Origin of the sequence: Prochlorococcus marinus XMU1411 (genome assembly GCF_017696075.1) — a bacterium.
GTDB lineage: Bacteria > Cyanobacteriota > Cyanobacteriia > PCC-6307 > Cyanobiaceae > Prochlorococcus_A > Prochlorococcus_A marinus_V.
On the sequence record NZ_JAAORI010000004.1, the window covers coordinates 52,872 to 168,214 of the forward strand.

A 115,343-nucleotide genomic window follows, 5' to 3' on the forward strand; every position below is an offset into this window, starting at 1 on the left:
TTGTCATTGTATGCCATTGACTTAGATATCTTCCAATTGTCAAAATTAGTGGGTACTCATCTGAAGGAGGTTCAGCCAACCCAATAGGATCATCAATACAAAAATTTGCTTTGCCAGTCTCAGTTGGGAAATAACCATCTTCATATAATCTTTTTGAAGATGTACTAGGTAAGCTGCCTTTAGGATAAGGCCATTGTTGAGGACCATGATTTTTTAATAATTGATATGATAATCCGCTCATATCGCATAATCTTTTTGTGGTAGTTTTTAAAAATTCATCATAAACTTCCGATGAAGATTCATATTCAAATTGTTTGAAATAACCTATCTTCTGTCCTAATTCAGCAAATATTTGCCAATCTGGTTTTGAATTTTTATTCGATTCTCTGAAAGATGGGCAAAGTGTTACTCTTCTTTCTGAATTTGTCATAACACCATCTTTTTCGCTCCATTGAGCTGCGGGCAATACTAGATGAGCATATTTAATTGATTCACTTTGTTCATAAGATTCGTTGAGGATAATCAAAGGACATTTTAAAAGTGCTTTTTTTACAAAGTTTAAATTAGGCATGCTAACCAAAGGGTTAGTAGCTGCAATCCACCAAATTTTCACAGATCCTTTTTTTATAGCTTCTATTTGTTCAAATGCAGATAGACCCTGTTTTGCAGATATCTTTCCCTCAGGGAACCCCCATATTTTTTCAATTTCATTCCTATCTATTTTATTTTTTACAAATCTATATCCTGGAAGGAGGTGCGATAGTCCTCCTGCTTCTCTCCCACCCATAGCGTTTGGTTGGCCAGTTAAGGAAAAAGGACCAGAACCTTCTTTGCCTATTTGGCCGGTCATTAAATGAAGATTTATTAGCCCATTTACTGCTGCTGTACCCTCTTGCCTTTGATTCAAACCCATCGACCAAAGACTTAGAACATTTTTACTTTCTCCCCATAATTTTGCAATATCAATAATTGTTTTCTCGGATATATTGCAAATTTCACTTATTTTTTTTAAATCCCATTTTTGTATATGTTTTACAAAATCAAAAAAGCTTTCGGTCGACTTATCAATGAAATTTTGATCAGTTAATTGATTCTTATAAAGATAATTCGCAATCCCAATAAATAAAAATAGATCTGTTCCAGAAGAAATTTGTAAATAAAAATCTGCTATGGATGAAGTTTCAGTTTCTCTTGGGTCAATTACTATTACTTTTAAATTATCATTTACGTTTCTTTTACGTTTTTTAATTCGATCAAAAAGAACGGGATGACATTCTGCAGTATTTGTCCCTATTAATAAAATTAAAGAGCAATGATCAATATCTTCATAACAACAAGGTGGGCCATCAGAGCCAAAACTTCTGTTATATCCAGCTACTGCTGAGCTCATACATAGTCTTGAATTAGCATCAAAATTATTTGTGCCTATTGCTCCCTTGAGAAGCTTTTGGGCTACGTAATAATCTTCAGTATGAAATTGACCTGAGCCATACATAGCTATTGAATCAGGTCCATAATTTTTTATAGAACTCAAAATATTCTCTTTCAGAATTTCGTATGATTCGTCCCAGGAAATTTCTTTAAATTCTTCATTTAAATTTTCCCTGTAAAGTGGTTCTTTTAATCTCCCATCTTTTAAGGTCTCACATACTGTTGCTCCTTTTACGCACAATTTACCTTGAGTTGAAGGACTATCCCTATCTCCACTGACTAACCATTTATCATCAGAAACCGAACTTTTAGGCTTCATTTTTAAACCACAGCCAACACCGCAATATGGGCATTGACTTTTAGTAAAATTCATAAAATTTCTTTTATAAATATCTCAATAGTTGTTGGTTAAACGTAATTTTCAGCTTTTTCGCCTTCATAAGCATCCGCGAATGATCCTTGAGGTTCCTTTAAAAAGAAATAACAGAAGAATCCAACTATTAATCCTGCTATACCTAAGACTTGGAAGAAGGCACTATTTGAAGCAGCAATTATTTCTGGAGAAGGATCTTTACCTCCACCCATCCATAAAGGTAAAAGGCTATAAATATTTAGATAAGTTACTGCACCAACATTTCCATAAGCCCCAACCAACCCAGCTATTTGTCCTGTTACTCTTTTTTTAACTAAGGGAACTAAAGCAAAAGTTGAACCTTCTCCTGATTGAACAAAAAATGAACAAAGCATAGTTAAAAATACAGCCATAAGAATTCCTGCTGATCCTGTGAAAGTTCCAGGTTTTATTAAAGACATCAATAGATATCCAAACCCTAATCCCATAGTTAGGAATCCCATTGTGTTTTTTCTATTGCCTGTTCTGTCAGATATCAATCCTCCGGCAGGTCTAGCTATTAAATTCACAAATGCATAACATGATGCAAGAATTCCGGCTACAGCTTTAGGTAAATCAAATGTAAATTCAAAGAAACTAGGAAGCATTGAAACTACTGCCAATTCTGATCCAAAATTTACAATGTAAGTTAATTCCAAAATAGCTACTTGTTTGAATTCATATCTATCTTCTTTAGGGTAAATTTTAGTTCCATTTAATAATTCAATATTCGTTCTTATAATTCCCCAAGTTTGGAAAATAAACCACGCTAAAACTGCGATTAAGGCTATTGGATAAGTAGATGAAGTAAGGAAACCTACTTTTTGAAGTCTCCAACATAGGACTGAAAGAATTGCTGCGAATGGGACATTCATCCCAATTAAACCCCAAAAATCTCTTATACTCGTTACTTCTAAACCAGCTGTTTTTGCAGGCCTTTGATAAGGTTTTCCTGGAGGTGTATCAGTCACACTAAAGAAATAAATAATTCCATAAACGAAAGAAATAATTCCTGTAAGAGCAATAGCTCCCCTCCAATTAAGTACAGCTCCAGTTGGCAACTCAAACCCTCCTGAAAAAGACAAAAATCCAGCTACGGCAACAAGAGAAAGGGCAGAAAAAGCAGATCCAAAATTTCCCCATCCTCCATATATTCCCTCAGCCAAACCAATTTCTTTGGGAGGGAACCACTCAGATACCATTCTTATTCCGATAACAAAACCTGCTCCTACTATTGACAAAAGCAATCTCGCAATAACAAGTTGATTGAAGTCTTGAGCACTAGCAAATAATAAACATGGGACGACAGAAAATATCAAGATTGTTGAGTAAGTTTTTCTTGGGCCAAATTTATCCAATAACATTCCAATCAAAACTCTTGCAGGGATAGTCAAAGCAACATTACATATTGCTACCGTTCTAATTTGAGCAACAGATAAACCTAAATCGGCTTTAACAGTAGTTGCAAGAGGTGCGAGGTTAAACCAAACAACAAAAGTAAGGAAAAAGGCAAACCAGGTGAGGTGAAGAGTTCTATATCTGCCATTTAAAGACCAAACATCACTTAACATAAAATTTTTTCGAGATTAATTTTTAAGCAATTTATATTTCGATCAATGCATTGATTTGTATTATTTAATACGAAATCTGGTTTTTAAGAAATACAACTTTTTTAAAAGACTAGAATGAATAGTCAGCACTAATAAAATCAAAATTGGGAGAAATTAGTAATCTGATTATTGGTATTATCCGATACATAAAATACTCGTGGGAAAATATTACCTAAGTTATGGAAATAAAACATAAAAAATTTAAAGCATTCATTTTGTCTGGTGGCAAGAGTTCAAGGATGGGATCTGATAAAGCACTAATTAAACATCATGAAGGAGGCAATTGGCTGACTCACAAAATAAAAATATTAAATAACCTGAATTTAGAGACTTTTGTAATATCAAATTATACTTCTCATTCAAAGGAGGTTGATAAAAGGAATAATGTTGAGTTTATTTCAGATGCCCAACCCTTTGATGGACCCTTAACTTGTATAGAACAAATTTTTTCATCTTTTAAAAAAACTACTAAAAATATCTTAATTATCCCAGTCGATATGCCTAATTTGAATACAAAATTAATTTATTCACTTTTTAAATCATGGGAAGAAAACCAAAATTTTGCGGTAATATCCCATGATGGAATTCTTGCACAACCATTATTCGGAATTTATCCCATCAATGAAGAAAATCATTTTAAATTAAAAAAAAAGTTATCCTCTGGGAAGAAAAATTTTCTCGGATGGGTTGATCAAATTCCCCATAAATATTTCTATGCAAACAATGGAGATTTGATTAATATAAATTCCAAGAGAGAATTCTTAAATATGAATAATGGGATTTAAGCAATTGGAGGATAATAGAAAAAGAAAGTTAAAAGTTTTAAGGTTATCTCTTAAACAAAATTGCAATTTTTCGTGTATCTACTGTAAGCCTGAGAACTATAGTTTGGATGTTTTAAATATTGAACAATTTAAAAAGTTAATTTTAGTCAGTTGTCGATTAGGGGTAAATTCTTTAAGAATCACTGGAGGAGAACCTTTATTGAGTCCTCAATTAGATGAACTTCTTTATGAAATTAAATCGCAAAGATTAGAAGAATCAAATCCAGTAGCTAATTTACAGGATATTTCTCTAACCACAAATGGATATTTGCTCTCTAAGAAAAAAGCTAATGAGCTTTTTAAAAATGGTTTAGACCGCATAACAGTCAGTTTAGATGCGATTGATCCTGATATTTTTTCAAACATGATTGGAGAGGAAAATAAAATTATTGGCAAAGAAAAATTATTTACTGTCCTTGAAGGAATAGATCATGCAATTAATGCTGGATTTAATCCAAAGGCGGGAAAATTAAAAATAAATGCAGTTATAAAAAAAGAGATTAATGATAATCAAATTTTTGAATTAGTTGATTTTGCAAAAAAAAGGTCTATAGAAATTCGTTTCATTGAATATATGGACGTAGGGATATCTAATAATTGGCAACCGTCAGATGTTTTTTTCTCCGAAAGAATTATTAGGCTATTAAAGAAGAAACATCGATTAAAAGAATACGGAAGAAAGGAGGGTCAAACTGCTAATAGATGGTACATGAGTGATTCAAATAGTTTTGTAAGTACAATCTCTTCAATAAGTAATCCTTTTTGTTCAGATTGTAATAGATTGAGGATAACTAGCGATGGTTATGCTTATACATGTCTTTTTTCTAATGAAGGTATAAATCTAAACCCATGGTTGTCTCTACCAATTAATCTCCATGAATTGGAAAATAAAATCAAGAGCATTTGGGAAGCTAGAGAAGATAATTATAGTGAAGATCGATTTAAAGTATTAGAGAAAATAACTGACAAAAATCAAAAAATTCATCCATCAATGTCATATCTTGGGGGATAAAAAATTATTTAGTATAAATAACAACATCATATATTCTTAATTCGAGGGAAATTAATTTCAAATTTATATACTTGGATGCGTTTAGCGATCTTACTTGGTTTTATTTTTGGGGTAACTCACGGAACTGTTGTTTCCGAAAGTTATTCTGCAAACAATTATCAAAATAATCAATTATTTTTTACTCAAAAAAATTCAAATATATTTTCTTCACTTTAAAATTTAATTTCTTATTTTTTAATAAGTTTTTGTATTGCCATTAACATCTTGTAAATTAAATTGTACTTATAGTTAAAATGTAGCGTAGACTACATAAACGTTCATCTCGTTTTACGAGCCGCATTAAGATTGAAGCCAAGGAACGGGGACTTCAGTCAAAAATGAAATTTAGTCACATAACTATTATGTCTAATAACGTATCTACCTCAGTAAGTAGTAACAATATTACTGCTGTATTTGCAGGCTTTCTTGGAGCATTTATTGTTGGTTCTCTTGGAGTCCAACTTGTAAGAACCCAAAAGCCCTCTTTTCAATCTCAACCATTAAAAGTTCAACCAGTTATCGCTCATCAATCAACTTTATGGGCAGCTTTAGGAGAACAAGATACTCCTATTGTTAAAAATAAAGTTTCTAATTCAAAAACTACAGGGATTGTCCCTGTTATAGGTTCTGAAGCAACTCTTTGGGCTCCTCTAGGTTTAGGTAATTAGTAAATTAGGTCTTTTAATAAACCGAAGGGGGGTTTAACCCCCTTTTTTTTATTAATTGCATTAAAAAGAAAATTGAAATTTTTAATCCAATTTATGGATAACTATAAATTAAATCAGGGTTTGAAAACAATGTAATCGTAGATACAAACAGCTTTTTTATTAATTGATTATAAATTAAAAATACGAGTTAACCCGTTCCAATTTGTTGACTCTGAGGTTTTAACCGTTGATTCCTTATCTACTTCTAGTTGTTACTCGCTAGTTGAAAGATTCAAAAACGGTACTTAAATACTTTAAATCATGGAAAAAAAAATCGCAAAGAAATACGCTGATCTTATAGTCCAGGCTAATAATTCAACTGGCAGAAAAGAATCTTTGTCATTAATTAAACAAGCAACAAAATTAAAAACCAAACTTGATCAATACGAAATGATGTAGTTTCTTAATTATCGATAGGAGTTTCAAAATGAGGTAGAAACTAGCTCCTTTTTTTTTATCTTGCTATACAAATACTAAGAGATGATTTAACTTCTCTGCTTCAATAAAATATCGTGGAATTAACTGAGCTAATTAAGGATTACGTCGCTACAGAATTATTATCAAGTATTGAAATTGACTTTCTAGAAGGAGAATTATGGGAAACTACTCAACATATTGCAGAAATAAATACAGTTATCAAAGCTCCAAAAAATATATGTAAGAAATTAGGACTAGATGAAAATTCTTGTTGGCAATTATGTTGTGCAGCCGTTCTTGACTCCTCAAGACCATTAAAGAATGGACAAAATAGAGTAGATGATTTTAAAAGATTAATTAATCGATATGAAATTAACTACATATAAACCAAAAGACTCAATGATACGTTTACTTATTGCATCAATTCTTTTTTTTATTCCACTAGGAGGTTTTGCTGATGAAAAGCAAAGAGAAATTGAGAATGAAGCTTTAAATCTTGTTATTAAAAAATATGGAAAAGGCTTAGAAAATAGTTTAAAAGGAACGGGAGTAACTCCCAGTTATCGAAGTTGGTATGAAAATGATTGTTTTGTAAGTATTGCAGCAGGTACTTACCAAGAAGATACTTGGTCGGCAATGAAGTGGTTTAGTGTTAATGTCTGTTCTGAATCAGCTGAAATAATGGAAAGTGAATGAAGGCAATAAGACGCCTATTAGTTTTGCAGCATTTAGAAATAGAGGGGCCAGGTCTTTTTGAACAATTTGCTAAAGAAAGAAATTTAAAAATCGAAATTATTCGTTTAGATAATAAAAATGCTCTGCCGCAAACAAAAAAAGGTGACTTGATTTTAATTATGGGTGGACCAATGGGAGTTAAAGATATTGGTAGCGAAAGATATCCCTGGCTCAAGTTAGAAAGAGATTTTATAAAAAAAGAATTAGAAAATGAAAGACCTATAATCGGTATTTGCTTAGGGGCTCAGTTGCTTGCGAGTGCTGCTGGAGGAGATGTAGAAATTCTTAAATATGGATCACCTCCAAAAGCATTGCCAGAAATTGGATGGTCTCAGATTTTTATAGACAAATCGAATAAAGACTTTAAAGCACTGTTTGAAGAACCTTTTCATGTACTGCATTGGCATGGAGATAGGATTTTATTACCTAATAAAGCAGTACTCATTGCTAGTAGTGCACGCTGTAAGGAACAGTTTTTTAGGATTGGTAATTTTGCTTACGGATTACAATTCCATATAGAGACAACGGGAGGAATGATAAATAAGTGGATTAAAGAAGATAAAGAATTTGTCTTTAAAGGATTGGGCTCAAATGGTCAGGAAATTTTAAAAGAAGAGAATAAAAAATATATTGATAAAACTTTTTTCAAAAGAAAGCTTTTAATAAATAAATTATTTGAATTATTAGATAATCAAAAAGGGAATAATAATCCAGCAAAAAAGGGCTTGATAAAGCCCTGAAAAGATTTAAAAAGGATTTTTACTAGAAAATACCTGGAAGAATTTGACCAGTAAAATAATAAGCTCCCACAAGAGCAAACATTCCAAGCATCGCTGCTTTACCATTAAGCTTTTCAGCTTTTTCGGTCATGATTTTTTTTGCGAATTCCATAATAAAGTGAAATAAATTATATCTAAAAACTAATTATTCAAATTTCACAATGATGTAGTATTATCTACCAAATTGATATCTTTCTAAAGATTTAAAAGTAAATACTTAAACAACCAATTTAACTCTTAATATTTTTCGAGCCAATCTGTTAATCATAGAAAGCTTAAAAAAATAACTATTTAAATATGCATTTCACGAATATGTTACATTTATGTAGCAAATATCTTGAAAATAACTTAATTTCTGCTTATTACTTTACATTTGTTAATAGTAATGTTACATTATTTAACAATTACATAACTTCAATGGCTAATTCAAACGTTACTACTGAATCAGGCGGCAGACAGAATATGTTTCCTACTGAGACACGTCCTTACATAGATGAGTCTGTTTCTTACGACAGCTACCCACAAAATGCGGAAAAAGTTAATGGTCGTTGGGCAATGATCGGCCTTGTTGCGTTAGTAGGTGCTTACGTTTCAACCGGACAAATTATTCCAGGCATTTTTTAATGAGTCCACTTTCAGGTTTCTTAGCCGTAATTGTATTCTTTACAGCCATCCTCGTTGCTTATCTAACCAAGCAATTTCAAAAAGAAAATTTAAACTATTCATCTTTTAATCAAATGAAAAACACAAACACAAAAGTCAAGACAATCGAAAAAGAAAAAGTTGTTGCTGAAACTCTTAACGGCAGATTCGCAATGCTTGGACTAATTGCTGCTGTTGGAGCATATCTAACAACAGGTCAAATAATTCCTGGTTTCGTTTAAAACTAACTATTTTATAAACCTACAACTCAGTAAAAATGGAAAATTCAAAATCAACTTATTGGCAAAACGCCGAGAGAACTAATGGAAGAATGGCAATGATGGGCTTATTTGCATTAGTTGTAAATTATGGCTTATTCGGATGGATAATACCAGGAATTTTTTAAAATGAATTTAGGATTACTTTTTCTTAAAGTAAATACTTTGGGAGTTATAACTCTTTCTGAACTTGATTGGATAACAAACCATCAATCTGAATTTTCAAGATTAGATATGGCTTTAGTTATTAAAATCGGCCGTCTTATGGATTCTGGAGTAGTGGAAATCGATAATAGATTACCTGTCTAATTTTAAAAATTGATCGTCATGAGTGTTTGTCAATAGGGATACTGACAGGCACTTTTTTTATGAGAAAAAATATAAAAAAAAAGAGATTGTTTCTTAGCTAAAAACAATCTCTCAATTACCTAATTCTTACATGAAAATTTCAAGTAAGCTCACAGATTTTAACTGATTTTTTTTTATAGTAAATACGCAAAAATACTTTTGTTATTTATCTTTTTAAACCACCTCTTTTTATCCATAGGAACCATGTAACCCAGATAGGAGGAAGGAATCTGATTAAAAAAGAAATTTTATATATATAAAATGGGGCATTTTCACTTTGAAAAAAATTCATCAAAAAGGAAGATATAGTTACCCAAAGTAAAATTATTAATATATTTGCTCCCAACAAAGCGAACTTATTTTGTTTGAATATTTTTGGCATAAGGTAGATTTATTCGTATTCTTAATTTTAAATAATCTCCGTCTATAAATTAATAATCTTCAAAAAAACTTTAAATTTAAAATCCATATCCAAATAAAAAAAGTACTAAATTTTAATCCCTCTCCAAATAACAATCCAAAAGCGATAGGAGGAGAAAGTATTAAAAAAAGAATAGAGAATAAACTAAATAACGCAAATGAGCCTCTTAGAAAAAAATTCTTTCTTTTTGTTCTTCTTAGATTTTTTAAAGTATTCCACTCCCATTTGATAAACCTATAGAACTTTTCTGATAATAAAAATAAATACTTCATTAATATTATTAATTTCTATCGACTTTTCTTATTTATAAAATTAATTTCACCAGTTAGCAATAAACCTTATCCCCTTCTTCCGAAATATAGTAAATTTTATTTTCTGAACTTACGAAGAAAGTTAATCCCTTATATTGTGATCTTTTAAATTTATCTAATCTAAGTTTGTGTAAATCCCAATTCTCAGTACTTATGTCAGGATTAAATTCTTGTTCTTTTAAGAAAGGAATATAAGTTGGACTAGATTTTGTCTTTTTGGATAGCCTTTTAATTCGTTTTGAATAAAAAAATAATAAAAATAAAAGTACAAAAAAAAGAATTAATAATATATTTTTCATTGTCAATTTTTCTAATTTGAAAAAACTTTATTTTGGAGAATCAAGAACTTTTTACAATAAATTTCTTAGTAAGTAAAAAATCCTATTTTTATATTCTTGTATTTTTGAATACTTATCAAGGGTTTACCTAAATCAGATTATAAAATGAGTCGCACTTTCAACATGACTCAAAATTCCATGAATACTCCTTATGCAAAAAGAGTAGCTGAAAAATTTAGAGAGGCTCAAAACTATTTAAAAACAAATGGTTTTAGTAGATCAACTAAACATTTACTGGAAGATATTGAAAATTCTGTTGAAAAATAATGCCAATACCCCCTCACTTACCACAATTACAATATGGCTACGATGATGGCTTTACAACCATTGTTTTTGGGTTAATAGGAAGTTGCTTAGGATGTATCTTGATTTTGTTAATTTCATTTTTTGAATTTAAATTCAAAAAGCAAAATAGTAAGCCTTAAGAGATTTACTAAACATTAAATAAGAACTCCATTACATCACCTTCATTAACAATATATTCCTTACCTTCACTTCTTAAAAGACCTTTGTTTTTTGCATTGGCAATTGAACCTGAATCAATTAAATTTTGATACGAAATAGTCTGAGCTCTTATGAATCCTTTTTCAAAATCAGTATGAATAACTCCTGCTGCCTGTGGCGCAGTCATCCCATCTTTTATGGTCCATGCTTTTGTCTCCTTTTCTCCGGTAGTGAAATAAGTTTTTAATCCCAATAATTTATATGTTGATCTAATTAAAGAACTTAATCCCCCTTCTTCTACTCCTAAACCAATAAGGTAGTCTTTTTTATCTTCTGGTTCTAACTCTATTAATTCAGATTCTACTTGCGCTGATATTTTTATACATTCTGTATTTTCATTGCTTGCAAAACTCTGAACTTTTGATGAGAAATCATTACCTTCAGCTAAATCATTTTCATTCAAATTTGTTGCGTAAATAATTGGTTTAGCAGTAAGGAAGCCTAGTTGCTTAATTATTAAATTTTCTTCTTCACTCAAAGATATTGATCTAACTGAAAGTCCTTTTTGTAGCTCTTCTTCAATCTTTTCTAGTAAATTATCTTCTTTTGCTGCCTCTTTGCTAGTTCTAACCTGTTTTTTAATTCTTTCTCTTCTTTTTTGGAGTTGGGATAAATCAGCTAAATTCAATTCCAGATTAATAATCTCAATGTCATCCAAGGGATCTACCTTACCTGAAACATGAATTACATCACTATCTTCAAAGCATCTCACAACATGAACTATTGCATCAACCTCCCTAATATTTGATAAAAATTTATTTCCCAAACCCTCACCTTTACTGGCTCCTTTTACTAGTCCTGCAATATCTACAAATTCAATTTTTGTTGGGATAATATTTTGGCTAGAACTTAAATCACCTAACTCTTGTAACCTTTGATCTGGGACAGAAACTATACCTTTATTAGGTTCTATAGTACAAAAGGGAAAATTAGCCGCTTGAGCTTTAGCATTTTCTACAAGTGCATTAAATAAAGTTGATTTCCCAACATTTGGTAATCCAATAATACCGGCTTTTAACATTTGAAAAAATTTATGGAAAAATTATTCAGAAAACATCTTCTAGTAATATAGTATTTACTTAACCAATCTTGGATAAGTTAATTATAATCGACTTGATTATTTATTTAGTTCCAAAATATTCTCAATTACTTTTTTCAAAAGAAATGCTTGATTTAATAAAAAAAAATATAAATCTAAGAAGTGGAATTATATTACTTTCTTTAACTATATTTTTCGTTTTCATAACCAATTCCTTCAAGAAAAATAAATCAAAAGACATTTCTGATTTTGTAGTTCAAGTTGAAAAAGGAATCCTCTCAGATTCAATTAATACAAGTGGTGAAGTAAAAGCAATAAGGACAAGCAATATTGGGCCTCGGAAGCAAGGTGTAATTAAAGAAATCAAAGTAGATGAGGGCGATCTTGTAAAAAAAGATCAGGTTTTAGCTTCTCTCGATGATGAAGACTTTATATATAAAATTGAAGAACTTAAATTAAATGTAGAAAAACAAAAATCTGAGTTTTTAAGAAGGGAATATTTATATCAAGAAGGTGCGGTGAGTAAAGAAGATTATGAAAATTATAAAAATAACTACAACATTAGTAGCGCCAAACTTAATGATGCAAAAGCTGAAAAAAGTTTCTATCTAATAAAAGCTCCTTATGGAGGAAAGATAACTGCAAAATATGCGGAGATAGGATCTTATGTCACACCAAGTACAAACTTAAGTTCAGACCCTAAAACCAAAAACTTCATTTTTGAATTATCAGAGGGCCTAGAAATCGTTGCCAAAGTTCCCGAGAGTGACATTGGCAGAATAAAAATAGGTCAAGAAGCCTCAGTAAGAATTGAGGCTTATCCCTCAAAAAAATATAGTGCCATAGTTAAAAAAATAGCCACAAGAGCTGTAAAAGATAATAATGTAACCTCATTCGAAGTAACTTTAAATTTTAAAGATATTTCTGAAGAAATCAAAATTGGAATGACTGCAGATCTTGAATTTAGAGTCGAAGGTAATGAAGAAAAAATCCTAGTTCCAACAGTTTCTATTGTCACAGAAAAAGGTGAAAAAGGAATTTTGAAAGTTGATAAAAACAATTCTCCCAAATTTGAAAAAATCGAAATTGGTATTAGTAGTGGAAATAAAACTTCAGTAATTGATGGATTAGAACCTGGAGAGCAAATCTTTATTGATATTCCACCTTGGGCTAAGAAGAGAAAATGAGTTTAAAATCTGAAAACTCTAAAAAACCAATTTTACTTTTAGTCGATGGACATTCACTTGCTTTTAGAAGCTTCTATGCATTTAGCAAAGGGATTGATGGAGGGTTAACAACTAAAGAAGGATTCCCAACAAGTGTTACTTATGGATTTCTAAAAAGTCTTCTGGATAATTGCAAAAATATTAGTCCTGAGGGTGTTTGTATTACGTTTGATACCGAAAAACCAACTTTCAGACATGAATTAGATCCAAATTATAAGGCCAATAGAGATGTAGCACCAGATGTTTTTTTTCAGGATATTGAACAACTAGAAATCATATTAGAAGAAAGCCTTAATTTACCAATTTTTAAATCTCCAGGATACGAAGCAGATGATCTCCTAGGCACAATTGCAAATGATGCTTCTTCTAAAGGATGGTGCGTGAATATTCTTTCTGGAGATAGGGACTTATTTCAATTAGTAGATGATCAAAAAGATATTTATGTACTTTATATGGGTGGTGGCCCATATGCGAAAAGTGGTAATCCAACTCTTATGAATGAAAATGGAGTAAAAGAAAAATTAGGAGTTGCGCCAGAAAGAGTTGTTGATCTTAAAGCTCTAACTGGTGATAGTTCTGATAATATTCCTGGTATTAAAGGGGTAGGTCCAAAAACTGCAATTAATCTACTAAAAGAAAACGATACACTTGATGGAATTTATCAGGCTTTGGACAAGATTCAGCAGAATAATGATAAAAAATATAAAGGATTCATCAAAGGTTCGGTTATAGAAAAGCTCAGAAACGATAAGCATAATGCTTTTCTTTCCAGGGATTTAGCAAAAATAAATACTGAAGTGCCTTTGATATTAAGTGATGGTTATGAATTAAAAAATATAAATCAAGAACTCCTCTCAGAGTCACTGCAAAAACTTGAATTATCAACACTACTCCGGCAAATTGATATTTTCAATTCAACTTTTAGTAAAGGTGGTTTTGACAAAAATAATGTGGCTAAAGAGGAGGAGAAAGATCCAAAGGTCTCTAGTAAAAGTGAATTACAAAATTATGAAGATAAAATTCCTAAAATCAAAGTAACTGTTGTAAATGATTTTGAATTACTTGATAAATTAATTCAAAGATTAGAAAAGACCAATGAGATAGTTTCTTTAGATACAGAGACTAATAGTTTAAATCCAATCGATGCGGAACTTGTTGGGATAGGGCTATGTCTTGGAGAAGAAACTGATGATTTATTTTATATACCTCTTGGTCATCAAACAAAAAAAGAGCCCCAAAATCAATTATCGATTGAAGATGTTTTCTCAAAACTAAGAACTTGGATAGAAGATCCAAAAAAAGAAAAGGCACTCCAAAATTCTAAATTTGACAGGCAAATATTTTTTAATCATGGACTTGATCTTAAAGGCGTAACCTTTGACACCTTATTAGCAGACTATCTTCTAAATAATCAGGAGAAGCATGGGTTAAGTGAAATTAGTTTTAGATTATTTGGATTTAAACCTCCCTCATTTAAGGAAACAGTTGGAAAAAATAAAGACTTTTCATTTGTTGATATTGATGAAGCTAGTATTTACTGCGGTTATGATGTATTTCTAACTTTTAAGATTGTCAAAATTTTTAAAGAAAGTTTTTCAAAGGAAAAAGATGAATTAATCAAATTGTTCGAAGAAATCGAGCTGCCCTTAGAGCCAGTATTGTCTCAAATGGAAATGAATGGAATAACCATTGACATCCCTTATTTAGATAAACTCTCAAAAGAACTAAAAAGTACCTTAGAAGATATTGAAAGTAAAGTTTATGAATTAGCAGAGGAGACTTTTAATCTATCTTCACCAAAACAACTTGGTGAGATCTTGTTTGAAAAATTAAATTTGGATAAGAAAAAATCACGGAAAACAAAAACAGGATGGAGTACAGATGCAGTAGTTCTTGAAAGATTAGTCGACGAACATGAAATAATCCAACATTTAATAAAACACAGAACTCTTAGCAAATTACTTAGCACCTATATTGATGCTCTTCCAAATCTTATAAACGAAAAGACAGGAAGAGTTCATACAAACTTTAATCAAGCTGCTACAGCGACTGGGAGACTAAGTAGTAGCAATCCTAATCTTCAAAATATCCCAGTTAGGACTGAATTTAGTAGGAGAATCAGAAAAGCATTCTTGCCTGAAAAAAATTGGAAACTTTTATCAGCTGATTATTCTCAGATCGAATTAAGAATACTTGCTCACCTAGCGGATGAAGAAATACTAATTAATGCGTTTCATAAAAATGATGACATTCATTCTTTAACTGCAAGATTAATTTTCGAGAAAGAAGAAATATCATCCGAAGAAAGGAGAGTTGGGAAAACAATAAATTTCGGAGTTATCTATGGTATGGGTATAAAAAAGTTTGCTCGTTCAACAGGAGTAAGTACTCCAGAGGCAAAAGAATTCCTAATAAAATACAAAGAAAGATATTCAAAAATTTTCAAATTTCTCGAACTCCAAGAAAGGCTAGCCTTATCAAAAGGATATGTAAAAACAATTTTTGGTCGAAAAAGAGAATTTAAGTTTGATAAAAATGGACTTGGAAGATTAATAGGGAAAGATCCTTACGAAATTGACCTGCAATCTGCAAGAAGGGCTGGCATGGAAGCACAGTCATTAAGAGCCGCAGCTAATGCACCAATTCAGGGTTCAAGTGCAGACATTATTAAAATTGCAATGGTTCAACTAAATAAAAAATTCATAGAAATGAATGTTCCAGCAAAAATGCTTTTACAAGTACATGATGAATTATTGTTTGAAGTTGAACCAGATTCTTTGGAAATTACGACGAAATTAGTAAAGAAGACTATGGAAGATTGTGTAAAATTAAATGTGCCTCTTTTAGTTGATATTGGGATTGGAGACAATTGGATGGAGACAAAATAAACCTTATGAAATACTTATTTTAAGATGATCAAATTTTTTAATACTTTAAGCAAAAAAGTTGAGGTATTTAAGCCTATTGATGATGTAGTAAAAATTTATTGTTGTGGGGTAACTGTTTATGATTTATGTCATCTCGGTCATGCCAGAAGTTATATCGCTTGGGATGTTTTGAGAAGATTTTTAATTTACAGTGATTTCAAAGTTAAGTATGTTCAAAATTTTACAGATATTGATGACAAGATCTTAAAAAGAGCAAAAGAAGAAAGCAGTTCAATGAAGGAAGTATCTGAAAAGAATATCATTGAATTTCATAAAGATATGGATTCTTTAGGGATAATGCGTCCGGATAGCATGCCAAGAGCAACGAATCATATATGCAATATCTGCTCCTTCATAACAATCCTTGAGGACAAAGGTTATGCATACTCTAGGGATGGAGACGTTTATTATTCTGTTTTCAAAAATAAAAATTATGGAAAGCTAAGTAATCAAAACTTACAAGAACAAAATATCAATCAGCAAGGAAGAATGGTTAATAAGGAAAATAATAAAAAACTTAATCCTCAAGATTTTGCGCTATGGAAAAAAGCCAAAGATGATGAACCATTTTTTGATTCGCCATGGGGTAAAGGTAGGCCAGGATGGCATATTGAATGTTCGGCGATGGTTAAAGATGAATTAGGAGATACTATCGATATACATTTAGGTGGTTCTGATTTGATTTTTCCACATCATGAGAATGAAATCGCCCAATCAGAAGCAGCCAATGGCAAAAAGCTAGCGAACTATTGGTTACACAATGGGATGGTCAATGTAAATGGACAAAAGATGAGTAAATCCCTTAAAAATTTTAAAACTATCAGAGAGCTAATTAAGTCAGGTATAAGCCCTATGACTTTGCGATATTTTGTTATGACTGTGAATTATAGAAAACCACTTGATTTTACTGAAGAAGCTTTAAGGAGTGCTTCAGAAGCTTGGAAAAATATTAATGTAGCCCTTTCTTTTATGGATCTTACAAAAGGTGTTTTTAGATCTATTGATAAAGATGAATCTATCGAAGTCGAATATAAAGAGAAAATAATTTTTGAATTATCTCAAAAAACGCTTAAATTTTCTGAGGCTCTGGGAAATGACCTCAATACAGCAGGTGCTATTGCAATTATTTACGATTTAGCGAAACCATTAAAAAATTTTTTAAACCAATTTCAAAGGGTTGAAGGTTTTAAAATAGACCTAAATCAAAAATTCTTTCTACTTGAAAATTTTAAAACTCTTGCAAAGTTGACTGAGGTACTTGGTCTTAAAAAAGAAGTTTTAGTAAAAGAAAATAAAATAACAGAAGAAGAAATATCATCTCTTATTAATGAAAGATTGAAAGCAAAAATGGAAAAGAATTATGCGAAGGCCGATGAAATAAGAAATTTTTTAAAAGAAAAAGGTATTGAACTTATTGATCAATCAAAGGAAATAACAACATGGATAAGGGTCTAAATTTTAAGAAAAAAACCAATTTGAAATTTTTTGTTTTTTAAATACACCTTTAAATGGGAAGATATTAGAAATATAAGAGAAAATTGAAATACATTACTGTGCTCGGTTCTACTGGTTCAATAGGGACTCAAACTCTCGAAATAGCTAGTGAGCAGCCTGATAAGTTTAAAGCCGTAGCTCTTTCTGCAGGAAGAAATATTAATTTATTAACTCAACAAGTTAAAACACATAAACCAGAGGTAGTTGCAATTGAGGATGAAAGTCTTATAGAAGATTTAAAAGATAATATTAATAACTTAGATTTGGATGATGCTCCCTTGGTTTTAGGTGGAAAGCAGGGGATTAACGCAGTTGCAGCATGGGATAAGGCAGATACTGTGGTAACAGGGATAGTAGGCTGTGCAGGCTTAATTCCAACAATGTCAGCAATTAATGCGGGGAAAAATATTGCACTTGCTAACAAAGAAACTTTAATTGCGGCAGGACCAATTGTTATTCCTGCATTAAAGAAAAATAATAGTAGGCTATTACCTGCTGATTCAGAACACTCTGCTATCTTTCAATGTTTACAAGGATTACCTAATTATGAAAATGCAGATTTCTCAACAGGAGTGATGCCTAAAGGTTTAAAAGCCATACACTTAACAGCTTCTGGTGGTGCTTTCAGAGATTGGGCCGTTGAGGATTTAAAGCATGTCACAGTGGAAGATGCGACTTCACATCCTAATTGGGATATGGGTAAAAAAATAACTGTAGATTCTGCAACTCTTATGAATAAAGGATTAGAAGTTATAGAAGCTCATTATTTATTTGGGACCTCTTACGAAAATATCGAAATAGTTATCCACCCTCAAAGTATTATTCATTCAATGATTGAGATGGAAGATTCTTCAGTATTAGCTCAATTAGGTTGGCCAGATATGAAGCTACCCATTTTATATGCGATGAGTTGGCCTGAAAGATTTAAAACAAATTGGAAAAGATTAAACCTAAGTGAAATTGGAAAATTAACTTTTAAAGAGCCAGACAAGTTTAAATATCCATGCATGGGACTTGCCTATGCTGCAGGAAAATCTTCTGGGACTATGCCTGCAGTTTTAAATGCTGCTAATGAAATGGCTGTTGAACAATTCCTCAAAGAAAAAATTTCTTTTCAAGAAATTCCAACATTTATAAGTAAAGCTTGTGAATCACATATGGAGAATTTGAATTTGAGTCCCGAATTGGAGGATATTCTTGAGGTAGACAATTGGGCCAGACTTTTTGTTAAGCAAGAAATTAAAAAAGGGAAAAAATACGTAAGTATTGGATAAAAGTGAATATTAAAAAGCACCTTCTACTATGTGCAACTCCCACAAAACAGAAATGCTTTAAAGGCAATGAAGGTCAAAAAGCATGGGAATGTCTGAAAAAGACTTTAAAAAAATTTGAGAATGATCCCTCTACAAAAAACGTTCATATATTAAGATCAAAAGCTGACTGTTTAAGAGTATGTAAGAACGGCCCAATTCTTCTTGTCTGGCCTGATGGTATTTGGTATGAAAAAGTTTCTCCAGAAAAAATTTCTGAAATTTTTACCTCCCATATTATTAACGGTAAGCCAATAGAAAAATGGATTTTTAAAAAAACTCCATTTTTAAATAGTCCTAGATACTAATAAACCAGTTCTTTACAACTTCGTCTGACCAGCAGCCATTAATCGAATGAAAACCATTATGACCTCCTTTTTCGGTTATAAAAATAGTGAATTTATCAATAGATTCTTTTCTTAAATTAAAAGTATCCTTATATGGAACCCAGGGATCATCCTTGGCATGAATAAAAAGCATTGGAGGTAATTTTTTTATTGAGTTTTGGATTCTAAATATTGGAGAAGCTTTAATATAATAATCCTCTAAAGAATTAAATCCCCAACTAGGAGCTGTAAATTTCTGATCAAATTCTCTTATACTTTTTAAATTTCTAATTTTTATTCTTAATTTCTCGTTATCAAGGAGTTTGCCTTCATCATTAAATCCCTCCCATAACTGATTTTTTAAGCGGTGAAGTAACCATTTTTGGTATATAGAATTTCTAGATTTTTCGATACAGAGACTGCATGAAGATAAATCTAAAGGGGTACTCACGCAGGCAAGGCCATCTAAAAGTTTTTCTCCTTTGTCTTCATCGTAATCTAAGCAGGCATTTAAAAGAATTGTTCCGCCTAAAGATAATCCAACTCCGTAAATTGGAAGATTATTCATCTTAATGAGATCTTTAAACTCTAAATTAATGAATTTTTTAAAATAATTAATTGCTGAAATAACATCACTGGAGCATCTAGCACAATAATTTCCTTTAGCTAAATATCTCGCAGATCCAGATCCTCTTAGATTTAATTTAAGAACTCCAAAACCATTATTTGCTAATTTCCTAGAGATTCTTCTTAAACCAAACCGTTTAGTTGAGCCCCCTAAACCATGTGTAACGATTACAAAACCCCTAAGTGAGTCTAAGTTTTCAGGTAATTCTAAAAAACCTAGAAGATAATCACCTTCAAATTTTTTAGAAAGAATTTTATTAATCGGAAAGAATATTTTTTTATTTTTTTTTGATTTACCAAAATCAATAACAAAAGTATCTCTTAAAGTTTGTAAGTCGCCACCTATCCAAGGTAAAACTTCTCGAAATGGCTTATTTTTTAAGTAATCTGAAAAACCAAAAGATATACTATTATTTCTCTCCAACCCCAAGATCCTTTAATTCTCCAATCAAATCATTCAGTACCTTTTTTGCATCACCAAAGACCATTGAAGTATTTGGCAAATCAAATAAATCATTTTTTATTCCGGAGTAACCTGCACTCATACCACGTTTAATTACAAATACCGTTCTTGCTTCCTGCACGTCAAGAACTGGCATGCCATATAAAGGAGAAGAGCTATCATTTTTAGCTTGAGGATTAACCACATCATTTGCTCCTAAAACTAAAACAACATCCGTTGCTGGAAAATCAGGATTTACAACGTCCATCTCTTTAAGTTGTTCGTAAGGAACATCTGCTTCTGCTAAAAGTACATTCATATGTCCAGGCATCCTCCCTGCTACAGGATGAATTGCGTAAACCACTTCAATACCATTTTGCTCTAGTTTTTTTGTCACTTCCCTTAAAGTATGTTGAGCTTGAGCTACTGCCAGACCATAACCAGGAACAATAATTACCTTATTGGCTGCCTCTAAAGTCAATGCGCATTCTTCAACACTGCAAGAAGTTATATTTGTATATTCTCCTGAACCAGAAGAGGCTGTACTTTGTGCCGATAAAGATCCTCCAAAAAGAACTGAGACCAATGATCTATTCATACCCTTGCACATTACTTGAGTAAGTATTAGACCTGCCGCTCCAACCATTGCGCCTGCTACTATCAAAAGCTGACTATCTACAACGAAACCTGCTGCTGCTGCTGCAATCCCTGAATAGCTATTTAATAAAGATATAACGACTGGCATATCAGCTCCACCAATTGGCAAAGTAACTCCAATACCTAATAAAGAAGAAACTATAACTAAAAGCCAAATAGAACTTGCATTGCCGTTTATCAAATCAAAAAAGGCTATCAAGGAAGCAACTGCAAATACAATATTTACAAAATGTCTAACTTTGCTCTGAGTCCAACCTGGAGTTGACAACCAACCCTGTAACTTTGCCATTGCCACAATTGAACCTGTGAAAGTTATTGCACCAACAAATATAGAAACAGATATTGAAACTTCGTTAATGAGTGACTTAAAAAAATCAAGATTTTCTACACTATTAGAAATAGGGAAAATAGCTACTCCTAAGGCCACCAAAAGTGATGACATTCCTCCACAACCATTAAACAATGCAACTGTTTCGGGCATGGAGGTCATCGGTACTTTTTTTGCAAGTATTGCTCCGAACAAACTACCTATGATTGATCCAATTATTATCCAAATCCAAGACTGAGTAGCAATTCCAGAAGTACCTAAATAATAAGAAAGTAATCCTACTACTGATAGCGACATTGCAAATGCAGCTAATCTATTGGCATCCCTTGCCGATTTTACTTTTGACAATCCTTTTATGCCCAAAGCCAGTAAAAGTACTGCTAGAAGGTCAATAACGAATTTAATGATTACAGGTAGATTCATTTTAAAAATTACTTCTTATTTGATGGTTTACGACTAAACATTGCAAGCATTCGATCAGTTACAAAGAAACCACCCACAACATTGAAAAGAGCAAATCCAAGAGAAACTGAGCCGATAATTAAAAGTGGAACATTTCCTTCTGCTTTAACAATTAAAGTCAATGCTGCCAGCATTGTTATTCCGGAAATTGCATTCGCTCCACTCATTAAAGGAGTATGAAGAGTAGGAGGAACTTTTCCTATTAACTCGAGGCCTAGCAAACTACCAAGTAAGAGGACCCAAAGAAGACTTATAAAAGACATAATTTTAAAACCTCAATTTTCAAAAACTTTATTTTGAAGGACAACTCCTTCATCGCTTAATAAGCATCCAGAAATAAGCTCATCCTCTTTATCTAATTTAATTACACCATCTTTTATAAATGGTGTAATCAAAGATGTTAAGTTCTTAGCATAAAGTGAACTTGCATCATAAGGAACTGATGAGGGTAATTCACCAGCCCCTATAAGTTTCACTCCATCTTTGATAATAGTCTCATTTGATTGAGTTCCTTCGCAGTTACCTCCTTGAGTAACTGCTAAATCAATCACTACTGCACCAGACCTCATTTTTTTAATCATTGGAGCATCTATTAAAACAGGAGCTTTTTTACCTAGAACTTGCGCAGTACAAATAGCAACATCAGCTTCAGATAAATATTTAGTTAAAGTAGCTTTCTGTTTTGATAGGAATTCAGGAGTTACAGCCTTTGCATAACCCCCTGCTTCGCCTGGTTTTTCGTCAACTTCAGGGAGTTCTATAAATCTTGCTCCTAGAGACTCTACTTGTTCTTTAACAGCAGGCCTTATATCGGATACAAAAACTATTGCACCAAGCCTTTTTGCAGTAGCAACTGCTTGCAATCCTGCGACTCCTCCACCAAGAACAACTACTTTGGCGGGTTGAACAGTTCCTGCTGCAGTCATTAGCATGGGAAAATATCTATCTAATTCACTTGCAGCCAAAAGGACCGCTTTATAACCAGCAATATTAGCTTGAGAAGACAGAACATCAGAAGACTGAGCTCTACTAATCCTCGGAAGCAACTCTAGTGATAAAGCTGAAATCTTATTACTATTTATAATCTTGAGAAGCTCCTTATTACCATATGGGTTAAGAAGACCGAGAAGAACAGCGCCTTTCTTTAATTTAGTTAAATTATCCTCAGATGGAGTCTGAACACAAAATATTAAGTCTGCTTCACCCCAAATATTTTGATCTATTTTACTTATTATTGTTCCGCCCGATTCTTCATATGATAAGTCACTGAATCCTGATAATTTTCCTGCTGATTTTTCAATATAAACATCACAGCCTAGGCTTTTTAATTTCTTTACAGCTTCTGGTGTAGCTGAAACTCTCCTTTCACCAGAGCTTGTTTCGGAAGGAATAAGTATCTTTGTCAATTTATTTATTTTTTTAACATACTAAATATAAATTGAAGAAAGTCAAAAGTCTTGGATTTTTGTTAAAAATATATTTTCTTTTTTCTAAAAAATAGCTATCTAGAATATATAGGTACTAAATAATCCAATGAGTATAAAAGCAATCGAATGTCCTGATGGGGTATGTCACAGCCATCATGGTGGTCATGCTGTTCCAAGGCAAGCCATGCAGAAAAATCTAGAAAAGCATGGTAAAGACTGGTGCGAAAAATTAGCAGAGAGAATTTATGAAATGTCAGTTGATACTTATTCACAGACAGTCATGCCAAGTCTCCACTCTGCAGGTTGGCAAAGAAGACATTTAGATTGGGAATTTAAGTTGGCAGAAAATGATTCTGAACCTGATGAAGCCCTTGTTGAAGGAATTATTAATGCCACAGAAAGTTTTTTAAGGAGTAGTGAGGTGCATAGATTATTTATTCAGGAATTAGTTCAGGGCACATTTGAGGAGGCAAATGACAAAAAAATAATTTCTAAAGCAATAAAATCTATCATTGAAGAAGAAATTGTTATTTCACTAAGAGAAAAGAAAGAAACTCTTTTAAAGAAAATATCCGCAAAATTAATATTAGAAGAAAAAGTAAGCGAGGAACTTGCAATAAATTCAGCCAAAGAGGGTTTTGAAGAAGTTGAAAGGTTACTTGCAAATCATAGCGAGGCAGTTTAGCTCTATTTCTTTATATTTTCTTTATAATTAGCGCAAAAATCGGCTCAAATATAAATTAAAGATTAAATTATTGTTTGGAAGTACAAAGTTGTAACTTATTAGACAATACAACAGTTATCTGATGTGTTTACCTATATACAATATTTAAGTTTAGATGGACAATTTCATTAGAAAAAGGATCGACATTGCGACCTGTTGGGCTACCAACAGAATTTCTGCAATGGATACCTTAGAAAGATATGAAGACAGTTATGCAATCGCAGAAGAATTTAGAGAGTGGATATTACATATTGGAGAAAAGAACGAAAATTTAAAAGATTCTGTTTTAAACTTTCCAAAGGAATTAAAAAAATTATTAGACCAAAAAATTAACGATTAAATAATAAATCGATCGAGTGAAATCCGCCCTACATTAATTGGGTTTCTTTATTATTATTAAAAGTGAATTTAGCTAATAAATGGAAAATAAAGAAAAAAAATCTAACGTAGAAAATGTTGTAATTATTGGTTCAGGACCTGCAGGTTATACAGCTGCAATATATGCAGCAAGAGCAAATCTTCAACCTTTGCTTGTAACAGGATTTAATTCTGGTGGAATTCCTGGTGGGCAATTAATGACTACAACATTTGTTGAGAATTTTCCAGGTTTCCCTGATGGAGTACTAGGTCCTGAATTGATGGATCTAATGAAAGCTCAAGCAGAAAGATGGGGTACTAATTTATACGAAAGTGATGTTGTTTCAATAAATACTGATTCACATCCCTTTGAATTAAAAACTTTAGAAGGAACTATAAAAGCTAACTCAATCATTATTGCAACTGGAGCAAGTGCAAATAGATTAGGCGTTATAAATGAAGATAAATTCTGGAGTAAAGGAATAAGTGCTTGTGCAATTTGTGATGGAGCAACTCCACAATTCAGAGATGAAGAATTAGCTGTTATAGGAGGGGGCGACTCTGCATGTGAAGAAGCAGCATATCTCACAAAGTATGGCAGCAAAGTGCATTTGATTGTTAGATCAGAAAAATTAAGGGCAAGCGCAGCAATGGTTGATAGAGTAAAAGCTAATCCAAAGATAGAAATCCATTGGAACACAAAAGTTGATAAAGCTGATGGTTCTGAATGGCTTGAGAAAATAGAAACTATTGACTCTCAAGAAGGCAAAGGGGAAATCAATATAAAGGGTCTTTTTTATGCAATAGGACATACACCTAATACAAAGTTCCTTGGCAACAAAATTGATTTAGATAATAAAGGATATATTGCTTGCAAATCAGGAAGACCAGAAACATCTATTGAAGGTATTTTTGCAGCAGGTGATGTTGTTGATTCTGAGTGGAGACAAGGAGTTACCGCTGCAGGAACTGGATGCATGGCAGCATTAGCTACCGAAAGATGGCTAGCCGAGAAAAACTTAGCAAAAACTATCGTCCGAGAAACACCAGAACCAGAAAAAAAACTTAATTCATCAGATTTTAACGAAGAAGAAGTTAATGAAGATACTTTCGATTCAAACTCTGAATGGCAAAAAGGCAGTTATGCATTAAGGAAACTTTATCACGAGAGTAAAAAACCTATCTTAGTAATTTTTAGTTCACCTAGCTGCGGCCCATGTCATGTTTTGAAACCTCAATTAAAAAGGGTAATTAAAGAACTTGATGGTGCAGTGCTGGGCGTTGAAATAGATATTGATAAAGATCAAGATATTGCAAAACAAGCTGGTATTAATGGCACACCAACAGTTCAACTCTTTAAAGAAAAATTACTAAAAAAGCAATGGCAAGGTGTTAAACAAAGAAGTGAGTTTAAAGAAGCTATAAAAAATATTATCTAAAGTAATTGTTTACTTATTATTCCTCTTAGGATTATTTTTATTAGTGGTAGGTCTGGGACCACCACCTGCATTTCTCTCTCGATAGGTTATCCTCCCTCGAGAAAGATCATAGGGACTTATCTCAACTAACACTTTGTCGCCAGCTAATAATTTAATTCTAAATTTAGTTAATTTACCTGCAGCTCTGCATAAACATTGATGGCCTTCAGGTTGCTCTAAGGTAACCAAATAAAATCCATTTCCCTGCTCTTTTTCGATTACCCCTGAAGTTTCAATCATTAATTAATTTTTTTCTAAATTAATATTATCAGAAAAAGATTAGCCAAAATTGATTTTAAAAAATAACATAAGTAAAAATATGTAATTTGATTTAAATTGAAAACTTAATTTCGTTAATTATTTGAAGTTGACCATAGTAAAAATTAGCTTTCGCAATTTTTTGAGAATCTTCTAATTCATCAAAAAATACAAAGCCAAGGCTTTCCCATAATGAAGATCCGCAAACATTATTTAATTCATTTTTTGCTTCTCTTGCAAAATTATCTAGTTTTCTTTCAAGATTTTTAGACTTCGAAACAGACATAAATAAATAAATAATTATAGTACAAATATACTATAAAATTCTAAAATTGCAATATTAAAAAGGTAATCTCTTTTTTTCTTCAATATTTAAATCAGCTTCCATTTCCCTTAATCTCTTAAGTATTTGTTGATAGTACTCTTTGATATAGCTCTCAAGGGACGTCATATCTTCTTTTTTTAGATCCAATATTTCGTAGGTTTTGCTCATGTCAGCATCTAATGATTCTCCACTACTTGTTACTTCAGCGAAAGCCAATCTTTCAGCAACATTTAAAGAGTCTTGGAAAAAAGAAACTAATTTCTGAGTGACACTAATCAGAAAAGGGGAAACTCTAAAAATTTTAGCCTTCTTTTCACTAAATTTTTCACATAGGGAAATAACTTCGTTTGAATCCCATGCTTTGGGACCAACCAATGGTAATGTTGTTCTATGGGTTTTTGGATTATTAACTGCTGAGACAATAATTTTTGCCATGTCTTGAGTATTCATATATGCGATTTTAGTTGGAGTTCCACTCATCCATACTGCTTGGCTATCTAAAATAGGGATAGCAAATTGACCTATAACGCCTTGCATGAAAGCTGCACATTTGAAGATTGTATAATTTAGAGCAGATTTCTCAAGAAGTTTTTCAGTACAGTATTTAATGTCCATTAATGGAACATTTCTAAATTTTTCTGTTAGGAGGATTGAAAGGAATATGACTCTTTTCACATTTAAAGATTCACAAGCATTAAATAAATTAAGTTTTCCATCCCAATCTATTTCATAAATACTTTTAGGATCATCTGGTTTACTAGTAGCAGCATCAATAACAACTTCAATATCTTGTAATGCATATTCTATATCAGAAGAATTCAACAAATTACCTTTTGTTAATTCACAACCCCACTCTTGTAGAAAGGAAGCTTTTCTTGGGTTTCTAACAAAGCATCTAACCTCGTGTCCCTCTTCTATAGCTTGCTTAGCTATTTGCCTCCCAAGTGTCCCTGTTGCTCCTACTAAAAGAATCTTCATATTTTAAGATTTGCTTGACCTGTAGACAATAACTCAATTTGTGATGTGTTCGCGAGAATCAATCTCCCTGAAACTTTAATAATAATGCGCCACCAACCAATCCTATTGGTATAAGTATCCAAAAAACTGCCGCAATACTAAAAATTTCTTTAGCCATAGTAAAATTTAATCATTATTATAATTTACATTCAATATACATTTATTTGTTAAAAAAGTAGATAATGCAAATATCTTGAAAATTTTGAATATATGAATAGTAATTTTAAAGAAAAAAATATTAATTTTCCTAATTATTGGAATTGGAACGGTATTAAAGTTTGTTGGAGTGTTTCAGGCGAAAACAATGAAATTCCAATTATCTTTCTCCATGGATTTGGCGCCAGTCGAAAGCATTGGAGAAAAAATTTAGAATATTTCGCGAAAAGGAATTGTGCCTCATATTCTTTAGATTTAATAGGATTTGGAGATTCAGATCAACCTGGGATAAGACAAATTGGAAAATTAAATAATGAGATTTGGTGTAATCAAGTGAAAGACTTCATTACGCAGGTGATAAGACCAAAGAATTCTGGGAAAGTAATTCTAATTGGAAATTCCCTTGGATCATTAGTGGCTTTAACATGTGCTGTTTCATTAGAGGATCAGATTGCAACGGTAATAGCATCGCCTTTGCCAGATCAAATCCAAGAATATAAAAAGTCGGTAACAAAAAAATCATTATTTAAAAAATTTCAAGATAGATTAATAACAATATTTTTTATTTTTTTCCCTTTGGAGATTATTTTATTTTTAATAACCAAATTAGGGGTAATAAAATTGGGACTAAATTCTGCCTATTTCAAAAAAGACAACATAGATCATGAACTTATAGATTTGGTGACAAAACCAGTTTTAAGGCGAACTGCAGCTAGATCATTAAGAGCGATGTGTATTGGAATGTCTTCAAGAGATGAAAAATTTCAGGCTTCCTACCTTTTGGGAAAACTTAGCGCCTCAAAAAAAGTTCCTTTTTTATTAATTTGGGGAGAAAAAGATAATTTCATACCTTTGTTTGTTGGTAAAAAGATTGCAAATTTCCATAGATGGGTAAAATTAAAAATAGTATCCAATTCAGGGCATTGTATCCATGATGAAGATCCTTCAGTATTCAATAGAATCTCTTATGAATGGATAAGAAATTTAAAAACTTTTTAAAAATATGAAACATACATTATCAGTCCTTGTAGAAGACGAATCTGGAGCTTTGAGTAGAATCTCAGGTCTCTTCGCTAGAAGGGGATTCAACATAGATAGCCTTGCAGTAGGACCCGCTGAATCTAAAGGGATTTCAAGGTTAACAATGGTAGTAGAGGGTGATGATGAAACTCTTCAACAAATGACTAAGCAACTTAATAAGTTATTTAATGTTCTGGGAGTTGTAGATTTTACTAATCTCGCGGCTGTAGAGAGGGAATTGATGTTACTAAAAGTTTCCTCGAAAGAAGATACCAGGAGTAATATCCTTGATATAGTGCAGATTTTCCGTGCAAAAGTTGTTGATGTATCAGACATAGCATTAACTCTTGAAGTAGTTGGAGATCCTGGGAAGTTAGTTGCTCTAGAGAAATTACTCGAGCCATACGGCATCCTTGAAATAGCGAGGACTGGTAAGGTAGCTCTTAAACGCTCTTCAGGAGTTAATACAGAAATGTTGAAAATAAACAAATATTCTCTAGAAATTTAATTAGATATCTGAACTGCCTTGATATAGTCTTCTTTATTTATTTTTTTGAGTACATCTAATCCTTTAATAATCTTTCCAAAAATCGAATATCTTCCATCGAGTTCTGGGATCTTACTAGTTACAAAAAAAAATTCAGTAGATGAAGACTTATTCTTACCACTCTTAACCATAGCGATTGAACCACTCTCAAAAGTATTAACTAAATTTTCAGTTTCACTAGGATTTTTTATTTGATAATTATATCTTGGTTTTATTTCTTCTTTGAATTTTATTTCTAAAGGTATTGACGGACTTGTCTTATGCAAGTTTTGTTTTGGTTCGATATAAAGTTTATTTTCTGGTTTAACACCACTTTGTATAAACCTTATTTGGGCAAAATTGATTATTTTATAAAATTTTTGATTTACGTAAATATTATTTTCTATGTTTTCTATAAAGTTAGATACTGTTACTGGGTTATCTTTACCAAATAATTTAACCTCAAAATCACCTTTTGTAGTTTTGAAATACACCACTTTATTACTATTAATACAAGTAAATTTAAGTTTTTGGCAGTAATAATTTGAATCAATCTTATTTTTATAACCACAAGCTTGCACCAAAATCAAAACTTGTATAAAAGAAAATGTTTTTAAAAAATATTTCTTTTTTATTTTAAGCCCTCCAAATTAACATCCAAAAATTTAGCCAGACGAGCTCCTTCTTCTTCAACTTGCAGCAGTGGCTTAAGTTCACCTGCTCCGCTTAGAGGGAGAGGTTTTTTCCTACCTTTTAAAACCAAAGCAATTCTTCTTCTAGGGTTAAAACCCTCACTAATATCTAACTTAACCGATTTAATTTCATCGAAATTTAATTTAACTTCAATATCTTTAAACAATCCTTTTCTTTTTATTTCTACAGATTTTGATGATTTATCAAAATAATTACTCCCTGAACCAAAATTTATGTAAACCAAATACCACAAGTAAAAATTTAATAGATTGGCTATTACTCCGTATGCTCCCATTATGATTCCTTGAGGGATAAACAATAAAGTTGAAGGATTCCCTAAAGGTAATAAATCCCTTCCTGTGTAGCTAGATAAAGAGGCCAAAAGAAAACCAATACCTCCTATAGTTAGCATCCCTCCAATAATATAATTTGAAATTTTTCTTGATCCACCAATTTTTTGTTCGATTTTATCGAAAGGCGTGAGGTCTGAATTCATTTTTATCTTTTTTTAGAGCCTAATTCAGATAATTTAACAAACTAAGGGAGTATTCATACCTAATTTTTAATAAAAAAGTCAGGAAAGCTTTACAAGGCATTTCAGATATACAAATATTTCCCCACATTACTCTCAATCTTTGTTACAGTCACTGCGTATCCCGAAGCTAAAAACGATTTCTCATGACGATCGCAGTTGGTAGCGCCCCACAAAGAGGATGGTTTGATATCCTCGATGATTGGTTGAAGCGCGACCGCTTTGTATTTATTGGTTGGTCCGGACTACTTCTACTTCCTTGTGCATACCTTGCTATAGGAGGTTGGTTCGTCGGAACAACATTTGTTACCTCTTGGTACACACACGGAGTTGCAAGCTCATACCTTGAAGGTTGTAACTTTTTAACAGCAGCTGTAAGCACCCCTGGTGATGCCATGGGACACAGTCTTCTATTTTTATGGGGTCCTGAAGCCCAAGGTAGTTTCGTAAGATGGCTACAACTTGGTGGTCTTTGGAACTTCGTTGCATTACATGGAGTATTTGGCCTAATTGGTTTTATGCTTCGTCAGTTTGAAATTGCTGGCCTTGTTGGAATTAGACCATACAACGCATTAGCTTTCTCAGCAGTAATCGCAGTATTCACAAGTATTTTCCTTATTTATCCTTTAGGACAGCATAGTTGGTTCTTCGCACCTTCATTCGGTGTTGCAGCAATCTTCCGTTACATCCTGTTCATTCAAGGTTTTCACAATATCACTTTAAATCCATTCCACATGATGGGAGTTGCTGGAATTCTTGGTGGTGCTCTACTTTGCGCTATCCATGGAGCTACAGTACAAAATACTTTGTATGAAGATACAAGTATTTACACAGATGGTAAGGTTCAAAGTTCAACATTTAGAGCTTTTGACCCAACTCAAGAAGAAGAAACTTATTCAATGATTACAGCGAATAGATTCTGGAGTCAAATCTTCGGTATTGCTTTCTCAAACAAGCGTTTCTTACATTTCTTGATGTTATTTGTACCTGTTATGGGTATGTGGACATCTTCAATTGGTATTGTAGGCTTAGCACTAAACTTAAGAGCTTATGATTTCGTAAGCCAAGAAATCCGTGCAGCAGAAGATCCAGAATTTGAAACTTTCTATACAAAAAATATACTTTTGAACGAAGGTATGCGAGCATGGATGTCTTCTGTGGATCAACCACACGAAAACTTTGTATTCCCTGAGGAGGTTCTTCCACGTGGAAACGCCCTTTAATAATCTATTAAGAGCTCCAAACCAAAGTATTGAGGAAACTGGTTATGCCTGGTATGTAGGCAACGCTAGATTAATCAATTTATCTGGACGTTTATTAGGAGCTCACATTGCTCACTCTGGACTAATAGTCTTTTGGGCGGGAGCAATGATGCTCTTTGAGGTTAATCATTTCACTTTTGATAAACCAATGTGGGAGCAAGGTTTAATCTGTATGCCACACGTTGCAATGTTTGGTTATGGAATAGGCCCTGGTGGTGAAGTTACTGATATCATGCCTTTCTTCCAAGCAGGTGTGGTTCACTTGATAGCTTCCGCTGTTCTTGGTTTTGGTGGTATTTACCATTCATTAGCAGGTCCAGAAAAACTTGAAGAAGATTTTCCATTTTTCTCCACAGATTGGAGAGATAAAAATCAAATGACAAACATCCTTGGATATCATTTGATTGTTCTAGGTGTAGGTGCTCTAGCATGGTCAGTAAACTGGTGTTTTATTGGCGGTGCATATGACACTTGGGCACCTGGTGGTGGTGAAGTTAGACTTGTAAACCCTACTTTAGACCCAAGAGTTATTCTTGGTTATCTATTCAGATCTCCATGGGGAGGAGCTGGTTCAATAATCGGTGTTAACTCCATTGAAGATATTGTTGGTGGACATGTTTACGTGGGTATTACTGCAATTATTGGAGGAATATTCCATATCTTTACCAAACCTTTTGGATGGGCAAGAAGAGCATTCATCTGGAATGGTGAAGGACTATTAAGTTATGCTCTTGGTGGAATTTGTGTAGCAAGTTTTATTGCTTCAACATTCATCTGGTTTAACAACACTGCTTACCCTTCAGAGTTTTATGGTCCAACAAATGCTGAAGCTTCACAGGCCCAAAGTTTTACTTTCCTAGTGAGAGATCAAAGAATTGGAGCTAACGTAGGTTCAACAATGGGACCAACAGGTCTAGGTAAGTATCTCATGAGATCTCCTACTGGTGAAATTATATTTGGTGGTGAAACAATGAGATTTTGGGATTTCAGAGGTCCATGGTTAGAGCCTTTAAGGGGGCCTAACGGATTGAGCCTTGAGAAAATCCAGAATGATATTCAGCCTTGGCAGGTAAGAAGAGCTGCTGAATATATGACTCATGCTCCTAACGCTTCTATCAACTCCGTTGGTGGAATCATTACAGAGCCTAATGCTGTTAACTTCGTTAACTTAAGACAATGGTTAGCTGCTGCTCAATTCTTCCTAGGATGGTTTACATTCATCGGTCACCTTTGGCATGCTGGACGTGCTAGAGCAGCCGCTGCTGGTTTCGAAAAAGGAATCGACAGAAAGAGTGAACCAGCTCTAGAAATGCCTGATTTAGATTAACTTCTATCTCAAATAAAAAAGCCCTATCTTTTGATAGGGTTTTTTTTTGGTCGATTTTATTATCTATATAAATTTTCCCTGAGCCATGGCAGGCTTAAACCCATTACATTACTAAAACAACCCTCTATTTTTTCTATATATTTACCGCCTATACCTTCCAAGGCGAAACCTCCGGCGCAATATAAAGGTTCATTTGTATCTACATAACTCTTGATTTCCCAATCTTCCAACTTAGAAAAATAAACTCTTGAACTTACTGTTTTTTTTATTATTTCAGCGATTTTAAAAATTTTGGAAGTTGAATCAAAATTCCCAATTATTAGAGTATGACCAGTATGTAAAAATCCAAATTCTCCAGACATTTTTTTCCATCTAATAAATGCCTCCTCTTTATTAGATGGTTTTCCATAAGCTTCTCCTTTAAATTCAAAAATTGAATCGCACCCAAGTATTTCCACTGGACCATAATTAAATTCTTCGGGAAATGATATGTTTTGAATATTTTCAGATAAATTATTAGCCTTTTGAAAAGATAATTCCAAAGCTAAATTAAATATATTCTTTTCTTGAATAGTAGTTTCATCAAAGTCACTTGATTTTTGGATAAATTCAATTTGACAATTTTCTAGTAATTTCTTTCTAGATTGAGAAGCAGAGGCTAGAATTAACACAAATTTTTTTCCAAATTATAAATCAATTTACTAATTAATAAATTTCAAAATTAATATAAATTACTAATGGATTTAGAAGCAAAATTATATGAAATAAAGAAACCAATAATGGTCCTAGGCACTTCCAGTGGAGCAGGGAAATCTTTAACAGTTACTGCTATTTGCAGGATTCTTAAAAATTTAGGAGAAGAACCAATCCCTTTTAAAGGACAAAATATGAGCAACAACGCTTGGGTTGATTGGGAAGGTGGAGAGATGGCATATTCACAAGCTCTTCAAGCTTTTGCTTGTGGTGTTAATCCATCTGCTGAGATGAATCCCATTTTATTAAAACCACAGGGAAATTCAACAAGCGAGGTCATTCACCTTGGTAAAAGTATAGGAATAACAACCGCCAAAAATTACTACCAAGATTGGTTTATTCCTGGCTGGGAAGTAATTAAAAAAAGTCTAAATTCTATTTATAAAAAAAAACCAAATTGCCGTTTAATTATCGAAGGAGCTGGAAGTCCAGTAGAGATGAATTTGATTCATAGAGACCTCACAAATTTAAGAGTTGCTAAGTATTTAAATGCAAATTGCATTTTGGTTACTGATATTGAAAGGGGAGGAGTATTTGCACAAATAATCGGAACCCTTGAATTAATGAAACCTGAAGAAAAAAAACTTATTAAGGGAATAATTATAAATAGATTCAGAGGAGACCTTTCATTATTTGAAGAAGGGAAAAAATGGATAGAAGATAAAACTCAAATACCAGTCATCGGAATTGTCCCATGGTTAAATGATTCATTCCCCCCAGAAGATTCTTTAGATTTACTAGAAAAAAAATCACGTTTCACAAATCCTGATATCAAAGTTGGAATAATAAAATTACCATCCATAAGTAACTTCTCAGATTTTGATCCATTAGAAAATGAAGAATCAATATTAATTGAATGGATTAGGGAATCGCAAAACTTGAGAAATTATGACTTTATTATTCTGCCTGGGAGTAAACAAACTATTAAAGATCAGATTTTTCTTGAAAATTCTGGTTTAGCTCAAGATATAAGGGAATATTCCAATAACAAAGGAAATATTATTGGAATTTGTGGAGGTTTACAAATGTTAGGAACAACACTCGAAGATCCTTATCTTAAAGAGGGTTCCAAAAATCATTCTGAACAAAAAATTAAAGGAATTGGATTACTACCATTAAAAACAACTTTCTTTGAAAAAAAATTAACACGTCAAATTAACTCTGAATCTGTATGGCCATGCAAATCAAAAATTAATGGATTTGAAATTCATAATGGTCAAACCGAATTGAATAACATGCAAAGTGCCTTAAAAATTAACCCTATTTTTAAGGACTTAGATCTAGGTTGGTACAAAGAAAATAATGGGGGAGGGACTATTGCAGGAACATATATACATGGGATTTTTGAAAATGATAGCTGGAGAGATCAATATATTAATTTAATAAGAAAGAGTAAAAATTTACCAATATTAAGTAAAAAATCAATATCTTATAAAATAAAGAGAGAATCTATTATTAATAATCTTGCTAACGAATTCGATAAACATTTAAATCTTAAACAATTTTTAAGTTGAAAGGAAAAAAAATAAAAATTATTTGGCCAAATAACAATGAAACATTTGTTTCAGAGGGAGATGATTGGTTCTCATCTGCTGAAAAAGCAGGTTTAGAAATCCCAACTGGCTGTCTCACTGGAAGTTGTGGAGCCTGTGAAATAGATGTAAATGGTGAAACAGTGAGGGCTTGTATAAGTGATATTAAAATTAAAAAAAAATGTACGTTAAAGGTTTCTCTAACTACAGATCCATTCTGGGAAAAATAACTTTTTTCTAAACATTACCAATTATTAGAAAAAGAAAAATATAGTAGAAAAGTGACCCTAAAAACGTGTTTAAGAATATTATCTTTTTCCTGATTTTTGAAGAGGCAATAATATAGCTTCCTAAAACATGGGGTAAGATTGGGAAAGATCTTATTATTAAAATAAAGAAAGATCTGAAAGTAACATTTTTAAAATATTTATACATATTATTGTTTTCTGGCTTTTTCAAAAACAACATATTTTTAGAAAATCTGAATTTAATTTTTCTCAAGATAAGAACTTGAATTACACTTAAGATAGTTAATACGGGAGAAAAAAATAAAACATAATTAAACCCAAAAAGCTTTATTAATATAAAATCAAAAATAATTGATAGAGGAAGACCTAAAAATATAGAAATGATATTCAATAATATCAAAAGTTTATATTGCATATTATTAACTAACGACTCAATATCATAGGTATATTTAAAAATAAGCGCCAAAAAATAAACTGCTAAGTAAGTAAAAAATATTTTAAAGATTACTGATTTGAAATCCAAATTTTTTCTGTACATACTAAATCAAATATTTGAAATATCTTCAAAAAAATGATTTATAAATCATTTTTTAAGTTAATACCCGACAAAATATAGATAATTAAGATAGCATCTTTTACCCATTTTTAGAACATACATAAGAATTAGAGAGTTAGTTACTTATTAAGTAAATAGCTCATTTAATATTAATAACGGAGAGGGTGTCAGTTGAGATGGATACATGGGACACGCTCAGAAACTTGCTGACACTGGTATTCTCGTAAATAAGTAAAATTCCACCAACACTTTTCTAATTTGGGTTCATAGCATCAATTATCTTTTTCATAACTGCATCAAAACACTTCTTTTTAGAACCTTTTGGCGCTTGTAACCATTTTTGTTGGCAATTTAAATATTCCTTTTTTAAAGAATCTTCCCATTTACCCCTTGTGATGAAAGCATGAATTGATGGAGTAATTGGAACAACATTTTCTTCGTCATAGATAAGTTCTGGATACTCTGCACGAGGTAGAAGGTGATGCAGTTCAGTAGGAATTGAATTTGTATAGAGACATTTAGTTGTATTAATATTTGGGAACTTCTTTTTAAATTTGCTTGAACTCCATCTTTCAGAATCTTCTAAATTATTATCGTTAAGACCAAGATCGTTGATAAATTTATTTGCTAATAATTTCTCCCAACTTTTAACTCCACCTTTTCTCTTTTGAATATTTGCACCCAAACCAAATCTTCCCCAGTCTCTTCTATCTAATAGATCATTATCATTATGTCTAACAATAAAAATCTTTTTTGCTAAGTCAATATCATCTTTAGATGAATCATTAGTTAAATTTTTTAGATGTTTTAACCAAATAATTTCCATCATAATTAAAACCTCTTGATCACTAAGATCAGATTGTTTAGTTTGAAAAAACATTTGAGGCAAAATTGATTTAGATTCGCACCATTCTTTGCCAGGAAAAATGTGAAAACATATAAAAGAAAATTGTGTATAACCTCTCTGCAACCAAGCATCATATTTATATCCAGTTTGACGAAGATAGTTTGCATTAACAAATGATGACAAGGCATCATCTCTAGGGATTCTTTGAGATATTAATTTAGGAACTACGTCTATTGAATCTAATTGAATATTAAATTGATTAGTTATTCTAAATTTCCAAACCGCTTCCAAAATTCTTCTCGCTTTATTTTTACTCATTCCAGACTTTGAAATTTTCCAATCTGATCTATTCAAATCTAATCTCACGCTACTTTTTTTCTCCCAATTAGATAAATCGTATTCATCAAAATCGGGAAATCTTTCTTTTAAGAATCTTGGGGGTGCCCAAGGATTTTGGATTAGGAAATCTTTCCAATCCATAATTATTGGAGAAATTAAGTTTTAGTATCTTTTTATTTTACATTTAATTAATTAAATAGAATTGAACCCAATCCACCAACATTCTAAAAATTCCACCAACATTTCCACCAACATTTTCTTTAAAAAAGGTCTGACATTGTCTGAATTCACCTGACATTATCAGACACCGTTTTTAAGAATAAAATACAATAATTGTTGTTATAACATGTCTTTACAAAGATTTTGAATCTAAGAGAACACCTCTGACACCGTCAGACACTAAAAAAATCCGGAGAGGGTGGGATTCGAACCCACGAATAGTTTCCTATTAAACGATTTCGAATCGTTCGCTTTCGACCACTCAGCCACCTCTCCGCCTGTTTATAAGTATGCACAGAATCACAGAGAAAATTATTTTTTATCAAATTATCTTAATTTTCAATCCCACCCAGCATCTCTCATTAGTTTTATAGCAAGAGAATTATTTACCCCAAGGTCATCAACAGTAACCTTGTCAGGAGTAAATTCACCAAAGTTTTTTACGATAGGATTTTGATTGACTTCTTTTAATGGATGCTCAAAAGTAGGAGCTGCTAAGCCTTTACTCCCACTTGGAGATGCTAAATATTCAAGTAGCTTGATAGCGTTTGCTTTATTTTCTGCATATTTTGCTACCCCACCAGCACTTATATTTACATGTGCGGGATTTGGGGTTATAACAGAAGTTCGTTTGGAATATAAAACATCTCTTCTTCCATTAACACCAGCCAACATTCTCGCGACATAATAATGATTAACAATTCCTACTCCACATTTTTTTTGGGAAACTGCTCTAATAATTGCGATATCGCCAGGAAAGAAAGGTTGGGAAACATTTGCAATCATTCCGCTTAACCAAGCTTTAGTTTTTGATTCACCTTTGTTAACTAATTGATTAGCTACTAAAGATTGATTATATGGACTTTTTCTATTTCTTAAGCACACTTTTCCTTTAAAGGATGGATCAGCTAAATCTGTATAATCTTTAATCTTGCTAACATCTACAACTTTTGGATTAGCTACCATAACTCTTACTCTTCTTGTTAATGCATACCATTCCTTATTTTTATCCTTTAGCCCCATTGGGACATCATTTTCTAATGATTTTGATTCTACACTTTGAAGTAATCCAGCTTTAGCCGCATTAGTAATTCTTGCAGCATCTACAAGTAATATTAAATCTGCTTGAGAATTCTTCCCCTCTCTTTTTAATCTTTCAATTAGTGATATTCCTGCCGCTTCGATAAGCCTAACTTTAATTCCTGTTTCTTCTGAAAACTTTTTGTAGACACTCCTATCAGTGTTGTAATGTCTACCTGAATAAACTCTGACTTCTTTTTCCGATGAATTGGCAGGTATATTAACGTTGAATAAAAACGTACATGTTAGTACTGAGTAAATTAGTTTTTTAAAATTTTGCACTTTTCCAAAATAGTATATATGGTTACTTTATATACAACTCCATAACACGGCCTCTGAAAGAGAATTTCTATACATCATTGTGTATCATTTTTTATATCAAAAATGAATTATTTAACTCATCAACTATTGAATTCTGCAGATTTAGAATTTCTTAGAAAAAATTTAGGCAAAAAGGGATTATTTTGGGAAGATGGTAAGCAAACTGCAGGGAAGCATGCCGCTAAGGTAAAAAATAATTTGCAACTAAGAAGAGATTCAGATTTATCGATAAAGCTTTCTGGATCGATTACAAAAAAGATCCTCAGTAATCAACTAATCAAAAGTTTCGCTTTACCCAAAAAGGTTCATGGAACAATCTTCTCAAAATCTACATCTGGTATGAAATATGGGCGTCATATAGATAATGCTTATATGTCCTCTGGGAGAGCAGATTTATCATTCACTATTTTTTTAAGCTCGACAGATAACTATGAAGGCGGAGCATTATCAATTGAAAACCTCAACTCTGAAAAAAATTTCAAATTAGAGGCTGGAGAAATAATAATTTATCCAAGTACATATTTACATTCAGTAGAGGAAGTTCATAATGGAGAAAGATTAGTATTTATTGGTTGGATTGAAAGCTATGTAAAAAGCATTGAAGAAAGAGAATATTTATTTGACCTAGATGCTGCTGCAAGATCATTACTAGCTAAATATGGGAGATCAAATGAGGTGGATCTTATCTTTAAATCATATTCAAACCTTTTAAGAAGATTAGGGAGTTGATTTGAATCATTTTATACATCAAAAAGAAAAAATATTTTTTGATAATTAAAATGATTATTATTAGTAAAATTTCATGAAAAAGAGAAGCTCAATAGCATTATTCCTTGCTGCTACAAGTGCACTAGCAATAACATCAACTGAAGAATTTTCCTTAAAAGCAGGAGAAAATGAATTAGGTGGATTAAAGGAGTGGAATACCGATATGCCATTAGAAGCTGATTTTATTCTCGATGAGGAAGCACAAAAATTAGCTGATGAAGCGGCAGCCTCCAGTACGTGTATACCTATTGGAGAAGGTGAAAATTGTTGGTAATAAATTTATAAATTCTATGCAATAAAAAAAGGCCTCTTGCTGAGGCCTTTTTTTATTTATAAATTCTATTTTTAGAATTTAAATGTTGTTGTTACAACTGCACCGAAGAGATCCTCATCTGTATTTTCATACACATCAGTACCTCCAAAAATTGCTGGTGTAACTTCAATTGAGTCATTAGGTCTGAATGAGTAATAAAACTCCCATATGAAAGGATCAACCTCCGTAAGGGTATTTCCAGCTGTTGCTGAAGTTGCCTTCATTGGTTGTCCAACAGCCAGTCCAACTTTATCTTCTGGTTGGAACATATCAGCCCAATTAAGACCAACAAAATAGCCACTACCTTCAGCAACTCCATTGGAATGAGTTAAACCAAAGTCGATAATGTCATAACCAACAGAAATTGAAGGGGTAGCTGTACCTGCTTCCTCTGGTCTCCACCAAGCTCTCAAAGCTACTGAATCAGATTTTGCTGCACTTGCACCAGTTGTACTTGCACCATTTGCAAGATCCTTAGTTGAGTAATATGACCAAGAATTCCATCCTCTTTGCTTAGAGAAGGTAGCTGAAACATGATAATTATCAGTTGTATAAGCAGTTTGAAGGTTTATTTTAGTCTGGTCTCCCTTTGTGAATAAACCTGTTGCAGTTTTAGCCTGTTTGGAGTTGAAGGTTAAACTAGAAGCAAAACCATTATCGGCTTTATATGTTAAGCCGGCACCAGTCGAAGTACTAGCTCCAAAAGCTGACGAATGACTACCTAACTTAAATGCTTTTAAAGCACCAGGCTTATAAACAGATGGTGCTGCTGCAAGCATGTAGTAGTTTTCAATTTTTGGACCTACTGTTGCAGTAAACTTTTCACCAAGAGGGAAGGTGTACCACATTTTGTCAACAGATAGGGTATCGGTATAGCTTGTTCCTTCTATATGGTACAAAGGCTTTTGGATCCAATCTGCCCATCCAGCACCTGTTTTGAGTCTTACATATAAATTATCGTCACCTGTGAAACTTGTATTTAAGTTCATCTGGTAGACATAAGGAGTAGTAATTGCCTCTCCTAAACCGAGAGTATCATTACCGTCAATTGCACCAATAGCAAAAACTGCTTTACCATCTAAGGTGGTTGTATCTGAGAAGCTACCCGCTTCTAATCCTTGCAGTGCTTCAAAACTATTGATGTCTGCTTTGTCTTCATTAATACTGTTAATGAATGTTTTGTTATCAAATCTTGCGGTTTTTGAATCGCTACGGGAATAGCTATTAATTTCCTCAAGATTCACATATTCGGAAGCCTGAACAGTCATTGGAGCTAATAAGCTCATAGATGCTCCTGCTACCAACATTTGTTGGAAGAGTTTCATTTTGCCTCACACTAAAATTACCCAACAGAATTGGGTAACTATACTGTATCGTTAGCGTCCAAAAATGAAAGAAATAAAAGTATCAAAAGCATGTATCTTTTGATACTTAAAGTCTTTTTTTGTAAGTAAATTTTTTTTTAGTATTTTTTATTAAGGGGGAATTCCAGCAATTCTCTTTCCTCCATCCAAGACAATGCAACTTCTCTCGCTAATTTTCGAATCTTTTCAATATATTGCGCACGGTCTGTAACTGAAATTACTCCCCTTGCATCAAGCAAATTAAAGGTATGACTACATTTTAGAACAAAATCTAAAGCAGGATAAGTTAATTTTTTATTTATTAAGGTATTTGCCTCATCTTGGTAAATTTCAAATAATTTCCTGAGATTATCAGGACTTGATTCATTAAAGTTAAATGCGCATTGACTTTTTTCAAATTGAAGCCAAATGTCCCTATATTTCAAATCTTTGTTCCAATTTAAGTCCCAGATACTTTCCTTATCCTGCAAAAACATTGCAATCCTCTCTAATCCATAAGTTATTTCAATTGGGATTGGATTACAGTCTATCCCCCCGCATTGTTGGAAATAAGTAAATTGTGTAACTTCCATTCCATCTAACCAAACTTCCCAACCTACACCCCAAGCTCCAAGTGTTGGCGATTCCCAATTATCTTCCACAAATCTTATATCATGATTTCTAGGATTAATTCCAAGAGATTCTAGTGATGTTAAATATTTTTCTTGTATACCATCTGGTGAAGGTTTAATTATTACTTGATATTGAAAGTAATGTTGGGCCCTATTTGGATTGTCACCAAAACGCCCATCAGTTGGTCTTCTACATGGCTCTACATATGCTACACTCCAATGCTCTGGTCCAATAGCCCTTAAAAAGGTATGTGGATTCATTGTTCCAGCACCCTTTTCTGTGTCATATGGTTGCATTATTAAGCATCCTTCTTCTGACCAAAAATTATTTAAATTTTTAACTATATCCTGAAAAAACATTAAATTATATTAGTGAAAAAAACTAGATCAATACCATAAGACATAATAACAAAACTTTAAAGTAAAAAATATTTTGAAATCCAATTTCTCAAAAATATCATCAGATAAAAAGCTGTCATTAAATAAGATCCTTGATAAAAAAAATAAATGAGAAATTAATTATGTAAAAAAATCTAATGGCAATGGACCAAAAGTATTAAATTCTTTAGCACCTTCGTCATACTGACATGTTATTAAAATTCCTTCTCCAAGACCATTTTCAGATCTAACAAAAACATTACCAGTTTTTTGATTAGCTTTTAAAAAAACTCCTCCATAAGCATGAAGGGGACCAAGATTCTCAAATTTAATTGAGGAATATTTCTTAGAAATTGTTTGTAATGCTTCAATAGCTTTATTGTCACTAGGAGCCATTATTCCTATCGTTATCCAATCGGCATTAAAAATATTTGCTTCTAATTCCTCTAAAAGTTTTTTTGCTTGCCCATCACTTAATTGAGGTGCAGTTCTAAAATTATTTAAATCAAATAATTTATTTATTTCCATTAGCTTTATACCTAAAAAAATTCTTAACCAAAGGTCCTTCCATTCCAAGCCCATAATGAAGCTGGCACATCTTCAAAAGAAATATAAATCCTATCTATTGGGACCCCCATTTTCTGATATACAAAATCGGATATGGGCTTTGTCATTTCTGAAGGATTTAGAGAACCTATTGATTTAATTTCTAAAAAGCAAGAAGGTGATTCATCATCAAAATACATTTGGCAATTATCATCTATTTTTGCCATAACAAATCTTCTTGATTTGTTAGTTAAAGATGAAATTAGAATTGAAATTTCTTCAAGTAATTTACTTTTATCATTTACTTTTGCTGAAGTCGAAACATTAATATAAGGCATCTCTATGCAGCAAGATAATCTTTCTTAGAATCATTTTTTAGATAAACGGTTTTATTTTTTAAATTTTTTTTTGATGAAAGATATGCCATATCATATGTACTTATTCCGTTTTTATAGGGATTAAAAAGAGCATTTTTAGACCTATTTTTTTTGCTCCTTTTGAACTCAATCATCATTATTAAACCATTAATTAATAATTTAACTTTTTTTGAATATATGTCTAGTTTTTTTGAATATTTTTAATATGATTAAATGAAAATAAATTCTTAATACGCAATTAGAATTTCAATTTACTAGATTTGCTATATAGTTCGTAAATCAGTTGTTTTGGAAGTTTTAAATAATTATCAAAGAAAAAAACTTGATGAGAGTAATGATGAAGAATTTTATTCTGATCCAAAATTTGTTTATCATCTAGATGCGAATTTCAGGCAAGCTCTATCAGATTTATATGAAAAAGAAATTGATAATTATTCCACTGTCCTTGATTTAATGTCCAGTTGGGATAGTTATTTACCTAAAAGGAAAAAATATAAAAAAGTTATTGGACATGGTTTAAACAAACAAGAACTTGAAAAAAATAAAATTTTTGATTCTTATTGGATACAAAATTTTAATTTAAATCAACAAATTCCGTTAGATAAAGAAAGCATTGATTATTGCTTGATGGTGGCCGCTTGGCAATATTTACAATATCCAGAGAATTTAACCAAAGAAATTGCAAGAATATTAAGTAGACAGGGCAAGTTTATTATTGCTTTTTCAAACAGAGCATTTTGGCATAAAGCTCCTAACGTATGGACTTCATCTACTGAAGAAGATAGGGTCAAATACGTAAGAAAAGTATTAATCTCAAATGGATTTAATGAACCCAAAATTATCAAAAAGTTTAGTGAACCAGCACTTAATATTTTTAATTTTTTAAATAAAGACCCATTTTATTGTTTAATCGCGACCAAAGAGTAAAGTGTTAAATTGCATTGCACTAATCAACAACTCTATGAAAAAGTTATCAACTATTTTTTATAGCCATAGTTGTAAATTGTTACTAATATTGGGTAGTTGAATTTAATCATATGGGTTCTAAAAGAGAAAAATATCCTGAAAAATGTCCTTGGGATCTTGGACCTAATCAACATTTAGCCAAAGAAGAGAACTGGACTTTAAGATTAGGTGAAGCAAATGTATGCTTTAGCAAAAATAAATTAGATAATAATTATTTTCATGTAATTAGTAATGAAAATGAAGAACAAATACTAGCTTTTAGAGCAAGACTTCTTTACCAAAAACTTCTTGATAAAGGGTTTAGGCTGGTTGAATAAAAAAATTCTAATTTAATAAACATAGATCCTCGAAAACAAACTTTTGTATTTCTTCTTCTTGATTTTGGTTTAAATATTTAATTTTCCTCGATTTTAATATCCAATAATCGTCTTTTCCTACATTTACGAATTCATCCTCGTATTCCAATTTTTCGGAATTTGTCTCAAGTGTATCTGGATTAATTTGTTGACTACTATATTTTTTACTAAGGAAACCGATTCCTGTATCAAAGAATTCTTCAACAAAAATTTCAATTATAATTCCATGAATTTTTCTATAGACCATATTAATACAGTTATTTTTAACTCTATATTTATCACCTTTATTCTTACCTGAAACACTCATTTCAAAACCACTTTCAGAATTTTTGAGTAAATTAAAATTATTTTCTGAGTGTACTGTTTCGAATTCTCTTTTTACCCTATGTATACATACTTCAAATAACTGAGAAGCAATACTTTTAACAATATTCTCATCTTCTATATTTTGAATATTTGGTTTAAAGTCTTTACCTAATGAGAAGTTACCTTGTTGAGTATTATTATTAGTCAAAAAAATACATTTACCTTGGTAACCATTAAAATCATTCTTCCAGGTGTACCGATTTTCATAAGCCTTTCTAAAAATCTCCTTACAGTTAATTTCTTTTAGATTATCCATTAATTTTTTAAATTAGTGAAGTAATTATACAAAAAAAACCCCCCCTGTTAGAGGAGAGGTTTTTTATTAGATTAAACTAATTTTGAGTAATTTTTGTATTTTCAATATTGTCAAAAGCTTGACCAATTTTCTTAAAGTCAAATCCCATTGCTCTTAGTGCGTGCCAAAGATGACCTTGTAAGAAAAAGAAACCCAAATAAAAATGAGTATTAGCAAGCCAAGCTCTTGAGCTATATGCCCCTGAACCTAAATCTACCGTATCAGTAAAATAAGGTGCGAATTCAAATTGAAGCTTTAAGGGCTCTCCATATAAATCAACTGGATATATAGTTGTGTTTGAAGCACACCAAAAAGCCGCAACGAAAGCCATATAAGATACACCAACTACTGAGTATGACAAAATAGCCTCAGCACCAAGTAATCCTTTTCCTTTAAATTCTGTATATTCTCCAAATTGTTTAGTACAAATATGGAAAACTCCTCCAATTATTTCGAGGAAAGCTAAGAAAGCATGTCCTCCCATGACATCTTCCAGACTATCTATTTTTAAAAAATCAAATTGATGATTCCAGATAGCGGCAATATCTAAATTGTAAATAACTTGTCTTGTAGATCCTATTGCTGGGTCGTAAATTCCATGAATACGAGCCCATTCAACAAACATTATTGCTCCAAGTCCAAGAAAAATTAGATGATGACCAAGAATAAAAGTTAATTTATCTGGATCATCCCATTCAAAATCAAATTTTTGTGGCTTACTATTTTCTGGATAGTCTCCAAGATCGCCTGCAAATTTATTGGAGTGTAGTAATCCCCCAGCACCCAGCACTGCTGAGAATATTAGATGTAATGTGCAAATTACAACAATTCCATATGGTTCTGTAATAACACCATTTTCAATACCGCCAATTCCTATACCCGCTAGATGAGGTAAAACAATTGCTTTTTGTGCACCCATTGGAATACTGGAGTCATAACGAGCCAATTCGAATAATCCAAAAGCTCCTGCCCAGAACATCATTAGACCTGCATGGGCAGCATGAGCAGCTATGAATTTACCTGAACGGCCAACAACACCAGAATTCCCTGCATACCAGTCATAGGTGACATCAGATTTTCCGTAAGTTTGTAACACTTGATTTAAGTAAACAGCAAATTGAGCATATTGCTAATCACTATTGTTTTTTAAATGTTCTTCACACATTTAATTACTTATGTAAAAAAAACATATCGTGAAAGAACAAATGTTACAAATTTAGGCGGTAATATCTGTAAAAGATTGATTATGCCAATGAAGGGATTTCGCCTTTAAGCTGAGAAGCCCATGTTTCTAAACGTGAATCAGTCAAATCAGATTCACTGTCCTCATCAAGAGGTAATCCACAAAAGCTTTCTCCAATAACACTTTTAGACTCATCAAATGTATAAGAAGATTTATCTACGTAACCGACCATTTCCGCTCCTGCTTTCGTGAAGTAGCTGTGAAGTTCTTCCATTGCATCACAATAGTTTTCTGTATAGGTAGAAGAATCTCCTAAACCAAAAATTGCAACTTTTTTTCCTGATAAACTTAGTTCTCCAATATCCTCTAAGATTGAATCCCATGCAGTTCCAGATCTTTCTTCATCAGCGCCAGTATTCCAAGTAGGTATCCCACAGATAATTCCATCAAGACCTTCAAATTCCGAAAGATCATCCACATCAGATACATCTTTAGGAGCCTCTGCTGAAGAGATAAAGTTGTGAAGACGATCAGCCACGTCTTCAGTTTTTCCAGTTGTAGTTGCGTAATAAATTCCTACAGTCATAACTTCAAAATGTTTACATTAAGATAATAAAATCTAAAAACGTTAAATTAATTTCTTTAAAAACTTTTTCACGTAAAATTTTATACTAATCAAGGTAAAAAAATTTTTTTTGAGAATAATTTATAAATCATTTAAAACATCGTGACTGACAAATTTCAAAATAACATCAAAAAACTTGTTGAAGAATTCAACTTTAATGGGCAGAAAAAATTCAAATTAATTATTTTATTTGGTTTGTTAGGAGATTTTGATAGCTTTGAATATGCAATAAATTTGAAAAGTTTTATCGATAAAAATTTAGATAAAAATTTAGATATTTTTGCAATTGCTATTGGAAACCAAAATGGAAAAGAAAAATTCTGTAAATTTACTGGCTTTCGTAAAGAAAATCTAATAGTTGTTTCTAATAACAAAATTCATAACAATCTTGAAGTTTCAAGAGGATTAAATATAGGTTTAGGAGGATGGATAAATATGCTTTTGATGCTATCAGGAATAAATTCTTTTAAAACAATAAAAGAAGTTTTTAGAGGTTACACCGGCGACCGAAAAGCAAAGCAAATCTATTCAGAATTTGACAAAATTGACGTTTTAAAATTTCTAAAATTTTCAGGTAGCTCTTTTAAACAGGTTTTCGGAGATGGTTATTTGAGACCATTTGAATTAGCAACATTTAGATTAAACAATATGAATGAAATAATCCAAAATTGGAGTGATTATATTCTTAATGAAGAATATCTTCCCCAAAGAGGAGCTTCCTTTTTATTAAATGATCAAAATCAAGTTATTTATAAGTTTTTTTCAAGTGATGTTCTTGGATATTCATCAAACATGAGAGATCCTTTAGGATTTTTATCTGATTCAATTAAAGAATAATTTTTTAAAAATATTATTATGAATGTAGATATATTTGGATATTTTGCAGCGATTTTAACAACAGCGGCATTTCTACCTCAATTGATAAAAACTTTAAAAACAAAAAAGGCAGATGATGTTTCTTTGACAACATTAATAATGTTTATTATCGGTGTTTTGTCTTGGATTATATACGGTTATAAAATTTCGTCATTACCAATATTGATAGCAAATTTTATTACCTTGATCTTAAATCTATTGATACTAATATCCAAAGTATATTTTTCAAAAACCTAAAACAAGTAAAAAAAATTTATAAGTAATAAATTTATGATTTATTTAAATCTTGTTTAAAATAGAAAAAAATTTGCTGATCTTGAAAACTTCAAAATGCTGGGTTTGGTTTAAAGGTAGCCTTAATAATGGTGGGTATTGGAAAGAAGGTTTTACTTGTACTTTTGATGAGAAACCAGGAGTTTTAATAGAAAGTCCTGCTTACGTAGCCTGTAGGGTCCCTACTTGGAGAGTTTTGACTAAAGAACCAGAAAATTTATATAAATCTCCTCTAATTCCTGACAAAGCAATCTGGAAGATAATTTAAATTCTAAAAAAAACAAAAAACTTTTTGACTGCACTTCGGCAAGTTAATATTGCTTACATAAATATTTAATTAATGCCATCTACTCTCTTTTCATAAATATTATCCCTTTCTTATTCTTTGGTTTTCTTCTCGGGAAAAATAATCCAAAGATTTCAAAATATATTGCAAGACCTCTAATAAGATTTGGCATTCCATTAAGTGTAATGGGTCTCCTATTAAAGGAAGGAATAGATATAAACCTAATTAAAAGTGCATTTTTAGCATTTTCCGCAATTGGATTTTTAATATCTTTAATAAATATTATCCCAATATTTAAAAAGAGGCTTCCAAATTACACATTGCAGCTGGCTGGCCTAATAGGTAATACATCATTTCTTGGAATACCGATTGCGCTAGCTATTCTACCCTCAACAACTATAAATTTCACTATTGGATTTGATTTAGGAACAACACTTTTCGCTTGGATATTTGGACCTTTTTTTCTCCAGGGAAAATCTAACAGCAATAATACCCCAAACATCAAAGGGCTATTAAATGCATTGATAAATAGTCCTGCATTGAGAGGGATTATTGGTGTACTTCTTGCATATCTTTTCCAAGCAGATGAAATCTTAGGCGATTATCTTTGGATTCCTTCAAGAATAGTTATTGCTTTAGCAATAGTAATTGTGGGAACAAGACTTGGAATAATCACAAATCAAAAGGGAAGGATTTTAGATCTAAATGAAGAAATTAAATTTTCAATTTTATTAAAATTATTTATTCTTCCTTTTATTATTTTTTTTATATCCATCTCTTTAAATTTTAATTTCTATCAATCATCAGCATTAATTATTCAGGCAGGAACCCCAACAGCAATATCCACAATACTAATGGCAGAGGCTTATGGTGTAAAACAACAAATCGCTTCAAAAATTCTTTTTACTACAACTTTAATTTCAATAATTACAATTCCTCTATTTAAATTGTTTATGAATTTATTTATTTAAGCAATTTCGCAAGAGTTCACTCTTCAAAGGCATGATTAATGAATATTGTAAAGATTATATCCTGATAACTAAATAATGTCTTAAGATTTAGGTTATGAAGTCAGCAAACCCTGAAAATGAATATATCCCTTTAGACCTTAGGATTTCTGTAAGGAGAGATACCTTAAGACTTATCTCAGAGATGGCTCAAGATATGGGAATAAGCATTAATGAAGTTTTTAGTTTTTTAGCCGAAGATTCTGTCATTGATCTCGAATTGATGGAAGATTTGAATAATATCGATATACCTAGCAAGTGCAGCCTTGATGATCTAAAAAACGCTCTTCTTAAAAAAAGACTTTGTTAAAATTTTTCAACTTTTCTATTTTTCCAGTCAGATTTATAACCACTATTCACTAGAAATTTTGAATACTTATTTAAATCGCTTTTTTGAATTCGCCATAAATTATAAATCCCAAATTTGCCTAATTTTTGATGATTAATTTTTGACCATTGCTTCCCGCGGGAGGAGTATTCATCTATTACGACCAATAGAGTTTTGTATTCAAAATCGGGTTGATCCTCATAATTTTTTCTCCTATCAGTATTTAGCCTGTCTGACAGATTAATTAATCCAACTTCAGTGTTTGGTTCATAAAAAACTATTTGCCTAGAATAATAATGTAATGATGGTTTTCTTATCCCGATCATTGCTAAAGTTTCCCTCCCCTCTCGAATATCTAAAATTAATTTTGAGATATGCCTTAAGGGTAATTGTCTTGAAGTATCTGCTAATTTTCTAATTGGGAACATCAAAAAAGATTGTCCAATTAAAAGTAAAATTTGAAGATAAAGAAGGATATATTTGGATTTTAAAGAAAATAAAATTAATGAAAGAATTGTAAATGAAGAAAAGAATAATTTGGCTTTGAAAATTATCCCAGAGCTTATTAGTTCAGACGCAAGATTAGGCATTTCAGGATCATTAATTGAACTTAACCAATTATTTGAGAAAAAGAATGCCATTGAAACACCAAACAAAATTAAAATATTAAAAAACCATAAATATAGATAACTTTTACTGGAATTTTTTAAGTTTATAAAGCTATTACTAATTAAGATTGCCGCTGCTGGAATTGCTGGCAGCCAATAGCTTGGTAGTTTTGTAGCAGAAAGGCTAAAGAAAATTAAAACCGATGTTAACCAACATAGAGAATAGGTATTAAGGGTCTCAGTGACATTGCAACTTTCTTTTGAACTTTTCAATAAATTCTTAATAGCTTTGAATATCCCGTGATACAAAAAAGGAGTGAATGGTAACGAAGCCAATATCATTATGTAAAGAAAAAACCAGAATGGTTCTGCATGATTATTTACAACTGAGGTATATCTTTGAAAATTATGGTAACCAAAAAAATTGTCCCAAAAAGGCTTTCCCTCTTTTATGAGTTCTAATATGTACCATGGAACACTTATAAGTATTGTTATTAAAAAACCTTTCTTAGGATTTATTTTACAGAGCAACGGTTTCCAATTCTTCTGACTAAACAAGAACGATGTAATAGTCAATAATGCCAGAACAAATGCAACTGGTCCTTTAGTTAAAATTGCAAAACCTAAAAATACCCACGCTGAAATACATTGGTCATTATTTTCACTTGCCATTCTTCTCCAAAATAAAAGCAGGCTAATCCCTAAGGTTCCAGTTAAAAGGGCATCACTCACCGCAGTTCTACTCCAGATAATTATTAGTGGAGACAAAGCAAAGGCTAATGATGCAACTATTGGAGTGAGGAATTGCCTATCACTCTTCTGTGGCCAACAAAACAAAGTATCTCCAATCATCAACATTAAAAATAATGATCCCAAGGCCGAAGGAAGTCTTGCTGAGAGTGTCCCAAAACTATCCCAGATCTCGTTTTTCGGTAATGAGTAAAAAAAACCCATTAGCCAATATATTAATGGAGGCTTATCAAAGCGGAACATTCCATTGACCTTTGGAGTTATCCAATCACCAGATTCACTCATTGCCCTTGCCGCAGCTGCAAATAAAGGTGGCGTTTCATCCACCAGTCCTGTAGTACCTAAACCTAAAATAAATATAATGATTCCTGAAATTAAAACTATTGTTGAGTTTAAAAGCCTTTTTTTTGAGTTCAGAAAAATCATTAATATATTAATTAATTTATTTATTTATTTATATTCAATGATTACCTTATTAAGCCAGTTCACAACCTTGTTAGCAAATATATCTGTAGAGGCATTTTTTTCTACCCATTCTCTACATTTCTTACGCTTTATTTTTTCAATAATCTTTACATAGGAAAGCATATTTTTTTTATCATCAGGATCAGCAAGATACCCTGTTTGCCCATGTTTAATAATTTCACTTGGTCCACCCCTTTTATATGCTACAACTGGCACCCCACAGGCTAAAGCTTCAACGACTACGTTCCCATATGCCTCATTCCACTTAGGTGTATTTAGTAAAACCCTACATTTGCCAAGTTCTTTTTGTAATTCATTAGTTGGTAAAAAACCCTTCCAATCTATAGTTCCTTTAGGAAAAGATTGTTCTATCTTTGAGGCATAGGTCTCATCTTCTTTAACTCCCCAAACTTTTAGATTTTCGCCAAGTTCTTTTGCAACATAAACAGCATCCTCTAAACCTTTCTCTGGTGCTACTCTTCCAACCCACCCCAAGGGTCCCTTTACTGAATCTTGAAAAATATAATTATCTAATTTAAAACCATTACCAATAATTATTGGTTTATTTATAAATGGATAATCATCAGCTTGTATTTTTGAATGAAAAGCAAAATTATATGGAAATTTAGAATGTACCTTTGAGATTAAATTACATATTGCTGAACTCTCAGTACCCATACTAATAATGTGCGCAATTGGTATCTCTACATTTAAAGTCATCCAAATAGGCAACCAATCATAAGACATGTTTAATAAAACATCTGCCTTTTTAGCAATATCTAATCCTTTTTCAAGCATGCCAGCTAGAAGTGAATTATCTGGGATACTTACGGGAGAATTATAATTTTGATGCTGCCAACTAATTTGATCTTCACCATCGATGAGATGTAATTTTGCTTTTTCATTACTTTCATATAATTTAGAATTTTTAGGTGCTATCACCTCAACGGAGTGTCCCAAAGAAAGCAAGCCTGAAACCAAGGAGTTTAAAGTTAATTCAACGCCTCCACCTTTGCCGCTTCCCAAAAAACCTATTGGAGTACTAATCAGAACTATTCGCATTATTTAGACTTTTTAAACTAATAAACTATTTAAATTGTATTGTCGGTGAATTTATCTTCCCATAGAGACCTTCTTTGGCTTACGAAAAATACCGAGATAAGAACAAAAACAACCCCTATCCATTGAACAAAAGTAAGTCTTTCATTTAACCAAACGCCTCCACTCAGAAGAGCAAATACAGGAGTTAAAAATGCAAGAGTACTAAATCCAGTTATTTCTTTATTATTAGCAAAGTAGAAAAACAATCCATAAGCTATTGCTCCCCCGAAAATACTTGCAAATGACATAAGTCCCCAATCAAATATTGACCAATCTGGAATTATTTGAAAATTTGATTGCAAGCAATGTTTAATAATCAAGGGGATGCTCCCTAAAATCATGTGCCAACCTGTGACTGCAACTGGATCACTTTTGGTACAGGTGAATCTAATTAAAATAGTCCCAAGGGCCATAGCAAGAGAAGCTGCAAGCATCCAGAGCTCTCCAAAGTTAAAAGACACATCAGTTATTGAAGTATCTGACATTAACCACCAATTGCTTAGAAATTCTTGTGGAACTCCTAAGAATACTATTCCTCCTAAGCCAAAAAGAAAGCCCAACCATCCTATTGGATTTATTATATTCCCAAAAATTACCCTTGCCAAAATAGCTACCAAAAGCGGTTGAGAATCAATCAATACAGAGCCTAGACCTGCACCAGTTTTTTCAATCCCATAAGTTAAAAACAACTGAAAAAAAGTAGCATCTACAATTGTAAAAACAAAAAACCACTTCAAATCGCACCTATAAATTTTCGGATCTCTTTTTAACAAATATGTTGTAATTAGAACAAGAATTCCTGCAGGGAGTAATCTTAAAGAAGCCACAAACTCTGGTCCAGCACTAGATACTAAGGGAGTCATAGCCGCCATAGAAGTACCCCAAAGTGCAAAAGGGAGTATCATTAAAAACCAATTTAGGATTGAATTCATTAGGTCTGCTGATAATCTTTTTAAAGTAGTTTTATGAATTTACTTTAAAAGAATGATTTGGCCTTTTAGACGAAAGTCAAAAAAAAGAATGGCTCGTATTGTAATTGATGAGCCGATTACAAGTTCAACAAGAGTTTCTGTCCTTAAAGCTCTTAAACAAATTGAGGATAGAGAATTTCCTGCTTTAATCGTGAGAATTGATTCGCCAGGAGGTACTGTTGGGGATAGCCAAGAAATATACTCTGCTATTAAAAGATTAAAAGATAAAGGATGTAAAGTTATTGCAAGTTTTGGGAACATATCAGCTTCTGGAGGTGTTTACATTGGTGTAGCATCTGACAAAATAGTTGCTAATCCTGGAACAATTACAGGATCTATTGGTGTGATTATAAGAGGTAATAATTTATCTGAATTATTAGATAAAGTTGGGATAAAATTTGAGACTGTCAAAAGCGGTGTATTTAAAGATATACTTTCTCCAGATAAAGCTCTAAGCGAAGAAGGTAGAGAACTTCTTCAAGGGCTTATAGATGAAAGCTACAAACAATTTACCGAAGCTGTTGCTGAAGGAAGAAATTTACCTGTTCAAGAAGTAAAGAAATTTGCCGACGGAAGGATTTTTACAGGGACGCAAGCGAAAGAATTAGGACTCGTTGATGAAGTTGGAGATGAGGTTGATGCAAGGCTACTTGCAGCAAAAATGGTTAAAATTGATCCTAAAATTGAACCCTTGACATTTGGAAAGAAAAAAAAGAAGATTCTTGGACTAATCCCTGGAAGTAGAATTATTGAAAAAGTTATCAATAATATCTTGTTTGAGCTAGATTCTTCTAATAAAATACTTTGGTTATATAAGCCCTAAAAAAATAGAATGCAAGTTGATTATAAAACTACATTTATTCGAGGAGCGACAACTGCATCTGGGAATTCCGTTAAGGAAATAGAAGTTGCTGTGGTGGAATTAATGGATGAATTAATTTTACGCAACAATTTAATAAAGACAAACATATTATCTATAACATTCACTTCAACAAAAGATTTGGATGCATGTTTCCCTGCTTCAATTGCGAGGAGATTTAATGGACTAGATTCAGTAGCATTTCTAGATTGTCAACAAATGTATGTTTTTAATGATGTCGATTTTTGTATAAGAATAATGGCTCAAGTTTTATTACCTCCAAATTATCCTGTCAAACATCCTTATTTAAGGGGTGCTTCAAAATTAAGGCCAGATAGATGTTAACCTTGGTAAAATTATTAAACCCTTAATAAGTTTGTATAGGCTTAATCGATCCCTTTAAATTAATTAATCAATGTTAAAAAAAACTAAGAAAACTGCATTAAATTTTAAAACTTTAAAATTTCTCCTTATTCCAGCAATTTTATTCTCAACGCCAATTTTCAATATTATCCAAGATGCTAAGGCAGGTTTAGAATTTCAATGGAACCAAGACTCTGGCTTCAGAAGGTTAAAGTGGCTTCAAAGAGATGGAAGAAAAGGATTTAGAAATAAAATATATTTTTTCTTGAAACCATCTGATAGACAAACTGATCTTTTAAAAATAAATCTGGCCATCCCGAAACCCTTTAAGTCAACATTAAAAAAAGAAAAAATAAGTTTATGTAAGGTAAGAATTGGAGGTTTTGAAAGTCGTACTAAATGCTTAGAAGATATTCCAGCTGATATTGAAATTAATACTGATGAATCATCCTTACGTTCAGTAAACATATACCCCTATAGCCCAATTCCCTCAAATAAAGAAAGTTATGCAATTCTCTTAAAAGTCTTTAATCCAAAAAAATCAGGCCTCTATCAATTCCATTCATATGGTCAACCAAAAGGGGAATCAGTTTCAACTTATTTAGGAAGCTGGACTATAGTGATAGATTAAGTGATAGATTAATTACGGGTAATTAAAAAAATGACTAAAAGAACTTTTGGCGGAACTTCAAGAAAAAGAAAACGTGTATCTGGTTTTAGAGTAAGAATGCGTTCTCATACTGGTAGAAGAGTTATTAAAAGTAGAAGACAAAAAGGTAGAGAAAGAATAGCGGTTTAATTTTTAAATTTAAATGGCCCTACCTAAAAGTATGCGCTTAAAAGGTCATCGGACTTTTAATTATATTCATAAAAATTCCACAAAATTACATGGGAATTTAATGACTTTTAAGTTAGCAATATCAAATCCAGAAATACTCTTATCTCATAAACTCACAAATTCATCAAATAATTTGAGAGTAGCAATTGCCATTAGTAAAAAATTTTCAAAAAAAGCTGTAGTAAGAAATAAAGTGAGAAGAATCTTGCAAGAGTGGCTATTAACAAACATTCAAAAAATTAATACTCACAAACCTTATTGGTTACTTGTTAACCTTAAAGTTGGAAATTCCTGCGATGATAAAAATAGACTTTTGGAGGAATTTCAAAATTTAATGTTCAAATCTAATCTAATAAAATGAATAATATGAGTGAAGAAACCTTTTACGAAGGTGGTCCTGCAAAAAGTGATTTAATCATAAATCTTTTAGCGGGGATAACTATTCTTGGTTTGCCATTTACCTTCGCTGCAATAGTCAGAGCATTGTGGTTAAGGTATAGAATCACAAATAAGAGAATTACTATAGATGGTGGATGGTTTGGCAAAAACAAAACTCAAGTATCATTAAGCAACATAGAAGAAATTAGATCCATTCCAAGAGGATTTGGATCATATGGTGATATGGTCCTTATACTTAACGATGGATCAAAGGTTGAAATGAAATCATTACCACTATTCAGAGAAAAGCAAAAATTTATTGAAGAAAATATAATCAAAAGATCACAATCTCTTAATTTTAAAGAGGTAGAAGGATTTGCTACTAAATCCTAAATAAATTAATTACAAAAACCTTTTTTTCCTGTAAAATGAAATGTCTAATAAAATTACACTCTTTTTAATATCGTGATAGGGTTCATTTCTGAAAAACTACTTATCCCGATCCTAGACTTTTTCTACGGTTTAGTTCCAAGTTATGGTTTAGCAATTGTTGCATTAACAGTTGTAATAAGAATTGCACTTTTCCCATTAAGCGCTGGTTCCATAAGAAGTGCAAGAAGGATGAAGATTGCCCAACCAGTAATGCAAAAAAAACAAGCAGAAATTAAATCTAAGTTCTCAGGTGATCCAAAGAAACAGCAAGAAGAATTAGGAAAACTAATGAATGAGTTTGGCAGCCCCCTCGCTGGTTGTCTGCCTTTAATAGTACAGATGCCTGTTCTATTTGCATTATTCGCAACATTAAGAGGTTCGCCTTTCGCTGATGTACCTTATAACATAAACTTAAAGGTTGTTCCACAGGAGCAAGTTGCAGCTATTGATCCAAAACCTTATAAATCTCCAAGACACTCAATATTTATAACGGAAAAATCCCATTTCCCTGTCATAGCGACTATACCTAACGGTACAAAATTAGGGACAGAAGAATCAATAAAAATAAATTTGCAAACAACAAATGGTACTAGCTACTCAGAAGTTTTATCCAAATACGATAATGGATCAAAATTTCTTCCTACTTGGAAGGTTTCAAAAGGATCAGAAAATCTAAAAATTTCCCAAGACGGTACAGTAACTGCAATTAAACCAGGGGATGCAACAATTGAAGCAAAAATCCCAGGTCTAGCGGCAAAAAGTGGTTTTCTTTTTATTAAAGCTCTTGGACAAGTTGGTTTTTATGTTGATGGATCTATCAACTGGGATATTGCTACATTAGTTGGTGCTTTTGGATTAACCCTACTTCTCTCTCAAGTTTTGTCTAGTCAGGGGATGCCTGCAAACCCTCAGCAATCTACCGCTAACAAAATCACACCTGTCATGATAACTGGAATGTTTTTGTTTTTCCCTCTTCCAGCAGGCGTATTACTATATATGGTTGTTGCTAATATATTTCAGGCATTTCAGACCTTCCTTCTTAATAAAGAAGCTCTTCCTGATAATCTTCAGAAAATTTTGGACCAACAATTATTGGCAAAAGATGAAGTAATAACAACTTCTGCTTCAACTATCTCAGAGAAAAGACTGCCTTTTGAACCTAACAGTAAAAAATAGCCTCAATCTCAAATAATGAATTCTTGGTGTAAAAATTTAGAATTACTTATAAAATCAAGAACTTCATTAATATGGATAAGGACTAAAGAAGAGGAAAGATTAGAAAAGTTAATTAATTTTTCTTGTGAAAGATTAAATATAAAAAGATTCGTTTGCTGGGATTGTGTAAACGGTATTAAAGGATTAGTTAATGAAGATGGAAAATTTTCTAACAACCCCCTAGGAGTACTTGACTGGCTGAGAAGGCAAAGTCCTGAAGTTTCAACAGTTTTATTAGTAAAGGATTTTCATAAATTTTATGATGATCCATCCATTAATAGAACTATTAAAGAACTATCTTCAGAGCTTAAGCAAACTAGTCATAATTTAATTATTAGTTCCCATCTCTTTCCATCATCAGAAGATCTGGATGAATTGATGACAATAATCAACTTACCTTTACCTGATCAAAAAGAACTGAAAAATCTAATAAAAAAAATTGCTATTAATACCAATTCAGATCTTGAGGAACAAGACTTGAACGAACTTTCTATAGCTTCAAGTGGATTAACCGAAATAAAAGTAAAGCAAGTCACTGCTAAGGCTCTTGCTCAAAGAGGAAAAATAAGTAAAAAGGATATTAAAGATATTCTTGAAGAAAAAAAACAAGTTATCGCCCGAAGTGAAATTTTAGAATTCTTTGAAGCCAAGTCAAGTCAAGATGATATTGGTGGTTTAAATGTTTTAAAAGTTTGGCTTAATCAAAGATTTAGGGCTTTTTCTAAGGAAGCAAGAGACTATGGACTACCAATTCCTAAGGGAGTCTTGCTTGTTGGAGCTCAAGGAACAGGGAAATCACTTACTGCAAAATCAATTTCCAAAAGTTGGTCGATGCCACTTCTTAGGTTAGATGTAGGAAGACTATTTTCTAGTCTTGTTGGTTCAAGTGAGGCAAGAACAAGAGAAACAATATCAAGAGCTGAGGCCATGTCTCCCTGCATCCTTTGGATCGATGAGATTGATAAAGGTTTTGGTGGCGATGCCAGAAGTGATGGAGGGACAAGTCAGAGGGTTTTAGCAAGTTTATTAACTTGGATGGCCGAAAAAGAATCCGCTGTATTCGTAATTGCTACTGCTAATGCTATAGATAAGCTTCCTGCTGAATTATTAAGGAAAGGTAGATTTGATGAAATATTTTTTCTTGATTTGCCAAATTCAAAAGAAAGATTAAGCATCCTTGATTTGCACTTAAAAAAAAGAAGGCCAAGTTACAATTTCCCTCTCTCTACGATTGTGGACAGAACAGATGGATTCTCTGGCGCAGAACTTGAACAAGCTGTTATAGAGGGGATGCACATTTCATTCTCTGAAAATAGAGAGCTTATGGAAAAAGATTTAATAAAGGCAGTTTCTGAATTAGTGCCCTTATCCAGAACGGCTAAAGAGCAAATTGATCTACTAAAAGAATGGTCATCTACAGGGAGGGCTCGTTCAGCATCATAATTAAAATTAAATTAAATAAAAATACTGCATAAGTAAGAAATCATTAATTAAGTTAATTTTTCATCAAAAATCCCAAATAATGAATTGGGATTAACTATCTTAATTAAGGTATAAAAAAAAAAGAGTGTTAGATCAAAAATTAATAAGAGAAAATCCAACTTCTGTTGAGGAGAATTTATCCTCAAGAGGAAAGGTGTATAACATTTCAGAGATTCACAAATTAACAGTCCAAAAAAAAGAAATTGATATAGAAATATCGTGCCTTCAATCCGAGAGTAAAAAATTAAGCAAATTAATCGGACAAGTTATTGGGAAATCAAAAAAAACTACTTCACAAGAAATAAATGATTTAAAGAAAAGAGGAAATGAATACAGAATCAAAATTTCTGAACTCGAAGAAAAGCAAAGAATATTGGATAAAAAAGTAGATGATGAGATTAATAATTTGCCAAATTTTCCTAGTAAAGATGCCCCTATTGGAAAAGATGAAAGTGATAATGTGCAAATAAAAACTTGGGGAGATCCTTTAATAAAAGAGAGTCTTAAATCTCACTGGGAAATTGGAGAAAGTCTTAATCTTTTTGACACTATAAAATCAACAAAAATTTCAAAAAGTCGTTTTATTACCCTTATTGGAAATGGCGCCAGGTTAGAGAGAGCCTTAATAAATTTTATGCTCGATATGCATACAAAAAATGGTTATTTAGAATTAATGCCCCCAGCTTTAGTAAATTCTGAAAGCCTTAAGGGTTCTGGACAATTACCAAAATTCTCAAATGAAAGTTTTAAGTGTTCAAATGACGATTTATGGCTTTCTCCAACAGCTGAAGTTCCCATAACTGCTTTTCATAGAAATGAGCTTATTGATCCAAAGCAATTGCCTATTAAGTATGTTGCATATAGCCCATGTTTCAGGAGAGAAGCTGGAAGTTATGGGAGGGATACTAAAGGATTAATTAGACTCCATCAATTTAATAAGGTGGAACTTTATTGGTTTTGCGATCCAAGTAATTCTTTAGAGGCTCATAAAAAGATCACTCTTGATGCAGAAAGCATTTTACAAAAGCTCAACCTACCCTATAGGTTAGTAGATATTTGTACTGGAGACTTAGGTTTTTCATCTAGTAGAACGTTTGATCTTGAAGTCTGGCTTCCAAGTAGTAAAAGTTATAGAGAAATTTCAAGTTGCAGCAATTGTCTAGACTTTCAAGCTCGCAGATCATCCATAAGGACAAAAATTGATAAAAAGAATACGTATATACATACCTTAAATGGAAGTGGCCTAGCAATTGGAAGAACCATGGCTGCTATTCTTGAAAACGGTCAACAACCAGATGGAAGTGTTAAGGTTCCAAATGCTCTAGTTCCATATTTTGGTTCAAATTTCATAAAAACTGCTTAGTATAAATAAATGAATGTTTTAACCTCAATAACAGTTCTAGGATTTCTTATTTTTTTTCACGAGATGGGTCATTTCCTAGCCGCGATTTTGCAAGGAATCTACGTTGATGGATTTTCCATAGGATTTGGACCTTCAATAATTAAAAAAAAATACAAAAATATCACTTATTCATTTAGGGCCTTCCCTTTAGGAGGATTTGTTTCCTTTCCTGATGAAGAAATAAATAATATTGACCCTAAAGATCCAAATCTCCTAAAGAATAGACCAATAATTCAAAGAGTTATTGTGATTTCAGCTGGGGTATTCGCTAATTTGATTCTTGCCTACACTATATTAGTTTTAAATGTAACAACTATTGGGATCCCCTTTGATCCTGAACCAGGTATCTTAGTTTTGGCTACCCAGCCTGATAAGGCTGCTTCCATAGCTGGTCTACAGGCGGGAGATAAAATCATAAAAATTGAAACCAATCCTTTAGGTATTGGAGATCAAGCTGTTTCTACTTTAGTAGAGAACATACAGAACTCATCAGAAAAACCAATTTCACTAGAAATTGATAGAGATGGAGTATTTAAAGAAATAACCTTGGTACCAAAAAATATCAATGGCAAAGGTACAATAGGTGCTCAATTACAGCCAAATCTTAGAAAAGAAACAAAAAAAACAAAAAATTTCTTCGAAATTATTAAATACTCCAACAACGAGTTTACATCGCTTTTAATAAAAACAATTCAAGGCTACAAAGGGTTAATAACAAATTTTGCTTCTACTGCTCAACAATTAAGCGGCCCAGTAAAAATAGTTGAAATCGGAGCACAATTATCAGAACAAGGAGGAACAGGGATATTATTATTTGCTGCTTTAATTTCTATTAATTTAGCAGTTCTCAATTCTTTGCCTTTACCATTATTAGATGGAGGACAACTTGTTTTCACTCTTATTGAAGGATTTAGGGGCAAACCAGTTCCTGTCAAAGTACAAATGGCTGTTACTCAATCAAGTTTTTTCCTCTTAGTTGGCTTAAGTGTTCTTCTTATAATTAGAGACACTAGCCAACTTTTAATTGTACAAAGATTACTAAACCAATAATTAAATTTCGAGATTTGCCAGTCCAGCTGTTAAAATAAAACAAATTCAGTTATTATTCGATGGCGAAAAAGTCCATGATTGCGAGAGAGGTGAAACGCAAAAAACTTGTGAAAAAATATGCTGCAAAAAGAAAATCTTTATTAGACGAATTTAATGCCGCTAAAGATCCTATGGAAAGGTTAGAAATTCATAGAAAAATTCAGGGTCTACCAAGAAATTCAGCTCCAAACCGAGTTAGAAACAGGTGTTGGGCTACTGGCAAACCAAGAGGGGTTTATAGAGATTTTGGGTTATGTAGAAACCAATTAAGGCAAAGAGCTCATAATGGTGAACTACCTGGCGTTGTTAAATCCAGTTGGTAATTTTTAGCTTTAATCACTTTTAATTAATTTCTTTAACTTATTTCCTTTAAAAAAAAAATAATTTATGATTTAAGCTTAATTTATTACTTTGTTTTTAAAAAATTTACACCTTATTTAAATATTTTACTCAATATGTCCCTAAAAAATGTAAGAATAAATTATGTATAGATTTATAATTTAAAAAGTGGAAGGACAAAATAAGTCGATCACGTTTGACGGACGAGAGATACGACTAACTACAGGACTATATGCTCCTCAAGCAAGTGGATCAGTAATGATCGAGTGTGGAGACACATCTTTATTAGTTACAGCTACAAAAACTACCAAAAAAGAAGCCGCTGACTTTCTACCTCTAATTTGTGATTATGAGGAAAAACTATATGCTGCTGGTAGAATTCCAGGCGGTTTCATGAGAAGAGAAGGTCGTCCACCAGAAAGAGCGACTTTAATCTCAAGATTGATTGATAGACCAATGAGGCCTCTTTTCCCTTCGTGGATGAGAGATGAAATTCAAATAGTTGCCTCTTGCCTTTCTCTTGATGAGAGAGTTCCTGCAGATGTTCTTGCTGTTACTGGAGCATCAATAGCAACATTGCTTGGTGAAATTCCATTTTATGGTCCAATGGCAGCTGTTAGAGTTGGACTAATAGGTGATGATTTCATTCTAAATCCAAGCTACAGAGAAATAGAAAAAGGTGATTTAGACATTGTTGTAGCAGGTTCTCCTGATGGGATTGTAATGATCGAGGCTGGGGCTAATGAATTATCCGAGCAAGATACTATTGAAGCTATAGATTTTGGTTACGAAGCTGTTACTGAACTTATTAAATCTCAAGAAGATTTACTAAAAGACTTAGGTATTAAACAGATAAAACCATCTTTACCAGAAGAAGATAAAACATTACCTTCTTATTTAGAGAAGAATTGTACAAAAGCCATTGAGTTAGTTTTAAAGAAATTTGATCTGTCAAAAGAGGAAAGAGATCTTGAACTAGACAAAATAAAAGTTGAAACTCAAAGTAAAATTGAATCTTTGAAAGATGACAACCAATTAAAAGTTCTACTTTCCGAAAATGAAAAGTTATTAAGTTCCGATTTTAAAAAACTTATAAAGAAATTAATGAGATCACAAATCATTAATGATGGCAAAAGAGTTGATGGAAGAACATTAGATGAAGTAAGAAAAATTTCTGCAAGTGCAGGAATCCTTCCAAAAAGAGTTCATGGTTCAGCCTTATTTCAAAGGGGTTTAACTCAGGTTTTATCTACTACCACACTAGGGACACCTAGTGATGCTCAAGAAATGGATGATCTAAACCCAAGCACAGAAAAAACTTATTTGCATCACTACAATTTCCCTCCATTTTCTGTTGGTGAGACTAGGCCAATGAGAACTCCAGGAAGAAGGGAGATAGGGCATGGAGCCTTGGCAGAAAGAGCATTAATACCTGTACTCCCTGGGAAAGAGAAATTCCCATACGTACTTAGAGTAGTTAGTGAAGTATTAAGTTCTAATGGATCAACTTCTATGGGATCAGTCTGCGGAAGCACTCTTTCACTTCTTGATGCAGGAGTGCCTTTAAAAGCGCTTGTTAGTGGTACCGCTATGGGATTAATTAAAGAAGAAAAGGAAGTTCGAATTCTTACCGATATTCAAGGAATTGAAGATTTCCTAGGAGATATGGACTTTAAGGTAGCTGGTACTGAAAAAGGGATAACAGCTTTGCAAATGGATATGAAAATCACTGGCTTACCAGTAAATGTAATTTCTGATGCTATTAAAAAAGCCCGTCCTGCAAGGTTACATATCTTAGAAAAAATGCAGGAAGCTATTGATAAACCTCAAGAATCCCTATCTCCTCATGCCCCAAGACTTTTAAGCTTCAGAATTGATCCTGAGCTTATTGGAACAGTTATTGGCCCAGGAGGAAGAACAATTAAAGGTATTACAGAAAGAACTAATACAAAAATAGATATCGAAGATGGAGGAATCGTTACTATTGCTTCCCATGATGGTGCTGCTGCAGAAGAAGCTCAAAAGATAATTGAAGGATTAACAAGGAAAGTTCATGAAGGAGAAATCTTTTCTGGAGTCGTAACTAGAATCATCCCAATAGGAGCATTTGTTGAAATTCTTCCAGGGAAAGAGGGAATGGTTCATATTTCTCAATTATCTGAAGCAAGAGTAGAGAGAGTTGAGGATGTAGTCAGACAAGGTGATGACGTCACAGTAAGAGTTCGAGAAATTGATAGCAGAGGTAGAATTAACCTAACACTGAGAGGCGTAGCCCAAAATGGAGGAATGTCTTACCCTGAACCAACTCCAACTCCAGTGGCTCCTCTAAATTAAAGAGAGCAAATATTATATTTATCAATAATTCTTTTTATCTCTAGGCATAAACTTTTATGCTTACTGATATTATTTGAAGCGACTAATATTCCTCTTTGTTCAAAATTTGGATTTCCATAAGATAGATTCTGATTATACACATTTGTAATCGCTCCTCCAGCTGCATTTAAAATCGCTTCTGGTGCTGCAAAGTCCCAATCTTTTGGAGAACTTCCTCCGGACACAGTAGATGTAATATATAAATCACTTTCTCCTCTAACAATAGAAGCCAACTTACACCCTATACTTCCCATTATGATTCTTTTTTTAAAACCAATTTTTTCTATTAAATTTTCCAATATATTATTTCTATGATTTTTACTGGTAACTAAAGTCATATCTACAAGTTTTTTATCATTTTGAATAAATGTTTTTTTCTTTGAACCATTTCTTTTTTCACACCAAACTTTATTATCATACGCAATCCATAATTCTTCTCGTTCTGGAATCAAAATAATGCCAAGAATAGGCTTCTGGTTATAATTTAAAGCAAGATGCATTGCATAGTCATTTGTCCCATCGACAAAATCTTTCGTCCCATCTAGAGGGTCAAGGACCCAAAGCCAATCTGAACTTTTATCTAATTTAAACGATTCTAGCTTTGCATTTTCCTCGCTCAAAATTCCCCAAGATACATTACTATACTTTTCACTAATTCCTTGAATAATTAACTCATTAACTTTTAAATCAGCTATTGTTACTGGATCATCGTTATTTTTATTTTGTAAAATTTTATCTTTGTTATCTAAATCTTTTAATAGATTAGAATAATAAAGCATGATATCTGCAGCTTCCCAACTTAAAGTCCTTATATCATCAATAAGACTATTTATATTTACGCCGAATGGTAATTTAAGCACGAAATGAGTACGAAAACTTCATTGTCTCATAGAAACCAAGAACCTGAAAATAGTGTTCTTTATCTCGTTGGTACACCTATAGGTAATCTAGATGATATCTCCTTAAGAGCAATCAAAATACTTAAAAACGTTTCTTTAATTGCATGTGAGGATACAAGGCAAACTATTAAGTTAATGAATAAATTAGGAATTAAAAATAAATTAATTAGTTTTAACGACCATAACTCTTGTAAAAAAATTCCTAAATTAATAAATGATCTTAAAGAAGGTAAATCTATAGCTTTGGTTAGTGATGCAGGTATGCCAATAATTTGTGACCCTGGAGAGGATCTTGTCAAAAATGTAAAATCTAATGGGATTGATGTTATTTGCATTCCTGGGCCATCTGCTGCTTTAACAGCTCTTGTTTCAAGTGGGATGGCCTCTTCAAGTTTTAACTTTGAAGGATTCTTACCAAAAAAAAAGAATGAAAGGGAAAAAATTCTTTTTAAAATTTGTGAAAGTGAAAAAACAACAGTCTTATTTGAATCCCCTCATCGACTAAATAGACTTTTAGAAGAATTAAAAGAATTTTGTGGCGGAGACAGAGAAATACAAGTTTCTAGAGAATTAACAAAAAAATTTGAAGAGAATATTTATGACAATATTTACGGTTTAATAGAAACTTTTAGAGGAAGAGAAATAATTGGGGAAATAACAGTAGTTATTAAGGCTAGAAATAAATTAAAAAATTCAAAAATTAATGAATTTGTTTTAAAAAAAGAGTTAAATGAATTAATAACTGCAGGTCTAAGTTTATCTGCCGCTTCAAGTTATTTAGCAAAAAAGAAAAATCTTAAAAAAAGCATAATTTATAATTTGCATTAAAATAAATAATGAGTTTGCAAGCAAAATTTGTATAATTTCAAGAGGTTATTTTTAAATTTTTTTTTAAATACTTTTTTATTTTTAATATTAATCATAGTTATTCAAAATAGCTCAACTAAAGAAAGAGTAAATTTATTAATAGATGAAACAATTGAATTACCTCTAAGTTTCATCATTGGAACAAGCTTTATAACAGGTACTATGTTAGGGCAACTAATTACTCCACTTGATAATAAAAATCACTAAAGAGCAATTAATTTATCAGGACTAACTATCCGAGATATCCCTCGAGATCTTAATAAAGGGGCGACAATTTTTAATACATCGGGATTCGGGACCTTTATCACTTTTTGTTCTTTATTACAATCTCTTTTTGCATTTTTCTGATCATCATATATTCTTAGAGTTTTTCTATTCAAATCCTCTTTTGATAAGAAATTCCATTCAGGGTAATCATTTAAAATTTTAACCTCTAATTCTGTTTTATTATCCACAATCATGTAAATAACTTTTGGGAAATTAATCTCTGACACAGGAATAGAGGATAAATCTTTTTGATTTTGATTATCTATTTCATAATCTAAAGGAATAATTTCAACAAATGATGTTTGATCATTTGATCCGATATTAAATTCATTGTTAGTTCTAACATTATCAGCAACTTCTTGAATTACCAATTCTTGGTTCTCTTTCTTTTTATCAAAAAACTTTTTATTTGATCTATTAGTTTTAATTAAATCCTTATAAATTTGTTCTCCAAGTATTTTCTTTAAATTCCTTGAGATAGTAAGTTTTGAAAAATTATAAGTTTCTGATAACTCATCAAGACTTATACCTTTGGTAAAGCTTTTTGTTATTTCTTTCTTTTGATCTTCTGAAAGTTTTTTTGCCAAAATATTTTAATGTTAATTAATCCTATAATATATCTTTAAAAGAAATTTATATAATTCAAATATTTTTAGCTGGTTAAAAACTTTTAAAAAACTTATCTTAATTGTTTAGGTAATAACTAACAGATATAATGATGAGGTGCTTCCTTAGCTCAGCTGGATAGAGCAACTGCCTTCTAAGCAGTGGGTCAATGGTTCGAATCCATTAGGAAGCGTAGCAATATTAATAAGAAATTGATGGTGAATTCAATTAATTTTATCCAATAAAATTTTTTATAAATCATTCTACGAATGCAAAACAATCCAAAACTCTTCAATATAGGAAGATCCTTTTTTTTATTGGGAGCTTTTACTATTGCTTCAGCTCCATTTATATCATCAATCCTTTTTCTGTTAAGTTTTCCAATTAGTTTTTATTTGCAATCAACAAAAATATTTAAGGATAGATGGAACCAGCTGCTTATTGCTTCAACATTCATACTCTTAATTATCGCTTTCATACAAAACAATACCTACCCAAATATAGAAGTAGAGATTCAAGAAAGGCAAATGCTGTGGACACCCTCAGCTTCATTGATTGGTTTGGCAAATTGGATCCCATTATTTTTATGCTTTATTGGAGCAAGAACCTTTTTATCTTCAAAGAAAGATAGAAAGTATTTTGCAAATTTTCTTGTCGCAGGCTCAATACCTGTATTAGTAACTGGATTTGGGCAATATTTTTTTAATTGGCATGGGCCATTTAATATTTTAAATAACCTGATCATATGGTTCCAAAAACCTCTTGATGCTGATCAAGGTTTGTCTGGTTTATTTAATAATGAAAACTATGCAGGATGCTGGCTAAATATAATATGGCCATTTTCAATAGCTTTATTATTTGAAAAATCATTAAATTTATTTAAAAAAGGAATTATAGTTTCATTTTTAATTTCAATTTCTACTGCAATTTTCCTAACTTCTTCTAGGAATGCATGGGGAGGATTAATAATTACCTTATCGCTATTGTTAGGAAATAATATCATTTTTTCATTTTTTATTTTATTCATTTCGATATTTGTTTTAGTAAATTTTAGTAATCAACTACCCGAATTACTAGATAAAATTTTTCCTTTTTTGCCAGAAAGATTGATCTATATTATTAACAACTTCGACACATCAAGTTATGAGATAAAAGCTTACAACAGATCTTTCATATTCCTTTTTACTGCAAAGATGATAAAGGATAGGCTTCTTCTTGGCTGGGGGGCTTCTGCCTTCCCGATTTACTATTTCATGGAAAATGGAATCTATTTAGGTCACACCCATAACTTCTTTCTTGAATTAGCTTTTAGCTATGGAATAATTCCATTGTCACTAATAGCTGCGACAATTTTACCTATTTGTTTTATTTCCTTTAAAAAAGTTTTTCTTAATCAAAATAATACATCATTCATCGATTTACTTTTTGATAAAGCATGGTGCGCATCCTTCTTCGTCTTGCTAATAAGTCAGATGTTTGATCTTCAATATTTTGATGGGAGAATAAGTTTTACCTTTTGGGTTCTCTTAGCAGGGGTAAAAGAAATAATTTCAGAAAAAAAATATAATAATGAAATATTGAATTAAAAAATTCTTTATTAGTGTAAATTCAACAAATCTCTATTTCGAATTTCCTTCTAAAAACTTTTTTAAAAAATTTATAGAAACTATTAAAATACCGTAAAAAGTTAATGAATATAAGATCAACTCATTTTTTGAGAATATCAAATACGTGCTAAATACGGCTATTGCATTTAATAGCAAAATTATTAAAATTGTTAATTTATAATTAATCCCAAATTCTAATAATCTATGATGAAGGTGATTTCTATCAGGGTAGAATGGGGATTTTAAGTTATAAATTCGAACTAATATTACAAAAAACATATCTAATACCGGTACGCTCAATAAAATCAATGGGAATAAAGATGCAAATATAGAACTATTAATAGTATCTCTAATAATAAGATTATTACTTGCAATCAGACTTAATGCTGCCAAGTTAAAACCAAGAAAGTAAGACCCCCCATCACCCATTAAAATTGAAGCGGGTTTATAGTTATGGATAAGAAATCCATAACAGGCTCCGGCTATTGCTAAGGAATACAAAGAATATTGATATAAATTTAGAGAGAGAAACACAAAAAATAAACCAGAATATAAAATTACAGATACCCCTCCAGCTAATCCATCCAAACCGTCAATCCAATTAAAGGCATTAGTTACACCTGGTATCCAAAGAATTGTTATTAGTAACCCTATAACTAAAAAAAGAATATTAAAACTATCTAATGTTCTAGCAAATTGAAAAAATGGGAATAACAGATTTTCTAGAAATGTTAATGCAAACAATGTTGATGAAGCCTGCAGAAACAGCCTTGGAATAGGTTTTATTGTAAATAAATCATCAAAAAAACCTATTAAAAAAAATAAAAGAGAAACAGAAAAAAGATATATAAGTTGATTATCAAATTGAATATTAAAAAGATTCGCAATTAATAATAAAGAAATGGAACAACCAATGATAATGGATAATCCACCTATCCTTACGATTGTCCCTTTGAAATCTTTTCTTTTTTCATATCGATCAATAACTCCATACTTTAATCCAATTCTACGTATAGGCGATATTGCAAAATTTGAAATAATGATAGAGAAAATAAATACAATTAAATTTTTATTTTCAAAAAATTCAGACATTTAAAAAATATATATTTAGATAATATCAAAAATAATAAAAGAAATATTTAAAAGAAATATTTAAAAGAAATATTGTTAAGCAAGTTATTTAGTTCTTCGTTATTAAGGCTAACCAAAATTATTAAGCCATCATTCTCAATACATGATTCTCAAGATAAATTAAGAATTAAATTAAGAATTAATGTAAAAGATGAGTGAAAATGAAATTTTTCCTGTAATTTTATGCGGAGGTAAAGGCTCAAGATTGTGGCCGTTATCTAGACAAAGTTTTCCAAAACAGTTCTTATCAATTTGCTCAGAAGATAGGAAATCTCTTCTTCAGCAAACATATGAAAGAATTTCAACCTTTGAGAATATAAAACCACCAATAATTATTTGTAATGAAGAGCATAGATTTATTGTTGCAGAACAAATGAGAGAAATAAATATTGTTCCAAGTGCAATTATCCTTGAGCCATATGGGAGGAATACAGCTCCTGCAATAGCAATTTCCACATTGTTCTCCTTAAAGTTAGCAAAGAACCCAACGCTTCTTGTATTGTCATCAGATCATATTATTAAAAACGAAATGAAATTTAGAGAGGCTATAAAGGTTGCGTTGAAATTTTCCCAAGAAAACAAGATAGTTACTTTTGGTGTCATCCCAACATCCCCTGAGACAGGCTACGGATATATAAAATCTAAAGAGCCATTTAACTTAAACAAAATAAATGGGATTGATATTATGGAATTCATCGAAAAACCAACATTAAATAAAGCTAAAGCCCTAATTAAAGATAAATTTTTTACTTGGAATAGTGGAATTTTTGTATCTCAGGCTATAACCATGATTAATGAAATGTCCTTACATTGCCCTGAATTATTAGATTATTGCAAAGAATCTGTATATAAAAGCGAAAAAGATCTTGACTTCATTAGATTAAATAAAGAATCCTTCGAAAAATGTCCTAACATTTCCATAGACATTGCAGTAATGGAAAAAACAAAAATTGGGACTGTTATTCCATTAAATGCAGGTTGGAGTGACATTGGTAGTTGGGACACAGTTTTAGAAAACGCTAAAAAAGATTCTTTTGGAAACTTTAGCGAAGGTAGAACATTAATCAGAAAAACAAAAAATTCTTATTTAAGCAGCAATAGCAGATTACTAGTATCACTTGGCCTAGAAGATACAATAGTGATTGAAACCACAGACGCAATTTTGGTTGCCAACCGAAATTTTTCCCAAGATATAAAAAATATAGTTGAAGAACTTTGTGAAAAAAATATGCCTGAAGGACAAGCAAATAAAAAAGTTTATAGACCGTGGGGGTCCTTCATTTCTCTTGAGGAACATCCTAATTGGCAAGTAAAGTTATTAACTATAAAGCCAGGAGAAAAACTATCCTTGCAAATGCATCAATTTCGTTCTGAACATTGGATTGTTGTAGAGGGTCAAGCACGTATTGAGATAGGAGATAAATCATTACTTCTTAGTAAGAATCAAAGCACATATATTCCAAAAAAAACCAAGCATAGAATTCACAACGCCGGCAAGGTGGCTCTTAATGTTATAGAAGTTCAAAGTGGGACCTATCTTGGGGAGGATGACATCATTAGATTTGAAGATAATTACGGACGTAATAGTTAAAGTTATTGCACTCTCCAAAAATTACCAAATTAGATTAAATTTTCACAAATTATTTATTCTTTTTGAATAAATTTGATTAAAAATTAAATTTTGAAATTTATTTAAATTGAAGATTTTTTAAATATAAAATTTGACTAAAGATTTTTCACTATAATATAAATTGAAGTCTACAAACAAAATCAATATTTTCACTTAATGTCTAAACGAAAGAAAGCTTTAATAACTGGAATAACTGGTCAAGATGGTAGTTACTTATCAGAATTTTTATTAAACAAAAACTATGAAGTGCATGGAATTAAAAGAAGGTCAAGTAGTTTTAATACTTCAAGGATTGACCATCTTTATCAAGATCCCCATAATAATGAACAATCATTCATACTCCATTATGGAGATTTAACTGATAGCACAAATCTAATAAGAATTATTCAACAAGTTCAGCCTGATGAAATATACAATTTAGGAGCTCAAAGTCATGTAGCAGTTAGTTTTGAGACTCCAGAATATACTGCAAATTGTGACGCTTTAGGTACCTTAAGAATTCTTGAAGCGATAAGAATTCTCCGTCTTACAGAGAAAACAAAGATCTATCAAGCAAGTACCAGCGAACTATATGGACTTATTCAAGAGAGTCCACAAAGTGAGCAAACTCCTTTTTATCCTAGGAGCCCATACGGTGTAGCCAAACTTTATGCTTACTGGATAACTGTTAATTATAGAGAAGCTTACAACATGTTTGCTTGTAATGGAATCTTATTCAATCATGAAAGTCCTAGAAGGGGTGAAACTTTTATAACAAGAAAAATTACAAGAGGATTAACAAGAATAAATGCAAATTTAGATAAGTTTTTATATTTGGGTAATCTTGATGCCAAAAGAGATTGGGGTCACGCAAAGGATTATGTTGCAATGCAATGGCTAATGCTGCAGCAGGATAAACCTGATGACTTTGTGATTGCAACTGGTCGAACAGAAACGGTAAGGAAATTTGTTGAAATGAGTGCCAAAGAACTGGGATGGGGCAAAAATAATAATGATCCTGCAATAATATGGGAAGGTGAAGGAATAAATGAGATCGGGAAAAGAGCTGATAATGGTGAAATAGTGATTAAAGTTGATCCTAAATATTTTCGTCCTACTGAGGTAGATCAATTAATGGGTAACCCCAAAAAGGCCTACGAAATACTTGGTTGGGTTCCTGAAACTAGTTTAGAAGAATTAGTCAAAGAAATGATTGCTTTTGATAAAGAAGAGGCCTTAAAAGAATCATTATTAAGAAAAAAAGGTTTCAAGGTTGCCAGTTTCAATGAGACGCCTTAGTCGCGGCAAGTCTCAAAGAAATTTTAAGTTTAAAACTGATATGGAAAAAAAGATTTCACTAAAAGAAAAAATTTTAGTAGCTGGTGCAAAAGGTATGGTTGGCAGCGCAATATGCAGGGCTTTAAAAAAATCTAATTATGGGAATCCTAATAATGGAGGTTCTATTCTTAGTCCCTCTAAAAAGGAATTAAATTATCTGGACTTTTCCACATTGCAAGACTGGTTTAAAAAAAATAAACCTTCAATAGTAATTATTGCAGCGGCAAAAGTTGGAGGGATCCTAGCAAACTCATCTAAACCAGCTGATTTTATTATTGAAAATCTCAAAATACAAAATAATCTTATAGAAACATCTTGGAAAAATGGCGTGAAAAGACTTTTATTTCTTGGTAGCAGTTGTATCTATCCCAAGCATGCTTCTCAACCTTTAAAAGAAGAATATCTTTTAACTGGTGCTTTGGAATCTACAAACGAATTTTATGCAATTTCAAAAATTAGTGGAATTAAGCTTTGTCAAGCACTTAATATTCAATATGGTTTTGATGCAATAAGTTTAATGCCAACAAACTTATATGGGACTGGAGATAATTATGATATAAACAATAGTCATGTATTACCCGCTTTGATAAGAAAATTTTCCGAGGCATCTGAGAAATCATTATCATCTGTTACTTGTTGGGGGACAGGAAATGTATTAAGGGAATTTCTACATGTGGATGATTTAGCAAGAGCTGTAGTTTTTTCATTAGAGAATTGGGATCCTAAAGATTCTTCATCTCCAAAAGATATATATGGGAATCCACTTTATTTCTTAAATGTTGGGACAGGTAAAGATATTACTATAAAAAATTTAGCTTTAAAAATTGCAAATGCTACTTCATTTAATGGTGAAATTCATTGGGATAATACGAAGCCTGATGGCACCCCAAAAAAACAACTCAATATAGAAAGAATTCTCAAGCTAGGATGGGTTCCAAAAGTTGATTTAGATGAAGGTATTTCACAAACAGTCTTTGAATTTTTGAAAAAAGAAAATTTAAGAGGTATTTGAGTCTAGTATAGTAGCTGAAAAAACCAAATTGATGCAGAGACCTTTAGTTACTTTTGTTTTAGGTACAAGACCAGAAGCTATCAAACTATCGCCATTGATAATCGCTTTTAAAGCTTCTGAAAAGGTTCAAACAAGGGTGATTTTAACTGGGCAACACATAGAGATGGTAACCCAAGTAACAAATATATTTAATATAAAAGAGGATTTCAATCTTAATTTGATGCAACATGGTCAGAGTTTAACATTTATTACTAATTCGATTCTGAATGGCCTTGATGCGGAGTTCTCGAAAAACAAGCCCCAATTCATATTAGTCCAAGGAGATACAACTACAGCATTTGCTGGGGCTTTGGCAGCCTTTTATAAAAATATTCCTATAGGTCATGTTGAAGCAGGATTAAGGACTGGTTCATTAGATAATCCTTTTCCAGAGGAAGCCAACAGAAGATTAATATCTCAGATTTCAACACTTCATTTTGCACCTACAAAAAATGCATATTTAAATCTTATAAATTCAGGAATTAATAAAGAAAATATTCAAATAACAGGTAATACTGTAGTTGATGCCTTGAAGATCATAGCTGAAAAGGATCTTAAAAATAAATGTAATGAAATCTATTCTGGCGGAGATTATCTTATTCTATTAACAGTACATAGAAGAGAAAATTGGGGAGAAAACCTTAAAAATATAATAATTGCTATTAAAAAAATCGTTCAGTTCCATACTAATATTTCAATTGTTTTACCCATGCATAAAAACAAAATAGTTAGAGATATTTTAAAAAATGAGCTTGGGGAAAATCCCAAAGTTATTCTTACTGAAACACTGCCATATGATCAATTAATATCTGTAATGAAAAAAAGTTACTTTATTATTACTGACTCAGGCGGCATTCAAGAAGAAGCACCTACTTTAGCAAAACCTGTCCTAGTCATAAGAGAAACCACAGAAAGAACTGAGAGTATTGAAGCAAAAACTTCAAAGTTAATAGGTACCAATCCAGATAATATATTTAAAGAAGTTTCAGAATTAATTTTAAATAAAACTAAGTATCAAAAAATGGCAAAAGCTATTAATCCATATGGAGATGGTAATTCAAGCAAACGAATTCTAAGTCACTGTCTTAATTTTTTGAAAATTTGATGCTATAACTTTGCAAATATCAGGTGAAATAATTATCTCTTTTCTTAAATCATAGTTAATTTATTTTAATTAAATTTCTCTTTTATTAATAAAAATATATTGCTAGGCATTGCAATTATTTTTAATCTTAACAGGAATTTCTATTTTTTTTATTCCACTGCTTATTTCCCCTGTCAGGCACAAACTCAAACGTTTTTCTCTTATCCCAAAACCCTCAGAATAATATGTTTCGCAAATTGTATGTTTTGCTCCGTACTTTTCTTCTGCGATTTTAATTATATTTTTTAAAACTTTTTTATCTACTTTAGGACCTAAATGCCACCATTGACGCCAATACAAATCTATTCTGGAACTTATTTGATCTATTAGTACAAAGTCAAGATTACCATCGATATCTAACGATATTGAAATTTCCCTTCTATGAGCAGCATTGATTTTCTTAAGCGAATCATTTTCTCCTGAAACAACTAATTTATTATTAATTTTAAGAGACTTATTAAATAGGGATTGAGACTTTCTTGCTGCACGAAAACTTTTCCATACTTCAACTGATTCAATCCAGTTTATTTTTTTCTTATTAAAATCAGATTTGATAGCAAATTGGATTAGGTTATGAGCCTCACCAGAACGCTCGTATAATCTTTCAGATATATTTTCATATCCGCTAGTTCCCACTTCTGCAAAAACAGGTGCTCCTTTAAAAAATAAATCGAAAGTTAATTGATCAGAATGAACATGTGCTGCCTGATGTTTTGGACAAGGTGTTCCATTTTTAAAAACTAATTCCCAGCTCGATCCTGGTCTTAAAAAATACCATCCAGTATCTTTAAGTTCTCTTATTCCTAATTTATTATCTATTGATATATACCTGTTAGAGTTATTTTTAATTTCATTGCTAAAAATCAAGTCAATTAAATTATCTCTAACAGGTGTTAATATTTTTCTTTCTTTATTTAAGAAAGATTTAGCAAAATTCAGAATATCTGTATTAGATTCGTACAAATTATTAGGAGAATCATTGAATCTTGGCATCCTTCCTTTTTCTAAAGATGCTATCTCTATCCACTCAACCATTAAATGAATTTTTTCTATAAGCCAAAAAGGTCTTTCTTGTTTAAAATATTCTATTATTATTGCCAGTTCAGTTAATCTATCAAGCAAAAGTATGTGATATGAGGCGCTCCTTTCTTGATGACCTCCATCTTTTAGTATTTGAGAATCTAATTCCTCCTTTAAACTAATTATTGCATATTCATATATCTCTTCTGATTTAATCGAATTAAATTGAAGACTAGAAATAATTAAAGATATAATATTTTCTAGCCAATGATTGCCTCCATGGCATTTTTCAGGATGACTATATAACCAACAAGTTTGTATCCAAAGTGAATTCAATCTTTTTTTTGTTGCAAGCTCAGGGAAAAATCTAAACAACAAAATCCAATTTCTTATCCTTAAGGAAAGTGTATAACTATGCCATCCATCACCTTTTGAGATTGGGTTGAAATCAATCCAATTATCAATTAAATGAGGCAAGTATTTAAGATATTTGATTTGTTTTTTTTCTAGTAAAATTTCTTCAAGCCAAGATCTAGACCAATCAAAATAATGGAGATTAAATTGCCATAATCTTGAACTTTTATTATTCCAATCCTTAATAGGCAATTCCAAATCTTCTCTAACATTTAAGAATTTGAAAGAAATCTTATTTAATTTTTTATGTTCCTTATCAAGAAAATAATTATAATTAGCCAATTCGAGCATTTTATTTTTTTTATAAATTAGTTTCTTAGTATTTTTAATTACAAAAAACTTAACTATATATTTGGGTAAAAAATTATCTAATAATCTTCTAGATTCATATCTGAATCTCAAAAAAAGTCTATAAAAACCAACATCCTTTAATGTATGAAAATATAAGTAAATTTTTCTCAATTTACTAATCCGCAAAAATCTAATACATTTTTATTTAGGAAATCTAATTGATAAAATTCAGAATGGGAAACAAGTAAGATATGAATATCAACCGAATGATATATTTCATCCAAAGATACCAAATCAAATAGATCAATATTTTTGATATTAGGGTCGCATACAACCACATCAAAATTATTGGATAATAATTCTAATACTATTTTCAAAGCAGGGGATTCTCTAGTATCGTCTACATTAGGTTTAAATGAGATCCCATAGCATCCTATTTTAATTTCTTTTTTTAACTTGCCTCTTATTTTTTCAACATAATCCATAATTTTATTCAATACCCAAGTTTCCTTATGCAGATTAACCTCCCTTGCAGTTCTTATTAAAGAGGAATTATCAGGGAAACTAGAAGTTATAAACCATGGATCAATTGCAATGCAATGACCTCCAACTCCACAACCTGGTTGTAATATATTTACTCTTGGATGATGATTTGATAAACTTATCAACTCATTTGCATCTATACCAATTTCATCGCAAATAATGGAAAGTTGATTAGCAAATGCAATATTTAAATCTCTATAGGAATTTTCAGTGAGTTTGACCATCTCTGCAGTTTTAGTAGAAGTGATAAATAATTTACCTTTACAAAAAGATCGATAGAAAGCCTCTGCTAATTTTGATGATCTTGAATTAATGCCTCCAATTACTCTGTCATTATTTGTCAATTCAAACAAAATATTTCCAGGCAATACTCTTTCAGGACAATAAGCAACATTTAATTCTGAAAAGTCAATATTAGAATTTTCTTGGAGCTTTTTTGCAATTATATTTGAAGTTCCAACTGGGCAAGTTGATTCTAGTATTATGAGATCTCCCTTTTTTATAAAAGGAGTTATTGAATCTATAGCATTCAAAACATATGAGATATCTGGCTTAGGCAGTTTATTATTATTTATTTGCAAAGGGGTTGGAACACAAATAATGAAAATATCTGATTGAGCTGGTTTGGTTGAAACTTTTAATAATTTTTTTGATACTGCTCTTGAAATTAAATCTTTAAGACCATTTTCTTTAATATGAATTTCACCTTTTTTGATTATGTTAACTACGGAATCATTTGTATCAACACCTAATACATTAAAACCAGCTCTAGTCAATATTGCAGCAGTAGGTAAACCAATATATCCCAGACCAAGTATACATATTTTAAGATCTTTAAATTCTTTTTTCATTTTATAAATTTAGTAAAATCTCGAACAATTAATTTTTTATTGGTAAATTATCATGTTTCATATAAATTTAAAAATTAGTTAGGCTTTTATCAATAGAATTTATATTACATTAAAACCTAATTAAATTAATTTAAAGACAATAAATTTTTATTAAATTAGGCTTATTGTTAGAATATTAAAAAGGCTATAAATTATCTTAATATTTAGCATTGAAACAACTTTTCCAATCATTATCAGACGGTAAAACTTGTATTCAAGAGGTGCCAATTCCTAATCTAAGTAAAGGCAATCTTCTAATAAAAACGCATTGCTCATTATTATCCTCTGGAACTGAGAGAATGCTAATAGAATTCGGAAAATCAAACCTTATCGGCAAAGCAAAACAACAACCGGATAAAGTAAAAGAGGTATTAAATAAACTTAAAACTGACGGTATATTATCAACAATAGAAACTGTTAAAAACAAATTAGAATTACCAATCCCTCTAGGTTATTGCAATGTTGGAGAGGTTATCAGAATAGGGGAAGAAGTATCAGGATTTAAATTAGGAGATCGAGTTATCTCCAATGGTTCTCATGCCGAAATAGTTTCTGTTCCCAAAAATTTATGTGCACTTATACCAAATGAAGTAAGTAATGATAGAGCTGTTTTTACCGTACCTGCATCTATAGCTTTACAAGGCATAAGGCTTGCAGAGCCAACTTTTGGAGAAAAATTTGTGGTTATTGGTCTTGGATTAATTGGCCTTTTAACAGCGCAGGTTTTACTAGCTCAAGGATGTGAAGTTATTGGAATTGATAACGATTTTTCCAAATGCAAGTTTGCAGAAAAATTAGGTATAAAAACTTTTCACAATAAAGAAGGTTTTGATTCAGTTGATGTTTTACTAGGCAAATCTGACTATATTGGATTTGATGGGATATTAATTGCAGCCTCAACTCCTTCAAGTGAACCAATTAATTTTGCAGCAAAGATTTGTAGAAAAAAAGGTAGAATTATTTTAATTGGAAGCACAGGAATTGATATTTCTAGAGATAATTTTTATAAAAAAGAATTAACCTTTAAAGTAAGTTGCTCTTATGGACCTGGGAGATATGATCAGAGTTACGAAAATGACGGTCAGGATTATCCTATAGGATATGTTAGATGGACAGAACAAAGAAATTTTAAGGCAATTCTCTCTTCTATGGAGAAAAATTTAATTAAGCCAGAAGTTATAATTTCAAGTAAATTTGAATTCAAAAATGCTTTGGAAGCCTATGATGAATTACTAAACGATAAAGCAAGTTTAGGAATCGTTCTTGAATATACCAAAAGCAATAATAATATTGTTAAATCTACTATTATCCTAAATAAAGATAAAAACCCCTCAGAGAAAAATCTTTTAACAGACTTTATAGGTGGTGGTAATTATGCTGGCAAAACACTTATTCCTATTTTCAAACAATCAGGAGCAAAACTTAATACATTATCAACAATTTCAGGCTTGAATTCGTCACATCTTGGTAAAAAATTTGGTTTTAAAAAAATAACTACAAATAGAAATTTAATCTTTGATGAAAAAGAAGCGAATATATTAGCAATTGCATCACAACATGATTCTCATGCAGAATACATCATAAAAGGATTAAAAGAAAAAAGAAAAATTTTTGTCGAAAAACCTTTATGCATAAATAGAATACAATTCAACGAAATAAAGAAAACTTATCTAGATCTTATTGAAAATAATAGGAATAATTCAACTCCAATTTTGATGGTTGGTTATAATAGAAGATTTTCAAAATTTATAAAAAAAATAAAAACCAAAATTGACCAACTTAACTGTCCAAAAGCATTTATATACAAGTGCAATGCAGGCTATATACCTGAAAGTCACTGGACACAAGATAGAAATAAAGGAGGAGGCAGACTTATTGGAGAAGCATGCCATTTTATTGACTTATTGAGATTCCTCGCCAACGATAAAATAAAAAATATAAATTTTACTGAGTTAGTACAAGAAAACTCCTTAAATGATACATTTACACTTAACATAACTTTTGTTAATGGATCTATAGGCACAGTGCATTATTTTTCTAATGGGAACAAATCTTATCCCAAAGAGACTTTGGAGATATTCGCTGAAAATTCTATTATAAAATTAGATAACTTCAGAAAAATCAGATCATGGGGCATTAATCTAAATGAATCTAATAATTTCAGGCAAGATAAAGGTCAAAAAGAATGTATTAGATCCTTTTTAGAAACTGTAAGATTAGGCAAGGAACAACCAATACCAATTAATGAAATTTTTGAAGTTCAAGATTGGATTTTAAAAATAATGAATTAATTTGCTAACAAAATAATTCTTTATTACTTTTCAAAATTTTTTCAATATTTATTTTATTTTTTACAAACTTTACAGAGTCTAATCTTTTCTTTTCGTACTCTTTTGGTGAAAGCTTCGCGATATTATTTATAGAATCAACGAAATCTAACTTATTTAACAAGGAAATATCCCAACCTGCATTATGTTTAGATAAATCCCTCCAAGGAGTTTGATTAGAGATTAATACAGGGGTCCCCACTGATAAGGACTCGAATATTGTATGACCATAGTTCTCACTTTTTGTTGGCAGAAAAAAAAGATGGTTTTGACTAATTATTTCTCCAACTTCTTTATGGTCTATAGAGCCTAAATAACTATATGAAATATTAAAAGGTAGTTCTTTCAACAACTTAAGGCAATAATCCCAAAAATCCTTATCGCATATAGGTCCCACTATTTCAAAGTGAACATTTATTTTTAACTCTTTTAAAACCTTAATCGCAAAATCTAAGTTCTTTATAGAAGAAATTCTTGACAAAAAAATTATTTTTAGTGGATTCATTGACAAACTTAAATTATTAACATTTCGATCAAGATTAATTTCTGGTATATCAGGAGCAATTTTAATATTTAATATTCTACTTTTGAAAATATTTTGTATATCATTTAATTCATAAACACTTGATGCCTGCCAAATAACATCTTGATCTAGATTTAAAAACTTAAATATATTTAAATAAATAATTTTACGAAATTTCTTGATACTTAATGCGCTTAACGAAAATTCACCTCTAGGGGCGATAATTATTTTAGTTCGTGGAATTATTTTTAGGTACAACATTATTATAACTATTATTGAAAATTGAAATGAAAAAAAACTATTTAAATAAATATAGTCGTATGATTCACGCCTAAAAAATCTTGGGAATTTATATAGAAAATATAAAAAATTTGATATATAAAATATCCTACTATTATAAGCTTCATTCCAATCATCTACTTTAATATTTTGGAAAGAATTTAAATCATAAACATCTCTATCAGAAGTTACTATGTGAAAGAAATAATCATTACCTATTTTGTTAATTAAATTAGCTATTGTTCTTACAGGACCACCGGATTTATAACCCGGTAAATAATATTTTATGAAGCAAATTATTTTTTTTTTATACATAATTTTAATTATATATTACTTTGTTTAGATTAAAATCCAGTACCGTAAGTTAAGATTTTATCAATAAATAAGATGTTTTTATAGAAAAAGTATGAGAGTATTAAAAGATAAAGAGGACTGCTTGATTTTTTTTCTTTTATTATGAAGAAAGATGCAATAGTAAAACTAATCATATTTACTCTAAATCCACCCAATACAATTAGTGGAATTATCAATGGTAAATACATTAAAGAAAATTTAAACTTTTCTTTAATTAATAAAAAAGGTACTGTAAATAATATTACAAAATTAATAAAATCATTTAAACTAAAAAGTCCCAAAGAGATATAGTTAATTATTTTATAAATAAATGTTTGCAATGCGAATAAAATAAAAGCAGACATTATGGTTGCAAAAATAATTAAATCTTTTATAAAGTTTTTCCGAATAGTGAATTTATAAAATATTTTTTTCAAATCCTCAGATAATCTGCCAAGATATGAAGATACTACAATTACCAATGACTGTAAATGAGCAAAAGGAGATATAAGTATAAGCAAATAAGTTAAATTTGTTGGTACTAATTGTGCATAAATATATAAAATATATGCGAATTTAAGTCTCTCTGCAGCAAACAATAATACTGAAATGTAAAAATTTCCGAAAATTAAAATTTGCGGTAATACTTTTACCTTTTCTTTTTGAAAAAATAAATAAAGACCAAAAACAAGTACAAGATTATAAATTGTTACGTATAAATTCTTATCAATATTAAGTACTGCTGAACCAATCCACATTAAATATAGATGAATCGGCTCAATGGCATTAAGCCAATAATAACCTAGAAAAGGTACTTTTAAAAAACCTACATCAGAAACAGCTTCATAGAAAATCCAATATGCGCCTTGGTCGCCACCAGTATATCTTGATTGTAAAAAATATAATATAGGAGCGATAATAGGTATTGATAAAATTATCCAAAAAATATTTTTATTTAATCTCATTTTTAATTAATCAACTTTCAAAGTTTTGCAAAACTGTTCTTAGTAATTTCTTTTTCTCATAATAAAATCTATTTTCCTTGATAAATTCTTTTAAATTAAATTTATAATAATCGTAATCAGCTAAAACTTCTAAAATATTTTTAGAAAATTCATATAAATAACTTTTAATTTGTTTTTGTTTAATGGTTTTACCAATTTCAAATCCATCAATTAATCTACTTAGTGTTTTTTGACCAGTTCCAATAACTGGTATTCCAGCATGAGCATATTCATAAACTTTATTTGGTGAACAAAGAATATTATTTATATTAATATTTGAATAATATATAAGGCCTAAATCGAAAAAAGACAAAACATCTTGAAGATGTGAATTTGGAATTTTATTTATTATATGAATCCTTCCGTAAAAAATTGAGTTAGATTTTTTTAATAATTCGATATTTTTTTTTGCAGGTCCAGATCCAATTAAAACAAGAGATATACTCAAAGGTAAAATTTTTAATAAATCGATAAAAAAATTAAGTCCCCTTTCTTCAGCAAAATATCCAGAATAAACAAGATATTTTTGATCCGGTTTAATTTCAAAGTCAATATATTTTTCTTTTATTTCTTTTGGTGAAATAGTTCCAATGGTAGATTGTGATATATTTCTTATTGATAGTGGCAAGTTTTTTAATTTAAAGTGTCTTTTCATAACTGCAGCTCTTTCTTTATTAGCCGATATTAAAATATCAAATTTTGATAAACAAAATTTTTCAGTAAAGTATAAAAGTAAATTAAAAATATTTAACTTGTATTTCTTCTCAGGTAATAGTAATTCATGTGCATCATATATAGTCTTTGAATTAAATAATCTAGATATAACAAAGGTAATCAAACAAAGATATCTATCATGACCATATATTATTTTTGGTTTAATTAGAATCGAATAAAAAAACAATTCAAAATAAAAAATTATTAAAGATATAGAAGTAGGAAGTTTATTCCAAGTTATACGGGAAGATATATAAACTACATCATTTTCTGTATATTTTTCCTTAAATTTATTAGAGGGTGAGAATAAATAAATACTATATATTTCTCTAAGAGACTCGATTGACCTTTTAACTCTTCCATCATTTTCAATGGGTGAGTAAACAGACATTAATAATTTCTTTTTCATCTCAAATTAAAAAATTAATTTTCAAGCATTCCATAACTAGGAGAATAATATAATTTATGACGAGCATCATCTTTAGAAAGAAACTTTTCTTTATTAGATTTTGATTCACTCCCCATAAGAATAAGAACTTTTTTATTGGTAAAATACATAACTAATTTATCAATAGAATATTCTGATATGTAAATACCTGAAAATCCTTTTATACCAGAATATGAACAATTTACAGATGTAATTTCCAAGTTTTCAAAAAGTGCCTTATCTGTATCAGGTTCGTAACTTGTTGGAAAGTGAATTTTTCTCGATCTATATGAATTTCTCAATTTAGGAAATGGGGTATAAATATAAGATCCAAAATCCTTAAAAATATGCTTATCATTTAATTTTAAAGTAATAGATAATTGATCTTCATGAAAATGAGATTTTATAAAAGGGTTTTTCTTCTGAATAGATCTTATAGAGATAAAAATAAAACTATTTTTCCATAAATGAATACCAAAATCAGGATAATATCTATATGATATTTTAAAATCAGAAATATTTTGGGGAAGCTTTATTTCTTTTTTTAAAAAATTATTCTTATTATTCTTAATTATTTCTTTTTTAAGCAAATCTAAATTTCTTTCTTCACCATAAGGATTTATGAAATAAAAATTTTTAGGTTTTAGGATATCAAAAGTTTTATTTTCTGCTATATATTTTCCAAATTCATAGTAAAATGAATTTTTTATTTTTTTTGAATTTACAATTCCAACAGATTTTGCCAATTCTATAACATTTTTAATTAATAATGGTTGTTGGAATAAATAATTTGAATTTTTAAAATTTTTAGGAGATTTAAATTTAACTTTTGCATCTTTATTTTTTATTTTTTTCCAATTTGGTCTTAAATTTAAAAATCTTCCAGAATCATTATCCCCAACTTGAGGATGCATACCCTGTTGATCTGAACAATCTTCTAGAAAAGTACAGGCTTTTACGAGTAACTGTAAAGTAGAATTCGGATAAAGAGAATATATTTTTTTATCTTGAAAAATAACATTTTTATATAATTTATTTTTTAAAGGGGTCTTTGCGTAAAATGGTAGAAAATTGTAGCTTACAGGTCTTAATTTAGATATTTTTATTAACCTTGATTCCTTATTATTTAATGAAATAATTACAGAAAACAAAATCATTTCCAAACTTAAATTATGATAGGCTGTAGACCCTTCAAAATTACTTCCATCAGAATTAAATTGATGATGAATCTCTCTATTAAGTTCAGCGATTGCAAAAGATAACCATCGATTAGTTTGAAAAGTTTCTGGTAATAAAGATGATAAGCATAATATCCCACAGATATTAGTTAAATAGTGGTTACCTCTATTTTTAGACCACTCAAGGTTATTTAATATATATTTTGCATGGTCATATAAACTATTAATTATTATATTGTTGTGTTTTCTCCAAATAAACATTTCTTTATTTGACATTAAAGATATTGCCATCAAAATATTAACTGCTCTAATTGCAACCTCCATCGTACAACTCCAATTAACTCCATATAGAGGAGGATTAAAGGCTATAAAATCCAAAATCTGATTATATATTTCTTTCTCAATATTTTTGGCTTTATTACTTCGTTTATCTAAAGTATTTAAATAAATAGTTAATTGAGGTAAATGTTGTAATCTGGCAAGCTCCCATGGATATTTAATATCAGATCCTATTTTATTTCCATATTTAATGCCTGTATACCATTGTTTCTCAGACCATCTAAAACCTGATTTAATATCAATATGCCAATCTATATTTTTATAAGATTTAGAAATATATTTTGCTACTTCAGAACATTTAGATTTATTTGCATAATTTAAATTATTAATGTTATGACTATTAAAATTTTCTTGTTTTTTTTTCGTAAATAATTTAAATTTACTAATTTTTTTTTGTTTGATATATTTATTACAATCACACCAGCCACTCCCTAATAAATCAAATTCATGATTTAGATAATTTCTAAAAATTATTTCATCAGTTTTTTGCTTGTAAAATTTATTTAGAACTTTTTTAGGAAATGGCTTTATATCATTTAATCTATTTGTACTAATTTGTTTTTCATAAGATGGAATATAAGAAAAATAAATTTTACATAAAAATTTGTGAATAATATAAAAAATTCTAGATATAAATCTTAATCTGTATTTATTTTTTGAAATTAAAAATTTTATTTTCGTTAACTTGAAAGGTATATTCATATTAATTTAATTATTTTTTTTTGATTTTTAAGTTATTAAATCGTTTATATCCAGGGAAATTTGGCACGCTTTAATTTGATCATTTAGTGATATAGGGTATTTGCCCATTTTGATACCATTTGCGAAAGCTTTTAATTCTTCGAGATGTCCTTTTTCATTATTTTTGGTTGAAAAATTATTTCTTCTTTTCTCATAGAAACTCATTTTTCTAAAGTCCTCCATTGAAACGACTTCACCATCTTGAAAAAAATCAAAACTTTCTTTAGGAAACTTGTTATTTCCTAAAGCTGTAAAAATTAAATTGCAGATTGACCCATTTTTATATTTGAATGTTGCAACAAAATTGTCAGTATTTGTATATAGACCAAATGAATTATTTAATGTTGGTTGAATATTAATAGAATGAGCAGAGAAACATTCTATTTCCGAATCAGCAAGAAAATTAAAGATGTCATAGAAATGGCATGCTTCACCAATATTTCTTCCACCACCTTCATCTTTGTGAACCCAATTATCTAAATTTATAAATCCTGCATTAACTTTATAATTAAAAATAAATGGATTTAAAGATTTTTTTCTTATATTTTTTAATTTTTCAAAATAAATAGAAAATCTTCTATTGTAACCTGTCATTAATATTTGATTTTCACTATTTTTATTAAGAAATAATTTTATCTTATCAAGTTGAAGTTGAGAAATAGATAAAGGTTTTTCAACGAAAACATGTTTGCCAGCTTTTAATGATTCTATAACAATCTCAGAATGCAAGTCATGTCTAGTTGAGATTAAAACAGCATCTATATTAGGGTTATTAATTATTTCTTCAAAATTATTACAAATATTTTTAATAGAAAATTGTTCAGCTATTGAAAGTGAAGTAAATCCATTTTTGTTGACTATGGAATCTATAGAATATAGGTTCTTAAGTTTTTTCAAATTTGGCAAATGTACACTTCTTGTAAAATTTCCACAACCAATAATTCCGATATTAATCTTCTTATTATTTTTTTTAAAAATATTATGTTTTTTAATATTTATAGAATTAGAAATTAAATTTTCTGATTTTAATCTATTGGGATATTCGAGAACAGCTAAAACTTTCTTTTCTTCCGATTGCAATGATGCGTATGCCTCTTCAAATTTATCTAGAGAAAATTTATTAGATATGAATTCATCAACAGATAAATTTCCTTCATTGATTAATCTGAGATACTCCTGCATATTCCTATTTTCTGTCCATCTAATATAGGGTAAAGGGTAATCTAATCCTTCTTCTTCATATCTTTGATCATATCTACCTGGACCATATGATGTAGAAACAAGAAAATCAATTTCTTTAGAATAAATATCATCTCTATTTAATTTAAGGCCCACATCTCCAACTAATATAACTCTAGCTTTTTTTCTACAGCATCTAAAAGCGGTTGAAACTACAGAATCTGAATTTGTTGAAGCAGTTATTATTACACAATCTACTCCATATCCATTAGTAATTTTTAGTATCTTATTTTCTATTTCTTTATCATTTAAGAATCCTTCTTTTAAACCTAACGATTTTGCTAAATTAACTCTTTTTTTATCTAAATCTAAACCAAAAACATTACAGCCATTTGATCTCAATAATTGACTTGTAAGCTGTCCAAGTATTCCCAATCCTAAAACAAGTACATTTTCACCCAATGTTAGATTTGCCCTTCTGACACCTTGAAGAGCTATAGCTCCCAAAGTAACAGTTGAAGCTTTTTCTAAGGAAAGTCCATTTGGAACAAGCACGCATAATTTTTCAGGTATACAAATATATTCAGAATGATAAGCATATTTTGCGCCTGCACAAGCAACTTTATCACCCAAAGAAAAAGAAGTAACATTTTTTCCTAGAGCAATTATTTCTCCTGCTGCTGAATAACCAATTGGAAGATAATCAAATTCTTTTTGTGAAATGATTTCATTGGTTAAAGCAAAACCTTTTTCTTTAAGCAATTTGAAACCGGTAATAATCTTTTTAGGATCTTTTACTGCTTTAACTAATAGTGAATCTGCAGTTGAACCTATTGATTTAATTTCAGTTCCTGGAGAGAGTGCAGAATAATGAAGTTTAACTAGTATTTCATTATTATTTATTGCAGGGAAAGGTACCTCAAAAAGATCTGGTTTTCCATTTCTAATTAATATTTGCTTCATGATTTTATTTATACATTTATAATGATCATATCAAAATTAAAAAATCCATCTCTCAAAAATTTATTTATAACATCTAATATATTTTAAAGGGCTATTAATCTTTTTATCAAATTCGCAACTAAAACCTAAAGATTCCGATAATAATACCCATTCGTTTATAGGCATTCTATTTTTTGAAATTTTAATTGTTTTAAAAAAATCATGATACCTTGTGAACTTTATAAATTGCCAGAAGGGAAATCTAGATAGAAATCTAAGTTTTTCTTCATTAATTCTGATTGGATGTCTCATATCAGGCACGGTAAATATTAAAAACCCAGGTTTTTTTAGAACTCTATAAGATTCAGAAATTAACAACTCAGGATTCATATGATATTCAAGGACACTAGAAATAATAACGACATCAAATTTTGTATTATCCAAGGGAAGATGTCCTGATTCATCTATAACAACCCAATTAATAGATTTTTCAAAAAATCTACTTGATGATTTAGCAATCATCATATTAGAAACATCTAATGATGTTAGAAAATTTCCTTTGTCATGCAAATAAGCTGAAATATCGCCGGTCCCGCAACCAACATCAAGAATTTTTAATTTTTCCTTTGAAAATAATTTTATATATTTATAAAAATTTCTCGATCTTTTCGAAATAGGATTTTCTTTATCAAGATAATTATTGGCCCAAATACCTGCTTTCTTGTCAAAAAATCTTCTTGTTTCAGATTTTCTATTAACTTGCATTTAGAATTTATATTTCATTAATAATATTAATCTAGATGATAGTTTTTATTTAGATAGTAAAACCTTAATTAAAAATTTTTAAATATTTTTACCCACAAGGTATCTTCTGAATTTTACCCAAAAATTAAGAGGGGATTTAAATTTCTTTAATTTTGATGAGTTTTTTTTAACAATAAACATCCAATCCGAAACCAAGATATTAGGCAAATAATCGGCAATCTGAGAATTTAAATTTGAAAGATTCAATTTATTAATTAATATATCTATTGGATCACCACAGATAAAAGTTCTATTTTTATGAGAAATTATTTGATATCCAGAATAATATATTAATTTTTTAATATCTTTAAAATTAAAAAAATTAATATGTGGGCTATCAGCTAATGTATCTGAAATTCTATAATTTGATTTTTCATTATTTTGGGTAACTGTAATTCGAGGAATGAATATTCTTTTAAAATTTCTTATTTTATTAGTAAGTTTAAAAAAATCAAGTATTCTCATTAAAGTGCTTACCATTTCAAAAGGTCCATATCCATTTGGTATCGTAATAAATAAAATACCAGAATCTGATAATTTACTTTTTATATCTAAAAGTAATTTTTGTGGTTTCTCAACATGTTCTAAAACCTCAGAAATTATAATAATATCGTAAGTATAATTTTCCTTTTCTGAATTAGAATTTCTAAACACTAAGTTAGATAGACTATTTTTCTGATTTGCAAATTCAATACTTTGTATATCAATATCTTCTCCAACAAATGAGATTTTTTTAAAATGTCTTGCTAAAGGATAAAGAATCCCAAAACCAGTTCCACATCCTATCTCAAGTACATTTTTTACATTTTTATTTTTTTTAATATAATCCAATAAATAATGTATTCTCTTTTTATAACCATAAGAATCCTCTTTGAGATATTTAATATTATTCATATCACAATCAAATTTACCTAGTTATTATATTAAGCCCTATTAATACTCACACTATCGCGTAATACTTTTTGAAATTCGTCTCTAACATTTTTTGCGTGATGAAATTGATAAAATGTCTTTTTTGCATTTTTTACTATTTTTTTATTATACATATTGTCATGCAACAACCTCAAAATTGTATTTTTTAATTCTCCAATACTTCTCTTACTTACAACATAGGCCCATTCATTCTCAGTCGCATATTTTATTTGAGCTACATCTTTAGGTCCATAAGCAATAATTGGTGTGTTCGAAATCAGATAAGAAGGAACTTTTGTTGGCATTGAATATCTTATGAAATTTTTTGTATAGTTATCAAAATTAACAGGGAGTAATAATCCTGAAGAATTATTTAAAACCTCAAAGAATTGATTATCATCTGTTATCGCATCATGAATTTTTATTGAAGAATCTATTAATCTTAATTTATTTATATAATAGACTGATATTAAAAGAGGAGTATAAATCTCACAAATTATATTATATCCTTCATTACGTAATCCCTTAATGGCTTTTGTAATGTCAATTAAACTATAAAATTGTGCAAATGGAAGAATTGATCCAGTATAAGTAAATGTAAATTTATCATTATTTTTTTTTGTAAAACTTAAAGTATTTATTTTTAGGTTTTCAATATCTATACAATTTTGAAAAGCAAGAAATTCTCTTTTATATCTATGAGAATATTCAATTTTCATTTGTTCACTTATAGCTAGGCAAACATTTGCCTTGTTAATTATTTTTTTTAAAAGATATTTCATTTTTCTTCTTTCAAATAAAGAAAAAATACCTTTTTTATAGATACAGCTTTGCCAGTCATCCATAAAATGTATTGTTAAAGGTAATTTATACTTATGATGAATATGATCTACCATAGACATAAAAAAGTTGGAACCCAAGATTGTATAAATTATTGTTGGATTAAAGTCTTCAATAAAGAATTTTAATTCTTTAGAAAAAGAAAAAGATTGGGGGATAGAGTCTCCAAATAAGATATCTTTAAATTTTCTCAATAATTTATGGTCCTTTATCTTTGAGGAAATTTGAGTAGTATTATTTTTAGATATTTTATTTTTTTTTCTAAAAAACTGATAAAATTTTTTCTGTTCTCTCTGACTTATTTTAAAATATTTATTGCAAATTTCTTCATCTTGTTCTAATTCATCTGCATGAACAACTGCGATTTGATCAATCGGCCAACCTTTAAAAAGATTTCTAAAAGTCACTCCCCCACCGGTAACAAAATTAAACCCAACAGGGGTTATAAATAATAGTCTTACTTTTTTATCCATTTCAAAAACTTTTATTGAATTTTAAATATACTAAAATTTCAATTAAACTCACATGATTCTAATTGGATTAAGTTCACGAGGTATTATTCCCTTAAGGTCAAGAAAAAAACCATTATTTTTTATTAGTTTTTTCCAAGCTAATACATTAATATTTTTAAAGTAATTATGTCCTACTGCTGTAAGTAATATGTCATATTTATGTCCTATGGGAATATCTTTTAGAATTTTTAGTTTATGTTTATCAAAAGCTAATTTTGCATCAGCGTAAGGATCAACAATTGTAATTTTCATATTGGATTTATTTAATTTGTTTATCAAATTTATTACTAAAGAATTCCTTAAATCGGGGCAATTCTCTTTAAAAGTAATACCTAAAATAAGAATCTCAGATCCAGAGATATTTATATCTTTTTTATTCATTATAAAAAACAATTTATCAACTATCCAATTAGGCATATTATCGTTAATCTTTCTTCCAGCTAAAACTAATTGAGGATAATATCCTATCTCTTCGGCTTTAAAAGTTAAGTAATAAGGATCAACTCCAATACAATGACCTCCAACTAAACCTGGCCTAAACTTTAGAAAGTTCCATTTTGTTGCTGCAGCCTCTAGAACATCATTATTATCAATGTTCAACTTGTCAAAAATAATTGCTAATTCATTCATTAATGCAATATTTAAATCCCTTTGGGTATTCTCAATAATCTTTGCTGCTTCAGCAACTTTTATACTTTTGGCCTTAAAAACTCCTGCATCTATAATAGTTTTATAAAATTCAAGAATCCAATTAGCGCAATCTTTATTAGATCCACTTACTACCTTTTTGATATCTCTTAGTTTATGATCCGAATCACCAGGATTAATCCTTTCAGGACTATAGCCACAAACAAAGTCTATATTAAGTTTCATCGATGAAATTTCTTCAATAATTGGGATACAAATTTCTTCGGTTGCGCCAGGAAAAACAGTACTTTCATAAATAACTATAGGCATAATTGAACTTTTTCTTTTCTTTAAAATTGTCCCAATTGTTTTACAAGCATTTTTTAAAGGACTTAAATCAGGCTTTTTATTTTCATCTATAGGAGTTGGAACAGTAACTATAAAGACATCACATTTATGTATCTTTTCTACATCCGAAGTAAGTTCTAATAGTGAAGGTAAATCTTCTTTTTTTAAATCTATTTCGTTCGTATTATCTAGTCCTTTATTTAATTCATTTATTCTTTCTTCATTAATGTCAAAACCTATTACTTTTCTCTCAATTAATATATTATTTAATCTTTTTTGGGGTTTTGATAATTCAAATGCGAGAGGAAATCCAACATATCCCAATCCAATAATACTTACTGAACATTTATTTATATCTGGAAATTTCATATGCAATAGAGGTTCTTTAATTTCAAAAGATGTTGCTAAGAAATAAATTATAAAATTACTTAAATCACTTTAACATTATCGATAAATATAAATATTATTTTTATAGCTATAGGATAAATTTTTTATTATTTTAAGAGCTATTTTTTAAATACCACCTCCATGCATGTCTTATTATTGTTTCTAAATCTGAAAAAACAGGTCGCCATTGCAATTCTTTCATAATCTTTTTTGGAGATGCGATAAGGATTGGAGGATCACCCAACCGTCTCTCAACAAAATCCACTTTAAGTGCTAATCCTGTAACTTCTTTACATGTTTCAATAACCTCAATAACTGAATAACCTTTCCCAGTTCCTAAATTGTAAAAGTCGCAGATATTATTTTTGATTATTTTCTCAAGTGCTGCTACATGCGCTTCAGCTAAGTCATAGACGTGTATAAAATCTCTTATACATGTTCCATCTTTTGTTGGATAATCTCTCCCGAATACTTTAATTGAATTCTCATTATCTCCTAAAGCATCAAGGATGAGAGGTATTAAATGTGTTTCTGGATTATGGTCTTCTCCAAGTTCGCATTCTGGATCTGCCCCAGCTGCATTAAAGTATCTCAAACTTATAGAAGGAATCTCATAAGCATTGTGAAAATCCTCAAGAATTTTCTCAATCATTAATTTTGATCTCCCATAAGGGTTTATGGGATTCTGAGTATTATTCTCAGAAATTGGGATATCCTTTAACTCAGGCACTCCAAAGGTTGCACAAGTTGAACTAAAAACAAAAGGAATCTTTAATGGGGATATTTTTTTTTCTTCCCTTAATTTAACTTGATCAATCAAAACCTCCAAAATAGATAATGTTTCTCCTAAATTATTTCTGTAGTATTTTGCTGGTTTCTCCATAGATTCTCCAATATTCGCAAATGCTGCGAGATGAATTATTGCATCTATGGTTCTACCTTTTAGTTTGGGATGATTTCCTAAAAGAATATTTTTTAATAGTTCCTTATCTCCTGCTTGACCTACAATTAAAGGTACTTTTAAAATATCTTCAATTAAATGCTTATGTCCATGTATTAAGTTATCTAAAACAATTGGATAATATCCTTTTTTTTTAATTGCTTTTGTAGTTTGAGAACCTATATATCCAGCCCCACCAATTATCAATATATTCATTATTATTTATAATTACTTTTATATTTTAAAAACAATTCTGCTTTTGCTAGATCCTCAAGACTATCAATATCTATTGAGTCTATTTCATTCATAAAATAAGGAATTATGTTTCCTCCAAAGATGAATTTATTAATACATTCTGACTTAGTTAAATAAATTGCAGCTCCATTTCTTGCGTAATATATCTTCTTATCTTGCCTTCTTGTAATCTTAGATGCTTTTAAATAGTTATCTAAATATCCTTGATTATTTAATTCCATAATTGATTCGGGATTAAATATGTGAGGTAACCTTATACAGCTCACTAAGCTATCAGCATAATTATCTTTGTTGAAAATATTAATTGCTTCATCAATATGAGTGGAGGTTCTTAATGGTGAAGTAGGTTGCAGGGTAAGAATTATATCTGGTTTATAGCTACTGGTTAAAACTGATTTGTAAGCATGGAGTATTGCTGAATGGGAAGTGGCAGCATCAGTTGAAAGCTTAGCCGGTCTTTTAATTACCTCCAAATTAAATTCTCTGCCTATTGAAGCAATTTCTTGATCATCTGTGGTTAAAATAAGCTTTGAGATATTTTTTGATAATTTTGCAGCTTCAATTGTATGCACAATAAGTGGTTTACCTGATAATTTAATTAAATTCTTTTTAGGAATTCCTTTTGAACCTCCTCTTGCTGGAATAACTGCAAGAATATTCATTTTATTAAATTAATAAGTGATGCATTTCTGAATATTTATTTCTTTTAGTTCATATAAAATTCTAGCCATCTGTTCACCGGCAGTTCCATTCCCATATATGTCCTCCATTTCATATTTACCTTTTTGAATTTGTTTCTTAATACCATTAAAAATATCATCTACATTTGATTTCACATCCAAAACATTTTTTCCTCTTTCACGATTACTTTGTCTAGAACCAATATTGACAACAGGAGTACCTATAAATGCTCCTTCTCTAATTCCACTTGATGAATTACCTACTAAACAAGATGTCATTTGCATTAATTTAATATATGTATCAACTGGCAAATTTTTAAAAAAATGCATTTTAGAATCAAAACCTCTCTCTCTCCATTTTCTTATCCCTTTAGCTATATCATCTGATCCAGCATCAGCATTTGGCCAAAGAATAATTGCTTGCATATCTAATCTCTTAATAGCTTTTAATGTAGCCTCTATTTGATCTTTTCCTTCTCCATACTCAGTTGTTACTGGATGCTGACTTACAAGAATAAATGGCTTACTAAAATCTATTTTGTCTCCAACTCCAAGATTAAGTAGTTTTTCCAAATTTATTTGTTCTTGATTATTTAAAATTTTTGCTACTAAATCTATTCTTGGACAACCTACATTAAATACCAAATGGCTTGGTTCCCCAAGTTTAATTATTCGTCTATATGCATCATCACTTGCTGGGAAATGAAGATGAGATAATTTTGTAACGGCATGTCTAATACTTTCATCTATAGTTCCTGAAACTTCACCTCCCATGGTATGTGCGACTATGATATTCATATATGAAGCAGCTATTGCAGTTGACATTGTTTCAAATCTATCTCCTACAGTAATAACAATATCAGGATTTATTCTCTCAAAAACTGATGTCAGTTCAATTAAACCAATCCCAGTTGATTTAGCCATTAATGATGGTGTTTCTCCTTCTAAAAGCATGTATATTTTTTCTTCGATATGAAACCCATCTTTTTCTATTAGGTCTATTACACTTCCATACCTCTCCAACAAAGCTGATGCTGTAGCAACAATTTTTAAATCCAATCCAGGATGATTATCAATTGCTTCCATCGCAGATTTAATGGAACTATAGTTAGCTCTTGATCCTATAACAATACAAATCTTTTTCATTTAAAATTTTCCCAATTTAATTTATGATTCGCTGGGAGATTTTTTTTAGTAACTTTGCCAATTATTTCTTTGTATTTTGATGCTGCGATACCATCTCCTGGTTTCTTAAATGACAAATCATCAAATTGCAAAGGGATACCTGAATCGATCGATCTAGAAGTAAATATACTTTTTTGAAATATCTTTTTCATTTCCATATATTCTTGGATATTGTCTTTATCTATAGGATTCTCTAGCATTGTCCATGTTTGCTTAATCCCTTCACAATACTTTATAAAGTCTTTTGGCTCTAAGGCATTTTTTGCATCACTTCCATACATTTTTTTTGAAAAGGTCAGATGTTTCTCAATTACTTTTGCCCCTAATGCTGCTGCTGCAATTCCAGCAGAAATATCGGTTGTATGATCAGAAAAACCAATAGAAATAGAATTACCATACCTTTTCTTCAATTCATTTAAAACATTTAAGCCAACATCTTTATATTGGCAAGGATATTTGGAAGAACATTGCATTACACATAATTCTGTATTATTTAAAAGCAATTCGATAGCAAAATTTAATTCTTCCCAGTTACTCATTCCTGAAGAAAGAATAACTGGCTTACCAATTGCAGCTAATTTTTCTAACAAAGGAGTATTTGTAACTTCCCCAGATGGAACTTTGAATTTCTTGATCCCTAAATCATTTAAAAGTTCTGCTGCTTGAATTGAAAAAGGAGAGGATAAAAATTCAATTTGATTCTCATCACAATATTTCTTGAGTTTTTCCCAATTATTTTTAGAGAATGATGTTCTTTCAAAATATTCATATCTAGGTTCACCTTTAAAATAATTTGGCATTGGAGCATTTTTAATAGTTTCGTACTCAGCCAGATGAGTTTGAAACTTTACTATATTTGCACCACACTCTTTTGCAAGTTTTATAAGATTACAAGCATTTCCAAAAGAGCCATCATGAACAGAACCTATTTCAGCTATTATTGAGTTTCTAAAAGCAGTATCTAACAAATCAATTGTAAATTTAATTATTTTACAATGTAATTAAAAATAAAAACCACAATTATTTAATTAAAAAAATTTTTTTTAATTAAATAATACTTTTTGTACCAATCTATAAATTTAGAAACTCCCTCTTTAACTGATGTAGAAGGTTTATATCCAATCCATAGCTTAAGTTTTTCACAATTAGCGGAAGTTGCTTCTACATCGCCTGGTTGCATTGGTAAAAACTCTTTTTTTGCCTCTATGCCCAATGATTCTTCTATTGCTTTAATGTAGTCCAACAAAGGAGTCGGCTTTGAATTGCCGATATTAAAAATTTTGAATGGAGCCCAACTATCTTCTGCGGATGGGATAAATGAAGAAGCTCTATTATTTTCTATTGGAGGCTTGCTAATTAATCTATAGAGGCTCTCAATAAGATCTTCGATATATGTAAAGTCTCTTAGCATATCGCCATTATTAAATATTTTTATTGGTTCATTATTTAAAATTGCTTTTGTAAATAAAAATAATGCCATATCAGGTCTTCCCCATGGACCATAAACTGTAAAAAACCTTAATCCTGTTGTTGGCAAAGAATATAAATGACTATATGTATGAGCCATCAATTCATTAGCTCTTTTACTGGCTGCATACAAACTAATTGGATGATTAACTCCATGAGACTCTTTAAAAGGAAGATCTTTGTTGCCTCCATAAACAGAACTACTACTGGCATATACCAAATGGTGAACATTGAATTCTCTACAACATTCCAATATATTTCCGAAACCTACTAAATTAGATTGTACATAAGCAGAGGGATTTTCAATAGAATATCTAACCCCTGCCTGAGCAGCTAAGTTGATTACATTTTTTGGATTATCTATTTTAAAAATTTCCTTTAATAATTTATAGTCTTCTAAATTACCTTTAACGAATTTAAATTCTGTACCATATTTTTTACTTAAAGTATGGATATATTTAAGTCTTGCTTCTTTTAAAGAGCTGTCATAATAATTATTTAGGTTATCAAAGCCAACAACTGATTTACCTTCTTTTATTAACTTGCAACTTAAGTGAAAACCAATAAATCCAGCGGCTCCAGTAATTAAATTATTCATATTTTCTTTTATTCATTTAAGTTAATCTAACTTTATAAAATCAATAAGTTTTTAATTTTACTCCAATATTTAACATTTTTTAGCTAAAGGATGCTTAAAAAAAATTTTTATGATTTTTCACTTCCTTATAAATCTTATTTTTTTTGATATTTGGTTTTTAATTGAATCTATTTTTTTATAAAAATATCTTGCCTTATTAATAAAGAAAACCTATTATGTATTGAATAACTATAGAAAACTTTAATATTCTAAATAAGTATTTTTAGAATTTATTAGAAAATATATATGAACAAAACTCTTTATAATATTTTTATAAAATTAAAGATTAATAGAAGAAAACAATTAAACTTATTACTATTAATTAGTATAAATATTGTAATTTCAGAGAAACTAAATATAGCTGAGATAGGAACATTCCTTTTATTTTTAAATGAATCATATAAATTGCTAAAAAATCAACTATATAAATTTTTTACGATCTTTTTTAATATTTTGTCTAAGAAAGAAATTATATTATTGACAACTATTCCAATACAAAAATACTATTAAAATCAATGATTTTCAAAAATAATTCAAATAAATTTTATGCATACTTTTTATTTGTTATCTTTTTTGGGAACCCATTTTTAATATTTTTTGCCGAAGAAATAAAATGGGATTTAGATGCAAATAATAAATTCAAAAAAAACAATAAATTAAAATGGGAAAAGTATTATCCAGAAAAAATTTCTGAAGAATCAGAAAATGAATTTTTGAAATATAAATTTCAAAAAGATTCCAAAATAAATAATTATTTTGTATCAGAAAATAATGAAGTAAAAACTAATGAATTATTATATTTAGGTTTTGCTGTTCCTAATTCTTATGTGATGCATAAAAAAGATTTTATGATATACGCTGATCAGCAATTTCCATATTATAAAAGTGAATTAGAAAAAGGCGCCTCAAACCAAAATTATTCTGTTTTTCTTAGTTACGGAATAAATGACCATATGACTTTGATGGGATTTTTTTCTCACAGTGATGATCCTTTATACAGCAAGATTAACAATATAGAAAAACAGCCTGCTAATAAATGGATAAGTTCAGGATTAGGTTCAAGAATAAACATATTTAAAAGCAATAAATTATTAACTTCTTTAGATACATCAATAGAGTCATGGTATGTCAAAAGTGGAGGATGTAATGGTATTGGTTGCGAAAGTAATTCTTCAAATATTTTTGATAAAACTCTTGACGAATTTAAAAATTTAAATTTGATAGGATCTTTTGCTTTACCAAGCACATTTAAAATCTCAAGAAGGACGAATTTAGTTGTTTCGCCAAAATTAACATTCCTACCCGAAGAACAAGTAAATGAAAATAGTTCTGGGTCTTTTTATGGATTAAACTCTGGTATCGGATTAGGTTTTTCCCACAATTTTAATGAGAGGTTCCATATTTATAATTCAACTTATTTTCCATTGAGTGGAAAAAATTATTTTGACGAAAATCTGACTTTTAAAAAAGCAATTATTTATAATTTTGGTTTTAATTATTCAATTGATCCAAAAGTATCATTTCAAAGTTATTTAACTAATAGTTTTGGTGCAACTCCAGCTACTGGGATTCTAACAATCCCTAGTAACAACAATTTAATATTAGGGACAAGATTGATTTATAAGCCAACTTCATCAGATTTTAAAGAAAATTCTGATATTAGTAATGAATATAAATTTGAGGGTTTAAGTGTTACTAATACAGAAATTATTAAACCAGGTCAAATATTAATAGATTTCTCTTTTGATAATAATGCGGAAATATGGACGAATATTAATACTGGAATTTCCAGAAATTTCAATTTTGAAATAAGCACTGGTAGATCTAACCTTAAACAAAATAAGGAAAATTATCATTCAAGTACATATGTTGGTTCTAATTTACAGAATATAAGATTTGGAGGAAAAGCTATCTTAATTAAACAAAATGAATACTTTCCAATTACTTCTGGAATAAGAATGACTTTTGGAAGAGCGTTAGGAGATACTTGGCCTGGTTACCTTTTCTTAGAAAATATCAACACAATAAATCTTTTCGAAAAATTTAGATTTAATATTACTCCCAAAATTGCATGGACTGATTCAGATAGTCCAATCGCCCTTGGATCAAGTTTAATTTTCGATATAAATGACAAATATTCAATAATACTTGAGAGGAATACTGCTTTAAAAAATGCAGACAGCAATTTCACCTCAGCATTAAGGATTTCAAAAAATCGATATAAGTTTATTGATTTATATGTAAGTGATGCACTTAGTTTTAATGATATTGGAGAAATGATAAATGCCAAAGAAACTTATTTTGGTTTTAAGTTAGGGTTTAAGTTTTAAATAATTACATACACAGAATTTTAAAAGTCTATTTTATTATTGAACTTTTTAATTAATAATAATGTTTAGATTAATTATTTTATCTATTTTTAATTTAATAAATTTCATTGAATAAAAGGTGTTTACTTATTAAATTTTTTGATTATTTATTTATATATTTTTAAGATATCATTACTCATAAAAAAAATTTTTACACAATATAACTTATATTTATAAATTTTTTAAATATTAATGATTAAGCCATGTTATTGTTATGTCTTAGCATTTATTTTAATACAAGTAAAATGGGGAAATTAGAAATCCAAATCCAATAAGTTAAATTTAATTTTCATATTCAATCTAATAAAAACTTTTTTAAAAATTTAATGATTTTAGAAATTATTGCTTATACTTTCCTTATTTTTATAACTGCAGTTTCACCTTTACCAGGATTGCCATTCGTAATTCTTAATTATGAGCAAAATCCTATAATCATAGCTGGATTTACAACTATCGCAGGTGGACTAATGGCAGGTTTTGTACATTACAAATTTGCAAATTTAATATATACAAAATTCGTAAGGAAAAATTTTCCTAAAATTTATTTAAAAACAAAAAAATATACGCCAATAATAAAACGAATGAGTTTTTTAGAACTTTTTTTATTAATTCTTTCTTCAGTAATACCAGCATCACTTATTGCTTTTGCTGCAGGAAGTTGCAAAATTCCATATAAAAAATATTTCACCTGTTCTGTTTTAACATTTATACCTTCCCAATTTCTTTATATTTTTGCTGCAAGTAAATCTAAAAATATTAAAGAACAATTTATCGGGCTTGGATTTAATAAATCTGAAGCTTTAATTGTTTCAATTTCTATAGGTTGTATTATTGTCTTCGTAATTCTATTCCTAATAAGAATAATAAGAAACAATTTATATAAGAAATCAAAGAGAAAGAAAAAACTTTTGGGTAAAATTTAAAAAATTTATATTCAATTTTTCAGTATTCTTATTTTCTCTAATAAAAAATTATTTTCTTTAAGACTATCTCCTAAAATCCTTACGCCAGCTCCTGATAAATGTATTCCATCAAAAGAAACTAAATTACCATTCTTATCAGTAATTTTTTTAAAACCTTTTTCATCAAGAAAAGGTTGAATATCGCTTAAAACCAACTGACCATTTTTGGTAATTTTGAATAAATCCTTTTTTATTTCAGAATCTTTAGCTCTAAAGTTAATCCTTTCATTAATATCTTTTTTATGAAAAAGTGGGTTAATATTATGTATAAAATTCTTTCTTGTTTCTACTAATATTATTTTATTTGCTGGCTGGTTTGTCAGCTTTTCATGGTCCATTTGTGTAAAAACAAGTTGTGAATTATTAGCAATTTTTTTATGTAAATTATTTTGAGGATCATAAGAGCCAATATAGGATAAGTCAAATTTTGTATTCAATTCCTCTTCAATAAGTATGAAAGCATTTACTAAATCTCTAATTTTACTATCACCAATAAATAAAATTCTAATTTCATTATCATTGAAGTTAAATTCTTTGTTTAAAAATTTATATGCTATGTCCGTATATTCTTTACCTCCTAAGAAACCTAAAGGTATTTCACCATTTATAAGAAGATAAGGAAATCTTGATTCAAACCAGCCTTTTCCTAAAACACCCCAAAAAGATATACTTCCTATAATTAAAGAAAAAAATAGTAGTGCAATTGTCCTCAAATTTTCACTATATTTATTAAATAATTTTAAAAAAATATTCCCTTTTTTTTCAATTAATTCATACATTATTGTTCCTAACAAAATTGAAATAAATATAATCAAAATGCTTGAATTCTGATCCAATTTTTCATATGAACTTAATCTTGCAAATGCTAGTAATGGCTGATGATATAAATAAATCGAATAACTTGCCAAGCCTAAATATAAAATGGGTTTAAAGCTAAGAAGTTTTTGTGTATTATTTTTAGGAGAATCTATACAAATTAGAGCAATACAAGTTAATGGAATAAAGAATAATACTGATGGTGCATCTTGTGGAATAGTGAAATTCTCAAATATAAAGAAAATAATTACACCAAATGATATAGGTGATACATAATTAGGCAATTTATATTGCTTTTCAGAAATCCAAGCACCGATAATACCAAGGCCAAACTCCCAAAATCTTGAGGGCAGTAAAAGATAATTTGATTTATGAAGAAAAAAACCATTATTAAAGCAAAAAAATATGCTTGTTATAAACAAAATAAAACCGAATAAAAATACTAATTTTTTTCTTTTCTTAAAGTCAAATAAAACAAAAAACAAAGATAATAATAAATAAAACTGTTCCTCTAAGGCAAGACTCCAAGTAGTATATAAAGGCTTTAATTCATTTGCAGTCCCCCAGTAGCCTGAGGTTAAAGCTAATAAAATATTATTAGCTGCCAATAAAGTAGCGACACATGACTGAAAAAAATTCTCCAATAAATTTGGAGACATTATAAATAATGAAAAAAAAGTACAAATTAAAATACATATTAATAACTGAGGATATAATCTAATAATTCTTCTTTTCCAGAAATTAATAAAATTAAAATCATTCTCTGTGAATATATATTTTTTTGATATTACATAACCGCTAATAACGAGAAAATAATCAACACCGATATAAGCATTTGGAAATATATCAGGTAAAGCATGAAATAAAACAACTGAAATTACAGAAAAAGCTCTTAATCCATCAATGTGTTTTATTCTCATAATTAAATTATATTCATTTAGTTAAGTTGTTTTCTTGAATAATATTTTCATATATTTTTATTATGGAAGAAATTTCTTTATCTTTTGAAAAATTCTCCTTTATTATTCTTCTACTATTAAAACCTGCTTTTCTTCTCCATTCCTCATTAGATAATATAAAGTCAAGGTTATTAAATAATGATTTTGCATCATTCGGTGAAGATAAAAGTCCATTAACATTATGATTAATGACATCTTTTATACCACCAGTATCAATCGCAACTATAGGTTTTCCGCATGACATAGATTCAAGAATTGTATTTGGTAAATTATCCAAAGAAGAGGGAACGCAAACTACGTCACACGCAGAGTAAGTGGTCCTTATGAAATCTAGATCATTATTAAATTCAAATGGATACACATCAATTGGGATTTTTTTCAACCATTTGTGAGAATTAATACCAACTGGAATGAAAAATATATCTGACCTTTTTTTAAATTTCAATAAAGCTTCTAATAAAATATCTGTACCTTTTCTTGGATTATCAAATGCTACATGGGCACAAAATAAAATAGCTTTTCTTGATTCATCAAATATTCCTAGCTTTTTTCTTGCTTTATTTCGATCAATTATTTTAAATTGATCTGTATCTATACCATTATGAACTAAATGAATCTTCTTTCTATTAAAAAGAGGACTTAATTTGGCAGCATCTCTTGTCCAAGATGAAGGAGCAATAATTGTTAAATTAGCAGCAAGATAACTATTTTTTTTCTTTTCCCAAAGTAAATTTGATGTATCTATTCCTATGGAAGGATAACTTTTGAGATCAGGGCAACTGTTACAGCCGTCTATCCATTTATCACAATTAACTGGATATGCACAATGCCCAGTTATTGGCCATAAATCAGAGAGTCTCCAAACTATTGGTTTTTTTCTAGCTATTTTATTAAATAAATTAAATGAAAAATAACCCCCATGTATATTAAAAAGTTGAATAATATCTGCGTCTAAAATCCATGGATGATTATGCAAATTTATTGATGATGGTATAAATCCATATTGAATTCCAAATTTTTGAAGTAACTTATTTGAGTAGTAGTCAAATTTTTTAATAATTATATTTCTGGATACTTCTTTAATATCATTATCACTAGAAGATTTATCGCAAACAAACATTTTTGAACTAATGCCTTTATTTTTTAATCCATTATGAATTCTTGAAGCAGACTTAGCAGATCCCCCAATTTTGTCACTTGTAGAAAAATGTAGTATATGCATTAAATCCTCAACGCAAATTATTTTCTTTCCACAATTGAAACATTAATAAAGTCCAAATTTTTATGGAGTTGTTACTTTTACCTTCAAAATGTGGAAGGACATATCTACTATAAATATCTGGATTAAATATTCCCTCTTTTTTTAAGCGCATCGGATCTAAATATTCTTTAGTAAGACCCATTAAATTAGTTCTCAACCATCTATCTATTGGCAAAATAAATCCCTTTTTTTTTGCATTTAAAATTTCATCTGGGAGAATACCACTTAATGTTTTTCTTAAAAGATATTTCAAATCTTTTTGTTTTGTTCTTAAATTAGATGGTATTTTTAAAATCAAATCAATTAATTCATTATCAAGAAAAGGTGTTCTTGCTTCTAAAGAATGTGCCATTGAAAATCTATCATTCATTAAAAGAAATTCATCTGGGAGCTGAGTTAACCAATCAGTACATGCAATAGAGTCTCTAATATTGGAAGCTTTTGAATTTAAAAAAAGATCGTAAAAATAATCAGAAGTATTTGAGAATTGCTTTTCCATATTTTCTATGATAGAAATCTTGTCCGAATTTTTAAAGTAGTAGAATTTATTAAAGAATTTATTTTCAAATACTTTTCGCGTTATTTTGTATTTAGATCTAGTTCTATATATCCAAGGTAATTTTTTTTCTAGACCACACCATTTTCCATAATTACCAAATAGTTCATCTCCCCCAGTACCAGTTAAACCAACCTTAAGATATTTAGACATAAACTTAAAAACGAACCATGTAGGTAATCCTCCAGCATATGGTTCATCGATTGATGAAATCATAGAATTTAAATCTTCAAGAATATCTTCAGGTTTTAAAATTATTTCCATATGCTCAGTACCAAATTCTAAAGCAACTTTTCTAGCCAAAGGCAATTCATCTAAATCTTTTGCATATTCATCATCAAATCCTAATGAGAAAGTCTTAATAGATTTACCCAATTTGTGAGATAAGGCAACAATTGCAGATGAATCAAGTCCTCCAGATAAACAAGCGCCAATATCTACATCAGAAATAGTCCATCTTTTTATTGAAGATTGAAGTTTGTCTAAAATTTCATTGGAAATATTATTAATATTTAAATCATTATTTGGATTAAATAATGGCTCCCACCATCTAATTATTTTTAATTCTTTCCTTCCTAAATCATATTCTAATATATGTCCTGGGTTTAAACGTTTTATACCCTCTATAATGGAATCATAACCATTTACATAAGATAAACTAAGATAGTTAAATAGACTTTGCATATTTATATCTCTTTTTATAAAAGGTAAACTTAAAATACTTTTTAACTCAGAAGAAAAGGCAAAAAAACCATTTTGAGTAGTGTAATAAAGTGGTTTAATTCCAAAACGATCCCTAGCAAGAAAAAGTTTATTGTTTACTTTATCTAAAAAAGCAAAAGAAAACATGCCATTAAGTTTACGGACAGAATAAATTCCCTCCTTTTGCAGTATTTTAAAAAGCAGTTCAGTATCAGAATTATTAGTATTAAATATTTCTCCCTTTTTTTCTAAATCAAAGCGTAAATCAAATGCATTAAATATCTCCCCATTATATATAAGAACATATTGCCTATCATTGGAAATTAAAGGTTGACTTCCTCCTTCAATATCCATTATTGATAAGCGCCTCATTGCTAATGAAATCTCATCTCCATCACTATATAGTCCATCTTCATCTGGACCTCTATGATACTGCGCATCATTCATCTCATTAATCCAGTTTCCAGATTGTGAACCTATCAACCCAACAATTCCGCACATTTTTTAATGTATCCTGGATAATCAAACTATAGCTAATGCTACAGTATTCAATGATCTTAATGTTATTTAACCATAGATAACTTATATTATTACCCAATATTATTAATCAAAAAATTTTAATTGATGAATTATAAGATAAAAAATATTTGTTGTATTGGAGCTGGTTTCGTAGGTGGTCCTTCTATGGCAGTTATTGCTTCTAAATGTCCAAATATTAATGTAACGGTAGTAGATATTAATGAAAAAAGGATTGAAGCATGGAATGATAAGAATCTCTCAAATTTACCAATATATGAACCAGGTTTAGATGTATTAATAAAGAAATGTAGAGATAAGAATCTGTTTTTCAAAACTAATATTGAACAAGCAATATTTGAAGCGGATATGATTTTCTTATCTGTTAATACTCCTACTAAACAAACAGGAGTAGGAGCAGGACAAGCATTAGATCTAAGATGGGTTGAAGCATCTGCTAGACAGATTTCAAAATTTTCAACTGGAAATACTATTGTGGTTGAGAAGAGTACACTGCCCGTAAGAACTGCAGAGACAGTTAAATCAATCCTCATTTCTAACAAAGATTCATTAGATAAAAAAAATATGCCCAATTCAAAAAGTTTTTCGGTTCTATCAAACCCTGAATTTCTCGCTGAGGGTACTTCAATTAATGATTTAGAAAATCCTGATAGAGTACTAATTGGTGGAGATGATTTAAAAGCTATAGAAGCGCTTGAAAATATTTATTTAAATTGGGTGGAACCTCAAAAAATTTTAAAAACAAATTTATGGAGTTCTGAATTAAGTAAACTAACAGCTAATGCCTTCCTTGCTCAAAGAATAAGTTCAATTAATTCAATTTCAGCAATATGTGAATCTACTGGAGCTGATATTAGCGATGTAGCCGAAGCAGTTGGAATGGATAATAGAATTGGTTCAAATTTTTTGAAAGCAGGTCCAGGCTTTGGAGGCAGTTGTTTTAAAAAAGATATTTTGAATCTTGTTTATTTAAGTAATTATTATGGCTTGGAGGAAGTAGCCTCTTATTGGGAGAAAATTTTAGATATTAATAATTGGCAACAAAAAAGGATTTCAGAAATTATAGTCCACAAACTCTTTGGAACCCTATCAAATAAATGTATAGGTATATTAGGTTTTGCATTTAAAGCAAACACAAATGATACTCGTGAATCTCCTGCAATTAATATTTGTAGGGATTTAATAGAAGAAGGAGCTAAACTAAAAATATACGATCCAAAAGTCAACAACCTACAAATTGATATGGATTTAAAAAATGCATGTATTAGTAGTAATGTTGAATACAGTAGTGACTCATGGTTAGTAGAAGATAATTTATATAAAACTGCAAATAATTCAGATGCTCTGGTTGTATTAACAGAATGGGAGGAATTTGCAAATATTAATTGGCATGAGATTTCATGTATTATGAGATCACCATCTTGGCTTTTTGATACACGAGGAATTACAAATAAATATATCGCAAAGAAAAATAATATAAATATTTGGCAAGTAGGTGTTTAACAAATTTTGGAGTTAGATATATCCAAAATAATTATAGATCTTAAACAAAATTGATATCATATTACAAAAGATTTAATTTCAATAGATATTTACAATTTAGCGAGAAAAGAAGCCAACTAATTCTTCAAAGAAAGTAATTTACAAAATAAAAAGCCAGGCGAATTACTTTTCTTTGTTGGATCCCTTTCTCATGTAAAAAAAATATATAAATTAAGGAACTAGAAAAATAGCATTATTTATAATCCCAACTTATTTATCTATATGCGTATTTTAAAGAATTTGAATATGGGGTGATAAAGAAATAGATAATATTCCAAAAAGAGCTAAGAAAAAATTGTTAATTTACTAGATAAATTATCAATGATTGGTATTTTATTTTTAAGAAAACTAAATAAATAAATAATTATCTAACAATTTAAATTCCCATAAGTATTTAGTAATATCCCATTACCTCCTACTCCTACATTAAATTTCTTAACTGGTAAATTAGTTGCAAATTTTTTTAACTTTCTTAAACTCCATGGTTCGTCATATTTAGCTCCTAAAGCATCAAAAGTATCCATAATAGACCACTCTATTAGGTTTGTTTTTTCTTGAATAACACTTTCCTTACCAGAATAATTCCAACATGGTATAGGAATACAACCTGCTAAAACATTACCAATTTTGGGAATACTTTTAATAAAAGTATCAAAATCAAAATATAAAGGTATATAAGTTTCTATTATTTTTAATAAAATTTTTGGATCAATATTTTTTGTAATTGGGCGCCAAAAATATTTAGGATGATAATAAGGGTTAGGAATATAATATTTTTTATAGTGATCAAAAGCACATAAGCCATTAGATTTTGAAAACTCTATACATGTTAAATATGTTTTAACTAAATTTGGTGTATGTTGAACAACGCCATAACATAATACAAAATCAAAAGAATTATAATTTAGAGGTAGGTTATAAAGACTTTCTTTTATCAATAAGAGATTTTCGCAAGAATTATTTTTTGAATTTGCAAAAACTGCATTTGACATATCTATACTGACTACTTTTGCACCATACTTAAGTAAAATTTCAGTAAATCTTCCAGCCCCAGAACCAATTTCTAAAACAAATTTATTTTTAAGAGAATTAGAATTCCATCCTGAACATTGAAATAATCTTTGTTCAGAATTTGATGTCCCATTATATGAATCAAATTGAGTTAATTGAAATTTATTCCATTGTAATCCAAAATTATCAGCATATCCCTGATAATTTTTAAAACCCTTTCTAATCCAAACACCTTTACTATTTATATAATTTGAGAACAATTCACTATTGATGACTTTCTCAAACTTAATTTTGTTCATCATAATATTATATATTATCTAAATTAATTTTTTAAAAAATATTTCAGACATCAAGTCACTATTTATGGGGTTAACCATCCAATCAGTGATATAATCAACATCTAAAAAGTTGTTAGAAAATCGCCTATCAACAAATGTATTAGATTGGAAATTAGAATTTTCTTTATTGGGATAGTTTACAATTTTAAAACTATTTGTTTTAATTTGCTTCCCATATAAAACTGCATAAACATACTTTTGAGCCCTTAATATTTCTTCTTTTGATAATTTAGATAAATTATGAATATTTTCTAAAGTTTGTTGATAAGTTTTTATATCGTCAGGATCTATTGTGAAACCATTTCCAGAATATCTTCCAGTTCCTGCAGTAACAACAGGTATCCCCCAACAAGGTAATTCCATACCAATTGTTCCTCTAACTGTTAATCCATAATCAATTAAATTAAACAAAGAATAAGTATTAACCTTACTATCAGCGTGAAGGAAACGAACATGAGAAGGTAAACTACCAATATGCTTCTTTACTGATATTAATTCTAATTGTTCCAAAGGCTTTTTATCCATTTTGCTTCTCCAAACATTTACGGGATGAACCTTAATAATCCAATCTAAATTAGTATTATCAATAGCAAATTTAATAGTTTCTATAAGCCATTTTTCATAATCTTCAAAAATGTTATTTCCATAAAAAAAAGTAGCATCATATAAGATATGTGAAAAAATCACAGCAACCTTTCTCCCTTTTTCTACTTTTAATAATTTTCTAGTTTCATCAGGGGAAAATATTAATTTACCCAATTGTAATTGTTGCCTATTAAACCATTTACCATCTTCATAATTAGATTTTATTTTATCAATTATTTTCTTTTGATCTTGAGAATCAAATTTTAAATTATTTAAAACTTTCATGGTATCTTTACCTATAGAAATAGGATGATCATTTTTATTTTTTGAGTTATAACTTTTAAAGATTAGATTATTATTTTCAGGACCACTAAGATATTGAATTACATTTATACCCATATTCAAGGCATTGTCAAAAAGTTCTCCTGAAGGGCTATAACCTCTCTCTATAAAAATTAAAAGGTTTGGCTTTATGTAATTAAGAATTCTTTCAGTTGCTACTTTTGAATTTAAAGATAATAAAAGATTTTTTTCTATTTCTTTAATATGTTGCTGATTTTCAAAATTTAATGAACCTATTCTTAATTTTCTTAATGTAGATGATAATGCATTTCTTCCAAGTCGCACATTATTTTCCTCGTAATTAAAAAGACTTCTAGTATTCTTATTCTGAGAGATTATTTTTTTAACTCTTTTTTTGCTTATTTTGTAGTCTTCTGGAAAAATAAAGTCTTCTAAATAAATAAATTCTACTTTACCCAAAATAACGTAAATTAATTGAGTATAAATATTTTTTTTGTTCAATAAAACAACAATTTTATGATTTTTCTTCCTTAGTCCTATTGTAAATATTGCGTCTACTTTTGAAGAAGCAATATTTGAATGTAAATTACTTATTAAGGCAATTTGGTGATTATCAAAACTTTTCTGAAAAAGTAAATGTTTTTTTTGAAAATAAGAAGTCCAATTTAAAAAATCTAAAATAATTTCAAAATAAAAAGTTAATTTTAAAATAATTTTCCTCAACATCAAATCTTAGATTTAAATTTTATATTTTAAAGTATGTGAGATTGTTCAGATTTATCACATAATCATATCTAATTTTAATTGAATATTTATCTTTTTTTTCAATTCTTAAGTAATCTTCAATTAATTAATTGTTTTTAAGAACATTTACGATAAGATTATAAAAAAAAATTTATGGCAAAAATACTTTATTTAACTACAGGAGCAATATCAAAAAAGCAAGGCGGTTCAGGCTTATTTAATTATCAAGTAATAGAGTATTTTTTTAAAAAAAAACATGATTTAACCCTTGGGATCTGGTCTGAAAATGAATTTTTAAGCAAATTTGATTCCAAAAAATACTTTAAACAGATTCTTGAAAGTAATAATTCAGGGGGGGAAAATAAAGTTGAATCAGGATCAATAGAATTAAAAATTTTTAATTATGAAAGTCAAATAGATTATGAAATTAATACTAGATATTCAAAAAGATTTAGATTTTTTTCTAATCTTTTTCCCTACTTTGTTTCCTCAAAAGAACTCAAATTAAAATATAAATTATTAGATAAACTACATCAAGAGCCATATGATAGGGTTTTAATTTTTGCAGATTTCGGTTGGATAATTGCAAGCCTTTTTTTCTCAAAAAAAGGCTTAATTATTTTTGGAGATAGTAGAGAACTGAAACATCTTGAACTTTTTATATCTAATTGTAAACTCTTAATAAATAAAAATTTAAAAATAAAAAATTTAAAATCAACTTTAATTAGTTTTATTGTTTTCATTAATCTATATCTTCAAAGTATATTTGTTATTAAATTGATAAAATATTCAAAAAGAAAAAAGAAAAATAATTTAAAGCTTTCTACATTTAGTCCATTTGAGAAATACTTTTATAATTTAAGAGGCCTTGACATAAGTTTAACAAAATATTTTACTCCTCAACCTGAAGAATTAAATACATTAAATAACAAAAAAGAAGGATTTCATATTATACACGTTGGAGATTTAAGAACTACTGCTAGTTCATTAATGATAAGCGAAATGATCAAAATACTTAATGATTTTGAGAATATTTATGAAGAGAATATCATTATTAACTTAGTTGGACATTTTGATTATAATTCTGAAAAAGCATTCAGCAAAATTTCAAAAAATATTAAGGTAAATTTCCTTGGAAATATTGAAAATATTCAAGATCTATATTCTTCTAATGATGTTTTTTTTGCACCAATGAATTACCATGTTGGCATTCGTACAAGAATAATAAGTGCCTTATCAAATTCAATTCCAGTAATTGCCCATAAAAGTAGTGGGTATGGATTGATTGAAGCCATTAATGATAGAGACTTATTTCTATGCGATGATCATAATGATTTTGTTCAAAAACTTTATTTATTAGCAAAAAATCCTGAGATTTCGAAAAAATTATCTAAAAAAGGAAGAATATTATGGGATAAATCTTATAATCCAAAGTATAACCTCCCTTTACTAGAAGAAACTTTGTTTAGTTGATTTTTAAATTAACTTTTAAATAATATGTTTAAAGCAATTTATGATAAATTACGTTTTTAATATCACATATATTTATTAGTTTGTTTATGAATAGTATCTTATTGATTAAGCTTTAAAAACTTTTAATTAAATTATTCTTACTAAATCTAGTTTATAATTTCTAAAAAATCCAATAATAAGCCTAAATTTACCAAAAATAAAACTAAAAAGTAAATTGTCAAATTTCAGAATAATCTATTTGCTAAAATAAAAAATATGGTGTTTTCAAAATCATGAAATGTGAGATATTAATATCTATAGGAGAATTAGTAGATAAAATTACAATCTTACAAATAAAATCAGAGAAAATTAAGAACCCAATTTCTTTAAAAAATATAAAATACGAATTATTTATTCTTCAAAAAAAATTTGATTTGTTGGATTTATCGAACTCTTTAAAATCTTTAGAGAGAAAATTATTTGAAACAAACTATAGTTTATGGAATGTTTGTGAACAACGAAGAAACTTAGATAGAGAAAAATCTTTTGGGGAAAACTATGTTGAATTATCCAAACTGGAATATAAATTGAATGATGAAAGAGCTAAAATCAAAAAGCTAATTAACAAAATTACTAACAGTGATATTAAAGAAGAAAAAAGTTATAATGAACTACAAGATAAAGATAATTACATAACAGATCTTGAGGAAAATAAAAACTTAAAAGACATAGGTAGGAAAGTTATAAATGACGCAATCTTTGGACTAATAAAATTAAATCAAAGCCTTAACTCAAATTTTGTTTTCTTTTGCGAAGAAATTGAAAAAAATGTTGGAAAAGTAATTTTCTGTGGAATAGGCAAATCAGGACACATTGCAAAAAAACTTTCTGCAACATTTTCTTCCCTTGGTATTTCCTCAATCTTTCTTCATGCCTCAGAGGCTTTACATGGAGATATGGGCGTAATAAAAGAAAACGATTGCGTGATTTTCATCTCAAAATCAGGGGAAGCAAATGAATTTCCACCAATTATTTCTTTATGTAATAAAAAAAAAATAAGTGTTTTAGCAATAACTTTCTCTGAAAAATCTTCGTTAACTAAGTTAATCGATAAAGAAAGGGTACTTTTATTACCAGATACTGGAGAAGCATGTTCTTTAGGATTAGCTCCAACAACCTCTGCAATTGTTACTTTATCAATTGGCGATGCAATAGCACTTACAGTATCTCAAAGAAAAAATCACAGCAAAGATGATTTTGCAGAAGTTCACCCTGCAGGCAAATTAGGAAAAATGTTAACACCTGTTCATCAAGTTATGCATAAAAAACTACCTATAATAAGAATAAATGAATTGAAATTTAGTGATATTTTAACCAAATTTATTCAAGGAAGATTTGGGATAGTAGGAGTTGTAGATGAAGAAGATAAGCTATTAGGAATAATTTCAGATTTTGACCTTCGAAAATTAATTGAAAAAGGAGAAATTAATAATCCTATATCAGCAGTAAATAAAAATTTTTGCAGAATTAATAAGGAAATAACTCTTGGAGAAGCAGCAAATTATTTAAAAGAAAAAAGAATAATCTCATGCTTTGTATTAGAAGATGATTTTAAAATAGTTGGTTTAATAAGTGTTTATGATGTTCTTGAAATTATATAAACATGAAATATACACTTTTAATACAAGCTGGAGGAAGTGGGAAGAGACTTAAAACTTTTACCAAAAATAAACCTAAAGCATTAGTTACATATAATTCAAAACCTTTAGTAAGTCATTTAATAGATGTTTTTTCAATTAGAAACATATGTGAAAGAGTAATAATTATTGTTGATTATAAAGAGGATATTTTTATGGAATATTTGCCTTACTTGAAAAATTTCCATCCTGAAATAAAGATTGACCTTATATCAAGTAAACCAGCCAAAGGGACTGTAGCAGGTCTAAAAAAAACAATTAAAGAATTTGATATTTCATCACCAATTTTATATTCATGGTGTGATTTAGTTCCTACTTATGATTACCAATACTATAAAAAAATGATAAAGGAAGTTATTAAGATAAAAGATAAGATTACAATTTTCTATTCAAAAGGAGTAACTTGTCGTTGGTCCATAGAAAGAAAAAATAACAAAATTAATCTAATTGAAAAATCATCCTCCGAAAAAGGAGTTTTAGGTATATTTTATATTCCCAATAAAAAATTAATTGATTTTTATGGAGATTCTGGAGAATTTGTTCGTTTAATGAGCGAAAAAATTAATTTTAAATTTATAAACATAAAATCAATAGATGGATTTCTTGAACTTGGTGATTATGAAAATCTAATATCACTTTACAACGAAAAAAATACGACTCGTTATTTTAATAAAATAAAATTTGATAATGGCAAAATTATAAAAGAATCAGTTTTTAAAGATTTCCAGAAGTTAATAAAACGAGAATATAAATGGTATCTTGAGGTTTTAAAATTAGGATATATGGATATTCCTAAAGGAATAATTAAAGATGGTAATAAATTAATTATGGAGAAAATTAATGGAAAAAGTTATTTTGAAATTCAAAATGAAGATGAGATGTTGCAATATACAAAATATTGTTATAGCTCCTTATCTAATCTTCATAATCTAAATAAAGTTCCAATAAAAATAAATTCATTGGAAGAAGTTTACTTAAACAAAACAATTCAAAGAATTGAGTCTGTATTCTCTCTTCTACCAAAAAAAGAATCTAAAATTTTAATTAACAATATAGAATGCATTAATTTGGTTGCTCATAGTAATTGGCGAGATCTACTAAAAGAAAAATTTAAGAGATTATCTTTTATTAGCCACTTTAGACCTATTCACGGAGACCCTACTTTATCCAATAATATCTATAAATCTGATTCTAATTGCGTGAAATTTATTGATCCAAGAGGATATTTCTATGATGAAGGAATTTATGGAGATCCAAGATATGATTTAGCAAAATTGTATTATAGTATTAAAGGAGGATACGACTTTTTTAATAGGAAACTTTTTGATTATGAATACAATGAGAAAGTTTTCAACTTTTCGATATGGAGAAAAGATAATTTATATCTTAAAAGTATAAAATGGCTTGAAAAAAAAATAAAAAATATAGATGACATTAAAATTATTCATTCCTTTATATGGTTAAGCCTAACTGGTTATTGCGTAGATGATTATGATTCAATAATAACTTCCTATTTTATAGGATGTCAGTATTTTTCTCTTCTTAAAAAATGATTATCAATCCAAATAATAATAAAATAAATTTAAAAATTAGTAAACTATCACATACTTGGTTTATTGATTTAGACGGAACGATATTTAAACACAATAAATACAAAGAAAATGGTTTTGATATAATAGTCAACTCTAATGTGCAAAAATTCTTTGATCAGATTTCAGAAAATGATTTTTTAATTTTTACTACTTCTAGGAGTTCTTCTTTGTCTAAATTGTGTGAAACTTCTTTAAAAGAAATTCTTAATATTAAACAGAATTTTACCATTATTTATGGACTACCCCACGGAGAAAGAATTCTAATAAATGACTCCAAGCCATCAGGCATGATTACTTCTTTAGCTATTAATATTGATAGAGATAATTTTCCTGAATTTATTTTAAATGAAGACCAAAGTATTTAAATAAATAGTTTTTAAGATTATAACTATTTAATAAAAATATATAAATGTTAAACATAATAAAATAAATTTTAATTAAATATTTTTAATCCT

112 protein-coding genes, 2 tRNA genes and 1 pseudogene (1 of these 115 only partly in view) are annotated in these 115,343 nt (G+C 29.9%); 62 read left to right on the plus strand and 53 right to left on the minus strand.

All coding sequences use genetic code 11. The features are described from left to right. Both HA145_RS06410 and HA145_RS06415 read right to left on the minus strand, forming a co-directional pair. Positions 1 to 1,804, minus strand: partial view of a molybdopterin oxidoreductase family protein gene (locus HA145_RS06410; protein WP_209128384.1) — the 5' portion only. The gene continues 308 nt to the left of window position 1, outside the view; the window shows 1,804 of its 2,112 coding nt (coding positions 1-1,804); its start codon is at positions 1,802 to 1,804; its stop codon lies off the left edge, out of view. Between the two features lie 35 nt (positions 1,805 to 1,839). Further along, positions 1,840 to 3,393, minus strand: a complete 1,554-nt coding sequence (locus HA145_RS06415; protein WP_079294905.1) for a NarK family nitrate/nitrite MFS transporter — start codon at positions 3,391 to 3,393, stop codon at positions 1,840 to 1,842. 218 nt (positions 3,394 to 3,611) lie between these two features. Between HA145_RS06415 and HA145_RS06420 the strand changes: the two genes are divergently transcribed. The 7 genes from HA145_RS06420 (at position 3,612) to HA145_RS06450 (ending at position 7,906) form a co-directional block, all read left to right on the plus strand. Next, positions 3,612 to 4,217 (plus strand): molybdenum cofactor guanylyltransferase, encoded by a 606-nt coding sequence (locus tag HA145_RS06420; protein ID WP_209128385.1) that lies wholly within the window; start codon positions 3,612 to 3,614, stop codon positions 4,215 to 4,217. Continuing rightward, a complete protein-coding gene (locus tag HA145_RS06425; protein WP_209128386.1) occupies positions 4,207 to 5,268 on the plus strand; it encodes a GTP 3',8-cyclase MoaA in 1,062 nt (353 codons plus the stop codon). Before HA145_RS06420 ends, HA145_RS06425 begins: the two co-directional genes overlap by 11 nt. A 377-nt stretch (positions 5,269 to 5,645) precedes the next feature. Then, the gene (locus HA145_RS06430) at positions 5,646 to 5,975 is read left to right on the plus strand and encodes a hypothetical protein (protein ID WP_245151820.1); all 330 of its coding nucleotides are present in this window, start codon (positions 5,646 to 5,648) and stop codon (positions 5,973 to 5,975) included. Between the two features lie 300 nt (positions 5,976 to 6,275). Beyond that, positions 6,276 to 6,413, plus strand: a complete 138-nt coding sequence (locus HA145_RS06435) for a hypothetical protein (protein ID WP_209128387.1) — start codon at positions 6,276 to 6,278, stop codon at positions 6,411 to 6,413. 113 nt (positions 6,414 to 6,526) lie between these two features. Further along, positions 6,527 to 6,817, plus strand: a complete 291-nt coding sequence (locus tag HA145_RS06440) for an inward rectifier potassium channel (RefSeq protein WP_209128388.1) — start codon at positions 6,527 to 6,529, stop codon at positions 6,815 to 6,817. Next, on the plus strand, positions 6,798 to 7,127 hold the full coding sequence (locus tag HA145_RS06445; protein WP_245151821.1) for a heat-labile enterotoxin alpha chain: 330 nt from the start codon (positions 6,798 to 6,800) through the stop codon (positions 7,125 to 7,127). The genes HA145_RS06440 and HA145_RS06445 overlap by 20 nt, the downstream gene beginning before the upstream one ends. Then, a complete protein-coding gene (locus HA145_RS06450; protein WP_209128389.1) occupies positions 7,124 to 7,906 on the plus strand; it encodes a type 1 glutamine amidotransferase in 783 nt (260 codons plus the stop codon). The genes HA145_RS06445 and HA145_RS06450 overlap by 4 nt, the downstream gene beginning before the upstream one ends. 22 nt (positions 7,907 to 7,928) lie before the next feature. Here the strand turns inward: HA145_RS06450 and HA145_RS06455 are convergent, their stop codons facing one another. Next, positions 7,929 to 8,036 carry a high light inducible protein gene (locus HA145_RS06455; RefSeq protein WP_011818731.1) on the minus strand — a complete coding sequence of 36 codons (108 nt, stop codon included), beginning with the start codon at positions 8,034 to 8,036 and terminating at the stop codon, positions 7,929 to 7,931. Positions 8,037 to 8,362: 326 nt separating this feature from the next. Between HA145_RS06455 and HA145_RS06460 the strand changes: the two genes are divergently transcribed. The 4 genes and pseudogenes from HA145_RS06460 (at position 8,363) to HA145_RS06475 (ending at position 9,174) form a co-directional block, all read left to right on the plus strand. Next, positions 8,363 to 8,569 (plus strand): high light inducible protein, encoded by a 207-nt coding sequence (locus HA145_RS06460; protein WP_011376777.1) that lies wholly within the window; start codon positions 8,363 to 8,365, stop codon positions 8,567 to 8,569. Beyond that, positions 8,569 to 8,829: a chlorophyll a/b-binding protein gene (locus HA145_RS06465; protein ID WP_209128390.1), complete on the plus strand. Its 261-nt coding sequence runs from the start codon at positions 8,569 to 8,571 to the stop codon at positions 8,827 to 8,829. Before HA145_RS06460 ends, HA145_RS06465 begins: the two co-directional genes overlap by 1 nt. A 23-nt stretch (positions 8,830 to 8,852) precedes the next feature. After that, a pseudogene (locus tag HA145_RS06470) lies at positions 8,853 to 8,993 on the plus strand (chlorophyll a/b-binding protein); the annotation flags it as partial. A 1-nt stretch (position 8,994) separates the two neighbouring features. Next, positions 8,995 to 9,174 carry a hypothetical protein gene (locus tag HA145_RS06475; protein ID WP_011818732.1) on the plus strand — a complete coding sequence of 60 codons (180 nt, stop codon included), beginning with the start codon at positions 8,995 to 8,997 and terminating at the stop codon, positions 9,172 to 9,174. Positions 9,175 to 9,959: 785 nt separating this feature from the next. On the opposite strand, the gene HA145_RS06480 is transcribed toward HA145_RS06475, so the two are convergent. After that, positions 9,960 to 10,244, minus strand: coding sequence for a cytochrome B (locus tag HA145_RS06480; RefSeq protein WP_209128391.1), 285 nt, complete (start codon positions 10,242 to 10,244; stop codon positions 9,960 to 9,962). 162 nt (positions 10,245 to 10,406) lie between these two features. Here HA145_RS06480 and HA145_RS06485 point away from each other — a divergent pair, with 162 nt between their 5' ends. Further along, positions 10,407 to 10,550 (plus strand): hypothetical protein, encoded by a 144-nt coding sequence (locus tag HA145_RS06485; RefSeq protein ID WP_011863263.1) that lies wholly within the window; start codon positions 10,407 to 10,409, stop codon positions 10,548 to 10,550. A 166-nt stretch (positions 10,551 to 10,716) separates the two neighbouring features. Here HA145_RS06485 and ychF read toward each other — a convergent pair whose 3' ends face one another. Next, positions 10,717 to 11,808 carry a redox-regulated ATPase YchF gene (gene ychF, locus HA145_RS06490; protein WP_209128392.1) on the minus strand — a complete coding sequence of 364 codons (1,092 nt, stop codon included), beginning with the start codon at positions 11,806 to 11,808 and terminating at the stop codon, positions 10,717 to 10,719. 143 nt (positions 11,809 to 11,951) lie between these two features. On the opposite strand from ychF, the gene HA145_RS06495 reads away from it, so the two are divergent. From HA145_RS06495 to HA145_RS06515, 5 genes are all read left to right on the plus strand, one after another. Then, on the plus strand, positions 11,952 to 13,013 hold the full coding sequence (locus tag HA145_RS06495; RefSeq protein WP_209128650.1) for an efflux RND transporter periplasmic adaptor subunit: 1,062 nt from the start codon (positions 11,952 to 11,954) through the stop codon (positions 13,011 to 13,013). Further along, the gene (gene polA, locus HA145_RS06500) at positions 13,010 to 15,940 is read left to right on the plus strand and encodes a DNA polymerase I (protein WP_209128393.1); all 2,931 of its coding nucleotides are present in this window, start codon (positions 13,010 to 13,012) and stop codon (positions 15,938 to 15,940) included. Before HA145_RS06495 ends, polA begins: the two co-directional genes overlap by 4 nt. A 24-nt stretch (positions 15,941 to 15,964) precedes the next feature. After that, complete coding sequence (cysS, locus tag HA145_RS06505; protein WP_209128394.1) at positions 15,965 to 17,434, plus strand: cysteine--tRNA ligase; 1,470 nt, start codon at positions 15,965 to 15,967, stop codon at positions 17,432 to 17,434. A gap of 83 nt (positions 17,435 to 17,517) precedes the next feature. Next, entirely contained in the window at positions 17,518 to 18,747 is a 1,230-nt protein-coding gene (locus tag HA145_RS06510; protein ID WP_209128395.1) for a 1-deoxy-D-xylulose-5-phosphate reductoisomerase, read from the plus strand. 2 nt (positions 18,748 to 18,749) lie between these two features. After that, positions 18,750 to 19,091: a (2Fe-2S) ferredoxin domain-containing protein gene (locus HA145_RS06515; RefSeq protein ID WP_209128396.1), complete on the plus strand. Its 342-nt coding sequence runs from the start codon at positions 18,750 to 18,752 to the stop codon at positions 19,089 to 19,091. Here HA145_RS06515 and HA145_RS06520 read toward each other — a convergent pair. Genes HA145_RS06520 through HA145_RS06535 form a run of 4 tightly spaced genes read right to left on the minus strand, consistent with a single transcriptional unit; the run spans position 19,081 to position 23,031 of the window. Next, positions 19,081 to 20,166, minus strand: a complete 1,086-nt coding sequence (locus HA145_RS06520) for a YheT family hydrolase (RefSeq protein ID WP_209128397.1) — start codon at positions 20,164 to 20,166, stop codon at positions 19,081 to 19,083. The genes HA145_RS06515 and HA145_RS06520 overlap by 11 nt on opposite strands. Continuing rightward, entirely contained in the window at positions 20,147 to 21,586 is a 1,440-nt protein-coding gene (locus tag HA145_RS06525; RefSeq protein WP_209128398.1) for an NAD(P)(+) transhydrogenase (Re/Si-specific) subunit beta, read from the minus strand. The genes HA145_RS06520 and HA145_RS06525 overlap by 20 nt, the downstream gene beginning before the upstream one ends. A gap of 8 nt (positions 21,587 to 21,594) precedes the next feature. Next, complete coding sequence (locus HA145_RS06530; RefSeq protein WP_011863273.1) at positions 21,595 to 21,888, minus strand: NAD(P) transhydrogenase subunit alpha; 294 nt, start codon at positions 21,886 to 21,888, stop codon at positions 21,595 to 21,597. 12 nt (positions 21,889 to 21,900) lie between these two features. Then, positions 21,901 to 23,031 (minus strand): Re/Si-specific NAD(P)(+) transhydrogenase subunit alpha, encoded by a 1,131-nt coding sequence (locus HA145_RS06535; RefSeq protein ID WP_209128399.1) that lies wholly within the window; start codon positions 23,029 to 23,031, stop codon positions 21,901 to 21,903. Between the two features lie 127 nt (positions 23,032 to 23,158). Between HA145_RS06535 and HA145_RS06540 the strand changes: the two genes are divergently transcribed. From HA145_RS06540 to trxB, 3 genes are all read left to right on the plus strand, one after another. Further along, the gene (locus HA145_RS06540) at positions 23,159 to 23,737 is read left to right on the plus strand and encodes an EF-1 guanine nucleotide exchange domain-containing protein (RefSeq protein ID WP_209128400.1); all 579 of its coding nucleotides are present in this window, start codon (positions 23,159 to 23,161) and stop codon (positions 23,735 to 23,737) included. A gap of 154 nt (positions 23,738 to 23,891) precedes the next feature. Beyond that, positions 23,892 to 24,116, plus strand: coding sequence for a hypothetical protein (locus tag HA145_RS06545; protein WP_209128401.1), 225 nt, complete (start codon positions 23,892 to 23,894; stop codon positions 24,114 to 24,116). Between the two features lie 79 nt (positions 24,117 to 24,195). After that, positions 24,196 to 25,572, plus strand: a complete 1,377-nt coding sequence (gene trxB, locus HA145_RS06550) for a thioredoxin-disulfide reductase (RefSeq protein ID WP_209128402.1) — start codon at positions 24,196 to 24,198, stop codon at positions 25,570 to 25,572. Positions 25,573 to 25,581: 9 nt separating this feature from the next. Here trxB and infA read toward each other — a convergent pair whose 3' ends face one another. From infA to petM, 4 genes are all read right to left on the minus strand, one after another. Further along, on the minus strand, positions 25,582 to 25,851 hold the full coding sequence (gene infA, locus HA145_RS06555) for a translation initiation factor IF-1 (protein WP_079318073.1): 270 nt from the start codon (positions 25,849 to 25,851) through the stop codon (positions 25,582 to 25,584). Between the two features lie 91 nt (positions 25,852 to 25,942). Beyond that, positions 25,943 to 26,155: a hypothetical protein gene (locus HA145_RS06560; protein WP_209128403.1), complete on the minus strand. Its 213-nt coding sequence runs from the start codon at positions 26,153 to 26,155 to the stop codon at positions 25,943 to 25,945. 54 nt (positions 26,156 to 26,209) lie between these two features. Beyond that, positions 26,210 to 27,172 carry an NAD(P)H-binding protein gene (locus tag HA145_RS06565; RefSeq protein ID WP_209128404.1) on the minus strand — a complete coding sequence of 321 codons (963 nt, stop codon included), beginning with the start codon at positions 27,170 to 27,172 and terminating at the stop codon, positions 26,210 to 26,212. A 58-nt stretch (positions 27,173 to 27,230) separates the two neighbouring features. Then, the gene (petM, locus tag HA145_RS06570; RefSeq protein ID WP_011132786.1) at positions 27,231 to 27,329 is read right to left on the minus strand and encodes a cytochrome b6-f complex subunit PetM; all 99 of its coding nucleotides are present in this window, start codon (positions 27,327 to 27,329) and stop codon (positions 27,231 to 27,233) included. 92 nt (positions 27,330 to 27,421) lie between these two features. Between petM and HA145_RS06575 the strand changes: the two genes are divergently transcribed. Both HA145_RS06575 and ilvN read left to right on the plus strand, forming a co-directional pair. Then, positions 27,422 to 28,366: an alpha/beta fold hydrolase gene (locus HA145_RS06575; RefSeq protein WP_209128405.1), complete on the plus strand. Its 945-nt coding sequence runs from the start codon at positions 27,422 to 27,424 to the stop codon at positions 28,364 to 28,366. 4 nt (positions 28,367 to 28,370) lie between these two features. After that, positions 28,371 to 28,895 carry an acetolactate synthase small subunit gene (gene ilvN / locus HA145_RS06580; RefSeq protein ID WP_012008031.1) on the plus strand — a complete coding sequence of 175 codons (525 nt, stop codon included), beginning with the start codon at positions 28,371 to 28,373 and terminating at the stop codon, positions 28,893 to 28,895. Here ilvN and HA145_RS06585 read toward each other — a convergent pair. Continuing rightward, a complete protein-coding gene (locus tag HA145_RS06585; RefSeq protein WP_209128651.1) occupies positions 28,892 to 29,497 on the minus strand; it encodes a peptidylprolyl isomerase in 606 nt (201 codons plus the stop codon). The genes ilvN and HA145_RS06585 overlap by 4 nt on opposite strands. A 47-nt stretch (positions 29,498 to 29,544) precedes the next feature. Beyond that, a complete protein-coding gene (locus HA145_RS06590; RefSeq protein WP_209128406.1) occupies positions 29,545 to 30,102 on the minus strand; it encodes a photosystem I assembly protein Ycf4 in 558 nt (185 codons plus the stop codon). Positions 30,103 to 30,284: 182 nt separating this feature from the next. Here HA145_RS06590 and psbD point away from each other — a divergent pair, with 182 nt between their 5' ends. Beyond that, positions 30,285 to 31,361 carry a photosystem II D2 protein (photosystem q(a) protein) gene (gene psbD / locus HA145_RS06595; protein ID WP_012008034.1) on the plus strand — a complete coding sequence of 359 codons (1,077 nt, stop codon included), beginning with the start codon at positions 30,285 to 30,287 and terminating at the stop codon, positions 31,359 to 31,361. Next, on the plus strand, positions 31,345 to 32,727 hold the full coding sequence (gene psbC / locus HA145_RS06600) for a photosystem II reaction center protein CP43 (RefSeq protein ID WP_011818757.1): 1,383 nt from the start codon (positions 31,345 to 31,347) through the stop codon (positions 32,725 to 32,727). The genes psbD and psbC overlap by 17 nt, the downstream gene beginning before the upstream one ends. Positions 32,728 to 32,786: 59 nt before the next feature. On the opposite strand, the gene HA145_RS06605 is transcribed toward psbC, so the two are convergent. Further along, positions 32,787 to 33,398: a nucleoside triphosphate pyrophosphatase gene (locus tag HA145_RS06605; protein WP_209118097.1), complete on the minus strand. Its 612-nt coding sequence runs from the start codon at positions 33,396 to 33,398 to the stop codon at positions 32,787 to 32,789. A 66-nt stretch (positions 33,399 to 33,464) separates the two neighbouring features. On the opposite strand from HA145_RS06605, the gene HA145_RS06610 reads away from it, so the two are divergent. Both HA145_RS06610 and HA145_RS06615 read left to right on the plus strand, forming a co-directional pair. Beyond that, entirely contained in the window at positions 33,465 to 34,994 is a 1,530-nt protein-coding gene (locus HA145_RS06610; RefSeq protein WP_209128407.1) for a cobyric acid synthase, read from the plus strand. Then, positions 34,991 to 35,242 (plus strand): 2Fe-2S iron-sulfur cluster-binding protein, encoded by a 252-nt coding sequence (locus HA145_RS06615; RefSeq protein WP_209128408.1) that lies wholly within the window; start codon positions 34,991 to 34,993, stop codon positions 35,240 to 35,242. Before HA145_RS06610 ends, HA145_RS06615 begins: the two co-directional genes overlap by 4 nt. An 827-nt stretch (positions 35,243 to 36,069) precedes the next feature. Here HA145_RS06615 and HA145_RS06620 read toward each other — a convergent pair. From HA145_RS06620 to HA145_RS06630, 3 genes are all read right to left on the minus strand, one after another. After that, positions 36,070 to 37,143, minus strand: coding sequence for a hypothetical protein (locus HA145_RS06620; protein ID WP_209128409.1), 1,074 nt, complete (start codon positions 37,141 to 37,143; stop codon positions 36,070 to 36,072). Between the two features lie 269 nt (positions 37,144 to 37,412). Beyond that, positions 37,413 to 37,497: transfer RNA gene (locus tag HA145_RS06625), tRNA-Ser, on the minus strand. Between the two features lie 63 nt (positions 37,498 to 37,560). Beyond that, the gene (locus HA145_RS06630) at positions 37,561 to 38,583 is read right to left on the minus strand and encodes an extracellular solute-binding protein (RefSeq protein WP_209128410.1); all 1,023 of its coding nucleotides are present in this window, start codon (positions 38,581 to 38,583) and stop codon (positions 37,561 to 37,563) included. Between the two features lie 102 nt (positions 38,584 to 38,685). On the opposite strand from HA145_RS06630, the gene HA145_RS06635 reads away from it, so the two are divergent. Continuing rightward, on the plus strand, positions 38,686 to 39,351 hold the full coding sequence (locus HA145_RS06635) for a Fe2+-dependent dioxygenase (protein ID WP_209128411.1): 666 nt from the start codon (positions 38,686 to 38,688) through the stop codon (positions 39,349 to 39,351). Between the two features lie 73 nt (positions 39,352 to 39,424). Further along, complete coding sequence (locus HA145_RS06640; RefSeq protein WP_209128412.1) at positions 39,425 to 39,664, plus strand: hypothetical protein; 240 nt, start codon at positions 39,425 to 39,427, stop codon at positions 39,662 to 39,664. Positions 39,665 to 39,735: 71 nt separating this feature from the next. On the opposite strand, the gene HA145_RS06645 is transcribed toward HA145_RS06640, so the two are convergent. The 4 genes from HA145_RS06645 to HA145_RS06660 form a co-directional block, all read right to left on the minus strand. Next, entirely contained in the window at positions 39,736 to 41,028 is a 1,293-nt protein-coding gene (locus HA145_RS06645) for a porin (RefSeq protein ID WP_209128413.1), read from the minus strand. Positions 41,029 to 41,165: 137 nt separating this feature from the next. Then, on the minus strand, positions 41,166 to 42,038 hold the full coding sequence (gene glyQ, locus HA145_RS06650; RefSeq protein WP_209128414.1) for a glycine--tRNA ligase subunit alpha: 873 nt from the start codon (positions 42,036 to 42,038) through the stop codon (positions 41,166 to 41,168). A 159-nt stretch (positions 42,039 to 42,197) separates the two neighbouring features. Further along, positions 42,198 to 42,584 carry a DUF1824 family protein gene (locus tag HA145_RS06655; protein WP_209128415.1) on the minus strand — a complete coding sequence of 129 codons (387 nt, stop codon included), beginning with the start codon at positions 42,582 to 42,584 and terminating at the stop codon, positions 42,198 to 42,200. A 23-nt stretch (positions 42,585 to 42,607) separates the two neighbouring features. Further along, a complete protein-coding gene (locus HA145_RS06660) occupies positions 42,608 to 42,940 on the minus strand; it encodes a phenylpyruvate tautomerase MIF-related protein (protein ID WP_209128416.1) in 333 nt (110 codons plus the stop codon). A 327-nt stretch (positions 42,941 to 43,267) separates the two neighbouring features. Between HA145_RS06660 and HA145_RS06665 the strand changes: the two genes are divergently transcribed. Then, entirely contained in the window at positions 43,268 to 43,906 is a 639-nt protein-coding gene (locus HA145_RS06665; RefSeq protein WP_209128417.1) for a methyltransferase domain-containing protein, read from the plus strand. A 110-nt stretch (positions 43,907 to 44,016) separates the two neighbouring features. Beyond that, positions 44,017 to 44,262, plus strand: a complete 246-nt coding sequence (locus HA145_RS06670; RefSeq protein ID WP_002807817.1) for a hypothetical protein — start codon at positions 44,017 to 44,019, stop codon at positions 44,260 to 44,262. A gap of 7 nt (positions 44,263 to 44,269) precedes the next feature. Here the strand turns inward: HA145_RS06670 and HA145_RS06675 are convergent, their stop codons facing one another. The 3 genes from HA145_RS06675 to fldA form a co-directional block, all read right to left on the minus strand. Next, positions 44,270 to 44,923: a DUF3386 domain-containing protein gene (locus HA145_RS06675; protein WP_209128418.1), complete on the minus strand. Its 654-nt coding sequence runs from the start codon at positions 44,921 to 44,923 to the stop codon at positions 44,270 to 44,272. A 76-nt stretch (positions 44,924 to 44,999) separates the two neighbouring features. After that, positions 45,000 to 46,058, minus strand: a complete 1,059-nt coding sequence (locus HA145_RS06680; RefSeq protein ID WP_209128419.1) for a chlorophyll a/b binding light-harvesting protein — start codon at positions 46,056 to 46,058, stop codon at positions 45,000 to 45,002. A 148-nt stretch (positions 46,059 to 46,206) separates the two neighbouring features. Next, positions 46,207 to 46,731 (minus strand): flavodoxin FldA, encoded by a 525-nt coding sequence (gene fldA, locus HA145_RS06685; RefSeq protein ID WP_011818786.1) that lies wholly within the window; start codon positions 46,729 to 46,731, stop codon positions 46,207 to 46,209. A 141-nt stretch (positions 46,732 to 46,872) separates the two neighbouring features. On the opposite strand from fldA, the gene HA145_RS06690 reads away from it, so the two are divergent. From HA145_RS06690 to HA145_RS06710, 5 genes are all read left to right on the plus strand, one after another. After that, positions 46,873 to 47,607 carry an AhpC/TSA family protein gene (locus tag HA145_RS06690; RefSeq protein ID WP_209128420.1) on the plus strand — a complete coding sequence of 245 codons (735 nt, stop codon included), beginning with the start codon at positions 46,873 to 46,875 and terminating at the stop codon, positions 47,605 to 47,607. 18 nt (positions 47,608 to 47,625) lie between these two features. Next, entirely contained in the window at positions 47,626 to 47,883 is a 258-nt protein-coding gene (locus HA145_RS06695) for a SemiSWEET family sugar transporter (protein WP_209128421.1), read from the plus strand. 79 nt (positions 47,884 to 47,962) lie between these two features. Next, positions 47,963 to 48,187 (plus strand): hypothetical protein, encoded by a 225-nt coding sequence (locus HA145_RS06700; RefSeq protein ID WP_209128422.1) that lies wholly within the window; start codon positions 47,963 to 47,965, stop codon positions 48,185 to 48,187. A 203-nt stretch (positions 48,188 to 48,390) separates the two neighbouring features. Continuing rightward, entirely contained in the window at positions 48,391 to 49,176 is a 786-nt protein-coding gene (locus HA145_RS06705; protein ID WP_209128423.1) for an AEC family transporter, read from the plus strand. Positions 49,177 to 49,270: 94 nt separating this feature from the next. Then, entirely contained in the window at positions 49,271 to 49,522 is a 252-nt protein-coding gene (locus HA145_RS06710; protein ID WP_209128424.1) for a CopG family transcriptional regulator, read from the plus strand. Here HA145_RS06710 and HA145_RS06715 read toward each other — a convergent pair. The 3 genes from HA145_RS06715 to HA145_RS06725 are packed head-to-tail and all read right to left on the minus strand — an operon-like array spanning position 49,519 to position 53,396. Then, entirely contained in the window at positions 49,519 to 51,324 is a 1,806-nt protein-coding gene (locus HA145_RS06715) for an ArnT family glycosyltransferase (protein WP_209128425.1), read from the minus strand. The two genes, HA145_RS06710 and HA145_RS06715, sit on opposite strands and share 4 nt — an antisense overlap. A gap of 24 nt (positions 51,325 to 51,348) precedes the next feature. After that, positions 51,349 to 52,425: a glycosyltransferase family 4 protein gene (locus HA145_RS06720; protein ID WP_209128426.1), complete on the minus strand. Its 1,077-nt coding sequence runs from the start codon at positions 52,423 to 52,425 to the stop codon at positions 51,349 to 51,351. 29 nt (positions 52,426 to 52,454) lie between these two features. Further along, a complete protein-coding gene (locus HA145_RS06725) occupies positions 52,455 to 53,396 on the minus strand; it encodes a DMT family transporter (protein ID WP_209128427.1) in 942 nt (313 codons plus the stop codon). A gap of 52 nt (positions 53,397 to 53,448) precedes the next feature. Between HA145_RS06725 and sppA the strand changes: the two genes are divergently transcribed. The 12 genes from sppA to HA145_RS06785 all read left to right on the plus strand — a co-directional run bounded on the left by sppA (position 53,449) and on the right by HA145_RS06785 (position 64,166). After that, the gene (gene sppA, locus HA145_RS06730) at positions 53,449 to 54,258 is read left to right on the plus strand and encodes a signal peptide peptidase SppA (protein WP_209128428.1); all 810 of its coding nucleotides are present in this window, start codon (positions 53,449 to 53,451) and stop codon (positions 54,256 to 54,258) included. A gap of 9 nt (positions 54,259 to 54,267) precedes the next feature. Next, the gene (gene aroH / locus HA145_RS06735; RefSeq protein ID WP_209128429.1) at positions 54,268 to 54,639 is read left to right on the plus strand and encodes a chorismate mutase; all 372 of its coding nucleotides are present in this window, start codon (positions 54,268 to 54,270) and stop codon (positions 54,637 to 54,639) included. 70 nt (positions 54,640 to 54,709) lie between these two features. After that, entirely contained in the window at positions 54,710 to 55,288 is a 579-nt protein-coding gene (locus HA145_RS06740; protein ID WP_209128430.1) for a DUF2808 domain-containing protein, read from the plus strand. 30 nt (positions 55,289 to 55,318) lie between these two features. Beyond that, complete coding sequence (gene rpmH, locus HA145_RS06745; RefSeq protein WP_002808184.1) at positions 55,319 to 55,456, plus strand: 50S ribosomal protein L34; 138 nt, start codon at positions 55,319 to 55,321, stop codon at positions 55,454 to 55,456. 13 nt (positions 55,457 to 55,469) lie between these two features. After that, positions 55,470 to 55,856 carry a ribonuclease P protein component gene (rnpA, locus tag HA145_RS06750; protein WP_209128431.1) on the plus strand — a complete coding sequence of 129 codons (387 nt, stop codon included), beginning with the start codon at positions 55,470 to 55,472 and terminating at the stop codon, positions 55,854 to 55,856. Continuing rightward, positions 55,853 to 56,266, plus strand: a complete 414-nt coding sequence (locus HA145_RS06755) for a PH domain-containing protein (protein WP_209128432.1) — start codon at positions 55,853 to 55,855, stop codon at positions 56,264 to 56,266. Before rnpA ends, HA145_RS06755 begins: the two co-directional genes overlap by 4 nt. A 72-nt stretch (positions 56,267 to 56,338) precedes the next feature. Next, a complete protein-coding gene (gene yidC / locus HA145_RS06760) occupies positions 56,339 to 57,481 on the plus strand; it encodes a membrane protein insertase YidC (protein ID WP_209128433.1) in 1,143 nt (380 codons plus the stop codon). A 15-nt stretch (positions 57,482 to 57,496) separates the two neighbouring features. Continuing rightward, positions 57,497 to 58,963: an AAA family ATPase gene (locus HA145_RS06765; protein WP_209128434.1), complete on the plus strand. Its 1,467-nt coding sequence runs from the start codon at positions 57,497 to 57,499 to the stop codon at positions 58,961 to 58,963. Between the two features lie 124 nt (positions 58,964 to 59,087). After that, a complete protein-coding gene (gene serS / locus HA145_RS06770; protein ID WP_209128435.1) occupies positions 59,088 to 60,365 on the plus strand; it encodes a serine--tRNA ligase in 1,278 nt (425 codons plus the stop codon). 9 nt (positions 60,366 to 60,374) lie between these two features. Further along, complete coding sequence (rseP, locus tag HA145_RS06775; RefSeq protein ID WP_209128436.1) at positions 60,375 to 61,454, plus strand: RIP metalloprotease RseP; 1,080 nt, start codon at positions 60,375 to 60,377, stop codon at positions 61,452 to 61,454. Positions 61,455 to 61,513: 59 nt separating this feature from the next. Continuing rightward, positions 61,514 to 61,816: a 30S ribosomal protein S14 gene (gene rpsN, locus HA145_RS06780; RefSeq protein ID WP_012008067.1), complete on the plus strand. Its 303-nt coding sequence runs from the start codon at positions 61,514 to 61,516 to the stop codon at positions 61,814 to 61,816. A gap of 184 nt (positions 61,817 to 62,000) precedes the next feature. Next, positions 62,001 to 64,166 (plus strand): polyribonucleotide nucleotidyltransferase, encoded by a 2,166-nt coding sequence (locus HA145_RS06785; protein WP_209128437.1) that lies wholly within the window; start codon positions 62,001 to 62,003, stop codon positions 64,164 to 64,166. On the opposite strand, the gene HA145_RS06790 is transcribed toward HA145_RS06785, so the two are convergent. Next, positions 64,163 to 65,065 carry a 3'(2'),5'-bisphosphate nucleotidase CysQ gene (locus HA145_RS06790; RefSeq protein WP_209128438.1) on the minus strand — a complete coding sequence of 301 codons (903 nt, stop codon included), beginning with the start codon at positions 65,063 to 65,065 and terminating at the stop codon, positions 64,163 to 64,165. The two genes, HA145_RS06785 and HA145_RS06790, sit on opposite strands and share 4 nt — an antisense overlap. Before the next feature lie 3 nt (positions 65,066 to 65,068). Between HA145_RS06790 and rsmI the strand changes: the two genes are divergently transcribed. Then, a complete protein-coding gene (gene rsmI, locus HA145_RS06795; RefSeq protein ID WP_209128439.1) occupies positions 65,069 to 65,932 on the plus strand; it encodes a 16S rRNA (cytidine(1402)-2'-O)-methyltransferase in 864 nt (287 codons plus the stop codon). Between the two features lie 242 nt (positions 65,933 to 66,174). Here rsmI and HA145_RS06800 read toward each other — a convergent pair whose 3' ends face one another. After that, positions 66,175 to 66,825: a hypothetical protein gene (locus tag HA145_RS06800; protein WP_209128440.1), complete on the minus strand. Its 651-nt coding sequence runs from the start codon at positions 66,823 to 66,825 to the stop codon at positions 66,175 to 66,177. Between the two features lie 138 nt (positions 66,826 to 66,963). Here HA145_RS06800 and HA145_RS06805 point away from each other — a divergent pair. Further along, positions 66,964 to 67,037: transfer RNA gene (locus HA145_RS06805), tRNA-Arg, on the plus strand. Between the two features lie 76 nt (positions 67,038 to 67,113). Then, on the plus strand, positions 67,114 to 68,430 hold the full coding sequence (locus tag HA145_RS06810) for an O-antigen ligase family protein (RefSeq protein ID WP_209128441.1): 1,317 nt from the start codon (positions 67,114 to 67,116) through the stop codon (positions 68,428 to 68,430). Between the two features lie 33 nt (positions 68,431 to 68,463). Here HA145_RS06810 and HA145_RS06815 read toward each other — a convergent pair whose 3' ends face one another. After that, positions 68,464 to 69,543 (minus strand): MraY family glycosyltransferase, encoded by a 1,080-nt coding sequence (locus HA145_RS06815; RefSeq protein WP_209128442.1) that lies wholly within the window; start codon positions 69,541 to 69,543, stop codon positions 68,464 to 68,466. 190 nt (positions 69,544 to 69,733) lie between these two features. Between HA145_RS06815 and HA145_RS06820 the strand changes: the two genes are divergently transcribed. The 4 genes from HA145_RS06820 (at position 69,734) to wecB (ending at position 74,685) form a co-directional block, all read left to right on the plus strand. Continuing rightward, positions 69,734 to 71,173, plus strand: coding sequence for a mannose-1-phosphate guanylyltransferase/mannose-6-phosphate isomerase (locus HA145_RS06820; RefSeq protein WP_209128443.1), 1,440 nt, complete (start codon positions 69,734 to 69,736; stop codon positions 71,171 to 71,173). Positions 71,174 to 71,368: 195 nt separating this feature from the next. After that, positions 71,369 to 72,490 carry a GDP-mannose 4,6-dehydratase gene (gene gmd / locus HA145_RS06825; protein ID WP_209128444.1) on the plus strand — a complete coding sequence of 374 codons (1,122 nt, stop codon included), beginning with the start codon at positions 71,369 to 71,371 and terminating at the stop codon, positions 72,488 to 72,490. Positions 72,491 to 72,530: 40 nt separating this feature from the next. Next, complete coding sequence (locus tag HA145_RS06830) at positions 72,531 to 73,541, plus strand: GDP-L-fucose synthase family protein (RefSeq protein WP_209128445.1); 1,011 nt, start codon at positions 72,531 to 72,533, stop codon at positions 73,539 to 73,541. Positions 73,542 to 73,572: 31 nt separating this feature from the next. Continuing rightward, entirely contained in the window at positions 73,573 to 74,685 is a 1,113-nt protein-coding gene (gene wecB / locus HA145_RS06835; protein ID WP_306822628.1) for a non-hydrolyzing UDP-N-acetylglucosamine 2-epimerase, read from the plus strand. Between the two features lie 102 nt (positions 74,686 to 74,787). Here wecB and HA145_RS06840 read toward each other — a convergent pair whose 3' ends face one another. Both HA145_RS06840 and wecC read right to left on the minus strand, forming a co-directional pair. Beyond that, positions 74,788 to 76,449, minus strand: a complete 1,662-nt coding sequence (locus tag HA145_RS06840) for a heparinase II/III domain-containing protein (RefSeq protein ID WP_209128447.1) — start codon at positions 76,447 to 76,449, stop codon at positions 74,788 to 74,790. A gap of 167 nt (positions 76,450 to 76,616) precedes the next feature. Continuing rightward, on the minus strand, positions 76,617 to 77,843 hold the full coding sequence (wecC, locus tag HA145_RS06845; protein ID WP_209128448.1) for a UDP-N-acetyl-D-mannosamine dehydrogenase: 1,227 nt from the start codon (positions 77,841 to 77,843) through the stop codon (positions 76,617 to 76,619). 209 nt (positions 77,844 to 78,052) lie between these two features. Between wecC and HA145_RS06850 the strand changes: the two genes are divergently transcribed. Next, positions 78,053 to 80,173 carry a bi-domain-containing oxidoreductase gene (locus HA145_RS06850; RefSeq protein ID WP_209128449.1) on the plus strand — a complete coding sequence of 707 codons (2,121 nt, stop codon included), beginning with the start codon at positions 78,053 to 78,055 and terminating at the stop codon, positions 80,171 to 80,173. Positions 80,174 to 80,177: 4 nt separating this feature from the next. Here the strand turns inward: HA145_RS06850 and HA145_RS06855 are convergent, their stop codons facing one another. From HA145_RS06855 to HA145_RS06920, 14 genes are all read right to left on the minus strand, one after another. Continuing rightward, positions 80,178 to 81,326 carry a glycosyltransferase gene (locus HA145_RS06855; RefSeq protein ID WP_209128450.1) on the minus strand — a complete coding sequence of 383 codons (1,149 nt, stop codon included), beginning with the start codon at positions 81,324 to 81,326 and terminating at the stop codon, positions 80,178 to 80,180. A 29-nt stretch (positions 81,327 to 81,355) separates the two neighbouring features. Beyond that, on the minus strand, positions 81,356 to 82,309 hold the full coding sequence (locus HA145_RS06860) for a hypothetical protein (protein WP_209128451.1): 954 nt from the start codon (positions 82,307 to 82,309) through the stop codon (positions 81,356 to 81,358). Positions 82,310 to 82,319: 10 nt separating this feature from the next. Next, a complete protein-coding gene (locus HA145_RS06865) occupies positions 82,320 to 83,453 on the minus strand; it encodes a glycosyltransferase (RefSeq protein WP_209128452.1) in 1,134 nt (377 codons plus the stop codon). A gap of 32 nt (positions 83,454 to 83,485) precedes the next feature. After that, entirely contained in the window at positions 83,486 to 85,708 is a 2,223-nt protein-coding gene (locus tag HA145_RS06870; RefSeq protein ID WP_209128453.1) for a heparinase II/III family protein, read from the minus strand. A gap of 27 nt (positions 85,709 to 85,735) precedes the next feature. Beyond that, positions 85,736 to 87,889 carry a Gfo/Idh/MocA family oxidoreductase gene (locus HA145_RS06875; protein WP_209128454.1) on the minus strand — a complete coding sequence of 718 codons (2,154 nt, stop codon included), beginning with the start codon at positions 87,887 to 87,889 and terminating at the stop codon, positions 85,736 to 85,738. A gap of 60 nt (positions 87,890 to 87,949) precedes the next feature. Further along, on the minus strand, positions 87,950 to 88,633 hold the full coding sequence (locus HA145_RS06880; protein WP_209128455.1) for a class I SAM-dependent methyltransferase: 684 nt from the start codon (positions 88,631 to 88,633) through the stop codon (positions 87,950 to 87,952). A gap of 78 nt (positions 88,634 to 88,711) precedes the next feature. Beyond that, positions 88,712 to 89,566, minus strand: coding sequence for a class I SAM-dependent methyltransferase (locus HA145_RS06885; RefSeq protein WP_209128456.1), 855 nt, complete (start codon positions 89,564 to 89,566; stop codon positions 88,712 to 88,714). A 29-nt stretch (positions 89,567 to 89,595) separates the two neighbouring features. Further along, a complete protein-coding gene (locus tag HA145_RS06890) occupies positions 89,596 to 90,897 on the minus strand; it encodes a glycosyltransferase (RefSeq protein ID WP_209128457.1) in 1,302 nt (433 codons plus the stop codon). Positions 90,898 to 90,945: 48 nt separating this feature from the next. After that, positions 90,946 to 92,280, minus strand: coding sequence for a nucleotide sugar dehydrogenase (locus HA145_RS06895; protein WP_209128458.1), 1,335 nt, complete (start codon positions 92,278 to 92,280; stop codon positions 90,946 to 90,948). Positions 92,281 to 92,410: 130 nt separating this feature from the next. Next, positions 92,411 to 93,454 (minus strand): UDP-glucose 4-epimerase GalE, encoded by a 1,044-nt coding sequence (galE, locus tag HA145_RS06900; RefSeq protein WP_209128459.1) that lies wholly within the window; start codon positions 93,452 to 93,454, stop codon positions 92,411 to 92,413. 2 nt (positions 93,455 to 93,456) lie between these two features. Then, positions 93,457 to 94,155 (minus strand): cytidylyltransferase domain-containing protein, encoded by a 699-nt coding sequence (locus tag HA145_RS06905; protein WP_209128460.1) that lies wholly within the window; start codon positions 94,153 to 94,155, stop codon positions 93,457 to 93,459. A gap of 9 nt (positions 94,156 to 94,164) precedes the next feature. After that, positions 94,165 to 95,319 carry a UDP-N-acetylglucosamine 2-epimerase gene (neuC, locus tag HA145_RS06910; protein ID WP_209128461.1) on the minus strand — a complete coding sequence of 385 codons (1,155 nt, stop codon included), beginning with the start codon at positions 95,317 to 95,319 and terminating at the stop codon, positions 94,165 to 94,167. After that, positions 95,316 to 96,326, minus strand: coding sequence for an N-acetylneuraminate synthase family protein (locus HA145_RS06915; protein WP_209128462.1), 1,011 nt, complete (start codon positions 96,324 to 96,326; stop codon positions 95,316 to 95,318). Before HA145_RS06915 ends, neuC begins: the two co-directional genes overlap by 4 nt. Before the next feature lie 56 nt (positions 96,327 to 96,382). Beyond that, on the minus strand, positions 96,383 to 97,423 hold the full coding sequence (locus HA145_RS06920; protein WP_209128463.1) for an NAD-dependent epimerase: 1,041 nt from the start codon (positions 97,421 to 97,423) through the stop codon (positions 96,383 to 96,385). A 554-nt stretch (positions 97,424 to 97,977) separates the two neighbouring features. Here HA145_RS06920 and HA145_RS06925 point away from each other — a divergent pair. Continuing rightward, positions 97,978 to 99,792: a hypothetical protein gene (locus HA145_RS06925; RefSeq protein WP_209128464.1), complete on the plus strand. Its 1,815-nt coding sequence runs from the start codon at positions 97,978 to 97,980 to the stop codon at positions 99,790 to 99,792. A 365-nt stretch (positions 99,793 to 100,157) separates the two neighbouring features. Further along, the gene (locus tag HA145_RS06930) at positions 100,158 to 100,754 is read left to right on the plus strand and encodes a VTT domain-containing protein (protein ID WP_209128465.1); all 597 of its coding nucleotides are present in this window, start codon (positions 100,158 to 100,160) and stop codon (positions 100,752 to 100,754) included. Between the two features lie 11 nt (positions 100,755 to 100,765). Here HA145_RS06930 and HA145_RS06935 read toward each other — a convergent pair whose 3' ends face one another. From HA145_RS06935 to asnB, 3 genes are read right to left on the minus strand one after another with little or no spacing between them, the layout of a single operon-like run. After that, positions 100,766 to 102,529, minus strand: a complete 1,764-nt coding sequence (locus HA145_RS06935) for an acyltransferase family protein (RefSeq protein ID WP_209128466.1) — start codon at positions 102,527 to 102,529, stop codon at positions 100,766 to 100,768. Positions 102,530 to 102,542: 13 nt separating this feature from the next. Then, positions 102,543 to 103,790 (minus strand): glycosyltransferase, encoded by a 1,248-nt coding sequence (locus tag HA145_RS06940; RefSeq protein WP_209128467.1) that lies wholly within the window; start codon positions 103,788 to 103,790, stop codon positions 102,543 to 102,545. 7 nt (positions 103,791 to 103,797) lie between these two features. Then, on the minus strand, positions 103,798 to 105,588 hold the full coding sequence (asnB, locus tag HA145_RS06945) for an asparagine synthase (glutamine-hydrolyzing) (RefSeq protein ID WP_209128468.1): 1,791 nt from the start codon (positions 105,586 to 105,588) through the stop codon (positions 103,798 to 103,800). A 123-nt stretch (positions 105,589 to 105,711) separates the two neighbouring features. Here asnB and HA145_RS06950 point away from each other — a divergent pair, with 123 nt between their 5' ends. Next, positions 105,712 to 107,127 carry a nucleotide sugar dehydrogenase gene (locus HA145_RS06950; protein ID WP_209128469.1) on the plus strand — a complete coding sequence of 472 codons (1,416 nt, stop codon included), beginning with the start codon at positions 105,712 to 105,714 and terminating at the stop codon, positions 107,125 to 107,127. A 407-nt stretch (positions 107,128 to 107,534) separates the two neighbouring features. Here HA145_RS06950 and HA145_RS06955 read toward each other — a convergent pair whose 3' ends face one another. Further along, a complete protein-coding gene (locus HA145_RS06955) occupies positions 107,535 to 108,479 on the minus strand; it encodes a class I SAM-dependent methyltransferase (protein WP_209128470.1) in 945 nt (314 codons plus the stop codon). Positions 108,480 to 108,494: 15 nt separating this feature from the next. Next, positions 108,495 to 110,129, minus strand: coding sequence for a hypothetical protein (locus HA145_RS06960; RefSeq protein WP_209128471.1), 1,635 nt, complete (start codon positions 110,127 to 110,129; stop codon positions 108,495 to 108,497). Positions 110,130 to 110,300: 171 nt separating this feature from the next. Here HA145_RS06960 and HA145_RS06965 point away from each other — a divergent pair, with 171 nt between their 5' ends. The 4 genes from HA145_RS06965 (at position 110,301) to HA145_RS06980 (ending at position 115,253) form a co-directional block, all read left to right on the plus strand. Further along, entirely contained in the window at positions 110,301 to 111,620 is a 1,320-nt protein-coding gene (locus HA145_RS06965; protein ID WP_209128472.1) for a glycosyltransferase, read from the plus strand. 272 nt (positions 111,621 to 111,892) lie between these two features. Then, positions 111,893 to 113,260, plus strand: a complete 1,368-nt coding sequence (locus HA145_RS06970; protein ID WP_209128473.1) for a KpsF/GutQ family sugar-phosphate isomerase — start codon at positions 111,893 to 111,895, stop codon at positions 113,258 to 113,260. A 2-nt stretch (positions 113,261 to 113,262) separates the two neighbouring features. Beyond that, complete coding sequence (locus tag HA145_RS06975) at positions 113,263 to 114,849, plus strand: sugar phosphate nucleotidyltransferase (RefSeq protein ID WP_209128474.1); 1,587 nt, start codon at positions 113,263 to 113,265, stop codon at positions 114,847 to 114,849. Then, entirely contained in the window at positions 114,846 to 115,253 is a 408-nt protein-coding gene (locus HA145_RS06980; protein WP_209128475.1) for a hypothetical protein, read from the plus strand. Before HA145_RS06975 ends, HA145_RS06980 begins: the two co-directional genes overlap by 4 nt. Positions 115,254 to 115,343: the final 90 nt, after the last annotated feature.

Coding starts and splice junctions, on each gene's coding strand:
- HA145_RS06415 (WP_079294905.1), bottom strand. CDS start 3,393: ATGTTAAGTGATGTTTGGTCTTTAAATGGCAGATATAGAACTCTTCAC.
- HA145_RS06420 (WP_209128385.1), top strand. CDS start 3,612: ATGGAAATAAAACATAAAAAATTTAAAGCATTCATTTTGTCTGGTGGC.
- HA145_RS06425 (WP_209128386.1), top strand. CDS start 4,207: ATGGGATTTAAGCAATTGGAGGATAATAGAAAAAGAAAGTTAAAAGTT.
- HA145_RS06430 (WP_245151820.1), top strand. CDS start 5,646: ATGAAATTTAGTCACATAACTATTATGTCTAATAACGTATCTACCTCA.
- HA145_RS06435 (WP_209128387.1), top strand. CDS start 6,276: ATGGAAAAAAAAATCGCAAAGAAATACGCTGATCTTATAGTCCAGGCT.
- HA145_RS06445 (WP_245151821.1), top strand. CDS start 6,798: ATGAAATTAACTACATATAAACCAAAAGACTCAATGATACGTTTACTT.
- HA145_RS06450 (WP_209128389.1), top strand. CDS start 7,124: ATGAAGGCAATAAGACGCCTATTAGTTTTGCAGCATTTAGAAATAGAG.
- HA145_RS06455 (WP_011818731.1), bottom strand. CDS start 8,036: ATGACCGAAAAAGCTGAAAAGCTTAATGGTAAAGCAGCGATGCTTGGA.
- HA145_RS06460 (WP_011376777.1), top strand. CDS start 8,363: ATGGCTAATTCAAACGTTACTACTGAATCAGGCGGCAGACAGAATATG.
- HA145_RS06465 (WP_209128390.1), top strand. CDS start 8,569: ATGAGTCCACTTTCAGGTTTCTTAGCCGTAATTGTATTCTTTACAGCC.
- HA145_RS06475 (WP_011818732.1), top strand. CDS start 8,995: ATGAATTTAGGATTACTTTTTCTTAAAGTAAATACTTTGGGAGTTATA.
- HA145_RS06480 (WP_209128391.1), bottom strand. CDS start 10,244: ATGAAAAATATATTATTAATTCTTTTTTTTGTACTTTTATTTTTATTA.
- HA145_RS06485 (WP_011863263.1), top strand. CDS start 10,407: ATGACTCAAAATTCCATGAATACTCCTTATGCAAAAAGAGTAGCTGAA.
- ychF (WP_209128392.1), bottom strand. CDS start 11,808: ATGTTAAAAGCCGGTATTATTGGATTACCAAATGTTGGGAAATCAACT.
- HA145_RS06495 (WP_209128650.1), top strand. CDS start 11,952: ATGCTTGATTTAATAAAAAAAAATATAAATCTAAGAAGTGGAATTATA.
- polA (WP_209128393.1), top strand. CDS start 13,010: ATGAGTTTAAAATCTGAAAACTCTAAAAAACCAATTTTACTTTTAGTC.
- cysS (WP_209128394.1), top strand. CDS start 15,965: ATGATCAAATTTTTTAATACTTTAAGCAAAAAAGTTGAGGTATTTAAG.
- HA145_RS06525 (WP_209128398.1), bottom strand. CDS start 21,586: ATGAATCTACCTGTAATCATTAAATTCGTTATTGACCTTCTAGCAGTA.
- HA145_RS06530 (WP_011863273.1), bottom strand. CDS start 21,888: ATGTCTTTTATAAGTCTTCTTTGGGTCCTCTTACTTGGTAGTTTGCTA.
- HA145_RS06540 (WP_209128400.1), top strand. CDS start 23,159: ATGAGTATAAAAGCAATCGAATGTCCTGATGGGGTATGTCACAGCCAT.
- HA145_RS06545 (WP_209128401.1), top strand. CDS start 23,892: ATGGACAATTTCATTAGAAAAAGGATCGACATTGCGACCTGTTGGGCT.
- trxB (WP_209128402.1), top strand. CDS start 24,196: ATGGAAAATAAAGAAAAAAAATCTAACGTAGAAAATGTTGTAATTATT.
- infA (WP_079318073.1), bottom strand. CDS start 25,851: ATGATTGAAACTTCAGGGGTAATCGAAAAAGAGCAGGGAAATGGATTT.
- HA145_RS06560 (WP_209128403.1), bottom strand. CDS start 26,155: ATGTCTGTTTCGAAGTCTAAAAATCTTGAAAGAAAACTAGATAATTTT.
- HA145_RS06565 (WP_209128404.1), bottom strand. CDS start 27,172: ATGAAGATTCTTTTAGTAGGAGCAACAGGGACACTTGGGAGGCAAATA.
- petM (WP_011132786.1), bottom strand. CDS start 27,329: ATGGCTAAAGAAATTTTTAGTATTGCGGCAGTTTTTTGGATACTTATA.
- HA145_RS06575 (WP_209128405.1), top strand. CDS start 27,422: ATGAATAGTAATTTTAAAGAAAAAAATATTAATTTTCCTAATTATTGG.
- ilvN (WP_012008031.1), top strand. CDS start 28,371: ATGAAACATACATTATCAGTCCTTGTAGAAGACGAATCTGGAGCTTTG.
- HA145_RS06590 (WP_209128406.1), bottom strand. CDS start 30,102: ATGAATTCAGACCTCACGCCTTTCGATAAAATCGAACAAAAAATTGGT.
- psbD (WP_012008034.1), top strand. CDS start 30,285: ATGACGATCGCAGTTGGTAGCGCCCCACAAAGAGGATGGTTTGATATC.
- HA145_RS06610 (WP_209128407.1), top strand. CDS start 33,465: ATGGATTTAGAAGCAAAATTATATGAAATAAAGAAACCAATAATGGTC.
- HA145_RS06620 (WP_209128409.1), bottom strand. CDS start 37,143: ATGGATTGGAAAGATTTCCTAATCCAAAATCCTTGGGCACCCCCAAGA.
- HA145_RS06635 (WP_209128411.1), top strand. CDS start 38,686: ATGAATTATTTAACTCATCAACTATTGAATTCTGCAGATTTAGAATTT.
- HA145_RS06640 (WP_209128412.1), top strand. CDS start 39,425: ATGAAAAAGAGAAGCTCAATAGCATTATTCCTTGCTGCTACAAGTGCA.
- HA145_RS06645 (WP_209128413.1), bottom strand. CDS start 41,028: ATGAAACTCTTCCAACAAATGTTGGTAGCAGGAGCATCTATGAGCTTA.
- glyQ (WP_209128414.1), bottom strand. CDS start 42,038: ATGTTTTTTCAGGATATAGTTAAAAATTTAAATAATTTTTGGTCAGAA.
- HA145_RS06655 (WP_209128415.1), bottom strand. CDS start 42,584: ATGGAAATAAATAAATTATTTGATTTAAATAATTTTAGAACTGCACCT.
- HA145_RS06660 (WP_209128416.1), bottom strand. CDS start 42,940: ATGCCTTATATTAATGTTTCGACTTCAGCAAAAGTAAATGATAAAAGT.
- HA145_RS06670 (WP_002807817.1), top strand. CDS start 44,017: ATGGGTTCTAAAAGAGAAAAATATCCTGAAAAATGTCCTTGGGATCTT.
- HA145_RS06675 (WP_209128418.1), bottom strand. CDS start 44,923: ATGGATAATCTAAAAGAAATTAACTGTAAGGAGATTTTTAGAAAGGCT.
- fldA (WP_011818786.1), bottom strand. CDS start 46,731: ATGACTGTAGGAATTTATTACGCAACTACAACTGGAAAAACTGAAGAC.
- HA145_RS06695 (WP_209128421.1), top strand. CDS start 47,626: ATGAATGTAGATATATTTGGATATTTTGCAGCGATTTTAACAACAGCG.
- HA145_RS06705 (WP_209128423.1), top strand. CDS start 48,391: ATGGGTCTCCTATTAAAGGAAGGAATAGATATAAACCTAATTAAAAGT.
- HA145_RS06710 (WP_209128424.1), top strand. CDS start 49,271: ATGAAGTCAGCAAACCCTGAAAATGAATATATCCCTTTAGACCTTAGG.
- HA145_RS06715 (WP_209128425.1), bottom strand. CDS start 51,324: ATGATTTTTCTGAACTCAAAAAAAAGGCTTTTAAACTCAACAATAGTT.
- HA145_RS06720 (WP_209128426.1), bottom strand. CDS start 52,425: ATGCGAATAGTTCTGATTAGTACTCCAATAGGTTTTTTGGGAAGCGGC.
- HA145_RS06725 (WP_209128427.1), bottom strand. CDS start 53,396: ATGAATTCAATCCTAAATTGGTTTTTAATGATACTCCCTTTTGCACTT.
- sppA (WP_209128428.1), top strand. CDS start 53,449: ATGATTTGGCCTTTTAGACGAAAGTCAAAAAAAAGAATGGCTCGTATT.
- aroH (WP_209128429.1), top strand. CDS start 54,268: ATGCAAGTTGATTATAAAACTACATTTATTCGAGGAGCGACAACTGCA.
- HA145_RS06740 (WP_209128430.1), top strand. CDS start 54,710: ATGTTAAAAAAAACTAAGAAAACTGCATTAAATTTTAAAACTTTAAAA.
- rpmH (WP_002808184.1), top strand. CDS start 55,319: ATGACTAAAAGAACTTTTGGCGGAACTTCAAGAAAAAGAAAACGTGTA.
- rnpA (WP_209128431.1), top strand. CDS start 55,470: ATGGCCCTACCTAAAAGTATGCGCTTAAAAGGTCATCGGACTTTTAAT.
- HA145_RS06755 (WP_209128432.1), top strand. CDS start 55,853: ATGAATAATATGAGTGAAGAAACCTTTTACGAAGGTGGTCCTGCAAAA.
- HA145_RS06765 (WP_209128434.1), top strand. CDS start 57,497: ATGAATTCTTGGTGTAAAAATTTAGAATTACTTATAAAATCAAGAACT.
- rseP (WP_209128436.1), top strand. CDS start 60,375: ATGAATGTTTTAACCTCAATAACAGTTCTAGGATTTCTTATTTTTTTT.
- rpsN (WP_012008067.1), top strand. CDS start 61,514: ATGGCGAAAAAGTCCATGATTGCGAGAGAGGTGAAACGCAAAAAACTT.
- rsmI (WP_209128439.1), top strand. CDS start 65,069: ATGAGTACGAAAACTTCATTGTCTCATAGAAACCAAGAACCTGAAAAT.
- HA145_RS06810 (WP_209128441.1), top strand. CDS start 67,114: ATGCAAAACAATCCAAAACTCTTCAATATAGGAAGATCCTTTTTTTTA.
- HA145_RS06815 (WP_209128442.1), bottom strand. CDS start 69,543: ATGTCTGAATTTTTTGAAAATAAAAATTTAATTGTATTTATTTTCTCT.
- HA145_RS06820 (WP_209128443.1), top strand. CDS start 69,734: ATGAGTGAAAATGAAATTTTTCCTGTAATTTTATGCGGAGGTAAAGGC.
- gmd (WP_209128444.1), top strand. CDS start 71,369: ATGTCTAAACGAAAGAAAGCTTTAATAACTGGAATAACTGGTCAAGAT.
- HA145_RS06830 (WP_209128445.1), top strand. CDS start 72,531: ATGGAAAAAAAGATTTCACTAAAAGAAAAAATTTTAGTAGCTGGTGCA.
- wecB (WP_306822628.1), top strand. CDS start 73,573: ATGCAGAGACCTTTAGTTACTTTTGTTTTAGGTACAAGACCAGAAGCT.
- HA145_RS06840 (WP_209128447.1), bottom strand. CDS start 76,449: ATGCTCGAATTGGCTAATTATAATTATTTTCTTGATAAGGAACATAAA.
- wecC (WP_209128448.1), bottom strand. CDS start 77,843: ATGAAAAAAGAATTTAAAGATCTTAAAATATGTATACTTGGTCTGGGA.
- HA145_RS06855 (WP_209128450.1), bottom strand. CDS start 81,326: ATGTATAAAAAAAAAATAATTTGCTTCATAAAATATTATTTACCGGGT.
- HA145_RS06860 (WP_209128451.1), bottom strand. CDS start 82,309: ATGAGATTAAATAAAAATATTTTTTGGATAATTTTATCAATACCTATT.
- HA145_RS06865 (WP_209128452.1), bottom strand. CDS start 83,453: ATGTCTGTTTACTCACCCATTGAAAATGATGGAAGAGTTAAAAGGTCA.
- HA145_RS06870 (WP_209128453.1), bottom strand. CDS start 85,708: ATGAATATACCTTTCAAGTTAACGAAAATAAAATTTTTAATTTCAAAA.
- HA145_RS06875 (WP_209128454.1), bottom strand. CDS start 87,889: ATGAAGCAAATATTAATTAGAAATGGAAAACCAGATCTTTTTGAGGTA.
- HA145_RS06880 (WP_209128455.1), bottom strand. CDS start 88,633: ATGCAAGTTAATAGAAAATCTGAAACAAGAAGATTTTTTGACAAGAAA.
- HA145_RS06885 (WP_209128456.1), bottom strand. CDS start 89,566: ATGAATAATATTAAATATCTCAAAGAGGATTCTTATGGTTATAAAAAG.
- HA145_RS06890 (WP_209128457.1), bottom strand. CDS start 90,897: ATGGATAAAAAAGTAAGACTATTATTTATAACCCCTGTTGGGTTTAAT.
- HA145_RS06895 (WP_209128458.1), bottom strand. CDS start 92,280: ATGAAATTTCCAGATATAAATAAATGTTCAGTAAGTATTATTGGATTG.
- galE (WP_209128459.1), bottom strand. CDS start 93,454: ATGAATATATTGATAATTGGTGGGGCTGGATATATAGGTTCTCAAACT.
- HA145_RS06905 (WP_209128460.1), bottom strand. CDS start 94,155: ATGAATATTCTTGCAGTTATTCCAGCAAGAGGAGGTTCAAAAGGAATT.
- neuC (WP_209128461.1), bottom strand. CDS start 95,319: ATGAAAAAGATTTGTATTGTTATAGGATCAAGAGCTAACTATAGTTCC.
- HA145_RS06920 (WP_209128463.1), bottom strand. CDS start 97,423: ATGAATAATTTAATTACTGGAGCCGCTGGATTTATTGGTTTTCACTTA.
- HA145_RS06925 (WP_209128464.1), top strand. CDS start 97,978: ATGATTTTCAAAAATAATTCAAATAAATTTTATGCATACTTTTTATTT.
- HA145_RS06930 (WP_209128465.1), top strand. CDS start 100,158: ATGATTTTAGAAATTATTGCTTATACTTTCCTTATTTTTATAACTGCA.
- HA145_RS06935 (WP_209128466.1), bottom strand. CDS start 102,529: ATGAGAATAAAACACATTGATGGATTAAGAGCTTTTTCTGTAATTTCA.
- HA145_RS06940 (WP_209128467.1), bottom strand. CDS start 103,790: ATGCATATACTACATTTTTCTACAAGTGACAAAATTGGGGGATCTGCT.
- asnB (WP_209128468.1), bottom strand. CDS start 105,588: ATGTGCGGAATTGTTGGGTTGATAGGTTCACAATCTGGAAACTGGATT.
- HA145_RS06950 (WP_209128469.1), top strand. CDS start 105,712: ATGAATTATAAGATAAAAAATATTTGTTGTATTGGAGCTGGTTTCGTA.
- HA145_RS06955 (WP_209128470.1), bottom strand. CDS start 108,479: ATGATGAACAAAATTAAGTTTGAGAAAGTCATCAATAGTGAATTGTTC.
- HA145_RS06960 (WP_209128471.1), bottom strand. CDS start 110,129: ATGTTGAGGAAAATTATTTTAAAATTAACTTTTTATTTTGAAATTATT.
- HA145_RS06965 (WP_209128472.1), top strand. CDS start 110,301: ATGGCAAAAATACTTTATTTAACTACAGGAGCAATATCAAAAAAGCAA.
- HA145_RS06970 (WP_209128473.1), top strand. CDS start 111,893: ATGAAATGTGAGATATTAATATCTATAGGAGAATTAGTAGATAAAATT.
- HA145_RS06975 (WP_209128474.1), top strand. CDS start 113,263: ATGAAATATACACTTTTAATACAAGCTGGAGGAAGTGGGAAGAGACTT.
- HA145_RS06980 (WP_209128475.1), top strand. CDS start 114,846: ATGATTATCAATCCAAATAATAATAAAATAAATTTAAAAATTAGTAAA.